99 protein-coding genes and 1 pseudogene (1 of these 100 cut by a window edge) are annotated in these 114,415 nt (G+C 72.1%); 53 read left to right on the top strand and 47 right to left on the bottom strand.

All coding sequences use genetic code 11. The features are described from left to right. The 5 genes from AB0D53_RS18555 to AB0D53_RS18535 form a co-directional block, all read left to right on the top strand. Positions 1-495, top strand: the 3' end of a protein-coding gene (locus tag AB0D53_RS18555) for a substrate-binding domain-containing protein (RefSeq protein WP_329819575.1). 603 nt of this gene lie to the left of the window's left edge; the window shows 495 of its 1,098 coding nt (coding positions 604-1,098); its start codon lies off the left edge, out of view; the stop codon is at positions 493-495. A 266-nt stretch (positions 496-761) separates the two neighbouring features. Beyond that, a complete protein-coding gene (locus tag AB0D53_RS18550; RefSeq protein ID WP_329819577.1) occupies positions 762-1,556 on the top strand; it encodes an ATP-binding cassette domain-containing protein in 795 nt (264 codons plus the stop codon). Next, a complete protein-coding gene (locus tag AB0D53_RS18545; protein WP_362447373.1) occupies positions 1,553-2,896 on the top strand; it encodes a sugar ABC transporter permease in 1,344 nt (447 codons plus the stop codon). Before AB0D53_RS18550 ends, AB0D53_RS18545 begins: the two co-directional genes overlap by 4 nt. 156 nt (positions 2,897-3,052) lie before the next feature. Further along, complete coding sequence (dxs, locus tag AB0D53_RS18540) at positions 3,053-4,981, top strand: 1-deoxy-D-xylulose-5-phosphate synthase (RefSeq protein WP_362447370.1); 1,929 nt, start codon at positions 3,053-3,055, stop codon at positions 4,979-4,981. Positions 4,982-5,150: 169 nt separating this feature from the next. Continuing rightward, entirely contained in the window at positions 5,151-6,662 is a 1,512-nt protein-coding gene (locus AB0D53_RS18535; RefSeq protein WP_362447367.1) for an amino acid permease, read from the top strand. A 71-nt stretch (positions 6,663-6,733) separates the two neighbouring features. Here AB0D53_RS18535 and AB0D53_RS18530 read toward each other — a convergent pair whose 3' ends face one another. Further along, entirely contained in the window at positions 6,734-7,837 is a 1,104-nt protein-coding gene (locus AB0D53_RS18530; RefSeq protein WP_362447364.1) for an LCP family protein, read from the bottom strand. A 181-nt stretch (positions 7,838-8,018) separates the two neighbouring features. On the opposite strand from AB0D53_RS18530, the gene galE reads away from it, so the two are divergent. The 8 genes from galE to AB0D53_RS18490 all read left to right on the top strand — a co-directional run bounded on the left by galE (position 8,019) and on the right by AB0D53_RS18490 (position 20,553). Beyond that, complete coding sequence (gene galE, locus AB0D53_RS18525) at positions 8,019-9,029, top strand: UDP-glucose 4-epimerase GalE (RefSeq protein ID WP_362447361.1); 1,011 nt, start codon at positions 8,019-8,021, stop codon at positions 9,027-9,029. A gap of 84 nt (positions 9,030-9,113) precedes the next feature. Then, a complete protein-coding gene (locus tag AB0D53_RS18520) occupies positions 9,114-10,220 on the top strand; it encodes a hypothetical protein (protein ID WP_362447358.1) in 1,107 nt (368 codons plus the stop codon). Continuing rightward, positions 10,217-11,743, top strand: coding sequence for a hypothetical protein (locus tag AB0D53_RS18515; RefSeq protein WP_362447355.1), 1,527 nt, complete (start codon positions 10,217-10,219; stop codon positions 11,741-11,743). Before AB0D53_RS18520 ends, AB0D53_RS18515 begins: the two co-directional genes overlap by 4 nt. Before the next feature lie 182 nt (positions 11,744-11,925). Next, on the top strand, positions 11,926-13,167 hold the full coding sequence (locus tag AB0D53_RS18510; protein ID WP_362447352.1) for a CDP-alcohol phosphatidyltransferase family protein: 1,242 nt from the start codon (positions 11,926-11,928) through the stop codon (positions 13,165-13,167). Continuing rightward, on the top strand, positions 13,164-17,708 hold the full coding sequence (locus AB0D53_RS18505) for a glycosyltransferase (RefSeq protein ID WP_362447349.1): 4,545 nt from the start codon (positions 13,164-13,166) through the stop codon (positions 17,706-17,708). The genes AB0D53_RS18510 and AB0D53_RS18505 overlap by 4 nt, the downstream gene beginning before the upstream one ends. Beyond that, positions 17,698-18,501, top strand: a complete 804-nt coding sequence (locus AB0D53_RS18500) for a rhamnogalacturonan acetylesterase (RefSeq protein WP_362447346.1) — start codon at positions 17,698-17,700, stop codon at positions 18,499-18,501. The genes AB0D53_RS18505 and AB0D53_RS18500 overlap by 11 nt, the downstream gene beginning before the upstream one ends. A 13-nt stretch (positions 18,502-18,514) precedes the next feature. Next, complete coding sequence (locus tag AB0D53_RS18495; protein WP_362447343.1) at positions 18,515-19,258, top strand: Ig-like domain-containing protein; 744 nt, start codon at positions 18,515-18,517, stop codon at positions 19,256-19,258. Positions 19,259-19,278: 20 nt separating this feature from the next. Continuing rightward, positions 19,279-20,553, top strand: coding sequence for a phosphodiester glycosidase family protein (locus AB0D53_RS18490; protein ID WP_362447340.1), 1,275 nt, complete (start codon positions 19,279-19,281; stop codon positions 20,551-20,553). An 88-nt stretch (positions 20,554-20,641) separates the two neighbouring features. Here AB0D53_RS18490 and AB0D53_RS18485 read toward each other — a convergent pair whose 3' ends face one another. From AB0D53_RS18485 to AB0D53_RS18465, 5 genes are all read right to left on the bottom strand, one after another. Next, the gene (locus tag AB0D53_RS18485) at positions 20,642-22,771 is read right to left on the bottom strand and encodes a 3-hydroxyacyl-CoA dehydrogenase NAD-binding domain-containing protein (RefSeq protein WP_362447337.1); all 2,130 of its coding nucleotides are present in this window, start codon (positions 22,769-22,771) and stop codon (positions 20,642-20,644) included. Beyond that, positions 22,768-23,988 (bottom strand): acetyl-CoA C-acyltransferase, encoded by a 1,221-nt coding sequence (locus AB0D53_RS18480; RefSeq protein ID WP_362447334.1) that lies wholly within the window; start codon positions 23,986-23,988, stop codon positions 22,768-22,770. The genes AB0D53_RS18485 and AB0D53_RS18480 overlap by 4 nt, the downstream gene beginning before the upstream one ends. Before the next feature lie 303 nt (positions 23,989-24,291). Then, complete coding sequence (locus tag AB0D53_RS18475) at positions 24,292-25,566, bottom strand: ribonuclease D (protein ID WP_362447331.1); 1,275 nt, start codon at positions 25,564-25,566, stop codon at positions 24,292-24,294. A 115-nt stretch (positions 25,567-25,681) separates the two neighbouring features. After that, on the bottom strand, positions 25,682-26,344 hold the full coding sequence (locus tag AB0D53_RS18470; RefSeq protein ID WP_024488613.1) for a response regulator transcription factor: 663 nt from the start codon (positions 26,342-26,344) through the stop codon (positions 25,682-25,684). Positions 26,345-26,649: 305 nt separating this feature from the next. Beyond that, positions 26,650-27,309 (bottom strand): DUF3000 domain-containing protein, encoded by a 660-nt coding sequence (locus AB0D53_RS18465; RefSeq protein WP_362447328.1) that lies wholly within the window; start codon positions 27,307-27,309, stop codon positions 26,650-26,652. A gap of 112 nt (positions 27,310-27,421) precedes the next feature. Between AB0D53_RS18465 and hemE the strand changes: the two genes are divergently transcribed. Beyond that, complete coding sequence (gene hemE, locus AB0D53_RS18460) at positions 27,422-28,474, top strand: uroporphyrinogen decarboxylase (RefSeq protein WP_362447325.1); 1,053 nt, start codon at positions 27,422-27,424, stop codon at positions 28,472-28,474. 25 nt (positions 28,475-28,499) lie between these two features. Here the strand turns inward: hemE and AB0D53_RS18455 are convergent, their stop codons facing one another. Together AB0D53_RS18455 and AB0D53_RS18450 are read right to left on the bottom strand one after the other, a co-directional pair. Further along, a complete protein-coding gene (locus tag AB0D53_RS18455) occupies positions 28,500-29,885 on the bottom strand; it encodes an FAD-dependent oxidoreductase (protein ID WP_362447322.1) in 1,386 nt (461 codons plus the stop codon). A 37-nt stretch (positions 29,886-29,922) separates the two neighbouring features. Further along, on the bottom strand, positions 29,923-30,846 hold the full coding sequence (locus AB0D53_RS18450; RefSeq protein WP_362447318.1) for a DUF4349 domain-containing protein: 924 nt from the start codon (positions 30,844-30,846) through the stop codon (positions 29,923-29,925). Positions 30,847-31,019: 173 nt separating this feature from the next. Here AB0D53_RS18450 and hemG point away from each other — a divergent pair, with 173 nt between their 5' ends. Both hemG and hemQ read left to right on the top strand, forming a co-directional pair. Beyond that, entirely contained in the window at positions 31,020-32,507 is a 1,488-nt protein-coding gene (gene hemG, locus AB0D53_RS18445) for a protoporphyrinogen oxidase (RefSeq protein ID WP_362447315.1), read from the top strand. 4 nt (positions 32,508-32,511) lie between these two features. Next, positions 32,512-33,240, top strand: coding sequence for a hydrogen peroxide-dependent heme synthase (hemQ, locus tag AB0D53_RS18440; protein ID WP_362447313.1), 729 nt, complete (start codon positions 32,512-32,514; stop codon positions 33,238-33,240). Positions 33,241-33,401: 161 nt separating this feature from the next. Here hemQ and AB0D53_RS18435 read toward each other — a convergent pair whose 3' ends face one another. From AB0D53_RS18435 to AB0D53_RS18420, 4 genes are all read right to left on the bottom strand, one after another. Then, complete coding sequence (locus AB0D53_RS18435) at positions 33,402-34,202, bottom strand: TIGR04222 domain-containing membrane protein (RefSeq protein ID WP_362447310.1); 801 nt, start codon at positions 34,200-34,202, stop codon at positions 33,402-33,404. Between the two features lie 79 nt (positions 34,203-34,281). Further along, entirely contained in the window at positions 34,282-35,328 is a 1,047-nt protein-coding gene (locus AB0D53_RS18430; RefSeq protein WP_362447307.1) for a TIGR04222 domain-containing membrane protein, read from the bottom strand. Positions 35,329-35,333: 5 nt separating this feature from the next. Further along, positions 35,334-36,632, bottom strand: a complete 1,299-nt coding sequence (locus tag AB0D53_RS18425; protein WP_362447304.1) for a DUF692 domain-containing protein — start codon at positions 36,630-36,632, stop codon at positions 35,334-35,336. A gap of 176 nt (positions 36,633-36,808) precedes the next feature. Next, positions 36,809-37,561 (bottom strand): peptidyl-tRNA hydrolase, encoded by a 753-nt coding sequence (locus AB0D53_RS18420; protein ID WP_362447690.1) that lies wholly within the window; start codon positions 37,559-37,561, stop codon positions 36,809-36,811. A gap of 116 nt (positions 37,562-37,677) precedes the next feature. On the opposite strand from AB0D53_RS18420, the gene AB0D53_RS18415 reads away from it, so the two are divergent. From AB0D53_RS18415 to AB0D53_RS18405, 3 genes are read left to right on the top strand one after another with little or no spacing between them, the layout of a single operon-like run. Beyond that, on the top strand, positions 37,678-38,355 hold the full coding sequence (locus AB0D53_RS18415; protein WP_329819618.1) for an AIM24 family protein: 678 nt from the start codon (positions 37,678-37,680) through the stop codon (positions 38,353-38,355). Between the two features lie 44 nt (positions 38,356-38,399). Next, the gene (locus AB0D53_RS18410) at positions 38,400-39,248 is read left to right on the top strand and encodes an ATP-binding cassette domain-containing protein (protein WP_362447687.1); all 849 of its coding nucleotides are present in this window, start codon (positions 38,400-38,402) and stop codon (positions 39,246-39,248) included. Beyond that, on the top strand, positions 39,245-39,913 hold the full coding sequence (locus AB0D53_RS18405) for an ABC transporter (RefSeq protein ID WP_362447300.1): 669 nt from the start codon (positions 39,245-39,247) through the stop codon (positions 39,911-39,913). The genes AB0D53_RS18410 and AB0D53_RS18405 overlap by 4 nt, the downstream gene beginning before the upstream one ends. Before the next feature lies 1 nt (position 39,914). Here the strand turns inward: AB0D53_RS18405 and AB0D53_RS18400 are convergent, their stop codons facing one another. The 4 genes from AB0D53_RS18400 to zapE form a co-directional block, all read right to left on the bottom strand. After that, positions 39,915-40,790, bottom strand: coding sequence for a polysaccharide deacetylase family protein (locus tag AB0D53_RS18400; protein ID WP_362447297.1), 876 nt, complete (start codon positions 40,788-40,790; stop codon positions 39,915-39,917). A gap of 264 nt (positions 40,791-41,054) precedes the next feature. Continuing rightward, positions 41,055-42,455, bottom strand: coding sequence for an alkaline phosphatase PhoX (locus AB0D53_RS18395; RefSeq protein WP_362447294.1), 1,401 nt, complete (start codon positions 42,453-42,455; stop codon positions 41,055-41,057). Between the two features lie 125 nt (positions 42,456-42,580). Continuing rightward, entirely contained in the window at positions 42,581-43,006 is a 426-nt protein-coding gene (locus AB0D53_RS18390; RefSeq protein WP_362447291.1) for an OsmC family protein, read from the bottom strand. An 80-nt stretch (positions 43,007-43,086) separates the two neighbouring features. Continuing rightward, complete coding sequence (gene zapE / locus AB0D53_RS18385; RefSeq protein WP_329819624.1) at positions 43,087-44,178, bottom strand: cell division protein ZapE; 1,092 nt, start codon at positions 44,176-44,178, stop codon at positions 43,087-43,089. Between the two features lie 37 nt (positions 44,179-44,215). On the opposite strand from zapE, the gene AB0D53_RS18380 reads away from it, so the two are divergent. From AB0D53_RS18380 to msrB, 4 genes are all read left to right on the top strand, one after another. After that, positions 44,216-44,980: a pyrimidine reductase family protein gene (locus tag AB0D53_RS18380; RefSeq protein WP_362447286.1), complete on the top strand. Its 765-nt coding sequence runs from the start codon at positions 44,216-44,218 to the stop codon at positions 44,978-44,980. A gap of 149 nt (positions 44,981-45,129) precedes the next feature. After that, positions 45,130-45,582, top strand: coding sequence for an indole-3-glycerol phosphate synthase (locus tag AB0D53_RS18375; protein ID WP_362447684.1), 453 nt, complete (start codon positions 45,130-45,132; stop codon positions 45,580-45,582). A gap of 59 nt (positions 45,583-45,641) precedes the next feature. Beyond that, a complete protein-coding gene (gene murC, locus AB0D53_RS18370) occupies positions 45,642-47,036 on the top strand; it encodes a UDP-N-acetylmuramate--L-alanine ligase (protein WP_362447283.1) in 1,395 nt (464 codons plus the stop codon). A gap of 9 nt (positions 47,037-47,045) precedes the next feature. Beyond that, positions 47,046-47,453, top strand: a complete 408-nt coding sequence (gene msrB, locus AB0D53_RS18365; protein ID WP_362447279.1) for a peptide-methionine (R)-S-oxide reductase MsrB — start codon at positions 47,046-47,048, stop codon at positions 47,451-47,453. A gap of 57 nt (positions 47,454-47,510) precedes the next feature. Here the strand turns inward: msrB and AB0D53_RS18360 are convergent, their stop codons facing one another. Genes AB0D53_RS18360 through AB0D53_RS18350 form a run of 3 tightly spaced genes read right to left on the bottom strand, consistent with a single transcriptional unit; the run spans position 47,511 to position 49,650 of the window. Next, positions 47,511-48,308, bottom strand: coding sequence for an ABC transporter permease (locus tag AB0D53_RS18360; protein ID WP_362447276.1), 798 nt, complete (start codon positions 48,306-48,308; stop codon positions 47,511-47,513). Then, positions 48,308-49,282 (bottom strand): ATP-binding cassette domain-containing protein, encoded by a 975-nt coding sequence (locus AB0D53_RS18355; RefSeq protein ID WP_362447273.1) that lies wholly within the window; start codon positions 49,280-49,282, stop codon positions 48,308-48,310. The genes AB0D53_RS18360 and AB0D53_RS18355 overlap by 1 nt, the downstream gene beginning before the upstream one ends. Then, positions 49,279-49,650, bottom strand: coding sequence for a hypothetical protein (locus AB0D53_RS18350; protein WP_362447270.1), 372 nt, complete (start codon positions 49,648-49,650; stop codon positions 49,279-49,281). Before AB0D53_RS18350 ends, AB0D53_RS18355 begins: the two co-directional genes overlap by 4 nt. A gap of 67 nt (positions 49,651-49,717) precedes the next feature. On the opposite strand from AB0D53_RS18350, the gene AB0D53_RS18345 reads away from it, so the two are divergent. Together AB0D53_RS18345 and AB0D53_RS18340 are read left to right on the top strand one after the other, a co-directional pair. After that, positions 49,718-50,119 carry a GntR family transcriptional regulator gene (locus AB0D53_RS18345; RefSeq protein ID WP_329819635.1) on the top strand — a complete coding sequence of 134 codons (402 nt, stop codon included), beginning with the start codon at positions 49,718-49,720 and terminating at the stop codon, positions 50,117-50,119. Between the two features lie 157 nt (positions 50,120-50,276). After that, complete coding sequence (locus tag AB0D53_RS18340; RefSeq protein WP_362447265.1) at positions 50,277-51,389, top strand: DUF5808 domain-containing protein; 1,113 nt, start codon at positions 50,277-50,279, stop codon at positions 51,387-51,389. A gap of 99 nt (positions 51,390-51,488) precedes the next feature. Here the strand turns inward: AB0D53_RS18340 and AB0D53_RS18335 are convergent, their stop codons facing one another. Beyond that, positions 51,489-51,959 carry a hypothetical protein gene (locus tag AB0D53_RS18335; protein WP_362447262.1) on the bottom strand — a complete coding sequence of 157 codons (471 nt, stop codon included), beginning with the start codon at positions 51,957-51,959 and terminating at the stop codon, positions 51,489-51,491. A gap of 335 nt (positions 51,960-52,294) precedes the next feature. Next, positions 52,295-54,793, bottom strand: coding sequence for a GTPase-associated protein 1-related protein (locus AB0D53_RS18330; protein WP_362447259.1), 2,499 nt, complete (start codon positions 54,791-54,793; stop codon positions 52,295-52,297). Positions 54,794-55,212: 419 nt separating this feature from the next. Between AB0D53_RS18330 and AB0D53_RS18325 the strand changes: the two genes are divergently transcribed. The 6 genes from AB0D53_RS18325 (at position 55,213) to AB0D53_RS18300 (ending at position 61,444) form a co-directional block, all read left to right on the top strand. Next, a complete protein-coding gene (locus AB0D53_RS18325; RefSeq protein ID WP_362447256.1) occupies positions 55,213-55,872 on the top strand; it encodes a zinc ribbon domain-containing protein in 660 nt (219 codons plus the stop codon). Positions 55,873-56,064: 192 nt separating this feature from the next. After that, a complete protein-coding gene (locus AB0D53_RS18320) occupies positions 56,065-56,949 on the top strand; it encodes a peptidase S1 (RefSeq protein WP_362447253.1) in 885 nt (294 codons plus the stop codon). Between the two features lie 148 nt (positions 56,950-57,097). After that, positions 57,098-57,706 (top strand): GNAT family protein, encoded by a 609-nt coding sequence (locus tag AB0D53_RS18315; RefSeq protein ID WP_362447250.1) that lies wholly within the window; start codon positions 57,098-57,100, stop codon positions 57,704-57,706. Positions 57,707-58,166: 460 nt separating this feature from the next. Continuing rightward, positions 58,167-59,195 (top strand): L-threonine 3-dehydrogenase, encoded by a 1,029-nt coding sequence (gene tdh / locus AB0D53_RS18310; RefSeq protein WP_362447247.1) that lies wholly within the window; start codon positions 58,167-58,169, stop codon positions 59,193-59,195. 51 nt (positions 59,196-59,246) lie between these two features. Further along, positions 59,247-60,440 carry a glycine C-acetyltransferase gene (locus AB0D53_RS18305; RefSeq protein ID WP_362447244.1) on the top strand — a complete coding sequence of 398 codons (1,194 nt, stop codon included), beginning with the start codon at positions 59,247-59,249 and terminating at the stop codon, positions 60,438-60,440. A 71-nt stretch (positions 60,441-60,511) separates the two neighbouring features. Continuing rightward, entirely contained in the window at positions 60,512-61,444 is a 933-nt protein-coding gene (locus tag AB0D53_RS18300) for a LysR family transcriptional regulator (protein ID WP_362447241.1), read from the top strand. Between the two features lie 19 nt (positions 61,445-61,463). Here the strand turns inward: AB0D53_RS18300 and AB0D53_RS18295 are convergent, their stop codons facing one another. After that, the gene (locus tag AB0D53_RS18295) at positions 61,464-64,094 is read right to left on the bottom strand and encodes an ABC transporter permease (RefSeq protein ID WP_362447238.1); all 2,631 of its coding nucleotides are present in this window, start codon (positions 64,092-64,094) and stop codon (positions 61,464-61,466) included. Next, positions 64,091-64,807, bottom strand: a complete 717-nt coding sequence (locus AB0D53_RS18290; RefSeq protein WP_362447235.1) for an ABC transporter ATP-binding protein — start codon at positions 64,805-64,807, stop codon at positions 64,091-64,093. The genes AB0D53_RS18295 and AB0D53_RS18290 overlap by 4 nt, the downstream gene beginning before the upstream one ends. 164 nt (positions 64,808-64,971) lie before the next feature. Between AB0D53_RS18290 and AB0D53_RS18285 the strand changes: the two genes are divergently transcribed. From AB0D53_RS18285 to AB0D53_RS18270, 4 genes are all read left to right on the top strand, one after another. Next, positions 64,972-66,279 carry a sensor domain-containing protein gene (locus AB0D53_RS18285; RefSeq protein WP_362447232.1) on the top strand — a complete coding sequence of 436 codons (1,308 nt, stop codon included), beginning with the start codon at positions 64,972-64,974 and terminating at the stop codon, positions 66,277-66,279. Next, a complete protein-coding gene (locus AB0D53_RS18280; RefSeq protein ID WP_362447229.1) occupies positions 66,267-66,926 on the top strand; it encodes a response regulator transcription factor in 660 nt (219 codons plus the stop codon). The genes AB0D53_RS18285 and AB0D53_RS18280 overlap by 13 nt, the downstream gene beginning before the upstream one ends. Positions 66,927-66,958: 32 nt before the next feature. Further along, the gene (locus AB0D53_RS18275) at positions 66,959-67,618 is read left to right on the top strand and encodes a nucleoside/nucleotide kinase family protein (RefSeq protein WP_362447226.1); all 660 of its coding nucleotides are present in this window, start codon (positions 66,959-66,961) and stop codon (positions 67,616-67,618) included. Positions 67,619-67,689: 71 nt separating this feature from the next. Then, a complete protein-coding gene (locus AB0D53_RS18270) occupies positions 67,690-68,817 on the top strand; it encodes an aminopeptidase P family protein (RefSeq protein WP_362447223.1) in 1,128 nt (375 codons plus the stop codon). A 46-nt stretch (positions 68,818-68,863) separates the two neighbouring features. On the opposite strand, the gene treZ is transcribed toward AB0D53_RS18270, so the two are convergent. Then, positions 68,864-70,654 (bottom strand): malto-oligosyltrehalose trehalohydrolase, encoded by a 1,791-nt coding sequence (treZ, locus tag AB0D53_RS18265; RefSeq protein WP_362447220.1) that lies wholly within the window; start codon positions 70,652-70,654, stop codon positions 68,864-68,866. A 169-nt stretch (positions 70,655-70,823) separates the two neighbouring features. Here treZ and AB0D53_RS18260 point away from each other — a divergent pair, with 169 nt between their 5' ends. Together AB0D53_RS18260 and AB0D53_RS18255 are read left to right on the top strand one after the other, a co-directional pair. Continuing rightward, positions 70,824-72,191, top strand: coding sequence for a GH1 family beta-glucosidase (locus AB0D53_RS18260; RefSeq protein WP_362447217.1), 1,368 nt, complete (start codon positions 70,824-70,826; stop codon positions 72,189-72,191). A 34-nt stretch (positions 72,192-72,225) separates the two neighbouring features. After that, positions 72,226-73,356: an alpha-L-fucosidase gene (locus AB0D53_RS18255; protein WP_362447214.1), complete on the top strand. Its 1,131-nt coding sequence runs from the start codon at positions 72,226-72,228 to the stop codon at positions 73,354-73,356. On the opposite strand, the gene AB0D53_RS18250 is transcribed toward AB0D53_RS18255, so the two are convergent. Together AB0D53_RS18250 and AB0D53_RS18245 are read right to left on the bottom strand one after the other, a co-directional pair. Continuing rightward, positions 73,328-74,239 carry a GNAT family N-acetyltransferase gene (locus tag AB0D53_RS18250; protein ID WP_362447211.1) on the bottom strand — a complete coding sequence of 304 codons (912 nt, stop codon included), beginning with the start codon at positions 74,237-74,239 and terminating at the stop codon, positions 73,328-73,330. The two genes, AB0D53_RS18255 and AB0D53_RS18250, sit on opposite strands and share 29 nt — an antisense overlap. 180 nt (positions 74,240-74,419) lie before the next feature. Next, entirely contained in the window at positions 74,420-75,373 is a 954-nt protein-coding gene (locus AB0D53_RS18245; RefSeq protein WP_362447208.1) for a GNAT family N-acetyltransferase, read from the bottom strand. Positions 75,374-75,556: 183 nt separating this feature from the next. Here AB0D53_RS18245 and AB0D53_RS18240 point away from each other — a divergent pair, with 183 nt between their 5' ends. After that, positions 75,557-76,123: a DUF1707 and FHA domain-containing protein gene (locus AB0D53_RS18240; RefSeq protein ID WP_362447205.1), complete on the top strand. Its 567-nt coding sequence runs from the start codon at positions 75,557-75,559 to the stop codon at positions 76,121-76,123. A 25-nt stretch (positions 76,124-76,148) separates the two neighbouring features. On the opposite strand, the gene lpdA is transcribed toward AB0D53_RS18240, so the two are convergent. Then, positions 76,149-77,594 (bottom strand): dihydrolipoyl dehydrogenase, encoded by a 1,446-nt coding sequence (lpdA, locus tag AB0D53_RS18235; RefSeq protein ID WP_362447202.1) that lies wholly within the window; start codon positions 77,592-77,594, stop codon positions 76,149-76,151. A gap of 99 nt (positions 77,595-77,693) precedes the next feature. Here lpdA and AB0D53_RS18230 point away from each other — a divergent pair, with 99 nt between their 5' ends. Then, positions 77,694-78,596 (top strand): LysR family transcriptional regulator, encoded by a 903-nt coding sequence (locus AB0D53_RS18230; RefSeq protein ID WP_362447198.1) that lies wholly within the window; start codon positions 77,694-77,696, stop codon positions 78,594-78,596. Between the two features lie 126 nt (positions 78,597-78,722). Beyond that, complete coding sequence (locus AB0D53_RS18225) at positions 78,723-79,733, top strand: cytochrome P450 (protein WP_362447195.1); 1,011 nt, start codon at positions 78,723-78,725, stop codon at positions 79,731-79,733. Here the strand turns inward: AB0D53_RS18225 and treY are convergent. Together treY and glgX are read right to left on the bottom strand one after the other, a co-directional pair. Next, entirely contained in the window at positions 79,693-82,089 is a 2,397-nt protein-coding gene (gene treY / locus AB0D53_RS18220; protein WP_362447192.1) for a malto-oligosyltrehalose synthase, read from the bottom strand. The two genes, AB0D53_RS18225 and treY, sit on opposite strands and share 41 nt — an antisense overlap. Before the next feature lie 89 nt (positions 82,090-82,178). Beyond that, positions 82,179-84,344, bottom strand: coding sequence for a glycogen debranching protein GlgX (gene glgX, locus AB0D53_RS18215; RefSeq protein ID WP_362447189.1), 2,166 nt, complete (start codon positions 84,342-84,344; stop codon positions 82,179-82,181). A gap of 566 nt (positions 84,345-84,910) precedes the next feature. On the opposite strand from glgX, the gene AB0D53_RS18210 reads away from it, so the two are divergent. Then, positions 84,911-86,143, top strand: coding sequence for an SAV2148 family HEPN domain-containing protein (locus AB0D53_RS18210; RefSeq protein ID WP_362447186.1), 1,233 nt, complete (start codon positions 84,911-84,913; stop codon positions 86,141-86,143). A 78-nt stretch (positions 86,144-86,221) separates the two neighbouring features. Continuing rightward, positions 86,222-86,953: a 3'-5' exonuclease gene (locus AB0D53_RS18205; protein WP_362447183.1), complete on the top strand. Its 732-nt coding sequence runs from the start codon at positions 86,222-86,224 to the stop codon at positions 86,951-86,953. A gap of 37 nt (positions 86,954-86,990) precedes the next feature. On the opposite strand, the gene AB0D53_RS18200 is transcribed toward AB0D53_RS18205, so the two are convergent. Then, positions 86,991-87,857, bottom strand: coding sequence for an aminoglycoside phosphotransferase family protein (locus AB0D53_RS18200; protein ID WP_362447181.1), 867 nt, complete (start codon positions 87,855-87,857; stop codon positions 86,991-86,993). Between the two features lie 125 nt (positions 87,858-87,982). Between AB0D53_RS18200 and AB0D53_RS18195 the strand changes: the two genes are divergently transcribed. From AB0D53_RS18195 to AB0D53_RS18170, 6 genes and pseudogenes are all read left to right on the top strand, one after another. After that, positions 87,983-88,933, top strand: a complete 951-nt coding sequence (locus AB0D53_RS18195) for a sugar ABC transporter permease (protein ID WP_362447178.1) — start codon at positions 87,983-87,985, stop codon at positions 88,931-88,933. After that, positions 88,930-89,769 (top strand): carbohydrate ABC transporter permease, encoded by an 840-nt coding sequence (locus tag AB0D53_RS18190; protein WP_362447175.1) that lies wholly within the window; start codon positions 88,930-88,932, stop codon positions 89,767-89,769. Before AB0D53_RS18195 ends, AB0D53_RS18190 begins: the two co-directional genes overlap by 4 nt. Then, positions 89,769-91,067, top strand: coding sequence for an extracellular solute-binding protein (locus tag AB0D53_RS18185; RefSeq protein ID WP_362447172.1), 1,299 nt, complete (start codon positions 89,769-89,771; stop codon positions 91,065-91,067). Before AB0D53_RS18190 ends, AB0D53_RS18185 begins: the two co-directional genes overlap by 1 nt. A gap of 407 nt (positions 91,068-91,474) precedes the next feature. Continuing rightward, entirely contained in the window at positions 91,475-92,677 is a 1,203-nt protein-coding gene (locus AB0D53_RS18180; protein ID WP_362447169.1) for a S8 family serine peptidase, read from the top strand. An 88-nt stretch (positions 92,678-92,765) separates the two neighbouring features. After that, a pseudogene (locus AB0D53_RS18175) lies at positions 92,766-93,302 on the top strand (DUF1697 domain-containing protein); the annotation flags it as partial. Positions 93,303-93,409: 107 nt separating this feature from the next. Next, positions 93,410-93,793: a nuclear transport factor 2 family protein gene (locus AB0D53_RS18170; protein ID WP_362447166.1), complete on the top strand. Its 384-nt coding sequence runs from the start codon at positions 93,410-93,412 to the stop codon at positions 93,791-93,793. Between the two features lie 7 nt (positions 93,794-93,800). Here AB0D53_RS18170 and AB0D53_RS18165 read toward each other — a convergent pair whose 3' ends face one another. Together AB0D53_RS18165 and AB0D53_RS18160 are read right to left on the bottom strand one after the other, a co-directional pair. Further along, positions 93,801-94,658 (bottom strand): ATP-binding cassette domain-containing protein, encoded by an 858-nt coding sequence (locus AB0D53_RS18165; protein ID WP_362447163.1) that lies wholly within the window; start codon positions 94,656-94,658, stop codon positions 93,801-93,803. 14 nt (positions 94,659-94,672) lie between these two features. Continuing rightward, a complete protein-coding gene (locus AB0D53_RS18160; protein ID WP_362447160.1) occupies positions 94,673-95,542 on the bottom strand; it encodes an aldo/keto reductase in 870 nt (289 codons plus the stop codon). 112 nt (positions 95,543-95,654) lie between these two features. Here AB0D53_RS18160 and AB0D53_RS18155 point away from each other — a divergent pair, with 112 nt between their 5' ends. The 3 genes from AB0D53_RS18155 (at position 95,655) to AB0D53_RS18145 (ending at position 98,327) form a co-directional block, all read left to right on the top strand. Then, the gene (locus tag AB0D53_RS18155) at positions 95,655-96,659 is read left to right on the top strand and encodes a 2-dehydropantoate 2-reductase N-terminal domain-containing protein (RefSeq protein ID WP_362447157.1); all 1,005 of its coding nucleotides are present in this window, start codon (positions 95,655-95,657) and stop codon (positions 96,657-96,659) included. Positions 96,660-96,740: 81 nt separating this feature from the next. Next, entirely contained in the window at positions 96,741-97,325 is a 585-nt protein-coding gene (locus AB0D53_RS18150; protein ID WP_362447150.1) for a TIGR03086 family metal-binding protein, read from the top strand. A 369-nt stretch (positions 97,326-97,694) separates the two neighbouring features. After that, positions 97,695-98,327, top strand: a complete 633-nt coding sequence (locus AB0D53_RS18145; protein WP_362447147.1) for a DsbA family protein — start codon at positions 97,695-97,697, stop codon at positions 98,325-98,327. Positions 98,328-98,339: 12 nt separating this feature from the next. On the opposite strand, the gene AB0D53_RS18140 is transcribed toward AB0D53_RS18145, so the two are convergent. The 14 genes from AB0D53_RS18140 to AB0D53_RS18075 all read right to left on the bottom strand — a co-directional run bounded on the left by AB0D53_RS18140 (position 98,340) and on the right by AB0D53_RS18075 (position 111,888). Further along, complete coding sequence (locus tag AB0D53_RS18140; protein WP_362447145.1) at positions 98,340-99,104, bottom strand: sirohydrochlorin chelatase; 765 nt, start codon at positions 99,102-99,104, stop codon at positions 98,340-98,342. A gap of 8 nt (positions 99,105-99,112) precedes the next feature. Beyond that, complete coding sequence (locus tag AB0D53_RS18135; RefSeq protein ID WP_362447142.1) at positions 99,113-100,003, bottom strand: ABC transporter permease; 891 nt, start codon at positions 100,001-100,003, stop codon at positions 99,113-99,115. After that, complete coding sequence (locus AB0D53_RS18130) at positions 99,990-100,781, bottom strand: ABC transporter ATP-binding protein (RefSeq protein WP_362447138.1); 792 nt, start codon at positions 100,779-100,781, stop codon at positions 99,990-99,992. The genes AB0D53_RS18135 and AB0D53_RS18130 overlap by 14 nt, the downstream gene beginning before the upstream one ends. A 36-nt stretch (positions 100,782-100,817) precedes the next feature. Continuing rightward, entirely contained in the window at positions 100,818-101,933 is a 1,116-nt protein-coding gene (locus tag AB0D53_RS18125) for an aliphatic sulfonate ABC transporter substrate-binding protein (RefSeq protein WP_362447135.1), read from the bottom strand. A 234-nt stretch (positions 101,934-102,167) separates the two neighbouring features. Then, positions 102,168-103,499: a GTP-binding protein gene (locus AB0D53_RS18120; protein WP_362447132.1), complete on the bottom strand. Its 1,332-nt coding sequence runs from the start codon at positions 103,497-103,499 to the stop codon at positions 102,168-102,170. Continuing rightward, a complete protein-coding gene (gene cysD / locus AB0D53_RS18115) occupies positions 103,500-104,435 on the bottom strand; it encodes a sulfate adenylyltransferase subunit CysD (protein WP_072486023.1) in 936 nt (311 codons plus the stop codon). Next, entirely contained in the window at positions 104,432-105,001 is a 570-nt protein-coding gene (gene cysC / locus AB0D53_RS18110) for an adenylyl-sulfate kinase (protein WP_329819688.1), read from the bottom strand. The genes cysD and cysC overlap by 4 nt, the downstream gene beginning before the upstream one ends. Next, a complete protein-coding gene (locus AB0D53_RS18105) occupies positions 105,001-105,702 on the bottom strand; it encodes a phosphoadenylyl-sulfate reductase (RefSeq protein WP_362447127.1) in 702 nt (233 codons plus the stop codon). Before AB0D53_RS18105 ends, cysC begins: the two co-directional genes overlap by 1 nt. After that, complete coding sequence (locus tag AB0D53_RS18100) at positions 105,699-105,878, bottom strand: hypothetical protein (RefSeq protein ID WP_362447124.1); 180 nt, start codon at positions 105,876-105,878, stop codon at positions 105,699-105,701. The genes AB0D53_RS18105 and AB0D53_RS18100 overlap by 4 nt, the downstream gene beginning before the upstream one ends. Next, positions 105,875-107,572, bottom strand: coding sequence for a nitrite/sulfite reductase (locus AB0D53_RS18095; protein WP_362447121.1), 1,698 nt, complete (start codon positions 107,570-107,572; stop codon positions 105,875-105,877). The genes AB0D53_RS18100 and AB0D53_RS18095 overlap by 4 nt, the downstream gene beginning before the upstream one ends. Positions 107,573-107,687: 115 nt before the next feature. Beyond that, a complete protein-coding gene (locus AB0D53_RS18090) occupies positions 107,688-107,771 on the bottom strand; it encodes a putative leader peptide (protein WP_317864749.1) in 84 nt (27 codons plus the stop codon). Between the two features lie 190 nt (positions 107,772-107,961). Continuing rightward, positions 107,962-108,558 (bottom strand): GNAT family N-acetyltransferase, encoded by a 597-nt coding sequence (locus AB0D53_RS18085; protein ID WP_362447118.1) that lies wholly within the window; start codon positions 108,556-108,558, stop codon positions 107,962-107,964. A gap of 141 nt (positions 108,559-108,699) precedes the next feature. Continuing rightward, positions 108,700-109,971: a GAF domain-containing protein gene (locus tag AB0D53_RS18080; protein WP_362447115.1), complete on the bottom strand. Its 1,272-nt coding sequence runs from the start codon at positions 109,969-109,971 to the stop codon at positions 108,700-108,702. Between the two features lie 279 nt (positions 109,972-110,250). Continuing rightward, complete coding sequence (locus tag AB0D53_RS18075) at positions 110,251-111,888, bottom strand: acyl-CoA dehydrogenase family protein (RefSeq protein WP_362447112.1); 1,638 nt, start codon at positions 111,886-111,888, stop codon at positions 110,251-110,253. A 101-nt stretch (positions 111,889-111,989) separates the two neighbouring features. Here AB0D53_RS18075 and AB0D53_RS18070 point away from each other — a divergent pair, with 101 nt between their 5' ends. Then, positions 111,990-113,111 (top strand): YihY/virulence factor BrkB family protein, encoded by a 1,122-nt coding sequence (locus AB0D53_RS18070; protein WP_362447109.1) that lies wholly within the window; start codon positions 111,990-111,992, stop codon positions 113,109-113,111. Between the two features lie 22 nt (positions 113,112-113,133). Here AB0D53_RS18070 and AB0D53_RS18065 read toward each other — a convergent pair whose 3' ends face one another. Next, the gene (locus AB0D53_RS18065) at positions 113,134-113,544 is read right to left on the bottom strand and encodes a CU044_2847 family protein (RefSeq protein WP_362447106.1); all 411 of its coding nucleotides are present in this window, start codon (positions 113,542-113,544) and stop codon (positions 113,134-113,136) included. A gap of 52 nt (positions 113,545-113,596) precedes the next feature. Here AB0D53_RS18065 and AB0D53_RS18060 point away from each other — a divergent pair, with 52 nt between their 5' ends. After that, entirely contained in the window at positions 113,597-114,292 is a 696-nt protein-coding gene (locus AB0D53_RS18060) for an AraC family transcriptional regulator (protein ID WP_362447103.1), read from the top strand. The last annotated feature ends 123 nt before the right edge of the window (positions 114,293-114,415 follow it).

The raw sequence follows: 114,415 nt of genomic DNA, 5'->3' as shown, positions 1-114,415 counted from the left end.
GAGCAGGACATCCCGGACTGGTCGGCGGACGAGGCCAACAAGAAGATGGGTGCGGCCATCGACTCCCTGGGCAAGGACGGCTTCCAGGGCGTCTACTCCGCCAACGACGGCATGGCCGGCGGCATCATCACGGCCCTGAAGAAGCAGGGTGTGAAGGTCCCGGTCGGCGGTCAGGACTCCGAGCTCGCCGGTCTGCAGCGCATCCTCGCGGGCGAGCAGGCCTTCTCGATCTACAAGCAGATCAAGCCGGAGGCCGAGACCACCGCCGAGATCGCAGTCCGGCTGCTCAAGGGCGAGAAGTTCGACGACCTGGCCCCGGTCAAGGTCGACAGCCTCTCGGGCGAGTTCAAGGGCACCCCGTCCAAGCTGTACGACGCCTCGGTCGTGACCAAGGAGAACATCGCCTCCACGATCGTCGCCGACAAGGTCTACAAGGTCGAGGAGATCTGCACCGCCCAGTACAAGGCGGCCTGCGACGCCGCCGGCGTCAAGTAGTCACCCGCCGGCAGACGTCACCCCGGTCCGGTCCGGCGCCCGCCCCGTCACATGCCCCGCAGCAGGGGCGGGCGCCGGACTTCTCACCGGTTCCGGACTTCTCGCGGACCCCGGACCCCCACGGCTCCGGTCTTCGGCGCGTCCTCGCCCCCGGCGACGGCCCGTCGAGGGCATTCCCGGAGCCCCCGGTCACTCCGGTGGCCCGGCGGCCGGCTCCGCCCCCTGTGCTCAGCAGCACCATCCCCGCCGGTCAGGCGGCGAAGGAGATGATTCACGTGTCCGCTACGCCCGTGCTGGCGTTGCGCGGAATCTCCAAGCGGTTCGGCGCCGTCCAGGCGCTCACCGATGTGGACCTGGAGATTCGCTCCGGCGAAGTGGTCGCCCTGGTCGGCGACAACGGCGCCGGCAAGTCGACCCTCGTCAAGACCATTTCGGGTGTCCACCCGATCGACGAAGGCGCCATCGAGTGGGAGGGCGAACCGGTCCGCATCAACCGGCCGAACGACGCCCAGGAACTCGGAGTCGCCACCGTCTACCAGGACTTGGCGCTCTGCGACAACCTCGATGTGGTCGCCAACCTCTTCCTCGGCAGCGAACTGCGCAAGGCCTCCGTGCTCGACGAGATCGGGATGGAGAAGCGCGCCAAGGAACTGCTCGACACCCTGTCCATCCGGATACCCAGCGTCCGTATCCCGGTCGCCTCGCTCTCCGGCGGTCAGCGCCAGGTCGTGGCCATCGCCCGCGCCCTGATCGGTGACCCCAAGGTCGTCATCCTCGACGAGCCGACCGCCGCCCTCGGCGTCGAGCAGACCGCCCAGGTCCTCGACCTCGTCGAGCGGCTGCGCGAGCGCGGCCACGGCGTCATCCTCATCAGCCACAACATGGCCGACGTGCGCGCCGTCGCCGACAAGGTGGCGGTGCTGCGGCTGGGCCGCAACAACGGAGTCTTCGACATGGCGACCACGTCCCACGAGGAGATCATCTCCGCGATCACCGGTGCCACGGACAACGCCGTCACGCGCCGTCAGGCCCGCACAGCCACGAAGGAGGACGCGAAGTGAGCGACCTCGCCAAGACCCCCGAGACCGGCACCCCCGAAGCCGGCACCTCCGAAACCGCCGTCGACAAGCCCGACGCGGCGACGCCCGCCGCCGAGCCGTCCGCGGCCCCCGCCCCCGCGGTGGACCCGCGCCTGCTCGTCCGCGAGGAGGGCTTCAAGGGCTACTGGTCCGAGTTCACCCGCAAGGTGCGCGGCGGCGAGCTCGGCTCTCTGCCGGTCCTGGTCGGCCTGATCGTCATCGCGATCGTCTTCCAGTTCCAGAACAGCAACTTCCTCTCCGCCAGCTCCATCGCCAACGTCGCCGTCTACAGCTCCGGCCTCGGCATCATGGCGGTCGGCATCGTCTTCGTGCTGCTGCTCGGCGAGATCGACCTGTCCGTCGGCTCGGTCGCCGGTGTCGGCGCGGCCGTCTGGGCCGTGCTCAACGTCAACCACGGCTGGAACGACTGGTCGGCGGTGCTCGTCGCGGTGCTCTCCGGCATGGTGCTCGGCGCGCTGCACGGCTTCTTCTTCGCCAAGATCGGGGTGCCGGCCTTCGTCGTCACCCTGGCCGGTTTCCTCGGCTGGAGCGGTCTGCAGGAGTGGATGATGGGCGGTGAGGGCTCGATCAACACGCCGTCCGGCAGCATCGTCGAGAACCTCACCAACTACTTCTTCGAGGACAAGGCCGTCGCCTACGGTGTCGCGCTGGTCGCCGTCCTCGCCTACGCCGCCTCGCTCCTGATGGACAGCCGGCGCCGCGGGGCCGCGGGCCTGCCCGCCCGTCCCACCACCGAGGTGCTGCTCCGCACGGGCATCGTCGCGATCCTCTGCTTCGCCGTCGCGTACGTCCTCAACGAGCCCTCCGGCGCCCGCGGTCTGCCGCTGGCCCTGGTGCTCTTCCTCGCCGTGCTGGTCGTCGCGGACTTCGTGGCCCGCCGGACCACCTTCGGCCGCCAGGTCTTCGCGGTCGGCGGCAACCCGGAGGCCGCGCGCCGCGCCGGTATCAACGTCGACCGGATCCGGATCACCGTCTTCGCGCTCTCCGGAATGCTGGGCGCCTTCGGCGGACTCTTCATCGCGAGCCTCTCCGGCGGTGCCACCAAGAGCGTCGGCGGCGGAAACACGCTGATGCTGGTCATCGCGGCCGCCGTCATCGGCGGCACCAGCCTCTTCGGCGGCCGGGGCAAGGTCTGGTCCGCGCTGCTCGGCATGATCGTGATCCAGTCGATCCAGCAGGGACTGAACATGATCGGCATGGCCAACGCCATCCAGTACATGATCACCGGCGCGGTGCTGCTGGCCGCCGTGGTCATCGACTCGGTCTCCCGCCGCACCCAGAAGACGGCGGGCCGCGCGTAACCACCACGCCGCACGGTGAAGTGCCCGGCGCCCCGAACCGGGTGCCGGGCACGGGGTGGGACAGCACATTCCATGCCCGATGCCCGGGAGGACGAGCGGAACATTAGACTCATCGGATCGGCATGCTCGACCAGCTCAAGACGCAAGGAGGCACGGGTGGCTCTGCTGACCCGCATCGGTGGACCGCGTGACCTGGACCGGCTCACTCCCGAGCAGCTGGACCAGCTCGCCGAAGAGATCCGGACCTTCCTCGTCGACGCCGTATCGAAGACCGGCGGCCACCTCGGCCCCAACCTGGGTGTGGTCGAACTCACCATCGCCCTGCACCGGGTCTTCGACTCGCCGAAGGACAAGGTGCTGTTCGACACCGGTCACCAGAGCTATGTGCACAAGCTCCTCACCGGCCGGCAGGACTTCTCGAAGCTGAAGAGCAAGGGCGGTCTCTCCGGATACCCCTCCCGTGCCGAGTCCGAGCACGACATCATCGAGAACTCGCACGCCTCCACGGTGCTCGGCTGGGCCGACGGCCTCGCCAAGGCCAACGAGGTGCTGGGCAAGGACGACCACGTCGTCGCGGTCATCGGTGACGGCGCGCTCACCGGCGGCATGGCCTGGGAGGCGCTGAACAACATCGCGGCCGCCAAGGACCGCCCGCTCGTCATCGTCGTCAACGACAACGAGCGCTCGTACGCGCCGACCATCGGCGGCCTCGCCAACCACCTCGCGACGCTGCGCACCACCGACGGCTACGAGCGTTTCCTGGCCCGCGGCAAGGACCTCCTGGAGCGCACCCCCGTCGTCGGGAAGCCGCTGTACGAGACGCTGCACGGGGCCAAGAAGGGGCTGAAGGACTTCATCGCCCCGCAGGGCATGTTCGAGGACCTCGGCCTGAAGTACGTCGGCCCGATCGACGGTCACGACATCGAGGCCCTGGAGTCCGCGCTGCAGCGCGCCAAGCGCTTCGGCGGCCCCGTCATCGTGCACTGCCTCACCGAGAAGGGCCGCGGCTACACCCCCGCCCTGCTCGACGAGGCCGACCGCTTCCACGCCGTCGGCAAGATCCACCCCGACACCGGCCTCCCGGTCGCCACCTCGGGCCTCGACTGGACGTCCGTCTTCGGCGAGGAGATGGTCAAGCTCGGCAAGGAGCGCGAGGACATCGTCGCGATCACCGCGGCCATGCTCCAGCCGGTCGGCCTGACCAAGTTCGAGAAGGCGTTCCCGGACCGGATCTACGACGTCGGCATCGCCGAGCAGCACGGCGCGGTCTCCGCGGCCGGCCTCGCCACCGGCGGACTGCATCCCGTCTTCGCGGTGTACGCCACCTTCCTCAACCGCGCCTTCGACCAGGTGCTGATGGACGTCGCGCTGCACAAGTGCGGTGTGACGTTCGTCCTGGACCGGGCCGGGGTCACCGGCACCGACGGCGCCTCGCACAACGGCATGTGGGACATGTCGATCCTCCAGTGCGTGCCCACGCTCCGGATCGCCGCCCCGCGCGACGCCGACCAGGTCCGCGCCCAGCTCCGCGAGGCCGTCGAGGTCGACGACGCACCGACCGTGGTCCGCTTCTCCAAGGGCGCGGTCGGCCCGGCGGTCAAGGCCGTCGGCCGGGTCGGCGGCATGGACGTGCTGCGCGAGCCCGGCACCACCCGGCCGGACGTCCTCCTGGTCTCCGTCGGCGCGCTCGCCCCGATGTGTCTGGAGATCGCCGAGCTGCTGGAGGCCCAGGGCATCTCGACGACCGTCGTCGACCCGCGCTGGGTCAAGCCGGTCGACGAGGCCATGGCCCCGCTCGCCGAGCAGCACCGGGTCGTCGTCACCGTCGAGGACAACAGCCGGGCCGGCGGTGTCGGCTCCGCCGTCTCCCAGGCCCTGCGCGACGCGGGGGTCGACGTACCCCTGCGCGACTTCGGCATCCCGCCGCGCTTCCTCGACCACGCCTCCCGCAAGGAGGTCATGGCCGAGATCGGGCTGACGGCGCCGGACATCGCCCGCCAGGTCACCGGCCTCGTGGCCAAGCTGGACGGCCGCTTCGGGAACGGCGCCGACACCCGCTCGGTGATCGAGCCCGCCCGCGACTGACACGCCCGCCGCGCGAGAGCGCGCACCGATACGGCCGATGGGCCGGTCGAGTCACCCTGTACGGGTGGTCCGACCGGCCCATTCGCGTGAGATCGTCCGCTGCGGAGCCCTGCGTCGCCGATGCGGTCCCAAATCATGGCGTACACGACGAGTGCGTGGAGGTACGCCGGTGACTGCCCAGCAGGACACACCACCCAGCAGCGACGGACTGTTCCGGACCAAGACGGTCGAGCAGTCCATCCGCGACACCGAGGAGCCGGAGCACGCGCTCAAGAAGTCCCTCTCCGCCCTGGACCTCACGGTCTTCGGAGTGGGCGTCATCATCGGCACCGGCATCTTCGTCCTCACCGGCAAGGTGGCCAAGGAGACGGCGGGCCCCGCCACCGCCCTCGCCTTCGTGGTCGCCGGCGTCGTCTGCGCGCTGGCGGCGCTCTGCTACGCCGAGTTCGCCTCCACCGTCCCGGTCGCCGGCTCCGCCTACACGTTCGCGTACGCCTCGCTCGGCGAACTGGTCGCCTGGATCATCGGCTGGGACCTGGTACTGGAATTCGCACTGGGCACGGCGGTGGTGGCGGTCGGCTGGTCCGGTTACGTCCGCTCCCTGCTGGACAACTTCGGCTGGCACATGCCCGACGCACTCTCCGGAACGGATGCGGCGAAAGGTTTCGGCTTCGACATCCTGGCCTTCGCCCTGGTGCTCGTCCTGACCGTGGTGCTGGTGCTCGGCATGAAGCTGTCCGCCCGGGTCACGACCGTCGTGGTCGCCATCAAGGTCGCGGTGGTGCTGATCGTGATCATCGCGGGGCTGTTCTTCGTGAAGGCCGCCAACTACTCGCCGTTCATCCCCGAGGCGCAGCCGCAGCCCGCGGGCTCCGGGCTGACGGCGCCGCTGGTCCAGCTGATGTTCGGTTACGCGCCCACCAACTTCGGCGTCATGGGCATCTTCACCGCCGCCTCCGTCGTCTTCTTCGCCTTCATCGGCTTCGACGTGGTGGCCACCGCGGCCGAGGAGACGAAGCTTCCGCAACGTGACATGCCACGTGGCATCCTCGCCTCGCTCTTCATCTGCACCGTGCTCTATGTCGCCGTATCGCTGGTGGTCACCGGCATGCAGCACTACACGGGGCTGTCGGTGGAGGCCCCGCTGGCCGACGCCTTCAAGGCCGTCGGCCATCCCGTCTACGCCGGGCTCATCAGCTTCGGAGCCGCTATCGGCCTCACCACCGTCTGTCTGATCTTGCTGCTGGGGCAGACCCGGGTCTTCTTCGCGATGAGCCGGGACGGACTGCTGCCGCGGTTCTTCTCCAAGACGCACCCGAAGTTCGGCACCCCGTACCGCCCGACCGTCCTGCTCGGCGTGATCATCGCGATCGTCGCCGGTTTCACCAGCATCAACGAGCTGGCGACGCTGGTGAACATCGGCACACTCTTCGCGTTCGTCGTGGTCGCCCTGGGTGTGCTGGTGCTGCGCCGTACCCGCCCCGAACTCCACCGCGCCTTCCGCACCCCTTGGGTACCGGTGATCCCGGTCCTCTCGGTGGCCGCGTCGGTGTGGCTGATGCTCAACCTTCCCGCGGAGACCTGGCTGCGTTTCGGCATCTGGATGGCCATCGGCGTGGTCGTCTACTTCGCCTACGGGCGCGGACACAGCCGGATCAACGAGCCCGTCGGCCGCCCGTAGTTCCGTCCGTACGCCGAGTCTCCGTCGAGGACCGACGGAGACTCGGCGTACCGGCCGTTCCTTCTGCCCCGTCAGCCGCCGGTGGCGGGGGACTTCTTCGCGGACTCCGGGATCGTGCCGTCCTTGCGGATGGCCTTCCAGAGGTCGTCGGCCTGCGGCTGGGCCGCCACCACGCGGTTGGGGTCCTGCTTGTCGTACGCCACCGGCAGCATGATCGTTTCCATGGTGCCCGGGTCCACGCCGTTCATCGACCGGGCGAACTCCGCGAGCGAGGTGAGCGAGGCGAGTCCCGCGTCGGTGGTCAGCGACTTGGTGGCCGAGTTGGCGATCTTGTAGGACTTGGTCGGACTGCCCAGCAGGTCCTGCGACTTGACCTCGCTCAGCAGGGCGAGGAGGAACTGCTGCTGAAGCCCGATCCGGCCGAGGTCGCTGCCGTCCCCGATGCCGTGACGGGTGCGGACGTACGCGAGCGACTCGGTGCCGTCGAGCTTGTGCGGGCCCTTGGTGAGGTCGAGGCCGGACGACTTGTCGTGGATGTCCTGCGGAACATCGACCGTGACGCCCCCGATGGCGTCCACCAGATCCTTGAACCCGGCGAAGTTGATCTCCAGGTAGTGGTCGATCCGGACCTTGGACATCTTCTCGACGGTCTTGACCACACAGGCCGGACCGACCTGCGAGTAGACGGAGTTGAACATCACACGGTTCGCCGACGGCACCGTGGAGCCGTCGGCCTTGGCGCACTCGGGCCGGGTCACCAGGGTGTCACGGGGTATGGACACGGCGACCGCCCTGGACCGGCCCTCGGGAATGTGCACCACCATCGCGGTGTCGGACCGGGCGCCGCTGACGTCACCGCCGCCGCCCAGCTCCTTGTTCTCGGCACCGGCCCGCGAGTCGGATCCGAGCACCAGCAGGTTCTGACCGCTGGTCGGCAGCTTCTCGGGGCGGTCCTCGCCGAGCGCCTTGTCGATGTCCACGCCCGTGATGTTCCCGTCGAGGCGGCTGTAGAGCCAGTAGACGGTGCCGCCGGCGGCGAGCAGCAGGACGAGCAGGACGCTCAGGGTGATCTTGAGGCCGCGGCGGCGCTTGCGAGGGGCTCCCCGCCCCTTCCGTCCGCCGCCGGAGGCCGGACGACCGTCGTGCGTGCCCTGCGTCATGGCGTCGTGGGTCATCCTGGTCGAGTCCTCAAATCTCGTGGCCCGAGGTGGGCTGTGGAGTGCGTGGGACTCGGGTGGGGGGTGTGGCCGGTCCGTGCGTGCATGACTGAGCGTGCACTATAGAACAGAGGATCGTGCGAATGGGTGTTTTGGTCCCCGGAATCATGATCTGCGCCGCTCGAACTACTATTCGTTCATGACTTGGTTGATCACGGGTGGGGCGGGCTTCATCGGGGCGCACGTCGTCCGCGCTATGCGCGAGGCCGGTGAGCCGGTCGTCGTGTACGACGATCTCTCGACGGGCGACCGCTCGCGGGTGCCCGCGGATGTCCCGTTCATCCAGGGATCGACGCTCGACGCGGCCCTGCTGCGCAGCACCCTGGCGGAGCTGCCGGTGCGGGGTGTGGTCCATCTCGCCGCGAAGAAGCAGGTCGCGGAGTCCGTCGAGCGCCCGCTGTTCTACTACCGGGAGAACGTGCAGGGACTGCAGACCCTGCTGGAGGCCGTGGCCGGCAGCGAGGTGCGGGCGTTTCTCTTCTCCTCGTCGGCGGCGGTCTATGGAATGCCCGACGTACGGGTGGTGACGGAGACGACTCCGTGCGCCCCGATCAACCCCTACGGCGAGACCAAGCTGGCGGGCGAGTGGATGGTGCGCGCCGCGGGGAAGGCGCACGGCATCGCCACCGCCTCGATGCGGTACTTCAACGTCGCCGGCGCGGCCGCACCGGCCCTCGCCGACACGGGCGTCTCCAACCTGGTGCCCATGGTCTTCGAGAAGCTGACCCGGGGAGCGGCCCCGGTGGTCTTCGGTGACGACTACGACACCGCGGACGGCACCTGCGTACGCGACTTCATCCATGTCGACGACATCGCCTCGGCACACCTCGCCGCGGCGCGGGCGCTCCTCGGCCGGGAGCCGGGCACCGACCTGACCGTCAACATCGGCCGGGGCGAGGGCGTCTCGGTGCGCGAGATGATCGAACTGATCGGTGAGGTGACGGGGTACGGGGCCGATTCGGCTCCGGTGTCGGCGCCGCGCAGGGCCGGCGACCCGGCGAGGGTCGTCGCCTCGGCCGACCGGATCCGTACCGAGCTGGGCTGGTCCGCGCGGCACGACGCGCGCGAGATGGTCGCCTCGGCGTGGGAGGGCTGGTGCCTCAGGCACCCCGCGGCGCGTCGTCCCGCAGCCGCTACCGCCTCGACCTGAGCCTGCCATGGCTTGTTTATGATGTCTCGATCCAGCGCCCGTGACCTGCACGGGCCTGCTCACCGGGGAGGGTGACGAACGGCGATGAGCAGCGCCTCCCTACGTGAAGCGAAGCAGCGGAGCGAGCCCGCGGCGGAGGAGTCCGGGCGGCTCTCCCATGTCCTGGGCGGTCCCTGGCTGCTGACCGGACATGACGGCAGGCTGACCGCGTACGTCCACATCGACGGTGCCGTGCTGCGATGGACCGAGTCGGCCCCCGGGGGCCGGCAGTGGACGGGGCCGGAGGTCCTGCCCGCGAAGGGCATCGACCGGCTCACCGTGGTGCAAGGGCAGAATCGTTACGCCCATCTGCTGGGGCGCCGCGTCCGGGCGCGGGCCGACGGCTGGACGAACGTGGACATCATGTACGCCACCCAGTACCAGACGGGCCGCCCGATGACGCAGTGGCGCTCGCTGGGCAATCCGTTCAAGGAGATCGACAGGGCGGTCGAGATCGGTGCCCCGGCAGCCGCCGTCGCGAGCGACGGCGCGCTGTACGTCTGTGTCCCGACCGGACCGGGCGGAGTGGCCCTGCGCCGCGAGGACAAGCGGGGCCGGTGGGAGGCGTGGGCGCAGCTCCAGGTCTCCGGCACCACCGACGGGCCGGCGCCCGCGGCGACCTCGTCCGGCCGGGTGGAGGTCCTGGTCCCCACCCGTACCGCCGCGCTCCAGCTCCGGCAGGAGGAGCCGGGCGGCGCCCTGGTGCGCGGATACGACGCGGCCGTGGCTCCCCTGCCCGGATCGGTGACCGCGCTGGAGACCGCCCCGGGACGGCTGACCTACTACCTGACCGACGCAGGGGGCTCCGGTGCCGTCGCGGTCCGGGAGGGCAGCTGGCCGCTGCCGCTGGGGGGCAACCCCGGGGACGGCCGCATCGCCGCGGTCCGGACGACGGTGGACGGCTTCGACTGCACGGTGCTCGCGGTCCGCGGGGCCGACGGGACGGTCAACCTCGGTGTCTGCGCGACCGGGAGCGAGCAGGCCGGATTCTGGTGGACCGGTACCGGGATGAGCTGCGCCGGAGATCCGGCGCTGGCTGCCGACGGCCACGGAAGAGCGGTCGTCGCGGTCGTCGGCGCCGATGGCGGGCTGGCCGTCGTGCGCCAGGAGGAAGGCCAGGGGCTCACCCTCGGCGACTGGAGCCGGGTATGAGCGCCACGAGTCCGACGCAGCGCGTGACGATCGTCGCCGCACGCCACCGCGAGGCGGTGGCGCTCGTCGCGGCGGAGGGCGCCGGTGCCGAGCTCACCGTCCTGTGCGTCGAGGAGGACGGCAAGGACGGACGGGCGGCACTGGACCGCGCCCTCGCCGACGCCGGACGGCGCGGCTGCGAGGTCGCGGGCTCCCCGCGCACCATCGGTACGCAGGACGGCGGCGACGCACTGCTCCGGGAGCTGCGCGCACTGCGCCCGCAGCGGGTGCGCCTGGCGGACCCCGATCCGGCGCATGTCTCGTACGACGACGAACACGACGTTCCCGTGCACGACGAGCCGGCCGAGCACGCCGCCGCCGCGCTCGCCGCGCTGACCGCGGCCCGCGAACTGCAGCTGGAGTCGGGGACCCCGGTCTTCGTCGACTGCCACCGAGCCGGTGCGGACGGACGGACCGGCACCGCCCCGCAACCGCGCTACCCGTACCCGGCGCACTGGCTGGCCGAGGGATTCGACGGCAGGCTCACCGCCTTCCTGCCCTCCGCGGCGGGCGTCGTGCGATGGACGCAGCGCGAACCGGGGGGTACCGCCTGGCAGGGGCCGGAACTCCTGCCAGGTCCGCGGCTGATGCCCGGCCTCCGGGTGGTCCGGGACGCGCACGGCTTCCCGCATCTCTTCGCGTTGCGCCGGACCCCGCTCAAGGACGGCGGCGACGACATCGCGGTGGTGCGGGCCACCCAGTACCGCACCGGCCACCCGCTCACCCCGTGGCACTCGCTGGGCAGCCCGAACCCCGGAAACCGGTACCGCAGCCGGGAGGTCGGCTTCCCGGCTGCCGCGTTCGACGGCGAGGGCGGCCTCTTCGTCTTCGTACGCAACTTCGGCCACAGCGTGAGCTACCGGCACCAGGGGGCCGACGGCGTCTGGACTCCGTGGCAGCACCTGCGGGGCGTCCGCGTCGCCGACGAACTCGTCGCCGTGACCACGGCCGGCGGTCAGGTCGAGCTCTTCGCCCGGGCCCGGGACTCCGCCGCGGTGCTGCGCTGGCACCGCTCGGGGCCCGACGGCGCGTGGACCGAGGACCGGTCGGTGCCCCTCGCGCCCTGCCCGGGATCGATGGCGGCCGGGCCGGAGCCCGGAACGGTTCTCGTCCGTGACCTGAGGACCGGCGAGCCCTGCGTCTGGTGGCCGGGAGCCACGGGCCCGGTGCCGCTCGGCGGCGCGGAGGGAGCGGGCCCCGTCACCGGCGTCCGGGGTGTCGAGGTGGACGGCTGGGCGTACTCCCTGCTGCTCCGGTCCGGCCCCGGGGGAGCCTGCGCGGTGGGGATGCATGCCGAGGGCCGGGCGGACGCGGGCGTGTGGTGGAACGAGGTCCCCGCGGATTCGATGGTGATGCCCGCAGTTGTCCGGGATCGTATGGGGACCGTTACTTTGGCGGCGCTCACAGCCGGATCACAGCTGGCACTCTCTCACCGAGAGTCACCTTCCGGCGGGTTCGAGTTCGCTCACTGGTACACAGTGTGACCACCTGTCGCCCTTGATGATCTTTTTGGCCACGAGGTTGGCCAAAACCTGTTTAGGTTTTGATAAAGTCTGTGAATCTTCAATGTGAAGGGTTCGGGGGAGTCTCGTGAACATTCGGATATCCCTCGACCGTGTATGGATGGACGGGGGCCTGCCGCTGTCGTTCTCGTGACTGAGGGGTTATGGCCAAGCTGTCCTTGCGTGCCGTCCAGAAGCTCACCTGCAAGAAGCGTGATGCGTGGTGGACGGTGATCCTGGTCGACCCCGTGGCCACGCGGATGCTCATCGTGATGGCGCGGTTCAACTTCATCACGCCCAACCGTGTGACGTGGGCGGCGCTGTTCGTCGGGCTCGGTTCCGCCGGGTTCTTCCTCAAGGGCGACATGCAGTCCCTGATCATCGGGGCGGCGCTCTACCACCTGAGCTTCATCCTCGACTGCATCGACGGAAAGCTCGCGAGGCTCAAGGGCAACGGCACCGTCTTCGGTGGCTGGCTCGACTACGTCTTCGACCGCATCAGGGTGCTCTTCTGTGCCCTCGCCCTGATGGGCGGGCAGTACCTGCGCAACGGTGACGAAAGGTTTCTGCTCGCCGCTCTGATGGTCGTCTTCCTCGACATGCTCCGGTACGTCGACGCCCTTCAGATCTACAAGATGCGCATGTCGATGCGGACGAAGATCGAGAAGGTCACCCAGGAGCGCCGTGAGGCGGAACGCCTGGCCGCCGACGAGAACCAGGCGGAGCCCGAGGCACAGCAGATCCGGTTCATGGAGGACCTGCTGCGGGAGAACCCCGAGGCCGAGGCGGAGCTGCTCAAGGAACAGGCGGGCACCGGCCAGGTGGTCGACCTGCACGCCCAGTTCCGCCACCGGTTCCCCTGGTACCTCCGGGTGCGCCAGGCGCTGCTGCGCAGCCGTATCAGGCCGCACCTCATCAGCGGCATCGAGTTCCAGATGTTCGTCTTCATCGTGGGACCGCTGATCGGCCGGATCCTCCTGACCACGGTGGTCTCCGCGGTCCTGCTGGGGATCTTCGAGCTGATCATCATGTACAAGTTCTGGCTCTCCACCCGCGACTTCACCCAGGTGATGGCCGAGCTGTCGCAGACCCCGTCCGGCGCGGGCTCCATCGCCCCCCACCTCCACCGGGGCAGGCACCGCCGCGGTGTGCAGGGCGACCCGCTCGCCGACCCGGCGTTCCAGGCACCGCCGCCCTACGAGGACCCCGGATTCCAGCCCTACCCCGAGCCCTACCCCGCGTACGGGGCGCAGGTTCCGCCGGCCCCGGAGCAGCCGACGCAGATGTACCGGCCGCCGGGGCCCCAGGGGCACGACCACCCGGCACCGGACCGGCCGCAGGTGTACACCCCCTATGGCGTGCCGCCCACCCACGGATACCCGGGAGACCGAGAGGGCGTCGGATGAACCACGAGCAGGACACACCCGACGTCTGGGTCACGGTGGTCATCCCCGCGTACAACGCGGCCACGACGATCGGCAAGGCACTCCAGTCCGCCGTCAACCAGACGTACGAGCTGGTCGAGGTCGTCGTCGTCGACGACGCCTCCACGGACAACACCCTCGACGTCGTGAAGAACTTCGCCGGGAACAACCACCGTGTCCGCGTGCTCCGCCGGCCCACCAACAGCGGCGGCGTCGGTGCGCCCCGGAACCTGGGCATCGCGCAGGCCGCCGGCCGGTACGTGATGTTCCTCGACGCCGACGACGAGCTTCCGCCCCGCGCCTGCGAGCTGCTGCTGGCCGGGGCGCTGGAGAGCGGCAGCGACATCACCGCGGGCAAGGCCGTCCGGGTCAACCGGGCCACCGGCGAGAGCGAGGGCTGGGCCCCCGAGGTGTACGCGCTGGCGCGCACCGTGCCCGGTCTGGCGGAGTTCCCGCTGATGCTCGCCGACCCGATCGCGGCGGCCAAGCTGTACCGGGTGGACTTCCTCCGGGCGGGCGGGGTCTGGTTCCCCGAGGGGGTCTTCTACGAGGACACCTACTTCTCCACGGTGGCGGGCTGCCTCGCCGACGGGATCACCGTCATCACCGACCCCGTCTACCGCTGGATGTGGGAGCCCGAGGGCGGATCGATCACCGGCCGGACGGGCGAGCTGCGCTCCATCAACGACCGGGTCGCGGTGCACCGGGCCACGGACGCCTTCCTGCTCGACCGAGGCCTGTGGCAGCTCAAGGTCCGCAAGGACTCGAAGTTCCTCGCACACGACCTGCGCCTGTACATGCGGGCGCTCGCGGAGGGCGACCCGGAGTTCCAGCAGGGATTCGCCGAGATCGCGAGCAACTACCTCTTCTCCCTCAGCGACGAGGCCTTCGAGCTGTGCGACCCGGTCGACCGGGTCAGGGCCTACCTCGTCATGTACCAGGAGATCGAGGCGGCGCTCACCACGCTCGACTACGTGCAGCGCAAGAGCGTGCTGTCCTCCTTCCTCGTGGAGGAGGACGGGCGGGTCTACTGGTCGGGCGACCATCTTCACCTGCCGGACGCCCGGCGCATGCTCGATGTGACGGAACTCGGCCTCTCGGCGGCCAAGCTCGCCCAGGAGCCGCTCTTCGCCCAGCTCGACGAGTGGTCCGTGGCCGACGGGAAGCTCCGCTTCGAGGGCAGGCTGGTCAACCGCTTCGGGCGGATCGAACCCGGGCACGATCTCAAGTTGACCCTGGCCGTACGCAACCGTCACACGAAGAAGGACGTCACGGCCCCGATCGACGGCGTCGAGGTCGGCGAACGGTTCGTCGGCTTCGGGGGAACCGTCGACCTGCCCTCCGTCCTCGGCGAAGAATTCTCCGACAGCACGGTCTGGAACGTATCGGTCGTCGTCGAGTGGAACCGGGCCAGGTCCCGTTCCCCGCTCAATGTGCGGGACGTGGAACTCTCCGGGCTGCACTTCTTCACGAACGGGGAGGAGCTGGAGGGCTACCGCACGATCAGCGGCAACCTCGCCCTGAGGGCGGCGACGGCGGGCCGCAGGACCTTCGAGTCCGCGCAGAACGACCCCGACGCGCCGTGGATGTGGTGGCGCAACCTGCTCCACCCGCCGATATCCCGCCTCGACCACCCCTTCGAGATGGCCGTCGTCGTGCCCTGCTACAACGTGGCCAAGTATCTGGACGACTGCCTCGGCTCGATCGCGGCCCAGGAGGGCTTCGCCGCCACCCAGGTCATCCTGGTGGACGACGGCGCCACCGACGAGACACCCCGGATCCTCGACGACTTCGCGCAGTACTACGCCAACGTCACGGTCGTCCACCAGACCAACGGCGGACTCGGGAACGCCCGGAACAACGGCCTGGACCGGGTCACCGCACCGTATGTGACCTTCCTCGACTCCGACGACATCCTCGGCGAACGGGCCCTGTCGCACATGCTCCAGTCGGCCTGGCGGGACGGTTCCGAGCTGGTCGTGGGCGACCTGGTGAACTTCCCCGACCGGCCCTACGGCCCCTGGAAGCAGTACTTCGGCCAGGGCGACCGCCTCATCGACGACTTCGCCTCCGTACCCGATCTGATCTTCAGCGGATCCGCGTGCAACAAGCTGTTCAGCACGCAACTGCTGCGCAGGCTCGGGGTCCGCTTCGGCGAGGGAGTCCACTTCGAGGACTCCTGGGTCACGCTGCCGAGCATGCTGCGGGCCAACGCCATCAGCCTGGTCGACCGCCCGGTGTACTACTACCGCGGGCGCCCCGACGGGTCCTCCATCATGGACTCGCTGTGGAGCAAGCCGGCGAACTACCGGGACCACCTGCGGCTCAACCACTTCCTGCTGGACCACACCGCCACCGAGCGGGCCGAGGTCCGGCACATGTTCCAGCGCTATGTGACCCGTACCTACAAGGGCTTCCTGTGCAACGCCCGCAACGTCATGGGCCGGACACAGCTGGAGGAGATGTTCCCGGACATCTGCCGCCACTACGCGCAGATACCCGACGAGGTCATCCTCGAATACGCCACCAACCCCGCCCAGCAGCTCGACCACTACGCGGCGAAGAGCGGGAACTTCGAGCTCTTCTGCAACCCGGAACCGGCGCTGGAGAACGCCCCGCTGGCACTGGAGATCGACGACGACGGCTTCCACCGGACCTTCCCGGGAGGCACCCGGAACACCCGCACCGCCCGCGTCAACGACCCCAACGTCGTCGTCGAATCGGTCCGTACCCGGGGCGATGTGCTGGTCGTCGAGGGCTGCCTGGCCTTCCCCGGCATGAACATCAGCGGCCCCATGGAGAACCCGCTGGAGTTCGTCTACCAGACCGCCCACGCCAAGATCGTCGTGCCGCTGCGCCAGGTCGCCCGCCGCGACCTGTGGAACACCCGCAACGGCCGCGACCTCTACGCCGGCTGGTACGCGGAGATCCCGGTCGCGGACCTGGCACGCAGCGGATTCGGGGTCGGCGACTTCCGGCTCCGGGTGCACCGCGAGGACGGTTCGCGGCAGCGCAACATCGTCATGAAGGCCCGCCTCCCGCTGCACCGGCTGAAGGGCCCCGGCCGGATCGCCGGTTACCGCTACATGCTGACCATCGGGGGCCAGGACGCGCTGCACCTGCGCCTCGTCGACCGGAAGGCCGGCGCGCGGGCGAAGCACCTCCTGTGGCGGATGTCCCGCGAGATCCGCATTCTCAAGACCCGCAACCCGGGCTGGCGGATGCGCCTCGCCTACTGGCTCGTCCATCCGTTCCTCGACCGCCGTGAGATCTGGCTCATCGGCGAGCGGTCGGACACGGCCCAGGACAACTCGTACCACTTCTTCAAGTGGATGCGGACACACCGCAAGCGGCGCAAGGCGTACTACGTCATCGACGGGAACTCGCCCGACTACAAGAAGGTCGCCCCCTACGGCAGGGTGATCAAGCTCGGTTCCTTCAAGCACCGGATGTATCTGCTGCATGCGACCAAGCTGATCGGCTCGTACGACTCCGAGTCGTACCTGCTGCCCGAGGGCTACCGGAAGGTGCTCTTCCTGCACCGGTTCGGTGAGCTGCTGAAGTACCAGCGGGTCTTCCTGCAGCACGGAATCATCTACAACGACGTGACCTCGGGCGTGGACCAGCGGATCACCAGTTACGACATGATCGTGACCACGGGCCGTCAGGAACGCGCCTACCTGGCGCGTGAGGCCGGCTTCGGCGACCGCGCGGTGCTGGCGGGCCTGCCCAGGTTCGACGCGCTGCGGCGCGAGCCGGGGAAGCGTCCGCGGATCCTGCTCATGCCGACCTGGCGGCAGTGGATCGTCACGGCCTCCTACAAGAAGTCCGCGGGCCCGGCCAAGACGGCCTTCACCCAGTCCGAGTACTTCCGATTCTACCGGTCGCTGCTCTCCGACCGCAGGCTCGTGGCGGCCCTGGAACACCACGGCGTCGACCTGGAGTTCTTCCCGCACTACGAGATCCGGCCCTACCTGCACAACTTCCGGATCGACTCCCCGGCGATCGAGGTCGCCGACCCCGCGACGCGCAATGTCCAGGAAGCCATGAAGGAGTGCTCCCTCATGGTCACGGACTACTCGTCCGTCTTCTTCGACGTGGCCTACATGGGGATCCCGCTCGTCCATGTGCCCTTCGACGAGGAGGACTTCTACGGACGCCACTACAAGCGGGGCTACTTCGATCTGACGGAGCACGGCTTCGGCCCGGTCTGCCGCACGGTGGACCAGGCCGTCGACGAGATCATCGCCTCGATGGCCGGGAACTTCACCGTCGAGAGCCCCTACCGCGAGCGCGCGGAACAGTTCTTCGCGCACCGCGGCGGGGGCAACTGCGAGCGGGTCTACGAGGCGATCGACGCCCTGGGCACGGCGAGCGCCGCCGATCTCGGCCCCTCGGGGCCCGTCGCCGCACTGCCCGCCGTCCGCATGTACCCGGACGACGGGACGCGGGACGCCGGCCGGACGGCCGTGCCCGCGGCGGACCGGGGGACGTACGAGGACGGGTGGGACCGTGCTGTCTGACCGGAATCCCGGACAGGGCGGGCCCCGCCGGATCTTCCTCGCGGGTGACTCCGCCGCGGTGACGCGGGAAGCGGGCAAGGCGCCCATGACGGGCTGGGGCCAGGTGCTCCACTTCTTCCTCGACCCGCGGGAGGTGGAGATCGTCAACTGCGCACGGGCCGGGGCGAGCGCCCGCACCTTCAGCGAGCGGGGCAGGCTCGACTGGATCCTCCGGCACATCCGCCCCGGGGACCATCTGCTCACGTCCTTCGGCATCAACGACGCCAAGCCGGAGGAGTGGCTGCGCACGGAGGCGTACGGCGACTTCCCCCGCCACCTGCGGAAGTTCATCGACGGCGCGCGCGAGCGCCAGGCCCATCCGGTGCTGATCAGCCCGCCCGAACGGGACACCCACGATGTGCACGGCAACATGCCGAGGAGCATCACGGAGTACCCGATGGCGATGCGCGACCTCGCGGCCGAGTGCAGCGTCCCGTACATCGACCTCTACGAACGGAGCCACAGCTGGTGGGAGGGGCTGGGTCCGGAGGGCGTACGTCCCTTCTTCATCCACCTCGAACCGCAGGAGCACCCGAACTACCCGGAGGGTTTCCACGACCCCGGTCACATGACGCCGGAGGGGGCCATCGCGTGCGCGCGCTATGTCGCCCACGCGCTGGCGGAACAGCGGATCGTGCCACCGCACTGGGCCGTCGACCTCCACCGGGCGGACTTTCCCCCGGAGTGGGTGACCTGGCTCGACGAGGAGACACACGCCGAGCTGACCAGGTCACGCACACTGGGTTCGAACTGAGAGCCGGACGATCATGAGTACTTTCACCCTCACCGGGATGCGCAGCGTCCAGCAGGACAATCCCTCGATCGTGGCGCACATGGAGCTCCGGTCCACCGCGGACCCCCGGCTGCCCGTCGAGCCCGGCCGCCGGATCGACTTCGAGTGGATCCTCACCCCGCAGGGCGAGGGCACCCGCTACTACGGCTACCTCATGGCCGACTCGTTCGACTCGGTCGCCACCATCGAGAACATGGCCGGAATGAGCCTGCTGCCGTCCGGCGACCGGTACGCGACATCGACCGGCCCCGGAGTCGAGCGCGTCGCCAGGTTCTCGCTCCGGGTGAACCGGCACGTCGCCCCCGACGCCTTCCTCGTCCCCGTCCTGCGCGCGGGCATCATCGCCGACGGCGGAAAGAGTCTGACCTCCACCACGTTCTCCCTGAAGAACCATGGATTCCGCATCGCCCCGCTGCCTCCGCAGGGCCGGAGCATGACGGTGGTGCCCGGGTACCGCGGTGTGCTGACCGGTCTCACCGCCGGGATGGGCGAGGACGTCCGGCTGGTCGGTGTCGGACCCGCCCGGCACGGGGTGACGAGTGTCGGGGCGGACGGCGCGGTGACGTACCAGCCGTTCTCCGGCCATCTGGGCTACGACTGGTTCGACTACGTGCTCGACGCCGGCGCCGGCCACCTGGTCCCCGGCCGGGTGACGGTCCACGTCGGAGACCTCGGCGAGACACCCGGAGTGCTCGGAGGCCGGGCACCGGGAACATGAGGCCGTACCGGGGACACCTCGTGCGGTGGTGCGCGGTCCTGCTGGCCATCGCGGCCACGGCCACCGGCTGCACCGGACACGCTCCCGCCGGGCGCGACGACCTGCCGCGCCCGGCCCGGCCGGCCGGGGAGTGCGGGCAGGGACTGCCGTGCGGGGTGGCGGAGGAGTGGATCACCCGCCGGCTGGCGGACGGAGCGCGGGTCTCCATCGGCGTGGTGAGCGTCCGCCCGTCCGCCCGTGTCACGGTGAAGCCGGTCGTCGGCGACCATCTCGCGACCACCGAGACCGTCCGCCGGACGGCGCGGCGCGAACGGGCCGTGGCCGCGGTGAACGGCTCCTTCTTCGACATCGCCGGCTCCCCGGTCTTCAGCGGCTATCCAGGAGACCCGCTGGGCATCCTGGTGGTCGAGGGCCGGCTGCTCAGCGAGGCGGCGAACGGCCGGACCGCGCTGATCCTGCCCGGCGCCGGAGGCCGGCCCCGCATCGGCGAAGTGCGTTCCGGGATACGGCTGACCGCGCCGGACGGGGCCGTGCGTGAGCTGGACGGGGTCGACCGGGTGCCGGGCAGAATCGTCGGCTGCGGGGGCACCGGCGGGGACCGGCTGGCCGGTACGGGGCTGCCGGAGCAGCGGCCCCGGCACAATCAACTCTGCCTGGACGACAGCGAGATCGTCGCCTTCACGCCCGACTGGGGCGCACATTCACCCCCCGGCGCACCCGGCAGCGTGGAGGCCGTGCTCGACCACGACGGGCGGGTGACAGGCCTCCGCAGCCCCGCCGGCGGCGGGATCCCGCGAAGCGGCTCCACCCTCACCGGGATCGGGGAGGGCGCCGACTGGCTGCGGGAACACGCCCGTCAGGGGCCGCCGTTCGTCCGGCGGACGCGTGTGACGGACGGGAGCGGGCGGAGCATCCTGGCACCGGGAGTCTCGGTGCTGGGCGCGGGCCCCGCGCTGCTGCGCGGCGGGGAGACATGGATCAACGCCGCGGCCAACGGCTTCACCGGCGACACGTCGACCGAGCGCCGGCCCCGCACGGTCGCCGCCGTCAAGGCGGACGGCACGCTCCTCCTCGCGGTCTTCGACGGCCGCGGCCCCGACAGCGCGGGCGTCACCCTGCGGGAAGCGGCGGAGATCCTGCGCTCCCTGGGTGCACGGGAGGCTCTCAACCTCGACGGCGGAGGCTCCACCACGATGGTGGTGAACGGACGGCTCCGCAACCGGCCCAGGAGCGCGGAGGGAGCCCCGGTACGGGAACGCGCGGTGGCCGACGCACTGGTCGTCGTGGCGCGCTGACGGCCGGACAGGCGCGGGTGGGGCGGCACACCGAACGGGCCGTACGGGAAGCTCCCCGTACGGCCCGCTCGGCGATACCGGCCTGGCGTTACGCCGGAACGCTCGCCACGCCCTGCGCGAGGAACTTCTTGCCGTTCACCCGCTCCGAGACGCCCTCACGGTCCAGGTACGGCGTGATGCCGCCCAGGTGGAAGGGCCAGCCCGCGCCGGTGATCAGGCACAGGTCGATGTCCTGGGCCTCGGCGACGACGCCCTCGTCCAGCATCAGACCGATCTCCTGCGCGACCGCGTCCAGGACCCGGTCACGGACCTGCTCCTCGGACAGGACGACATCGCCCTGCTTGAGAAGAGCGGCGACCTCCGGGTCCAGCTCCGGCTTGCCGGAGTCGTAGACGTAGAAGCCGCGCTTGCCGGCCTTGACGACCGCCGCGAGGTTCTCCGAGACGGTGAACCGGTCCGGGAAGGCGCGGTTCAGGGTCTCGGAGACATGCAGGCCGATGGCCGGGCCGACCAGCTCCAGCAGCACCAGCGGGGACATCGGCAGGCCGAGCGGCTCGATGGCCTTCTCGGCGACCTCGACCGGGGTGCCCTCGTCGATGACGTTCTGGATCTCGCCCATGAAGCGGGTGAGGATGCGGTTGACGACGAACGCCGGGGCGTCCTTCACCAGCACCGCGGTCTTCTTCAGCTTCCGCGCCACACCGAACGCGGTGGCCAGCGAGGCGTCGTCGGTCCGCTCGCCGCGGACGATCTCCAGCAGCGGCAGGATCGCGACCGGGTTGAAGAAGTGGAAGCCGACGACCCGCTCGGGGTGGGTCAGCTTCGACGCCATCTCGGTGACCGAGAGGGACGAGGTGTTGGTGGCGAGGATCGTGTGCGCCGGGGCGACCGCCTCGACCTCCGCGAACACCTGCTGCTTGACGCCGATCTCCTCGAAGACGGCCTCGATGATGAAGTCGGCGTCGGAAAAGCCCTCCGCCTTGTCCAGCACACCGGAGACCAGGGCCTTGAGGCGGTTGGCCTTGTCCTGGTTGATGCGGCCCTTGCCGAGCAGCTTCTCGATCTCGGCGTGGACGTAGCCCACACCCTTGTCGACGCGCTCCTGGTCGATGTCGGTCAGCACGACCGGCACCTCCAGGCGGCGCAGGAACAGCAGGGCCAGCTGGGAGGCCATCAGACCGGCACCGACGACGCCGACCTTGGTGACCGGGCGGGCCAGGTTCTTGTCCGGGGCACCGGCCGGGCGCTTGGCGCGCTTCTGGACCAGGTTGAAGGAGTAGATCCCCGAGCGCAGCTCGCCGCCCATGATCAGGTCCGCGAGGGCCTGGTCCTCGGCGTCGAAGCCGGCGCCCAGGTCGCCGTTCTTCGCCGCGGCGATGATCTCCAGCGCGCGGTAGGCGGCCGGGGCGGCACCGTGCACCTTGGAGTCGGCGATGGCCTTGCCCCGCGCGACGGCCTGGTCCCAGGCGTCACCGCGGTCGACCTCGGGACGCTCGACCACGACCGTGCCGTTCAGCACGTTCGCGGTCCAGATCAGCGACTGCTCCAGGAAGTCCGCGCCCTCGAAGAGCGCGTCCGCGATCCCGAGCTCGAAGACCTGCTTGCCCTTGAGCTGACGGTTCTGGTTCAGCGAGTTCTCGATGATGACCGAGACCGCGCGGTCGGCACCGATCAGGTTGGGAAGCAGCGCGCAGCCGCCCCAGCCCGGGACCAGACCGAGGAAGACCTCGGGCAGCGAGAAGGCGGGCAGCGCCTTGGAGACGGTGCGGTACGAGCAGTGCAGACCGACCTCGACACCGCCGCCCATCGCCGCGCCGTTGTAGTACGCGAACGTCGGGACCGCGAGGCCGGACAGGCGGCGGAAGACGTCGTGGCCGCCCTTGCCGATGGCCAGCGCGTCGTCGTGGTTCTTCAGCAGCTCGACGCCCTTGAGGTCGGCGCCGACCGCGAAGATGAACGGCTTGCCGGTGATGCCGATACCGGTGATCGCACCCTCGGCGGCCTCCTTCTCGACCTGGTCGACGGCGGCGTTCAGGTTCGCCAGCGACTGCGGTCCGAAGGTGGTCGGCTTGGTGTGGTCCAGGCCGTTGTCCAGCGTGATGAGGGCGAAGCGGCCCGCACCGGCCGGAAGGTCCAGGTGGCGTACGTGCGCCTGGGTGACGACCTCGCCGGGGAACAGCTCGGCCGCACCCTTCAGAAGCTCAGTGGTGGAGCTCACTTGCTGCCTCCGTTGAAGTTCGGGTTCTCCCAGATGACCGAGGCGCCCATGCCGAAGCCGACGCACATCGTCGTCAGGCCGTAGCGGACCTCCGGCTGCTCCTCGAACTGGCGGGCCAGCTGCGTCATCAGACGTACACCGGAGGAGGCGAGCGGGTGGCCGTAGGCGATGGCGCCGCCGTACTGGTTGACGCGCGTGTCGTCGTCGGCGATGCCGTAGTGCTCCAGGAAGGCGAGCACCTGGACGGCGAACGCCTCGTTGATCTCGAACAGACCGATGTCGTCGATGGTCAGACCGGCCTTGGCCAGGGCCTTCTCGGTCGACGGGATCGGACCGTAGCCCATGACCTCCGGCTCGACGCCCGCGAAGGCGTACGAGACCAGGCGCATCTTGACCGGGAGGCCCAGCTCCCGGGCGACGTCCTCGGCGGCGAGCAGGGAGGCGGTGGCGCCGTCGTTGAGACCGGCCGCGTTGCCGGCGGTGACCCGGCCGTGGGCACGGAACGGGGTCTTCAGACCCGCGAGCGACTCCATGGTCGTACCCGGGCGCATCGGCTCGTCGGCGGTGACCAGGCCCCAGCCGGTCTCGCCGGCTTCGGCGTTGGTGCGGCGCACCGAGATCGGCACCAGGTCCTGCTGGATCTTGCCGTTGGCGTACGCCTTGGCGGCCTTCTCCTGCGAGCGGACCGCGTACGCGTCGGCACGGTCCTTGGTGATCTGCGGGTACCGGTCGTGCAGGTTCTCCGCGGTCATGCCCATGAACAGGGCGGACTCGTCGACCAGCTTCTCCGAGACGAAGCGCGGGTTCGGATCGACGCCCTCGCCCATGGGGTGGCGGCCCATGTGCTCGACACCACCGGCGACGACGACGTCGTACGCGCCGAAGGCGATGGAGCCGGCCGTCGAGGTGACGGCGGTCAGGGCGCCCGCGCACATGCGGTCGATGGAGTAGCCGGGGACGGACTGGGGCAGCCCGGCCAGGATTCCGGCGGTACGGCCCAGCGTCAGGCCCTGGTCGCCGATCTGCGTGGTCGCGGCGATGGCGACCTCGTCGATCCGCGCGGGGTCCAGGTCCGGGTTGCGGCGCAGCAGCTCCCGGATGGCCTTCACGACGAGATCGTCGGCGCGGGTCTCGTGGTAGATGCCCTTCGGGCCCGCTTTGCCGAACGGGGTGCGGACGCCGTCGACGAAGACGACGTCCCGGATGGTACGAGGCACGGTGGCTCTCCTCCAGGGTGCGGGATGGCACTGCTGCGCGGCACGCCCGGAAGCGCGCCGCCACCATCATGCTACTTGCGGGTAACCAGACTGCCCACCCCCCGCGGCGGGAGCGGCGAAGGTCACATGCGGACGGGCCCGGTGCGCGGGCCCGTCCGCCCCGGACCGCGGCGTCGGCGCGCGGCGGCCCGGCCCCGGGAACGCCGATCGCCGGACAGGCTGGAATCAGCCCGTCCGGCGATCGGGAACACCGCACGGCCACCGGCCGCACAACCTGGCGCGATTGCGCCCCCGTCGAAGCCCTCAGGCCGCCGGCGTCAGCGCGCGGAGCAGCAGCGGCCCCACCTGCTCGATCTGCCAGCGCCGCGCCCCGTACCCGGCGAGCGCGGTCTCCACCGCGTCCGGGGTCGGGTTCTTCGGCGGCTCCCAGCAGACCCGGCGCACCGTGTCCGGGGTGATCAGGTTCTCCTGGGGCATGTGCAGCCGCTCGGCGAGCTCCGACACCGCGGTGCGGGCGGCCGAGAGCCGGGCCGCCGCGGCGGGGTCCTTGTCCGCCCAGGCGCGGGGCGGCGGCGGACCGGCCAGGGTCTGGCCGGGCTGGGGCAGCTCGGCGTCCGGCAGCGCCTTGGCCCGGTCGACGGCCGCCTGCCACTGCTCCAGCTGGCGCCGCCCCATCCGGTGGCCGAAGCCGGGCAGCGCGGTCAGCGCCTGGACGTTCGGCGGGAGCGCGAGTGCCGCCTCGACGATCGCGGCGTCGCCCAGCACCTTGCCCGGCGAGATGTCGCGGCGCTGCGCGACCTGGTCACGCGCCGTCCACAGCTCCCGTACCACCGCCATCTGGCGACGACGGCGGACCTTGTGCATGCCGGACGTGCGGCGCCAGGGGTCCTTGCGCGGGGGAGTGGGCGGCGCCGAGGCGATCGCGTCGAACTCCTCGCGGGCCCACTCCAGCTTGCCCTGCCGGTCGAGCTCGTCCTCCAGGGCGTTGCGCAGGTCGATCAGCAGCTCGACGTCGAGCGCCGCGTAGCGCAGCCAGGGGTCGGGCAGCGGGCGGGTGGACCAGTCGACGGCGGAGTGGCCCTTCTCCAGCGAGTAGCCGAGCACGTTCTCGACCATGGCGCCGAGGCCGACGCGCGGGAAGCCGGCCAGCCGCCCGGCCAGCTCCGTGTCGAAGAGCCCGGTGGGAGCCATCCCTATTTCGCGCAGACAGGGCAGGTCCTGGGTGGCGGCGTGCAGGATCCACTCGCTGCCGGTCAGCACTTCGCCGAGGCCCGAGAGGTCGGGGCAGCCGACGGGGTCGATCAGCGCGCTGCCCGCGCCGTCACGGCGCAGCTGCACGAGATAGGCGCGCTGGCCGTAGCGGTAGCCGGAGGCCCGCTCGGCGTCGACGGCCACCGGACCGGAGCCGGCCGCGAAGGCCGCGATCACCCGGGCGAGGGCGTCGTCGGACGCCACCACCGGGGGAATGCCCTCGCGAGGTTCGAGCAAGGGGATCGGCGCCGGGGCGACGTCGTCCGGGGGGGCGCCCCCGGTGGTTCGCAGTGATGTGTCTGCTGCGGTCTCTTGGGCGTCGGTCACGTGTCAAGGGTATCTGTGTATGTACGGCGCCCGTCGACGGAACGTTCCGTCGACGGGCGCCGATGAATGCAAACCAGCCGGTCCGTGCCTGTGCGGACCGGCCGGAGCGCTGGCGTCAGTGGATGATTCCCGTCCGCAGGGCGACGGCGACCATTCCTGCGCGGTCTCCGGTGCCGAGCTTGCGGGCGATTCGGGCGAGGTGGCTCTTGACGGTCAGGGCGGACAGGCCCATGGAGACACCGATGGCCTTGTTGGACTGGCCCTCGGCGACCAGCCGGAGGACCTCGACCTCTCGGCCGGACAGTTCGCGGTAGCCGCCCGGGTGGCTCGGGGTGCCGGGGGGCCGGCGGTGCATACGGGCGGCGTTGGCGCCGATGGGGGCGACGCCGGGACGGGTGGGGTGGCCGATATTGGTACGTGTGCCGGTGACGACGTAACCCTTCACGCCGCCCGCGAGGGCGTTGCGTACGGCGCCGATGTCATCGGCGGCGGAAAGGGCGAGGCCGTTCGGCCAGCCGGCTGCTCGGGTCTCGGACAACAGGGTCAGCCCGGAACCGTCGGGCAGGTGGACGTCGGCTACGCAGATGTCGCGCGGGTTGCCGACGCGGGGACGAGCCTCCGCGATGGACGACGCCTCGATGACGTCACGTACTCCGAGGGCCCACAGATGGCGGGTGACGGTGGAACGGACGCGCGGGTCGGCCACGACGACCATGGCCGTCGGCTTGTTCGGGCGGTAGGCGACCAGGCTTGCGGGCTGCTCTAGGAGAACGGACACCAGGCCTCCTGGGGAGTGGCGGGACGGGCCGGCTCGGGGATGAAGCCGGGGCGAACCGTGCTTGAAGGGTCATTGACCTCTTCGGCAGCAGACCCGTGCTCCTTTAGGGGAAGATCACGATTTCGTGAGTAACAATTCGGGCAAATCGGACATGCGATCGATTGTACGAAAAGAATGCCGGTAACTGGGCGACGAATGTGACGCACAGTTACCGGCAGGGGGTGATTTCGGCCAGAGATAGAAGTCAGGCGAAGAAGCCGGAGAGAGGAAGGAAGAAGCCGCAGGGAAGAAGTCCGGCAGAAAGGTCAGGGAACCTGCGGGCCGCGACGCTGGGGGAGGGTCACCACCGCCGCGTCGACGGGGCCCGACGGCGGCAGGCCGGCGATCTGACACAGCAGATCGCCCCACGCCATGAGATGCGCCGCCGCGTCCGGCACCCCGCCGCGGCCCTCGCGCGGCGTCCACGACGCCCGGATCTCGATCTGGGTCGCCGGGCGCCGGGTGCCCAGCGCGCCGAAGTAGTGCGAGCCCGCCCGGGTCACCGTGCCGCCCGCCTCCCCGTACGACAGACCGCGCGCCTCCAGCGCACCGGTCAGCCACGACCAGCACACCTCCGGCAGCAGCGGATCGGCGGCCATCTCCGGCTCCAGCTCGGCCCGTACCAGTGTCACCAGGCGGAAGGTGCCCTGCCAGGCGTCGTGCCCGGCCGGGTCGTGGAGCAGCACGAGGCGGCCGTCGGCGAGATCGTCCTCGCCGTCGACGACCGCGGCCTCCAGGGCGTACGCGTACGGAGCCAGCCGCTTGGGCGGCCTCGTCGGCTCCACCTCCAGCTCGGGGCGGAGCCGCGCCGAATGCAGCGCGTCCACCGCCGACCGGAACGCGGGCGGGACGGAATCACCCTCCTCGCTGTCCTTGCTGTCAGCGCCATCGGTTTGATCGGAGAACTGTCCCTGAGCCGGAGCCATGCGGGGAAGAGTAGGCGGAACCGGCGCTTCGCGCAGGGAGGGACACCCGGGCGGGCCCGGCTGCATACCGCTTCGTGCGAAGATTCCTGGTGTGAGTGCCAACGATCGCCCCATGGGCCAGCAGACGAAGACCTCCGCCACCCATGAGTCGGCGTTCCTGAAGGCGTGCCGCCGCGAACCCGTGCCGCACACGCCGGTCTGGTTCATGCGCCAGGCCGGGCGCTCGCTGCCCGAGTACCTGAAGGTCCGCGAAGGCATCCCGATGCTCGACTCCTGCATGATGCCGGAGCTGGTCGCGGAGATCACGATGCAGCCGGTCCGCCGGCACAAGGTCGACGCCGCGATCTACTTCAGCGACATCGTCGTACCGCTCAAGGCCATCGGGATCGACCTCGACATCAAGCCCGGTGTCGGTCCGGTCATCGCCGACCCGATCCGCACCCGCGCCGATCTGGCCCGGCTGCGCGACCTCACGCCCGAGGACGTCGGCTACGTCACCGAGGCCATCGGCCTGCTCACCGCCGAGCTCGGCGCCACCCCCCTGATCGGTTTCGCCGGGGCGCCCTTCACCCTCGCCAGCTACCTCGTGGAGGGCGGCCCGTCCCGCAACCACGAGCACACCAAGGCCCTGATGTACGGCGACCCGCAGCTCTGGGCGGATCTGCTCGACCGGCTCGCCGAGATCACCGGCGCCTTCCTCAAGGTGCAGATCGAGGCGGGCGCCTCGGCCGTCCAGCTCTTCGACTCCTGGGTGGGCGCGCTGGCCCCCGCCGACTACCGGCGCTCGGTGCTGCCCGCCTCGGCGAAGGTCTTCGAGGCCGTCGCCCCGTACGGCGTCCCGCGCATCCACTTCGGCGTCGGCACCGGTGAGCTCCTCGGCCCGATGGGCGAGGCGGGCGCGGATGTCGTCGGCGTCGACTGGCGCGTCCCGCTGGACGAGGCCGCGCGCCGGGTCGGGCCCGGCAAGGCGCTCCAGGGCAACCTCGACCCCGCGGTGCTGTTCGCGCCGACGGCGACGGTGGAGGAGAAGGCCCAGGAGGTGCTGGACGCCGCCGCCGGCCTCGAAGGCCATGTCTTCAACCTGGGCCACGGCGTGATGCCGACGATGGACCCGGACGCGCTGACCCGGCTCGTCGAGTACGTGCACACCAGCACCGAGCGCTGAGCCGCTGGGGCCGGGCACCGCGTACTCAGCCGGTGCCCGCCCGGCGCACCGCGGTCACCGCCTTGCGGGCCGCCACCAGGACGGGGTCCCAGACGGGGGAGAACGGCGGGGCGTAGCCCAGGTCGAGGGCGGTCATCCGCTCCACCGTCATCCCGGCCGTGAGCGCCACGGCCGCGATGTCCACGCGCTTGGCCGCCCCGTCCCGGCCCACGATCTGCACCCCGAGCAGCCGGCCCGTGCGGTACTCCGCGAGCATCTTCACCGTCATGGGCCGCGCCCCCGGGTAGTAGCCCGCCCGGCCCGTCGACTCGATCGTCGCCGTGACGAACCGCAGGCCCACCGCGCGGGCGTCCTTCTCGCGCAGCCCGGTGCGCGCGATCTCCAGATCGCACACCTTGCTGACCGCCGTGCCGACCACCCCCGGGAACGTCCCGTAGCCGCCCGCCACGTTGGACCCGATGATCTGGCCGTGCTTGTTGGCGTGGGTGCCCAGCGCGATGTGACGGGTGCGGCCCGCCACCAGGTCCAGGACCTCCACGCAGTCGCCGCCCGCCCAGATGTTGTCGTGGCCGACGACCCGCATCGACAGATCGGTCAGCAGTCCGCCGTGCGGGCCCAGCGGGAGGCCGACGGCGCGCGCCAGCGTCGTCTCCGGCTCCACCCCGATGCCGAGCACCACCACGTCCGCCGGGTAGGAGGCGTCGCCCGTGGCGACCGCGCGGACCCGGCCGTCCGAACCGGTGCGGATCGCGGTGACCTCGGCCCGGTTGACCGTGGTGATGCCGAGCCCGTCCATCGCGTCGTGCACCAGCCGCCCCATGTCGGGGTCGAGTGTCGCCATCGGCTGCTCGCCGCGGTTGAGCACGGTCACGTCGAAGCCGTGCTTCAGCATCGCCTCCGCCATCTCCACGCCGATGTAGCCCGCCCCGACGACCACCGCCCGCCTGCTGCCCGGCGCCCGGTCCAGCGACTCCAGCAGCGCCTGGCCGTCGTCCAGCGTCTGCACCCCGTGCACCCCGGGCGCGTCCATGCCGGGCAGCGCCGGGCGCACGGGGCGGGCGCCCGTGGCGATCACCAGCTTGTCGAAGCCCGTCCAGTACGTCTCGCCGGTGCCCAGGTCCACGGCCCGCACCCGCTGCCCGGCGACATCGATCTCCGTGACCTCGGTGCGCGTCCTGAGGTCGATCTCGCGGGCCCGGTGCTCCTGAGGCGTACGGGCGATGAGCGCGTCCCGGTCCGTGACGTCGCCGCCGACCCAGTACGGGATGCCGCAGGCGGAGTACGAGGTGAAGTGGGACCGCTCGAAGGCGACGATCTCCAGCTCGCCGGGGCCCTTGAGCCTGCGGGCCTGTGACGCGGCGGACATGCCCGCCGCGTCACCGCCGATGATCACCAGTCGCTCCGTCGCCATGCCTGGTCCCTTCGACACCGAGTCCGAAGGGACCACGCTACGACGCCGGGGGAGCGGGCGAGGTGCCGGCGGCCCCGGGCGTGCGCGGCTTGCGGCGTCCGGGCAGCCGGTGGCGCAGCAGCCGCCACAGCAGCAGGAGCACCGCGAGCGCGGCCAGGAACGGGGCCGCGGCGCCCACCGCCATCGCGAGCCACAGCAGCACCGTCACGAAGGCGTGCCAGCCTCCGGAGAGCGCGTCCAGGAAGCCGGGGCCGTCGTCGCCTCCCTTCGCCGCCGTCTCCGGCTCCGAGAGGTCGAGGGTGACCGTGGCGAGCGAGGTGCGGTCCGCCAGTGACGCCTGCCGGGCGAGCAGCGACTCCAAGGACGCCTGGCGGCTGCTCAGTTCGCCCTCCAGCGTGACCACGTCGCTGAGCTTCCCGGCCTGTTCCATCAGCTTCCGCACGCGCGCCACACTCGCCCGCTGGGTGGCGATCCGGCTCTCCACGTCGACCACCTGGTCGGTGACATCCTTCGCCGACGAGGTGCGCGACAGCAGCTTCCCGGTACCCGCGAGTTCCTTCAGCACCGCGTCGTACTCGCCCTGCGGAACGCGCAGCACGAGGTGGGTCATCTCATGGGTGTCGTCGACCCGCTCGGTCTCCTCGTCGGCCACCAGACCGCCCGAACCCTCCGCGACCGAACGGGCGACCGCGGCCGCCTTCGGTACGTTCCTCACCTCCACCGAGAGCGTGGCGGTACGGATGACATGGGTGCCTGCGGGCAGGGCATCGGACTTCTTCCGCTGCGAGGCCGCACCGCCCGCCCCCTGCTCCGCCTTCCCGGACGCGGCGTCGGCGGCGCCCCGCTCGGCCGCGCCGAGCGCTCTCTTGCTGTCCCCGGAACCGGCGTCGCTGGCGCTGTCCGACGCACCGCAGCCGCTCAGCGCGAGGAGGCCGGCGACCAGGCCGGCCGCCAGAAGCATGCGCGGACGACGGACGGTTGAACGGCCGGGATGCCGGTAGGTCTGCATGACTGCCCCCCAAGGCGGGTCGTTGACGATGCCGGTTCGACGTACGGCCTCCGCAGCGGGTTGCCGCAGGACGGTTTCGAAGCAGTCACGTTCAGGACTCGGAAGAGGTTTGAGAGAGTGGGGGCATGCAGCGTTCACACAACCGCGCGGTCCAGGGCACCGGACATGTCGTCGTCATCGGCGGAGGCATCGCCGGTCTCGCGGCCGCCCACCGGCTTCTGGGGGCCGGACTGCGCGTCACCCTGCTCGAAGCCACCGAGCGGCTCGGCGGCAAACTCATGACCGGTGAGATCGCCGGGACCCGGGTCGATCTGGGCGCCGAGTCGATGCTCGCCCGGCGCCCGGAGGCGGTCGGCCTGGCACGCGACGTCGGGCTCGGCGACCGATTGCAGCCACCCGCCACGGCCACCGCCTCGGTCTGGACACGCGACGCCCTGCGGCCCATGCCCAAGGGCCATGTGATGGGCGTGCCCGGAGATCCGGCGGCGCTCGGCGAACTGCTCTCCCCCGAGGGCCTCGCCCGCATCGCGCAGGAGCGGGATCTCACCCCGACCCCCGTCGGCGACGATGTCGCCGTCGGCGCGTACGTCGCCGACCGCCTGGGCCGCGAGGTCGTCGACCGGCTCGTGGAGCCGCTGCTCGGCGGTGTGTACGCGGGCGACGCCTACCGGATCTCGATGCGCGCCGCCGTACCGCAGCTCTTCGAGGCGGCCCGGGAGGGCGGCTCGCTGCTCGACGGCGTCCGGCGCATCCAGGAGCGGGCCGCGGCCCGGCAGCAGACCGGACCGGTCTTCCAGGGCATCGACGGCGGCATCGGCACCCTGCCCGGCGCGGTCGCCGACGCCGTACGCGCGGCGGGCGGGGAGATCCTGACCGCCACCCCCGTCCTCGGCCTGAGCCGTACCGCCGAGGGCTGGGACATCCGCACGGACAGCCGGGTGATCACCGCCGACGGCGTCGTGCTCGCCGCCCCGGCCTGGTCCGCCTCCACGCTGCTCGCCGCCGAGTCCCCCGCGGCCTCCGCCGAGCTCGCCGCCGTCGAGTACGCGTCGATGGCGCTCGTCACCATGGCCTTCCGCCGCTCCGACGTCGCCGCCACGACCGCACTCCAGGGCCGCTCCGGCTTCCTCGTCCCCCCGGTCGACGGCCGCACCATCAAGGCGTCCACCTTCTCCTCCCACAAGTGGAACTGGGTCGCCGAATCGGCCCCGGACCTCTTTGTGCTGCGTACCTCCGTCGGCCGCTACGGCGAGGAGGACCACATCCACCGCGAGGACCACGAGCTCGTCGACGTGTCGCTGCGCGACCTCGCCGAGGCGACCGGACTGGCCGCGAAGCCGGTGGACACCGAAGTCACCCGGTGGACGGGCGGACTGCCCCAGTACCCCGTGGGCCACCTCTCCCGGGTCGCCAGGATCCGTGACGAGGTCGCCAAGCTGCCCGGCCTGCGGGTCTGCGGAGCGGTCTACGACGGCGTCGGCATCCCGGCGTGCATCGCGAGCGCCCACCGCGCCGCGGACGAAATCGCGGCCGGGCCGGGCAGCGGTTCCGGCGAAGAGATCATCGCCACGTCGACCCTGGTTACGGGCACACGGAGCGAGGCGGGACAATAGCCGTATGAGTGCGCCTGAGACTGTGAAATCAAGCAAGGGCCCCAACGCGGGTAAGAAGGCCAAGGACCTCAACGAGGTCATCCGCTACACGCTGTGGTCCGTCTTCAAGCTGCGCGACGTCCTGCCCGCTGACCGGGCCGGTTACGCCGACGAGGTCCAGGAGCTGTTCGACCAGCTCGCGGCCAAGGACATCACCGTCCGCGGGACCTACGACGTCTCCGGCCTGCGCGCCGAGGCCGACGTCATGATCTGGTGGCACGCCGAGACGGCGGACGAGCTGCAGGAGGCGTACAACCTCTTCCGGCGCACCCGGCTCGGCCTGGCACTGGAGCCGGTCTGGTCGAACATGGCGCTGCACCGCCCCGCCGAGTTCAACAAGTCGCACATCCCGGCGTTCCTGGCCGACGAGACGCCGCGCAACTACATCAGCGTGTACCCCTTCGTGCGCTCCTACGACTGGTACCTGCTGCCCGACGAGGACCGTCGCCGCATGCTCGCGGACCACGGCAAGATGGCCCGCGGCTACCCCGACGTCCGGGCCAACACCGTCGCCTCCTTCTCGCTCGGCGACTACGAGTGGATCCTCGCCTTCGAGGCCGACGAGCTCTACCGCATCGTCGACCTGATGCGCCACCTGCGGGCCTCCGAGGCGCGGATGCACGTCCGTGAAGAGGTCCCGTTCTACACGGGGCGCAGGAAGTCGGTTGCAGACCTGGTGGCCGGGCTCGCGTAGCGAGCGGGCTCCGACCACCCCAACCCGGAAGATCAGACGGCGGGCACCGGCGCATTCGCGCTGCCCGTCGTTCCAGCGACACCGGGTTCGGCTCCGGGTGCGGCGCGCCGTCGGCGCGCCGCACCGGCGTCATCCGCACCACCCGTGACGGACCGGCGGCACTACCGCAGCGGTCCGCCCGCGCCGCCGCCGAGCGCGGCCCGAAGCGCCGGATCGGCCACGGCGCGCACACCCCCCACGGCGAGCGCCGCCAGGACGTCGCGGTCCGCCCCCGCGGCCGGGACCTCGTTCGCGGCCAGCAGCCGCTGACCGGCCGGTGAGGCCCACGAGTCGTACGGATGGATCTCCATCCGGGCAATGGCCAGACAACCGACGGTCAGCGCGAACGGCAGCCCGAACCAGACGAGCAGCGACATCACCGGCCCGCCGGGCCCGTGTTCCTGACCGGGCATCAGCAGCACGGCACCGCCCGTCGCGACCACCAGCAGAGCCGCGCCCCGCACCGCGCGCACCGCGCCGACGAGCTCCGTCCCGGCGCCGCCGGGCAACGCCAGGCCCGCGGCGACGAGCCGGTCGGCCAGGGCACGCACGGCGTCGGCGGTGGCCACGGCCGCCCGCACCGGCGCTGTCCGCGACTGGCCCTGCGGACCTATCGCCCGTATCACCGTGCGCTCCATCTCGTCGCGGCCCGCCGGGTCGACGATCGTCGCCCAGCCGGTGTGGGCGAGCAGCAGCCGTCGGCGCAGATGCATGGTGGCCAGCGCCAGATCGACCACCCGGTGGGGGCCACCGGACAGGAACGCGGTCTCGTACAGCGTCAGTTCATGACCGGTGCCGATGCCCGGCCCGGCCTGCCCGGACGCGTCGGACAGCAGCCCCGTGCGCGCCGATACGAGGCAGAGCCGTGCGCACGAGATGGCTGCCGCACCCCATGCGACCAGCAGGAACAGAACCCAGAGCATGGCGGATTTCTATGCGAGGCGGGCCGGGAAAGCCATGGCCTGTTCATCATGCGGACGATTCGGCGGCGCCGAGAACGCCCTAACCGCCACAACTGGAGCCGCCACCGCAGCTGCTGCCGGAGGAGCAGCTCGAACCGCTGCTGCCACCGCAGCCGGAGCCGCTCGACCCGCCGCAGCCCGAGCCGGACCCCGATCCACAGCCCGACCCGGAGCTGCATCCGCCCCCGCCCCCGCCGCCGCCCGCGTCGCCGGAGCTTCCGCAACTGCCCTGGCCGGGGCTCGTACCGGCGCACCACACCACCGGTGCGAGGAGCAGCGCGGAGGCGCCCGCAGTCGCCGTCGCCGCAGTGTGCGCGCGCCGGCCCGCCCCCCGTCCGCCCGGCTGCATCCGGGCCGCCGCGATCAGCTGTGCCTGGAGCAGGGGATCGGGGAGGGCCCGCAGCCCTTGCGTGGCGACCAGATGGGCCGGCTGCGGGTTGCCCGCCCGGGCGGAGCGGTACGCCTCGGCGGCCCGCCGCCCCGGCCCGGTGACGCGTCCCCGGGCGCTGCCGGCGCAGATGAAGCCGATGACGAAGCCGGGGATCAGGGCCGGGAGCACCTTGAAGACGAACGGCACGGGGGAGTCCGGGGACAATTCGTCGGACAGCGACTGTGTGACGGTCACCACGACGGTGAGCGGCACGGCCAGCAGGCAGATCAGTCCCTGGGCGATGCCCCAGCGGCGCCGGATCCGGCCCGTGGCGGGTGCGGCCAGCAGGCCGCGGGCCGCGAGCCCGTCGCCGATCTCCTGCACCGCGGGGTGCCGCATCACCGCCTCGCGCAGGGTGTGCAGCGCGCCGCTGGGGGCCATGGCGTGTTCCTGGAGCACCGCCCGCTCCACCGGGTCCCGGGCGTCGGCCCGCTGGACGGCGACGATTCCGGGACCGCCGACGGCGATCCGCCCGTCCGTCTGCAGCGCGGTGAGCGCGGTGTCCACGACCCTGCCCGGACCGCCGTTGAGGAAGGCGGCCTCGTAGAGGTCGTGGACGGATCCGCCGGCGCCGCCACGGGCCCGCGCCACCCCCACGATCAGGAGGACGGAGGAGATCACGACGCCGAGATCCACCAGCAGTGCCAGGGTGTTCATGCCGGTCACCTTCCGGTCAGGGCCGCGCGGGCCGCTCGTACGAGCCGGGTGGTGCGGCGCGGCGGGCGTGCGCCGGCCCGGTCCTGCCACCAGTGGGTCAGCCGGCGCCGCGCGGCGTCGTCGGCGGGCCCGCCCGCGATCAGCAGGTCCTCGGCGAAGTCCAGTGCGTCGCGCCGGTATCCGGCGGACATGGGACGGGCCGCGGCGTACGCGAGGAAGGCGTCCCGGTATCCGGCGCCCAGGATCTCCGGCAGCTCGGGTGCCACCTTGGCGACGACGCCGGCCCGCTTGGCGGCCAGCGCGCGGCTCTGGATCCCGAGGCGGCGCCGGTCGAAGCCCTGCGGTGCGGGGCCACCGGCGACCAGGGCGGAGAGCAGCGCGCTCTGGGAGGCCGCGAGCCGGTCGCGGGCGGCGTCCGGGGGAGCGGGCGCTCCGGTCCGCGCGGCCGTACGGACACCCGGTGCGGGCCGCGTCGTGCTCGCCGCCGCCCGGTCCAGGGTGGCGCGGATCGTGTCCAGTTCGCCCGCCAGCTCTCCGGCGGGCGGGAAGTCGTCGTCGCGTTCCAGGAGGACGCCGGGCGGGTCGACCCGGGCGCGGAGTTCGGCGAGGACGTCGAGTACGGGTTCGGTGACCGGGTGGGCGTGGGTGTCGTGCCAGACGCCGTCCTTCTCGACACCGCCCGCCACATGTACGTACGCGATGGCCTCCACCGGCAGCTCGCCGAGCGCGGTGGTTGGGTCCTCGCCCCGGTTGACGTGGTTGGTGTGCAGATTGGCGACATCGATCAGCAGCCGGACCCCGGTGCGCTCGACCAGCTCGGCGAGGAACTGTCCCTCGGTCAGTTCCTCGCCGGGCCACGAGATCAGCGCCGCGATGTTCTCCAGGGCCAGCGGAACCGGCAGCGCGTCCTGCGCGATGCGCACGTTCTCGCAGAGCACGTCCAGCGCGTCCCGGGTCCGCGGTACGGGCAGCAGATGGCCCGCCTCCAGCCCCGGCGAAGAGGTGCGCGGCCCCCCGGCCCGTACGAACGCGATGTGCTCGGTCACCAGCGGCGCGGAGAGCAGCTCGGCGCGGGCGGCGAGATCCGCGAGCCGTCCCGCGTCGGGGCGTTCGGCCCCGCCGAGGCCCAGCGAGACGCCGTGCGGCACGACCGTGACCCCCCGCTCCCTGAGCCGGGCCAGCGAATCGGGCAGATGGCCGGTGCAGATGTTCTCCGCCACCGCCTCCACCCAGTCGATCCCCGGCAGTGCCTCGACGGCCTCCGCGATCTCCGGCCGCCAGCCGATACCGATCCCCAGCCTCATACCGTCCCCCTCCTCCACTCCGTGCAGGGCTCATGGCCCTTCAGGGCGGTGGTGAATCCGAACAGGAGGACGTTCAGAGCTTGATTTGAGGTTCCCGGTCCGCGGCGGTCCGGGCGGGGACGGCCCTCGGGGCCGGGCACCGGGACCGGGCTGGGACGGAGCCGCCCCGCCGGTGGTCAGCCGCGTCGCAGCGCCGGGTGGTCGGCGACCACCGTGCACGAGCCGGGGGCGATCTCGGTGAAACCGGCGTCACGCACCACCGGAAGCCCGCTCTCCGTGAGTTCCCGCCAGCGGTCCGCCTCCGCGGTGGCCACCGAGAGCGGAAAGCCCGCCTCGCGCCACGCCTTGCGCTCCGTCTCCGACAGCTCCCACCAGGCGAGCTGCGCGCCGTGCCCGGCCTGTGCCATGGCCTTGCCCGCCGACATGTCCAGCTCCGGGTTGAGCCACAGCACCGGCCCCGAGGGACCGGGTGCGGCCGGCGGCTCGGGGTCGTCCAGATCCGTACCCGACACCTGAAGCTTCGCCAGCTCCTTCGGCCAGCCGTCCAGCGGCACCGGAGGGAAGACCCGCACCTCGGCGCTCTCGCCCGTGACCGTGATGCCCGGCAGCGCGGACGCCTTGCGCCACTCCGCGCCGCGCGCCCGTCGCACCACCTTGCGGATCCGGGCGTCCTGCCAGTCGCGCATCGCCCGTGCCCACTCGCCCTCGCCGTCCGAGCGCTCGTCGGAGAGCATCACGAGCACCGCGCGGGCGGCGGTCCGCAACGCGTCGGTACGGGCCGGGGGAGCCGTCTTCTCGATGTGCACGACCAGCGGCAGTACGTACTGCGGTGCTTCGTCGCGGTCCGTCGGCTCCGGCCGGAACGGACTGTCCGCCGCGGGCGAGTAGGGTGTGCCCGGGGATCCGGACGGGGTCGCGGGCGGGGTCACGGACAGGGTTACGGACAGGGTTACGGGGGTGTCGTCGCTGCTCACCCGTCCAGTCTGCCAGCCGCCCGGAAGCCGGCTCTTGGCGGAATGAATCGCTCCGGGTGAGGATGCACCGCATGAAGAGCGATCTCTTTTCCAGCGAGAACATGGCACAGCAGGCAACCGCCCCCGGAATGACCCTGCAGAACGCCAAATCCATCAAGTACGCGGTCAACGGCGAGATGCACGCCCGTCAGGGTTCGATGATCGCCTTCCGCGGCGATCTGCAGTTCGAGCGCAAGGGGCAGGGCATAGGCGGCATGCTCAAGCGCGCCGTCACCGGCGAGGGGCTGCCGCTGATGGCGGTCCGCGGCCAGGGCGAGGCATGGTTCGCGCACGAGGCCGCCAACTGCTTCATCGTGGACATGGAGCACGGCGACGTCCTCACGATCAACGGCCGCAACGTGCTCTGTTTCGACGCCACCCTCTCGTACGAGATCAAGACCGTGAAGGGCGCCGGGATGACCGGTGGCGGGCTCTTCAACAGCGTCTTCACCGGGTACGGCAAGCTCGGCCTGATGTGCGAGGGCCACCCCATCGTGATCCCCGTCACGCCGCAGCAGCCGGTCTGTGTCGACACGGACGCGGTGGTCGGCTGGAGCGCCAACCTGACCACCTCGCTGCACCGCTCGCAGAGCTTCGGCTCCATGATCCGCGGCGGGTCCGGGGAGGCCGTCCAACTGCGGCTGGACGGCGAGGGCTTCGTGATCGTACGACCCAGCGAGGCCAAGCCCGAGAAGGCGACGGCCAACTGAAGCTGACAGGCGTGGGGCGGCGGTACGGCCTCGGTGGACCCTGGGTGCTGCGCGGGATCGGCCTCGACCTGCCCGCGCACACCCTGATCCGGATCGAGGGCGCCAACGGCACGGGGAAGTCGACCCTGTTGAGGCTGCTCGCCGGGATCGACTCCCCGACGGAGGGCCGGATCACCGGCCGCCGGCCGCGTACGGCGTACGTCCCCGAGAGGTTCTCCGCCGCGCTGCCGTTCACCGCGGCCGGCTATCTCGTCCACCTCGGCCGCATCCACGGCCTGCGCACCCCCGAGGCGGCGGACCGGGCGCGGGCGTGGCTCGACCGCTTCGGGGCCGCCGGCCACGCCCGAACACCGCTTCCCGAACTCTCCAAGGGCACCAGCCAGAAGGTCGCGGTCGCCCAGGCGCTCCTCGCCGAGCCGGAGCTGCTGATCCTGGACGAGGCGTGGACCGGGCTCGACACGGAGGCCCGCGACGAACTGGACCTGGCCGTGGCCGAACGGGTCGCGGCCGGTGCCACCGTCGTCTTCGTCGACCACGACCCGCGCCGGCTCGCCGGGTCGGCCGACGCCGTGTTCCGGATCGAGGGCAGCGGCCTGCGCGCCGCGTCCGGCGCACCGGCCGCGCGGCGGGGCCCGCGGGTACGGATCGAGGCGGCGGGCCCGCCCGGCGCCTCGCTCTCCGCCGGACTGCCGGGGGATCCGGAGCACACACCCGCGGCCGACGGGGGCGTGCGGTTCACCGTCGCGGCCACGCACTCCGACGCACTGCTGCGCGCCCTGCTCACCGCGCGGCCGCCCTGGCACATCCGGCAACTGGCCGCCGCCCCCGGCACCGGGCAGGACCCGGTGACCGACGGCCCCGCGCACCGCACCCCGACCCCCGAGGCACCATGACCGCGCTCCTGCGCTACCAGACCGCCCTGCTGGTGCGCTCCCAGCGCTGGCTCGCCCCGGTCCTGCTGTACGCGGCCTTCGTCGGCATCGGGGTGCAGTGGGGGCAGCCCGTCCTCGACTCGCTCGGCTACGCCGCCGCCGGGCTCCTGCCCGTCACCGCCTGGCTCGTGCAGCTCTGTGCTGGCCAGGAGCCGCCGGCGGCCCGGACCGTCACCGCCGCGGTGGCCGGATCACCGAAGGCGCATCTGGCCGCGCTGCTCGCCGGGACCGGCTGCGCCGGGCTGCTGGGCGCGGCCGCCACCCTGGTCGTGCTGCTGATCAGCAAGCCGGCCAGTACCGACAACACCGTCCGGGTGGCGCTGCTGCCCGCCGGGATCGCGGGGCTGCTCGCCGCCGTCTGCTGTGTGCTGCTGGGGGCGGCGATCGGCGCGCTCTGCACCCGTCCGCTGCTGCACCGGCGGGGCTGGTCCGTCGCCGTCACCGTACTCGCCTCGCTGCTGGCCCTGGTGACCGCCGGTTCGCCCGCGAACACCGCGGTGACGGGCCTGGTCACCGGAGCGCGGACGGGTACGGTCCACCTGCCCGTCCTGCCGTTCCTCGTCGCCGCCGCCCTCACCGCCGCGGCGTACGCGCTCGCCTGCAGACTGGCCGCCCTGCGCGGCTGACCTACGAGCCGCCCGCCGCGCGGATCAGGTCGGAGACCTTCACGAGGCGGTACCCCTGCCTGCGCAGTTCGGGGACCACCTGGCGTACCGCCTCGTCCGTGACCGGTGCCGCGCTGCGGGTGCAGTGCATGACGACCAGCGAGCCCGGTCGCACCCCGTCCAGCACCTGCCGGGCCACCGCGTCCGCGTCCGTCGCGAAGGCGTCCCCGCTGACGACGTCCCACTGCACCGCCGTCACCTTCTCGGGCGCGAGCGCGCGCAGCGACGCGTCGTCGTAGCAGCCGCCGGGGAAGCGGAAGTAGGGCACCGTGTTGCGCACCCCGGCCTTCCGGAACGAGGCGAAGGCCCGTGCCGCATCGGCGCGCATGTCGTCCTTCGCCACGGCCGGCAGCCCGTAGCAGGGGGATCTGAAGGCGTAGTGGCTGTACGAGTGGTTGGCGACCTCGAAGAGGGGGTCGGCGCCGATGGACCTGGCCTGCGCCGGGTACTCATCGGCCCACCGCCCCGTCATGAAAACCGTCGCGGGGACCTTCAGCTCCCGCAGCAGACCGATCAGTTCCGGGTTGTCGAAGTGCTCGCCCGCCGCCGCGCGCGGTCCCTCGGCGGCCGTCATGTCGGCGTCGAAGGTCAGCGCCACCACCTTCTCGCCGGTCCGCGGACCGTGCATGAAGACCGGAGTCCGCCCGTCGGGGCCGGGAGCCAGGGTGGGCGGCGGTGCCGGGGCCGCGGGCGACCGTGCATGGGCCACGGCAGGTGTGCGCCCTGCGGCCGGGGGGCCGTCGGTGGACGTGACGCCGTGGCCCCCGCAGCCGGCGAGGCTGCCGAGCACCACACCAAGAACAGTCAGATGGGTCGCTTTCCGTACGAAATGGGTCACCAATGGAAAGTATCGACTTGTCCGACTGATGAGTGGACGTAGTGCTTCTCCTTCACGGAGTCGTGCAGGGATTCACCCGGGCGATGCGCCTCTACGCGTACGCGCGAACCGCCACGACGTGTGCCGAAGGGGCCCCGTCGGTCGCCTCGACGACGATCCTCGGCGCCGTCGACGTGACCGGCTCGTCCAGCGTGTGCACCTGGCGGCGTCGGGGCAGTGGGAGGGGCGGACAATGTCTGTCCGCCCCCCCTGCACCTCAGCGCGTCAGCGCCACGGCCCCGTCACCGCGAACGTGGTCCCCGGTGTGTAGCAGTTCACGTACATCGTCCCGCCGTCCGGAGCGAACGTGACCCCGGCGAACTCCCCCCACTCGGGCTCCTGCGGTGTCCCGATGTTCTGCCGGCCCCGCGCCATCGCGTACACCTCGCCGCGCCGCGTCAGGCCGAACACATGCTGCGCGCCGCCGCCGTCCTCGCACACCATCAGCCCGCCGTCGGCGGCGAGGCAGATGTTGTCCGGGGACTCGCCCGGCAGCTGCACGTCGGTGCCGGGACCGAAGACGATCACGAGCGTGAGGCGGCGCCGCTTCGGCTCGTACCGCCACACCTGGCCGTAGTGGTCGGCGGCGGACCCCTCCGCGCTGTGCGCGAAGCTGGAGACGAAGTAGACCGAGGAGCCGCCCCAGTAGCAGCCCTCCAGCTTCTGCGCGTGCGTGATGCCCTTCCGGCCGAAGTCCTGGAACCGGATCGGTGTCTCTGTGGCCAGCGGATCGGGTACGGGGACCCACTCGATGCCCTCGAAGCTCGTGCCGGTCTCCTGGACCGCGGAGAGGTCGGGGACGCCCGGCACCCGCATGGCCTCCAGATGGCCGCCGGCCCGCAGCGAGCCGGTGCCGCCGAGCGGTTTCTCCGGCAGGAAGCGGTAGAAGAGCCCGAACGGCTTCTCGAACGCGTCCTCCGTCTCGTAGACGATCCCGCTCCTCGGGTCGATCGCGATGGCCTCGTGCTGGAAGCGGCCCATCGCGGTGAGCGGCACGGCCCCGGTGCGGTGCGGATCGGCGCCGTCCACCTCGAAGATGAAGCCGTGGTCCTTGGTGTAGCCGTTGGTGCCGGCTCTGTCCTCGGTCTCCTCGCAGGTCAGCCAGGTGTTCCAAGGGGTTCGCCCGCCCGCGCAGTTCACCGCCGTACCGGCGATGGCGACGCGTTCGCCCAGGACGTTGTTGCGGCCGTCGAGTTCCAGGGCCGTACAGCCGCCCTTGCCCATCGGGTCGTAGGTGAGGCCCTCGACGACCGGGACCGGGCGCTTCGCGGTGACCCGGTTCTCGTGGTTGCGGACCAGGCGGACATGGCCGTGGCGGCCCGCGAAGGCGGCCATTCCGTCGTGGTTGCCGGGGACCTGGCCCTCGCCGGAGCGGAGCGGGTCGCCCTCCCGGGACAGGACCCGGTAGCGGAAGCCCTTCGGGAGGTCGAGCAGACCGTCGGGGTCGGGCACCAGCGGGCCGTACCCGCTGTGTCCCCGGGCTTGTGCGGTCCCCGCGAAGAGTTCGGAGAAGGCCCCGGTGAAGGCGATGGAGGCGACGGCCGCGCCGCTGCCGGCCAGGACCTGGCGACGGGTGGCGGCCGGCCGTGACGTTTCTTCGGTCAGGCCTGACGTTTCTGATGACATGAGGCAACTCCCTGCTGGCGGACAGGAGAAGTGACCCGCATGTGTGTACCACGCGTATCGCCGCGCGGGAACCATGCGGGTCACCGGGCCACACGTGTGTCCCGGGCCGGGAGTGGCCCCTGTGGTCAGACCAGCGAGGCGGTGAGGGTGATCGTCGTGCCGGTCAGTGCCTGGCTGACCGGGCAGTTCGCCTTGGCCTCCTCGGCGGCCCTGACGAAGTCCGCCTCGTCGATCCCGGGCACCTGGCCCTGGACCGTGAGGTGGATGCCGGTGATGCCGGTACCGGGCTGGAGGGTGACGTCGGCCGTGGTGGTCAGCTGGGTCGACGGGGTGCCGGCCCCGGCCAGACCGTGGGCCAGCGCCATCGAGAAGCAGCTGGAGTGCGCCGCCGCGATGAGCTCCTCGGGAGAGGTCTTGCCGTTCGCCTTCTCCGCGCGGGACGGCCAGGAGACGTCGAATTCGCCGACGCCGGAGGAGTCGAGGGTGACGACCCCCTTGCCTTCGAGCAGGTTGCCGTCCCAGACCGTGTGAGCCTGACGCGTGGTTGCCATGCCGATTCCCTTCAAGCGGTGTGCGCGGTCGATACGGGGCCCGGGGTGCTCAAAGGCGCCCCGGGCGGTACGCCCCGAACCTACTGCGCCACCAGCCCCTTCGCGTCGCGCGCCAGCGCCGTCAGCCGGGAGATCGCCCGGAAGTACTTCTTCCGGTATCCGCCGTTCAGCATCTCTTCACTGAACAGCCGGTCGAACGGCATCCCGGAGGCGAGCACCGGGACCTCCCGGTCGTACAGCCGGTCCGCGAGGACGACGAGCCGCAGCGCGGTCGACTGGTCGGGCACCGGCTGGACCTCGGTGAGGCAGACCGCCCGCAGGCCGTCCGTCAGCGCGCCGTAGCGGCTCGGATGGACCCGGGCGAGATGGTCGAGCAGCGAGGGGAAGTCGTCCAGGCTGGCGCCCTCGGTGGCGTACGCGGCCCGGGTGACCTGCTCGTCGGAGTACGGCGGCGGGGCCTCGGGCAGCCCGCGGTGGCGGTAGTCCTCGCCGTCGATCCGCAGCGGACGGAAGTGCGCGGACAGCCCCTGGATCTCCCGCAGGAAGTCGGCCGCGGCGAACCGGCCCTCACCGAGCTTGCCGGGCAGTGTGTTGGAGGTGGCGGCGAGCGCGACCCCGGCTTCGACCAGCCTGCTCAGCAGCGACGACACCAGCACGGTGTCGCCCGGGTCGTCCAGCTCGAATTCGTCGATGCACAGCAGCCGGTGCCCGCTCAGCGTCTGCACGGTCTGCTGGAAGCCCAGCGCGCCGACCAGGTTGGTCAGCTCGACGAAGGTGCCGAACGCCTTCAGCGAGGGGGCGGCGGGGGTGGCATGCCACAGGGAGGCCAGCAGATGGGTCTTGCCGACGCCGTAGCCGCCGTCGAGGTAGACCCCGAGCGGTGCCGAGGGAGCGGCGGGCTTCCTGCTGAACCACTTGCGCTTGCCCGAGCCGCTGGCATGCGCCCCGCCGAGCCCGGCCGCGAAGTCGCCCAGGACCTTGACCGCCTCGGTCTGGCTCGGCTGGTTCGGGTCCGGGACGTACGTATCGAAGCGCACGGAGTCGAAGCGCGGCGGCGGCACCATCTCGGCGACCAGCCGGTCGGCGGGAACGCGGGGTTCACGTGCGCAGAGGGACAGGGGGGCCGTTTCGGCTATGGGGCTCTGCCCCGGCAGGGCTGTGGAGGACGACACAACTCTCCACCTTAAGCGCCGTGCCAGACTGCAGGACATGCGACGCCTCTTCCCTGTGACCGACCCGACACCGGCTGACCACGAGGGGGAGTGGAATCTGGACGCCCTGGCCGACGCCTACGCCTACCCCGAACAGGACGGCCCCTGGCTGCGCGCCAACATGGTTTCGACGCTCGACGGGGCCGCCCAGCACGACGGCCGCTCGCAGCCGATCTCCTGCGAGAGCGACATGCGGATCTTCGGCACCCTGCGCGGTCTGGCCGATGTGGTGCTGGCCGGCGCGGAGACGGTACGTCTGGAGGGCTACCGGCCCGCCAGGGCCCGGGAGGCATTCGCCGCCCGCCGGGCCGCGGCCGGGCAGGGGCCCGCACCCGCGATCGCCGTGGTGAGCGGCAGCCTGGACCTCGACTTCTCGTTGCCGCTCTTCACCGAGCCGCTGGTGCCGACCCTGGTACTGACCGGCGCCGGGGCCCCGCCGGGCCGGATCGGGGAGGCGCGCCGGGCGGGCGCCGAGGTGGTGATCGCGGGGGACGGCTCCCGGGTGGACCCCGCCAGGGCCGTAAAGGAGCTGGCTGACCGCGGGCTCAAGCGGCTGCTGACCGAGGGCGGCCCGAGGATGCTGGGGCAGTTCGTGGCCGCCGGGGTGCTGGACGAGCTCTGTCTGACCCTCTCGCCGATGCTGACCGCCGGGGACGCGCAGCGGATCGCGGGCGGCCCCTCGGTGGCCGTGCCGGAACGATTCGCCCTGGCATCGGTGCTGGAGGAGGCCGGGTTCCTCTTCACTCGGTACCGTCGGAGCTGACAATCAGCGGAATTTGTCGTTCCGGTTAGCTTCCGGTGGGCACAATTACTCTCGCAGACCCCGTGCGAGCACGGGGAAGGATGGTTTCAGCAGTGACCGGCGACGGCCACTGAAGCAGAAGGGCGCCCGTGGTGTTCACCAGCGTTTTGATGATCGAGAAGGCCCTCACCTCCGAGGACGTCGAGTTCGTCACCACCCTGCACGGGGAGGAGCAGACCTCCTTCGTCGTGCTCATGCAGCCGCGCGGTGACCAGGCCGATGTGCTGCTGCGAGCCATCGACGACCTCGCGATGGGCGAACTGAAGGAGGCCGCCCGGGAGGGTGAGGAGCCGGAGGGCAAGAACGCCAGACAGTCGGCCGAACTCGCGCTCGAAGTGTCACTGGAGGCACTGCGCCAGGCGGGCTCCGAAGCGGTCGGACAGGTGGTCGAGGACCACCCCCTGGACAAGCTGAAATCCGTGGTCGACGACGCGGAGGCGGACGAGGTCATCGTGCTGACCGCACCGCACTACGTCGAGGAGTTCTTCCACCGGGACTGGGCGTCCCGGGCCCGTCACAAGGTCGGCGTACCGGTGCTCAAGCTCTTCGCGCACAGCGAATAGGCTGGGCGGGCACTCCGTACCGACTCGGGTACTCGTATCGACTTCTGGGAGACACACGCATGGCACCCGGTATTCCTGCCGCCATGGAACGGCCGCACTTCATCGGCATCGGCGGCGCCGGAATGTCGGGCATCGCGAAGATCCTCGCCCAGCGCGGCGCCGAGGTCGCGGGCAGCGACGCCAAGGAGTCGGGTACCGCCGAGGCACTGCGGGCGCTGGGGGCGACCGTCCACATCGGGCACGCCGCCGGACATCTGGCGGACGACGCCTCGTGCGTGGTCGTCTCCAGCGCCATCCGCGCCGACAATCCGGAGCTGCTGCGCGCCGCCGAGCTGTCGGTCCCCGTCGTGCACCGCTCCGACGCGCTCGCCTCGCTCATGGGCGGGCTGCGCGCCATCGCGGTGGCCGGTACGCACGGCAAGACGACCACCACGTCGATGCTGGCCGTCGCCCTGACCGAGCTGAACCTCGACCCCTCGTACGCCATCGGCGGCGACCTGGCCGGCCCCGGCACCAACGCGGCGCACGGCGAGGGCGCGATCTTCGTCGCCGAGGCGGACGAGAGCGACCGCAGCTTCCAGAAGTACGACCCCGAGGTCGCGATCGTCCTCAACGTCGAGCTGGACCACCACGCGAACTACGCCTCGATGGACGAGATCTACGAGTCGTTCGAGGCGTTCACCGGCAAGATCGTCCCGGGCGGCACCCTGGTGATCGCCGCCGACCAGGAAGGCGCCGTCGAGCTGACGGAGCGGGTCCGTGCCCGCTCCTCGCTGAACGTCGTCACCTACGGCGAGTCCGAGACCGCCGACGTACGCGTCCACAAGGTCACCCCGCGCGGCCTGACCAGTGAGGTCACGGTCGTCCTGAACGGGAAGTACCTCACGTTCACGGTCTCCGTGCCCGGCCGCCACTACGCCCTCAACGCCGTCGCGGCCCTGGCCGCCGGTGTCGCCCTCGGCATCCCGGCCCACAACCTGGCCTCGGCCCTCGGCAAGTACACCGGGGTCAAGCGCCGCCTCCAGCTCAAGGGCGAGGCGGCGGGCGTGCAGGTCATCGACTCGTACGCGCACCACCCCACCGAGATGACCGCCGACCTCGAAGCGATGCGCGGCGCCGCCTCCGAGGCCCGTCTCCTGGTCGTCTTCCAGCCCCACCTCTTCTCCCGCACCCAGGAGCTCGGCACCGAGATGGGCCAGGCCCTCGCGCTGGCCGACGCCTCCGTGGTGCTGGACATCTATCCGGCCCGCGAGGACCCGATCCCCGGCATCACCAGCGAGCTGATCATCGACGCCGCGCGGGCCGCGGGCGCCGATGTCACCGCCGTCCACGACAAGGCCGAGGTCGCCGGGACCATCGCGGGAATGGCGAAGCCCGGCGACCTCGTTCTCACCATGGGAGCGGGCGACGTCACGGAGCTCGGCCCGCAGATCCTGGACCACCTGTCGAGCTGAGGGAGCGACGTGTCGTACGACATCGAGAAGCCGGACGAGCAGTGGCGGGCGGAGCTGACGCCGGCCGAGTACGCGGTTCTGCGCCAGGCCGGCACCGAACCCGCCTTCGTCGGTGAGTACACCGACACCAAGTCCACGGGCGTCTACTCCTGTCGCGCCTGCGGCGCCGACCTGTTCCGCTCGGACACCAAATTCGAGTCGCACTGCGGCTGGCCGTCCTTCTACGACCCGAAGGACACCGACGCGGTCGAGCTGGTCCAGGACCGCAGCCACGGCATGGTCCGCACCGAGGTCCGCTGCGCGCGCTGCGGATCGCACCTCGGCCATGTCTTCGAGGGCGAGGGCTATCCCACTCCGACGGACCAGCGGTACTGCATCAACTCGATCTCGCTGCGCCTGGTCCCGGACGAGGACTGAGCGGACGGGACGTGTGCCCCGGAACATGTTCCGGGGCACACGTCGCGCCGCGCGCGCTCAGTACACGTCCCTGCGCATCGGCACCAGCACCGCGACGAACGCGGCGGCCAGGGCGTAGCCGGTGAGCAGCAGTCCGCCGCCGACGGGGGAGAGCAGCTGCACCGGGCCGGTCGCCAGCTCCGCGGCCATCGTGTCCGCGGCGTAGTCGAAGCCGGTCAGGGCCGCCGTGGCGCCACCGGGCAGCAGCGGGTAGAGGAGCTTCACCCCCGGGATCATCATCAGCAGGAACTCGCCCGCGTACAGATAGCCGACGACGACGGCCAGCGCCGCGACCTGATGGCGGATCAGCGCCCCGGCGGCCACGCCCAGCAGGGTGTACACCGCCATCGCCACCGCCGGCCGGACGAGCAGCCCCAGCACCTCGCCGGTGGCCATGCCCGGGGTCACCCCGCGCGCCGCCGTACCCCCGAAGAAGGCGGCCGCCGCCGTGCCGGTGAGAACCAGCCCGTACAGCAGCCCGGCGACGCCGCACGCGACGAGCTTGGCGGTGAGCACCTGCCGGCGCCGCGGGGCGTGGAGGAAGGTGTACGTGACGGTGCGGTGCCGGTACTCCGACGTCATCGCCAGGGTCCCGAGCGCGGCCGGCAGGAACACCGTGAAGCTCAGCATTCCGAGGACGGAGCGGACGCCGCCCTCGGTGTCCAGGCCGGGCGCCGGCGGATCGAAGTTCTCCGGGCCGACCAGCGTCATCGCCGCCACCATGCCGCCGCCCAGGACGACGGCCGCGAGGAGTGCCCACAGCCACAGGCGGGTGGCGGCCAGCCGCCGGAACTCCGCCTCGACCAGTGCGTTCATCACCGGTTCCGCCCTTCGTCGGTCAGTACCGCCGGCCGGCCGGGGCCCGCCGGTTCGCCGTCCCCCGCCAGCCGGAGGAAGAGCTGCTCCAGGCTCGTCCCGGCGGACAGCCCGTACACGCGCAGCCGCTCGGCGGCGGCCAGATCGGCGACGGCCGAGTCCGCCATCCCGTACACGCACAGCGTTCCGTCCGGCATGAGGTCCACCCGGTCGGCCGCCCCGCCCCGTGCGGTACCGCGCAGCAGCGCGGCGCGCAGGGCCGCCGCGTCCGGCGAGCGGACCAGCACCGTGCCGGGCGAGAGCCGCTCGACCTCCGCCAGCGGTCCCGCCGCCACCAGCCGGCCCTCGCGGATCACCACCACGTCGTCGACGATCTGCTGCACCTCGCTCAGTACATGGCTGGAAACCAGCACCGTGCGTCCCTCGGCCGCCAGCCCGCGCAGCAGGCCGCGCAGCCAGGCGATGCCCTCCGGGTCGAGCCCGTTGCCCGGCTCGTCCAGCAGCAGCACCCGTGGGTCGCCCAGCAGGGCGGTGGCGAGACCGAGCCGCTGCCGCATGCCCGTGGAGAAGGTGCGGGTGCGGCGGTCGGCCGCCTGCGTGAGCCCCAGCCGGTCCAGCAGTCGAGCGACCCGCTCGGGCGGGTGGCCGCCCATGGTGCGGTAGATGTGCAGATGGTCGCGGGCCGAGTGGCCGGGGTGGACCGCGGAGGCGTCGAGGACGGCGCCCACGGTGGCGGAGGGCCTGGGCAGGTCCGCGTACCGCATTCCGCCGATGGTGGCGGTGCCCGCGGTGGGAGCCACCAGGCCCAGGATCATCCGCATGGTCGTGGTCTTGCCCGCGCCGTTGGGGCCGAGGAAGCCCGTGACGACGCCCGGCCGCACGGTGAAGCTCAGGTCCTCGACGGCGCTGACGCGGCCGAATCGCTTGGTCAGCCCGCCGACCTCCACGGGCAGGCCCTGCGGACGTCCGCTCATCGGTGGCTCCCCACCCGCTGCTCGATGAGCTGTGCCGAGCGCCGGGCGTCGTCGAGCGAGAGGACCAGCTCGTCGAAGTCACCTCCGGCGGCGGCGCGGTCCAGCTCCACGCGCAGTCCCGGCCGGCCCCGGTAGGCGGCCACGAGCTGACGGGGGCCGGTGATCAGCCCCCAGGTGCCGATCTTGGCGACTCCGCCGGCGTGCAGGCCCCTGCGGACGCCGTGGGCCGCGCGCAGCGGGTTGTCGACGACGGTCACCCGGCGGACCGCGGTGAGCGGGACGGTCAGGGAGCCGCGCAGGGTCCATATGCGCTCACGGCCGCTGAACTCGATGGTGAGGCCGGTGTCGGTGATGTTCATCAGTGCCATGGGGATTCACCCTCCAACGGAGCCTGAGCGTCTGTTCTATTAGATGTATAGCAGATAGAGTTGGGGCGTGTATCTAGTTCTCGACCTCGACAGCGAGGTGCCGATCTATCAGCAGATCCGGGACCGGGTGGTGGAGGCCATCGCGGAAGGGGCGTTGGCGCCCGGTGCCGGACTCCCTTCCACCAGGCAGCTGGCCGTCGACCTGGCGATCAACTTCCACACCGTCAACAAGGCCTATGACCTGCTACGACGCGAAGGGTTCATCCGCATCAACCGCAAGAGCGGTGCCGCGGTCCGGCCGGACGTCAAGCAGCCCTCGGACGAACTGCGGGCCGGCGCCGACTGGGAGGCGCGGATGCGCACCCTCCTCGCCGAGCTGGATGTGCGAGGGATCGCGAAGGCGGAGGTGATGAGTCATGTCGCGGCGGTTCTGGACCGCTTCCCCGCGAGGGAGGACGAACAGCCCTGACCCTCGGGACCGGGCGGGGGACCGCGGCGGCCCCTGCCGCTGTACGACGTCCCTCGGCCAACGGCTCCCGGAACGAGACCCCGGAACGTCGTGCCGTGCGCCGGCTCGGCGCCCCGCCCGGCCGGTGCCGGCGACAAGAACGGACAGGTGAACACCCTTGCTGGTCGACGCAGCTCTCAACTTCGGCATACTCGCGGCGCTCGGCGCCGTGCTGTACGCCGCTCCCAGCCCGCTCCTCAACCCCTCCGCCGTGCCCTTCGGCGTCCGCGTACCGCCGGACAAGGCGGGCTCCGCCGCCGTGGAGGAACAGCGCAGCCGCTACCGCGGCGCGATGCTGGTCGCCGCGGCCGTCGTCACCGTGCCCGCCTCGGCGCTCGGCGCCGTGCTCGGCACCCCGGCCGCCGGAGTCGCCGGCTCGCTGCTGCTCTGCGCCCTCGCCGCCGTTCTGTGGGTACGCGCCCACCGGGCCATCGCCCGCGCGAAGGCGGAGGGCGGGTGGTACGAACAGACCCGGCAGGGCGCCGTCGTGGACACGTCCCTGCGCACCGACCCGGTCCGCTTCCCCTGGGGCTGGACGGTGCCCGCGCTGGCCGTCATCGCCGTCAGCGTCGTCGCGGGCATCGTCGTCTACCCCGGCCTGCCCGACCACCTCGCGCTGCCCGAACGCTCGCCCGGCGGCACCGTCTACCGTACGTACCCGACCAGTGTGTGGACCGCCTTCGGGTTCGTCCTCGGCCAGGTCCTGCTCACCCTGACCATGGCCGCCACGGTCGCCGGGCTGCTCCGTGCCCGCGCCGACCTCGATGTGGCGCGCCCCGTGGCCGGCGCCGCACGGTACCGCCGCTATCTCACGGTCACGGCCCGCTCCATGATGGGCATCGCCGCCCTGGTGGACCTGATGCTGCTCGGGCTGTCCGCGCTGATCTGGAGCGACACCCGCTCCACGGCCATGACCCTGGCCGTCACCGGGGTGCCGCTCGTCGGGGTCCTCGCCGTGACCGCCTGGCTCGTCCTGCGCGTCGGGCCCTTCGGGAGCAGGCTGCCGCAGGACACGGGCGAGCAGAGCACCGGACTGGTCCCGCGCGACGACGACCGCTTCTGGCGCGGCGCCGGCACGGTCTACGTCAATGCCGACGACCCGGCGATCCTGGTGCCCAAACGGGTCGGCATCGGCTGGACGGTCAACCTCGGCAACCCGCGGTCCCTCGTCGTCGTCGCACTGGTCCTCGCCGTCGCGGTGGGAGCGACCGTCGTCCAGGCCGTCCGGTGACCCGGGGGCCTTCGTCCGGACCAGGCCGGACCCCGCGAGCCCGGCATGACCCGAACGAGAGGCCCCAGGGGCGGCCGGGGGCGGAGCCGGGCCCGGAGGTCAGTCCTCGGACCCGTCCTCGGCGCTCTCCGGCCGCAGCAGCGGATGGGCGACACCCGGGAACACCCGGGCCTGCACGACCGGCTCGGCGGAGCCGCCCCGGACCACGGTCCCGGCGACACCCCACGGCCGCCCGGGCAGCACCACGGTCAGGTTGTACGAGGACGCGCAGCCCATGCAGTCGTAACGGTCGGCCCAGGTCTCCACGTCCGTGACACTGCCGGGGTAGCGCGCCACGTGGCGGTGGAGCGCGTGGCAGCGCTCGCACCGCTCGCCGGGCTCGCACGTACCGCCGCAGGGGCACGGGACGTCGAGCGTGTCGGCGGGCCGCCAGCGCTGGGTGAGGACGGCCTCACGCGTGGCGCCCATGTCCTTCATGGCCTTCAGATTGCGGGCGGCGACGTTGTACGACTCGCCGGTCGCGGCCATCCGGTCCCGGATGACGTCCTTGCGTCCGCGGTTCGTCGTCATCTGTTCCTCCTGGGGGTGTCACGCAGCCCGCCGGGAGCACACGAGATCGATAGGTCACACGGTACCGGTCACCCACGACGGGCCACGACCTCCGTGGTCCGCCCGCGATCTGCGGGGTGCGTTGCCCGCGACCTCCGGGGGCTGCTCGCCACCGCCGGGGCTGCCTACCGTGCTGGTGCGTCGCCCGCGACCTCCGGGGTGCGCTGCCCGCCACCGCCGGGGCCGCTCACCGCGCTGGTGCGTTGCTCAGGACCGCCGGGGGTGCACTGCTCACGGCCGCCGGGGGTGCCGCCCGCGACCTCCGTGGCCCGCCCGCGGCCGCCGGGGTGCGCCGCTCACGTCCGCCGTACCCGGGCCGCCAGTCTGTCGCCGAGCCGCTTGCGGAGGCCGGCCGGCCGGTTCCACGTCCGGAACGCCTCCGCCGTGCGACTGCTGCCCGCCCGTTCGGCGGCTTCCTCCACCGCCGCCACCTCGGCGGCGGACAGGCCGCGCACGACCGGGCGCAGCACCTCCTCCAGCAGCGCCGCCCGGGTCTCGCTCCAGGTGCGGCCCGCGTGCGGGTGGGAGCTCCAGACGGTGAAGCAGTCGGCGACATAGGCCGGGTCGGAGCGCAGCCGGGTGAGCACCGCGTCCTGCCGGGCGGCGCCGCCGTAGGCCGCGATGAGGCCGGGGTCGTCGCTGTGGACGAACGCGTACAGCTCCGCCTCCGGCCGGTCCGGGTCGAGCAGCCGCCCGGCCAGGGCGCCGAACGCCTGCTCGCGCACGCCCGGCTCCACCGGCTCTGCCCCGGCACACAGCTCCCGGGCCCGTTCCGCCCAGCCGGGCTCCGCCGCCCCCGAGCGGACGTCCCGGGCGAACTCCAGGAGGAGCAGCGCGCCGCGTGCCCGCGCGTCGATCTCCTGGGGGAAGCCGCGCAACAGGTCATGGGCGAGCTCGGGGGCCTCCGCGTCGTCGGCCGGGGCACCGAGCGCCGCCGCCACGAGAACGGCCCACGTTCCGGCCGTACGGTGCGCGTCCGACGTGCTCCCGGCCAGCAGCAGCCGTGCCTCGCCCGCCGTGGGGGTGGTGTCGCCCCAGACGAGACCCACCGCGGTACGCAGCACCAACGGCTCGGTGAAAGGTGACATCCCGCCGGCGCGCAGCACGGCGTTCAGCACCTTCACCCGGTCCTCGCCGCCGCCCGCCCCGGCCTCCGGCGCCGCCGCACACATCCGCAGATGCGGCAGCGCCTGGGCCCCGGTGAAGGGCAGGGCGACATCGGCCAGCAGCCGTCGGGCCGCCAGGGGGTGGTGCGGGGTGATCCGGTCCAGCTCGCCCAGCAGCGCGGTGCGGACGTCGAACTGCTCGTCCAGGAGGTCGAGCAGCACCCGGGCGCAGTCGCCCGCGCCCTCGTCCAGCAGCACCCGTGCCATTCGGCGTACGACCTCGGGGAGCAGGTCCGCACAGTCCACGTCCAGCAGCCGCGCGATCCGCAGCAACTGGACCGTGCGCCCCACACTCCGCCCGGGTGCGGCGTCCGGGGCCACGGGGGCACCGGTCGCCAGTTCGGCCCGCAGATCCTCGCCCAGGGTGTCGACGAGCGCCGCGGCGACGCGTTCCCCGTCCGGCCCGGCGAAGACCGAGCGCCCCGGGGGTGTCACGGAGACATCGCCCCCATGGACCGCCTCCGTCACCAGCAGTGCGCCGAGGGAGGCCGTCACGGCTGCCGGGGCCCTTCCGTCGAGCGCGGTCAACAGCCGTGCCACGGCGGCGAGTTCGCGAGAGGTTCGGTCGATGCTGGGGTCGGTCAGCGCATCGGTGAGCCGGTGCGTCTGCTCCTCGTCCAGCGCGTACGGCCGCTCGGCGGCCCACTCGGCCGCCGCGGCCCGCTCGCCGGGGCCGAGCGGAACACCCGCGCACAGCGCGGTGACGGCGAGCGGACCGGCGGCGAAGGGCCCGCCGGGCAGTTCGGCCGCCGCCCGGAACAGCTTCGGGGACCGGTTCCGCCAGATCCGGGCGCAGGTCTCGGCCCAGGCGTCGTCCACCGGATCCCCGGGCCGCGCGCCCGTGCAGTCGTGGACCCGCAGCTCCTGCGCCTCGGATCCGCCCGCGCGCGGTGCGTCCTGCGGGAGTACACCGACGATCCGGTGCGGGGAGTGCGCCGGACGGCGGGTGTACGTCGTGAACGTCAGCCGGTGCGCGTGGTCCGGCGGGAGCACGGCCGAGGCGAGGGCGATCCACCGGGCCACATCGGCACTGTGCCGCTCCACCAGGACCAGACGCCCCGCCGGGGGGCCCTCGCACACCCGGCGCAGGTCGGCGAAGACCGCCGCCAGCCAGGGGCTCCGGGAGACCGCGAAGTCGTTCAGCGCCTCCGGCCCGAAGGCGGCGGAGGCCGGCAGGGCGGATATCCGCCCGGGCGCGCCTCCGGCCGGCGGGGCGGACGCCCAGCCCGGCGAGCGCCAGGCGGTGATCGGCAGTGCGTCGTCCGGCAGGCGCGTACCGGCCGGGAGGTGCACCGCGTGCGCGTGGAACCCGAGGGTGCCGGGACCGGAGGAGGGGCCGGTGGACGCCCCGGAGCCGTGACCGGTGAATGCCACCGTGCGGGCCAGCAGATGACCGCCGTCCGGCAGCGCGCTGAAGCTGAACGCCTCCGGAAGGGAGCGGAGTTGCTCGGGGGTCGGCCGGTGCGGGGCGTCGGCGGGCGGTTCGAGGCCGAGGAGCTGTTCGGCCTCGGCCAGCACCTGCGTGGGCAGTCCGGCGCTCACCGCCGTGAAGCGCGCGCCGTTCCCGCCCCCGTCGTCGTCCGCAGCGGCAGCCGAGGCAGAGGTGTAGTGCAACTGCGCGAGACTCATGCGTCGGGCCCTCTTCGTCCTTGCCGCAGACCTTCCCGTGGCGTCGGCACACCCTCCGTCAACGGCCCTCGGGGCGGACCGTACGAGGCACGGCGACGACCCCGGCGGGAAGTGGGAACCGCGATCGCGGGAGCGACGCTATCAAGGCGTGCGCCTCCCTCGCGCGCCCCGCCGAACACCCGTGCCGCGCACCGGAGTCGGCCCGGGACGCGGCACGGTGCGCCAGATGCGCGCCATGCCCGCCGCGTACGTCACGAAGTCTGTCGGGGCGGCTGCGGGGGTGCTCCGGCCGCCCCGCCCGCCGGAGGGGAACGGCGGTATTGCCGAACCATGACCTTCCGGCCGCACCACGGCCGTCGATGATTGCCATCATGACCTCTGACGACGACCCGACGACGCGAGGGCACAGAGGTTCAGACGTGGCCGACGAAATCTACTTCAGCAACAACTACAGCGACCTGTCGCGGCAGCACGGCACCGGTGCGGGCTTCCAGTTCGAGTTCCGGTGCCAGCGCTGTTCGGACACCTGGCGCTCACCGTTCGAACCCTTCAGATCGGGCCAGGCGGCAGGCTGGATAGGCAAGGGCGTCAGCGCCGCCTTCGGCCTGCTGGGCGGCAGTGCCAACACGATCAACAACGCTGCCGACGGGCTGGCCGGTGCGACCTGGGGCGGGGCGCGGGACACCGCGTTCCGGCGGGCGATCGACGACGCGCGCGGGCACTTCAACCGCTGCCCCCGCTGCACCTCGTACGACTGCGGGCGGTGCTGGAACCCCGAGCAGGGCCTCTGCCTCCAGTGCGCCCCCGACACCGCCGCCGAGGCGGAAGCGGCCCGCCGGCGCGGGCTCAACGACTCGGTCTCCGACCGCGCCTACGCAGCCGGGCAGAACGCCGGGCAGGGCTACGACGCCGACAGCGCCCGGCAGTTGGTGTGCCCGCAGTGCCGTACGGAGACCCACGGCGGCGCCTTCTGCCCCGGGTGCGGCCACCGGCTCGCCCAGAGCCCGCAGTGCGCCTCGTGCCACGCGGCCGTGCCCCAGGGTTCCGCGTTCTGCCCGGGTTGCGGCTCACGGCAGTAGCGGTGACGGGCGGCGCGCGGGGTGGTCGCGGAGACCGGCGCGCGGCGGATCGGACCCAATGCGCCGCCCTCACCTCAATGGCCGACGCACCGTCCGCCCGGCCGGTCGTTGAGCGTCATCGGATTGGTCAAATCCCCCGAGGGCGCCATTCGTTCCGGCCCAAGGGTCCATTTGCGCAGAGGAGTTACTCCGTTGAAGCTCAAGACTCTCTCCGCGGCGGCGGCCGTCCTGGCGCTGGCCGGTCTCACCGGGACGTCCCCGGCCGGTGCGGTGCCCGGCACGGTCTCCGGTGACGGCGGCAACCGCATCGGCACCCTGCGGGTCAATGGCGACGCCTATGTGAAGGAGGGCGGCCTCAGTGCGACCTGGGTCAAGGAGTCCGACAAGGTCAAGCAGATCACCCTCTCCGGCAACCGCATCGGCGTCCTCACCGGCGACGGCGTCGCGTGGGTGAAGGAGGGCGGGCTCAGCGCCACCTGGGTGAAGGAAGCCACCGACGTCAAGCAGATCGCCCTGTCCGGCAACCGCATCGGTGTCCTCAAGGACAACGGTGAGGCGTATGTGAAGGAGGGCGGCCTCAGCGCGACCTGGGTCAAGGAGTCCGACAAGGTCAAGGAGCTGGAGCTCTCAGGCAACCGCATCGGTGTGGTCACCGGCGACGGTGTCGCGTGGGTGAAGGAGGGCGGCCTCAGCGCCTCCTGGGTACGGGAGTCGGACAACGTCATCGGCATCGACCTGGCCGGCGACCGCATCGGTGTCCTGGTCGGCAACGGCGTCGCGTGGGTGAAGGAGGGCGGCCTCAGCGCCTCCTGGGTGCGCGAGGCCGACGACGTCGTCCAGCTCGAACTGTCCGGCAACCGCATCGGCGTCCTCAAGGACGACGGCAAGGCGTACGTGAAGGAGGGCGGGCTCAGCGCCACCTGGGTCCACGAGTACGACCAGGCCATCCAGATCGCCCTGTCCGGCAACCGCATCGGGGTGCTCAAGGGCGACGGCGACGCGCGGGTGAAGGAGGGCGGCCTCAGCGCCACCTGGGTCCTGGAGGCGGGCGACGTCACGGAGTTGGCGCTCTCCTGACCCGCCGTCCCCGCACGTGACCCGTGCGATCGGCCGCGTCGCACACCGGTGCCGATTCAGGTGTGCGGCGCGGTGCCGCCCGGGAAGGTCACCCCGGTCCGGGAAAATCGCTGGTCGGGAGGTGTGATCCTTCCGTAGAAAGGGGTGCATGAGCACTTCTTCCTCCGCACCGGCCGACCACAGGACCTTCGTCCGTACCGCACTCGATCTGAAGGACGCGGTACTGCGCCCCTGGAGCCGGGCGGACGCCGGCTCGGAAGCCCTGCTGGACGCGCTGGTGACCGCCGCCGCCGATCCGGCGATCGCCCTCTGGAACCCCATGGCGGCTGCCGACCGGGACGCGGCCGGTGCCTGGGTGGAGGCGCGTGACGGCGGCTGGGAGCGCGGCACGGCCGCCCCCTTCGCGATAGTGGACGCCATCGACGGCACCCTGCTGGGCTGTGTCAATCTGCGCTGGGTCGACCGCGCGGACGGGCTGGCGATGATCGGCTACTGGCTGTTGCCCACCGCCCGTGGACGGGGCCTCGCGACACGGGCGGTCGCGGCGGTGACGGGCTGGGGCTTCGCGACGGCCGGCGCCCGCCGCATCGAGATCGCCCACGCCGTCGGCAACGAGGCGTCCTGCCGGGTGGCGGACCGCTGCGGCTATCTCCCCGAGGGCGTCCTGCGCGAGTCCTTCCGCTTCGGCGACGGCGAGTACCACGACGAGCACCTGCACGCCCGACTGGCCGGCGACCCGGAACCCGGAAGACCCTGACGGAGCGGCGGATCTCCCGGGAACCGGCCGCCCCTCTTCCGCACTCATGGGGTCGGCACTCATGGGATCGGTACTCATGGGATCGACGCGACGCCGGGGCGACGGGGGTGGTCGATCGCGGTACGGGAGAGGGGCTTGCGCCACCGGGCCGCGCACGGACGGGCCCGTCTCCCGCGGCCCCGCACCGAGGTCCGAGCCGGTCCCTCCGTGCGCCGGACGGGGGAACCGTGCCGAAGGGCATGAAGCGGATCTTCGGGCGCGCTTAAGAAAACCTCGATGGACCTGTGGCGCGGGGTGCGGCAGATTTCTCCGTGACGGCCGAGGATGGTGCGCGGCAGCCGATCGACGCGCGCTGCCGATGTGTCCCGTCCCTCTCGATCCTCCCCGGGCCGCAGGCTTCCCCTTGGCATGCCCCCGGCCCGGGGTACTCAACGCCGCACCAGCGCAGGGAGCCACAGCCGTGAAGGCACTCGTGAAGCAGAAGGCCGAGCCCGGACTCTGGCTGATGGACGTGCCGGAGCCGGAGATCGGCCCCACGGACGTACTGATCAAGGTCCTCCGTACCGGCATCTGCGGCACCGATCTGCACATCCGCAACTACGACGGCTGGGCGCAGCAGGCCGTACGCACCCCCCTCGTTCTCGGGCACGAGTTCGTGGGCGAGGTCGCGGAGACCGGCGCCGACGTCGTCGACATCAACGTCGGCGACCTGGTCAGCGGCGAGGGCCACCTGGTCTGCGGCAAGTGCCGCAACTGCCTGGCCGGCCGCCGCCACCTGTGCCGCTCCACGGTCGGCCTCGGCGTCGGCCGGGACGGGGCCTTCGCCGAGTACGTCGCCCTGCCCGCGTCCAACGTCTGGGTGCACCGGGTCCCCGTCGACCTCGACGTCGCCGCGATCTTCGACCCGTTCGGCAACGCCGTGCACACCGCGCTGTCGTTCCCGCTGGTCGGTGAGGACGTACTGATCACCGGTGCCGGGCCGATCGGCATCATGGCCGCGGCCGTGGCCAGGCACGCGGGTGCCCGCAACGTGGTCATCACCGACGTCAGCGAGGCCCGCCTCGAACTGGCCCGGAAGGTCGGCGTCAGCCTCGCCCTGAACGTCGGCGAGGAGACCATCACCGAGGGCCAGAAGCGCCTCGGGCTGCGCGAGGGCTTCGACGTCGGCCTGGAGATGTCCGGCCGGCCCGAGGCGATGCGCGACATGATCGCGAACATGACGCACGGCGGCCGGATCGCCATGCTCGGACTGCCGTCCGAGGAGTTCGCCGTCGACTGGGCCCGCATCGTCACCTCGATGATCACCGTCAAGGGCATCTACGGCCGTGAGATGTACGAGACCTGGTACGCCATGTCCGTACTGCTGGAGGGCGGCCTCGACCTCGCCCCCGTGATCACCGGCCGGTACGGCTACCGCGACTTCGAGGCGGCCTTCGACGACGCGGCGAGCGGCCGCGGCGGCAAGGTCATCCTCGACTGGACCTCCTGACCCGACGCCTCCGAAGACGACGCCACCGTAGACAGCTGGGAGACACCCCTCATGTTCGACTCCGTACGCGACGACATGCGCACCACCCTCGAAGAGATCGAGGCCGCCGGACTGCACAAGCCCGAGCGCGTGATCGGCACCCCGCAGTCCGCGTCGGTCGCCGTCACCGCGGGCGGCCGCCCCGGTGAGGTGCTCAACTTCTGCGCCAACAACTACCTGGGCCTCGCCGACCACCCCGAGGTGATCGCCGCCGCCCACGAGGCGCTGGACCGCTGGGGCTACGGCATGGCCTCGGTCCGCTTCATCTGCGGCACCCAGGAGGTCCACAAGGAGCTGGAGCAGCGGCTCTCCACGTTCCTCGGCCAGGAGGACACGATCCTCTACTCCTCCTGCTTCGACGCCAACGGCGGTGTCTTCGAGACCGTCCTCGGCCCGGAGGACGCGGTGATCTCCGACGCCCTCAACCACGCCTCCATCATCGACGGCATCCGCCTCTCCAAGGCCAAGCGGTTCCGCTACGCCAACCGCGACATGGACGACCTGGAGAAGCAGCTCAAGGAGGCCTCCGGCGCCCGGCGCAGGCTCGTCGTCACCGACGGCGTCTTCTCCATGGACGGGTACGTCGCCCCGCTGCGCGAGATCTGCGACCTGGCCGAGCGCTACGACGCCATGGTCATGGTCGACGACTCGCACGCCGTCGGCTTCGTCGGCCCCGGCGGCCGCGGCACGCCGGAGCTGCACGACGTGATGGACCGGGTCGACATCATCACCGGCACCCTCGGCAAGGCGCTCGGCGGCGCGTCCGGCGGCTATGTCGCGGCCCGCGCCGAGATCGTCGCGCTGCTGCGCCAGCGCTCCCGCCCGTACCTCTTCTCCAACTCCCTCGCCCCGGTCATCGCGGCCGCCTCGCTCAAGGTCCTCGACCTGCTGGAGGCCGCCGGCGACCTGCGCGAGCAGCTCAATGCCAACACCGCGCTCTTCCGTACCCGGATGACCGAGGAGGGCTTCGACATCCTGCCCGGCGACCACGCCATCGCCCCCGTCATGATCGGGGACGCGGCGAAGGCAGGCCGGATGGCGGAGCTCCTCCTGGAGCGCGGTGTGTACGTGATCGGGTTCTCCTACCCGGTGGTCCCGCAGGGCGCGGCCCGCATCCGCGTCCAGCTCTCCGCCGCGCACTCCACGGCGGACGTGAACCGCGCCGTGGACGCGTTCGTCGACGCGCGGGCCGCGCTGGGGGAGTAGTCCCCGCCTCCCGCACGGGGAGCCCCGCCCGGGAGGCGGGGTTCCCTCCGTGACCTGGGACAATGGGGCACATGATCGATTCACGGCGGCTGCGCATCCTCCGTGCGGTGGCCGACCACCGCACGGTGACCGCCGCGGCCGCCGCGCTGTATCTCACCCCGTCCGCGGTCTCCCAGCAGCTCGCCGCGCTGGAGCAGGAGACCGGGCACCGGCTCGTGGAACGGGGCGCGCGCGGCGCCCGGCTCACCCCCGCCGGGGAGATCCTGCTGACCCACACCAACGCGGTGCTGGCCCAGCTGGAACGGGCCGAGGCGGAGCTCGCCGCCTACGACGCGGGGGACGCGGGCACGGTCACCGTCGCCGCGTTCGCCACCGGCATCGGCCTGGTCCTCGCCCCCGCGATCGCCGAACTGACGCACTCCGCGCCAGGCATCCGGGTCCGGGTCCAGGACGCCGAGGGTGACGCGAGCGTGCCGATGGTGCTCGACCGGCAGGTCGATGTGGCGGTCGCCGTCGAGTACCGGGGAGCCCCGGGCGAGGACGACCTGAGGCTGACCCGGGTGCCGCTGTACTCCGAGCCGTTCGACGCGGTGCTGCCGGTCGGGCACCGGCTGGCCGACCGGGCACAGGTGGCCATCGCCGACCTGGAGAAGGACGCGTGGATCGGCCCGTACCCCGGCAATCCCTGCCACGACGTGGTGGTCCTGTCCTGCGAGTTCGCCGGCTTCCAGCCGAGGCTGGCGCACTCCTCGGACGACTTCCGCGCGGTGGTCGCGCTGGCCGGGGCGGGCGCCGGGGTGGCGCTGGTGCCCCGGTCGGCGCTGCGGGGGATGGAGCTGGCGGGGGTGGTGGTACGGCCGGTGGCGGGCAGTGCGCCGACCCGCCGGGTCTTCGCCGCGGTACGGCAGGGGGCGGAGGGGCATCCGCTGATCGCCCCGGTGCTGGACGCGCTGGCCGCCGCGGCGGCACGGGAGGGGGCGCTGCCCCTGCCCGCGTCACCGTGACACCCCGGGGCAACCGCCCTCACGCCCGTGGCCCGGGGCCGGACCGGCCGCCGGACGACCCGGGCCACAGCACCCCCGCACCCGCCGCGACCGTCACGGCCAGGGCGAGCACCCCGTACCGCTCCGGTGGCAGATACGGCACCGAACCGGTCGCCGACACCGCGAACGCCACCAGCGGGACCGCCGCGACCAGCGTGCCGATCGCCAGCCCGGCCACCGCCACCAGCCCCGTCTCCAGCACCAGCATCCGCCGCACCTGACGGCGGCCCGCACCGACCGTCCGCAGCAGCCGGAACTCGGCGCGGCGGCCCACCGTGATCAGGGACAGCGTGCTGACCACCGCGAGCAGCGCGAAGCCGCCGATCACCCCCACACCGATGATGCCCATCGCGTCGTCCTGGTCCGAGGACGTGGGTGCGATCCGTACGTCGTCGGCCGTCGCGGACCGGACCCGCACCCCCTCGTACCGGGCGAGCGCACGCCGTACCGAAGCGGCGGTGGCGGTGGCCGTGCCGTCCGTCGAGCGGATCAGGATCCGCTGGTCGCGAAGGGCCGGGACATGCCCAGCCAGCGCCTCGTGGGGCAGCATGAACTCGCCGAGCCCGAGCGCCCGTTCGTAGAGCGCCACCACACGGAGTCGTACCTCGGTGCCGTCGCCGAGACGGAGCTCGACCGAGTCGCCGGGGCCGACACCGAGATCGTCGGCCCGGTCCTTGCCGACCGCCACCGTGTCCCTGCCGGTGAGGCCGGCCAGATCGCCCGCGGTGACCCGCGGATCGAGCGTGCCGGCCAGCTGGTCCGCCGTCACACCCAGGACCGGGAACCGGTCGAGCTTCGGATCGCCCATCTCCCGGTGGGCGAGGACGACACCGGAGCGCAGCACTCCGGTCGCCGCCGCCACCCCCGGCGTCTCGCGCACGGCCCGGGCCGCGCCGGCGGGCAGCCCCGCCGCCGGGCCCGTCACCACCAGATCGGCCCGGAGCGCGGCGGCGGCCTGCCGGTCGGCGGCCCGCTCCAGGGTCGAGGCCGCCGCCAGCTGTACGCAGACGAAGGTGACCACCAGCACGATCGGAGTGATCGCCGCGCCGAGGCGCCGGTTGTGCGCGGCGGCGCCCCTGGCGGCGAGGAAGCCCGAGACCCCGCCGGCACGCCGCACCGGAGTGCCGAGGACCCGCATTGTCACCCGGGCGATCCACGGGCCGAGCAGCGCCACGGAGATGATCAGCGAGGTCGCCGCACCCGACGCGGCCACCGCGGCGGCCTGCCCGCCCTGAGCCGTCGCCGCACCGGCCGCACTCACGCCCGCCAGGGCCAGCACCGCCCCGCAGACCGTACGCACCCGCCCCGGCTCGCCCGGCTCCGGCGCCCCGGCCGCATCCAGTGCGGCGGCGGGCCGCAGCTCGGTGATGGACCTGGCCGCGATGGCCGACACCGGGCGGGCGGCGAGCGCGACGAGCGCGGCACCCGCGGCCGACGCGGCGAACGGCAGCCACACCGGTACCGGCAGCGGCAGCGGGTCCGTCGTCAGGAGCGACCGCATCAGCAGCCCCAGCGGTACGGCACCGACCCCGCCCAGCAACGCCGCGGCACCGGCCACCCGGCTCACCTCACGGCCGACGGCCGACCTGAGCTGCCGGGGCGTCGCCCCCACGGCCCGCAGCAGCGCCAGTTCACCGGAGCGCTGGTGGACCGCCTGGGAGAGCGTGGTGGCGATCACCAGGAGTGCCACCATGAAGACCGTTCCCGTGATGGAGGCGAGCAGCGGCAGCAGCTCGCCGCGGGCGCCGAGCGCGTCCGGGTGCTCGGCCCGCCCGCGCTCCGGGCCGGTGAGCACCAGGACGTCACGGTCACCACGGGCCCGGTCGGGCAGCGCCTTCTCCAGCGATGCCCGCAGCTCGTCCGTGGAGACGCCCTTCTCGGCGAGGACGCCGATCGCGTCGACCGTGCCGGGGTGCCCGGCCAGGGCGGTGAGGCGCTCCTCGGTGAGGAAGACGGCGGGGGGACCGCCCGGGTGCCCGGTGCCGGCGACACCGCTGACGGTGTACGGCCGGGGAGCCCCGTCGGCCTGCAGGGTCACCCGGTCACCGGTCCTGCTCCCGGTGGCCGCCGCCAGCGCGCCGTCGACGACCACCTCGGTAGCGGTCCTGGGCGCGTGGCCCTCCGTCAGCCGGTACGGGGTGAGCACTCCGGCAGCCCAGGAACGGCCGGAGCCCGAGGCCGTGCCGCCCTCGCCGCCCACGGTCACCGGTACCGAATCGTCCGCGACGGCCTTCGCGACGCCGTGCGCGGCTGCCGCCCTCGCCACCACGGAGCGGTCGAGCCGCACCCGTTCCGGCAGATACGCCGTCGCGGTCTGCGGCTCGCTGCCCCACGGCTTCGCCGTGTACGTCACCCGCTGGTCTGCCGCCACCACCGCGTCGGCCCCCGCGTAGCGCTCCACCGGCGGCTTCGCCAGCAGCAGCGAACCCACGACGAGAGCGAAGGCGCCGATCAGCGCGGCCGCCGCCGTCGTCGCCACGAACACCGTGCCCCAGGCCCGGCGATGGGCCTTCAGCGACCGCCGGGCGAGGAACGCCGACGCCCGGCGGACACCGCGGCGCACATCCGGCCCGGGCCGTTCCGTGTCCTGGCTCCTGTTCTTCCCGCTCATCGCAGCCGGCCGCCGTCCATCGTCAGCACGGTGTCCGCCCAGCTCGCCGCCACCGGGTCATGGGTGACCATGACGACCGTACGGCCGTCGATCCGCACCGCGTCCCGCAGCAGGCCGAGGACCAGCGTCGCCGACTCCGGGTCCAGGGAGGCGGTCGGCTCGTCCGCGAAGATCAGCTCGGGTCCGGTCACCAGCGCCCGCGCCACCGCGACCCGTTGCTGCTCGCCGCCGGAGAGCGTCGCCGGGCTCTGCGCGCCGCGGCCGGCCAGCCCGACCCGGTCCAGCAGGTCCCGCCCCCGGTCCAGCACCCGCTCGTCCGCCGGGTCGGCGCCCGCCAGCACCAGCGGCAGCACCACGTTCTCCTCGATGCTCAGCGAAGGGACCAGGTTGAGGGCGTGCGACTGGAAGACGAAGCCGATCCGGTCCCGCCGCAACCGGGTCAGCGCGGCCTCCGAAAGCGCACCGAGATCGGTGTCCCCGATCCGTACCGTGCCCGAGGACGGACGGTCCAGACCCGCCGCACACTGGAGGAACGTGCTCTTCCCCGACCCCGAAGGACCCACCACCGCGGTGAAGCTCCCGGCCGGAACCACGCAACTGACCGCATCGAGCGCGGTCGCCTCCCGGCCGCGCCGGCCGTGGCGCCGGCTCACCGACTCCAGCCTCAGCGCGGGCGACCGCACCGCTGTGATCGTGTCCACCGTTGCCTCCACCTTCCCCTGCCCTGCTTGGCCTTTCCGACCTGGGTAAACGCTATGAATCCCGGGCCGTCGGCACGAGGGCGCGCGGTCCCGGAACGGGGGTGCAGCCAGCTCCACCCCGCCCCGGGAGAGGGCCCTACTCCGGCGGTGGGCGGACCCCCGTAACGTGATGCGTCATGAGCACCACTCCCGCCCCGCTGACGGCCGCCATCCGGCGTTCGTGGGATGCCTCGCGCTATCTGGCCATCGGCGTCGCGGTCGCGCTGCTCGCCTATGTGAGCGCGTTCCTCGTGGTGGCGGTGCTGCTGTTCGCCGCCGTGATCATCGGGCTGCCCGCGCTGCCGGAGGCCGCCAAGGTGCTGCGCCGGTTCGCGGAGCTCGAGCGGCGCAGGGCCGCGACGCGGCTGGGCGTACCGTTCACCCCGACGCGGTATCCGCCGCTGGACGACGGCGAACTGTCCGAGCGGGTACGGCGGGTGCTCGCCGATCCGACGGTCTGGCGCGACGCGCTCTGGCTGCCCCTCCAGGCGCTCATGGGCAATGCCATCGGCTACCTCGCGATGGTGCTGTGGCCGGTCGGGCTCCTGGTGGACGGGGTCGCACTGCCGGTCGTGCACCTGCTGGACCGGCGCGCGGCCGACGAGTACGGGACCCCGTTGCCCGAGCGGCGGGGGTGGGTGCTGCGCTGGCACGGCGTACTCGCGGATCTGTCGGCCGGCTGGACACGGTCGCTGCTCACCTCGTCGCCGTCGGCCGCGCTCGCCGAACGGATCGCGCAGCTGACCGAGAGCCGGGCCGGTGCGGTCGAGGCGCACGGCGCCGAACTGCGACGCATCGAACGCGATCTGCACGACGGCGCCCAGGCCAGGATCGTCGCGCTGTCGCTGCGCATCGGCCTCGCCAGGCAGCTCCTGGACAGCGACCCGGCCGCCGCGCGCATGCGCCTGGACGAGGCGCAGGACGGCGCGGAGGCGGCCCTCGCGGAACTGCGGCACGTGGTGCGCGGTATCCATCCGCCGGTGCTGACGGACCGTGGACTGGCTGGCGCGGTAAGGGCGTTGGCCGCCGACGCGGGTGTGCCCGTCACCGCGGAGCTGGCGGGCGTGGACGACGGCCGGCGGCTTCCGGCCGCGATCGAGGCCGCTGCCTACTACGTCATCGCCGAGGCGCTCACCAACATCAGCAAACACAGCGGTGCGACAGCCGCGACCGTGCGCGTCGAACGTCCCCCCGGCACCCTGCGGGTGACCATCAGCGACAATGGGCACGGCGGCGCGGGCGAACGGCACGGCACCTCGGAGAAGCCCTCCACCGGCGACGATCGCCCGAGCCCCCGGCCCGCACGTGTGGCGGACCGGGGTGGGTCCGGCAGCGGGCTGGTCGGCATCGGACGGCGGATCGCCGCCCTGGACGGCACCACCCGCATCAGCAGCCCCATCGGGGGGCCGACGGACATCGAAGTGGAGCTGCCGTGCGGATCGTGATCGCCGAGGACAACGCGCTGTTGCGGGAGGGCCTGATCCTCCTGCTCAGCAGCTCGGGCCACGAGGTGGTGGCCGACGCGGCGACCGGCCCCGAGGTGCTGCCCGCCCTGCTGGAACACCGTCCGGACGCCGCCGTGCTCGATGTGCGGCTCCCGCCCAGCTTCCGTGACGAGGGGCTGCGCGCCGCGCTCGCCGCCCGTGCGGAACTGCCCGAGCTGCCGATCCTGGTGCTCTCGCAGTACGTGGAGGAGACGTACGCCGCCGAGCTGCTCGCCCAGGGCGCGCAGGGCATCGGCTATCTCCTGAAGGACCGGATCGGCCGGGTCGACCAGTTCCTCCAGGCGCTGGACCGGGTGGCGGCCGGCGGCACGGCGCTCGACCCCGAGGTCGTGACCCAGCTGCTGACCCGCAAGTCGTCGGCCGAGCCGCTGCGGAGCCTCACTCCGCGCGAGCGAGAAGTGCTGGAACTGATGGCCCAGGGCAAGGCGAACGGCACCATCGCCGCCGAACTCGTCGTGACGGAGCGGGCGGTGAGCAAACACATCGGCTCGATCTTCGCCAAGCTCGGCCTGGAACCCGACGACGGCACGGTGCACCGACGGGTGCTGGCGGTGCTGGCGTACCTGGAGGGCAGGGCGACGCGCTGACCCGGAGCCGTACCCGTACCCCGTGCGGGACAATGCCCCGCATGGACACCAGCGATCCGGCCACCAGCGATCCCACCGGGGCGGCGGCCCGGGCCCGCCGCCTCGCGGTCCCCGGCCACCGCCGCATTCTCGGCATCGCGGGGCCGCCCGGGGCCGGAAAGTCCACCCTGGCGGCGCGGCTCGTCGACGCGCTCGACGGCCTCGCCGTCCTCGTCCCCATGGACGGCTTCCACCTGGCCCGGGCCGAACTGGAACGGCTCGGCCGAGCCGCGCGCAAGGGCGCCCCCGACACCTTCGACGCCGCCGGGTACGCGGCCCTGCTCCGGCGCCTGCGCACACCGGAGGCGGGAACCACCGTCTACGCCCCCGCGTTCGACCGCGCCCTGGAGGAACCGGTCGCCGGGTCCGTCGCCGTGCCCCCGGACATCCCCCTCGTGGTCACCGAGGGCAATTACCTGCTGCACGACGAGGGCCCCTGGGCGGCCGTGCGCGGACTGCTCGACGAGGTGTGGTTCCTGGAGACAGACCCGGCCTTGCGGGTACGGCGGCTCGTCGAGCGCCATGTGCGGTTCGGGAAGCCGCGACCGTACGCCGAGCGGTGGGTGGCGGAGTCCGACGAGGCCAACGCGCGCCTGGTCGAGCGCGGCCGGACCCGTGCCGACCTCGTCGTGCGGCAGGGTCCGCGGGCCTGAGTCCCGCTCGCGTCGAACGGCCCGGACGGGCAGGATGCTGTGTGCCGTGTCGCGCCGCCAGGAGGTCCCGCATGTCCAGCCAGAGCCAGCCCGTACCGTTCACCGCCGACGACTACCGGGCCCGTATGACGCGTGCCGCCGAGACCGCCGCCGAGGCCGGGCTCGCGGGCGTCCTGGTCGCGCCCGGACCCGATCTCGTGTATCTCACCGGCTACCAGCCCGTGAACACCGAACGCCTCACCGTCCTCGTCCTCACGGCCGGTCAGGACCCGGTCCTCGTCGTCCCGACGCTGGAGGCCCCGGACGCCGAGAAGGCCGTCGGCGCCCCGGCCCTCACCCTGCGGGACTGGACCGACGGCAAGGACCCCTACGCCGTCACCGCACCGCTGCTCGACGACGCGGGCCGCTTCGGGATCAGCGACAACGCCTGGGCGATGCATCTGCTCGGGCTGCAGCGCACTCTGCCGGGCACCTCGTACGTCTCGCTCACCGAGGCACTGCCGATGCTGCGCGCGGTGAAGGACGCCCATGAGCTGGAGCGGCTCGCGGCCGCCGGAGCCGCCGCCGACGCCACGTACGAGGAGATCCTCAAGGTGCGCTTCTCCGGCCGCAAGGAGACCGACATCGCCGCCGAACTGGCCGCGCTCCTCAAGAAGTACGGGCACTCCCAGGTCGACTTCACGGTCGTCGGTTCCGGCCCCAACGGCGCCAATCCGCACCACGAGGCGGGTGACCGCACCATCGAGCGGGGCGACATGGTCGTACTCGACTTCGGCGGTCTCAAGCACGGCTACGGCTCGGACACCTCCCGTACGGTCCACGTCGGCGAACCCACCGCCGAGGAGCAGCGGGTCCACGACATCGTGCGGGAGGCGCAGGAGGCGGGCTGCGCAGCGGTCCGGCCGGGTGTCGCCTGCCAGGAGATCGACCGCGCGGCCCGCGCGGTCATCACCGAGTTCGGCTACGGCGAACGCTTCATCCACCGCACCGGCCACGGCATCGGTGTCACCACCCACGAACCGCCCTACATGATCGAGGGCGAGGAGCAGCCGCTGGTGCCCGGGATGTGCTTCTCCGTGGAGCCGGGCATCTATCTGCCGGGCCGGTTCGGCGTGCGGATCGAGGACATCGTGACCGTGACCGGGGACGGCGGCCGACGCCTCAACAGCACCGCGCGCGAGCTGGCGATCGTCGAGTAGCCGGACGCGGGACGGGCACCGGGTGCGTCCCGCCCCGCCCGGCCCCTCAGCCGTCGGCCAGCACCACGCACGACTCCGGCGGCAGGTGCAGCAGCCCGTCGGCGCCCGGGGCCCGCACCGGCTCCCACGCCGCCACCACCCGGTCCCCGCCGCCCCGTCGCCGGCCGCCGCCCAGCGGGATCGTGGCCGGCTTCTCGCCGAGGTTGACCGCGATCCGCAGATCGCCCCTGCGGTACGCCAGCCAGCGCGCCTGCTCGTCGTGGGCGGTGCGCACCGATGCCAGGTCCGGGTCGTGGAGGTCGGGCAGGGCGCGGCGCAGCGCGATCAGCTCGCGGTACCAGGCGAGCAGGCGGGCGTGCGGCTCCTGGGACGGTTCGTCCCAGTCCAGACAGGAACGGTTCCGGGTGGCCGGGTCCTGCGGGTCGGGAACGTCGCCCGCCGCCCAGCCGTGTGCCGCGAACTCCCGCCGCCGGCCATTGCGTACCGCCTCGGCGACCTCCGGATCGGTGTGGTCGGTGAAGAACTGCCACGGGGTGCGCGCGCCCCATTCCTCGCCCATGAACAGCATCGGCGTGAAGGGCCCGGTCAGGACGAGGGCCGCGGCGCAGGCCAGCAGGCCGGGGGAGAGGGCGGCGGAGAGCCGGTCGCCCAGGGCCCGGTTGCCGATCTGGTCGTGGGTCTGCGCGTAGCCGACGAAGCGGTGGGCGGGCGTGTGGACGATGTCGACGGGGCGGCCGTGGGTGCGGCCCCGGAAGCGGGAGTACGTGCCGTTGTGGAAGAACGCGCTCGTCACGGTCTTGGCGAGGGCGGCCAGCGGAGCCTCGGCGAAGTCCGCGTAGTAGCCCTGGGACTCCCCGGTGAGCGCGGTGTGCACGGCGTGGTGGAAGTCGTCGTTCCACTGGGCGTGCAGGCCGATGCCGCCCGATTCGCGGGGGGTCGTGGTCCGCGGGTCGCAGAGGTCGGACTCGGCGATCAGCGGGAGCGGACGGCCCAGCTCGGCCGCGAGCGCGTCGGCCGCCGTGGACAGCTCCTCCAGGAAGGTCAGCGCCCGCCCGTCGGCCAGGGCGTGGACCGCGTCGAGCCGCAGCCCGTCGAGCCGGTAGTCCCGCAGCCAGGCGAGCGCGCTGCCCAGCAGGAACGCCCGCACCTCGTCCGAACCGGGGGCGTCGAGGTTGACCGCCGCGCCCCACGGCGTGTGGTGGGTATCGGTGAAGTACGGGCCGAAGGCCGGGAGGTGATTGCCGGACGGGCCGAGGTGGTTGTGGACCACGTCCAGGAGGACCGCGAGCCCGAGACCGTGCGCCGTGTCGACGAAGCGCTTGAGCCCCTCCGGTCCGCCGTACGGCTCGTGCACGGCCCAGAGCGACACCCCTTCGTACCCCCATCCGTGGGTGCCGGGGAACGGGCAGACCGGCATCAGCGACACATGGGTGACGCCGAGCCCGGCGAGATGGCCCAGCCGGGCGGCCGCGGCGTCGAAGGTGCCCTCGTCGGTGAACGTACCGATGTGCAGCTCGTACAGGACGGCGCCCGGAAGCCCCCGGCCGGCCCAGCCGCCGCGCCATTCGAACAGCGAGTGGTCGACGACGGCGCTCTCGCCGTCCGGCCCGTCCGGCTGGCGGCGCGAACGCGGATCGGGAAGCACCCGCGGGGCCGCGCCGCTGCCTCCCTCTTCGCCGCCCCCTTCCAGGACGAAGCCGTAGCGGTCCCCGTCCGACGCCTCCGCCTCGGCCGTCCACCAGCCGTCCCGTCCGGGATCACGCCCCATCGCCCGCAGCTCGCCCGACAGCCGCAGCCCGACCGAGTCCGCATCCGGTGCCCATACCTCGAACAGCATTGCAACGCTCCTCGTCTCCTCGCCCCGCGCCCCATCGTCGGCAGCAGCCGCGATCACCGGCCCACGACACTGGATCGAGCCCGTTACTGGCGATTAAGGTCTGGCTCTGATCATTGCCCCGCGAGGTTCCGCTCAATACGCACTCCCTCTTACGGCTGTGGAGGCCGAGATGACCGTGCCGTCGTTCCCGCCCGGCTTCCTCTGGGGAGCCTCCGCGTCCGCGTTCCAGACCGAGGGGGCGGCAGACACCGACGGCAAGGGCCCCTCCGGCTGGGACGCCTTCGCCGCACAGCCCGGACGGGTCAAGGACGGCACCGACACCACCCGCGGCACCGGCTTCCACCAGCACTACCGCGAGGACGTCGCCCTGCTGGCCGGCCTCGGCGCCGACGCCTTCCGGTTCTCCGTCAGCTGGCCGCGCGTGGTGCCCGGCGGCAGCGGACCGCTCAACCCGCAGGGGCTCGACTTCTACGACCGTCTCGTCGACGAACTGTGCGCCCACGGCATCACCCCGGCCCCCACCCTCTACCACTGGGACACCCCGCTCCCGCTGGACGAGGAGGGCGGCTGGCTCAACCGGGACACCGCCTACCGTTTCGCCGAGTACGCGGGCATCGTCGCCGAGCGCCTCGCCGACCGCGTACCGATGTGGATCACCATCAACGAACCGGCCGAGGTGACGATGCTCGGCTACGCCCTCGGCGAGCACGCACCCGGCCGCGCCCTCCTCTTCGACGCCCTGCCCGCCGCCCACCACCAGCTCCTCGCGCACGGCCTGGCCGTGCGGGCCCTGCGCGGCGCGGGCGCGGACAACATCGGCATCGCCGTCTCGCACACCCCCGTCTGGACCGCCGGGGACCGCGACGAGGACCGCCTGGGTGCCCGGCTCTACGACACGATCACCAACTGGCTGTTCGCCGACCCGCTCCTCACCGGCCGCTACCCCGACGAGAACCTCGCCGCGCTGATGCCGGGACCGGTCGAGGACGACCTGACGACCATCTCCACCCCGCTCGACTGGTACGGGGTCAACTACTACAACCCCACCCTCGTCGGCGCGCCCGACGCCGACGCCCAGGAGACCTTCTCCGGCTTCCGGATGCCCGCCGAACTCCCCTTCGGCATCCGCGAGATAGAGGGCTACGAGAAGACCGACTTCGGCTGGCCCGTCGTCCCCGACGGCCTGCGCGAGACCCTCGTCCAGCTCCACGACCGCTTCGGCGACCGGCTCCCGCCGCTCTACATCACCGAGAACGGCTGCGCCGTCGACGAGCCCGCCGAGGACACCCGCCGCATCACCTACCTGGAAGGGCACCTGCGGGCCCTGCGTGCGGCCATCGACGCGGGTGTCGACGTGCGCGGCTACTTCACCTGGTCGCTCACCGACAACGTCGAGTGGACCGAGGGCGCCAGCAAGCGCTTCGGCCTGGTCCACATCGACTACGAGACACTGCGCCGGACCCCCAAGGACTCGTACGCCTGGTACCGCGAGCTGATCCGTGCGCAGAAGGCGGGGCGGTCCGGCACACCGGCCTGACGGACCGTCCACGGTGTGATCCATACTTCGCGGCATGGTTGCTTCATGGTGGACCCGGGCCGGACTGGGGATCTTCGTGCACTGGACGCCGGCCTCGGTGCCGGGCTGGGCCCCGCCCTACGTCCCCGCGGACGAACTCCCCCTGGCCGGCCGCCGCGCGCCGCTCGGCTGGACGTCGTACGCCGAGTGGTACGAGAACGCGCTCCGGTTCCCCGGCAGCCCCGTCTCCGCCCACCACCGTGCGACCTACGGAGCCCGCCCGTACACCGCCTTCGGGGACGACTTCAACGACGCCCTGGCGAGCTGGGATCCCACCGAGTGGGCCCGCGGCTTCCGCGCCGCGGGCGCCCGCTACGCCGTCCTCGTCACCAAGCACCACGACGGCTTCTGCCTCTGGCCCTCCGAGGCAGCCAACCCGCACCGCGCCCGCTGGCACACCACACGGGACGTCGTCGGTGAGTTCGCCGAGGCGGTGCGGGCCGAGGGGCTGCGTTTCGGCGTCTACTACTCCGGGGGACTCGACTGGACCTTCGACGACCGCCCGATAGGAACCGGCGCGGACACCGTCTCGGCCGTACCGCGCGGCGGCTACACCGCCTACGCCGGCGCCCAGATGCGTGAACTGATCCGTCGCCACCGCCCCGACATCCTCTGGAACGACATCGCCTGGCCCGGCTCCCGCACCGATGTCCAGCGGCTCGTCGAGTACTACCGCTTCGCCGTCCCGCACGGCGTCGTCAACGACCGGCTGTTCCCGTACGCACCGATGTGGCGCGCACTGCGGCTGCCCGGTGCCAAGGCCCTGTACGACAGCTGGGAACGCCGCACCGTCGCCCAGGGCGAGGGCTTCGTCCCGCGCCGGCCCCCGTACTACGACTTCCGCACCCCGGAATTCGCCCGCTACAGCGGCCCCGACCCGTACGAGATCACGCGCGGCATCGACCACAGCTTCGGCTACAACCGCAACTCCCCGCCCGAGGCGTACCTCGGCCGCGAGGCACTGGAGTCGCTGGTACGGGAGACGGCGGCCGACGGCGGCAACCTGCTGCTCAACGTGGGGCCGCGCGGCGAGGACGCGAAGATCCCCGCCGCGCAGCAGCTCCGCCTGGAATGGCTGGCGGAACTCACCCGTGGACTCACACCAGATGGATGCGTTCCTGGTTGATGCGATGACCGGCCCGCGCGAACGCCGCCGCCATCGGCACATTGCCCCGGTCGGTGGCGCCCGCGATGAACTCGGCGCCCTCGGCCGCGAGGAAGTGCGTGCACTCCACGAGCAGGTCGTACCCGTAGCCGTGACCCCGCTGCTCGGGCACGACGCCGATGAAGCCGATGCACGGCCCGGACGGGTTGTGGGCGGGCACCTGGATGCCCACCGGCTCACCGTCGTGGGTGTACGCCAGCTGCCACCAGGAGCGCGGCGAGGGGCACCAGTGGAAGAAGTCGAGCTCCTCCCGCGCCGCCTGCTCCAGACCGCCGGGGCCCTCGATGGCCCGGCGGGCGTGGGCGTCCAGCGTGACGGAGTGGACCCGGCGCAGCACATCGAGGATCACCTCGTCGTCCGGCTCCGGCCGGAACTCCAGCCGCCCCGGCCGCTCGGGCAGGCCGAACTCCGGTGTCCACTCGTAGCGGTACCGCTCGACCAGCGGCTTCATCCCGGCCGCGCGGGCGGCGGAGATCCGGCCCTCCGCGGCGGCCCGGACATCGGGCCGCTCCCGCCAGTCGGCGGGCAGGATCAGTTCGTACTCGGCGTGCAGCGGGGCGCGGCGCAGCAGTTCGGCGCCCGCCGCCTCCTCGCCCTCGGCGAAGTCGAACCAGTTGAGCAGTACCGGCTCGGTGTCGTGGGGCCCGGCCCACCAGGCGGCACGGGCCACCACGACACCGTCGCGCAGGGCGACCCAGGTCCACTCGGGGCGGTAGTCGCCGCCGTTGTCCGTGGTGGCGTAGTGGTGCCCGAACGCGGCGCGGCCGACGAGGTCACGTCCCCGCAGGGTGTGGAAAAGATGTGCGTCGCTCTCGGTGAGCGCGCGGATGACCAGATCGGTCATGGAACAGTCCTCCGGAAGAAGCGGTGCGCTCCCGGTCAGACCGAAACCGAAACCGCCCGGCGAACGGGACGGGAGCGCGGGAACACAGCAGTGGGTGTACGCACGGTTCTCGCCTCCTTCCTCGGTTCTCGGGCGGGTGCGGTCACCGTAACCGGTGACCCGGCGGGCCGTCCACCGGATTCAGTCCCACACCATGTCGAAGGACCGCTCGAAGTTCACGAACCCGAGGCGCGCGAAGGACTTGGCCATCGGCACGTTGCCGAGGTCGGTGGAGGCCCGGATGCGCTCCACGCCCTCCTGCGCGGCCAGCACCCTGGTGCCCTCGGCGAGGATGTCGTCGATGTAGCCGTGGCCGCGGCGGCTGGGCAGCACACCGATGTACGCGATGATCGGGTTGTAGTCGTTGCGCGCCGGGATCACGAACCCGACCGGTTCACCGTCCGGGAGCTCGGCGATCCGCCACCACTCGCGCGGAGTCCGGTACTTCGCCAGCTCCTCGTCGTAGTGCTTCTCGGCGGCCTCGCGGGCACCGAGCCCGGAGGCCAGGTCGGCCTGCCCGTGTGCGTCGAGGGTGCCCTCCATCACCGGTGTCATCAGCGCGAGCAGGTCCTCGCGGCCGTCGACCGGGCGGAACCGGAGCCGGCCGCTGTCGGCGGGGACCGGCGTGCCGGCGCGCCACTCCAGACGGAGCCGCTCGACCAGCATCCGTGCACCGGAACGCTCCATGACCCGGATCCGGGCCCCGACGGCGTCGCGGACGGCCGGGTCCTCGCGCCAGTCGACCGGTACGAAGCGCCCGTACTCGGGCCTCGGGGCGCCGGCCGGGACGACCGCGGCCGTCGCCGTCTCCAGCAGCTTCAGGCCGATCCCGCCGCGTTCGGGCTCGGGCAGGGTGTCGTCCAGGTCGAAGAAGTCGAGGAGCAGGGGCGCTTCCCCGTTCGGGCTCCACCATGCGATCCGTGCCACCAGGCGTTCGCCGCGCATCGCCACCCACATCCACTCGGGACGGCGACGCCCGCTCTCCAGGTCGTCGGCGAGCTCGTGATCGAGGGTGTACGACAGCCGGCGGAAGAGCCCGAGCTCCTCGGGCCCGGTGAGCGGACGGATGGTCAGTTCCTGTGGTGCAGAGGTCACACAAGCTCCTCGGTGTGCGCAGGTGTGTCCTCCGGCGGATGCCCGGCGGCCTGCGGCGGGAGACAGTAGCAACGGATCCCGCGGCCGCGCCCGGGATATTCGCGCCGGGCGTCCCGGGTGGCCCGGGACGGGAAACGGGCCCGTTCTGGACACCCCGGGTCGGTCGGACCGACAATTGGCCGTGTGACGTCCTCCTTCGAGTCCCACACGTATTCCGTGCGGCTGTCCGACGCCCAGCGCGACCGTGTGCTCGGCGTACTCAGAGACGGCGCGGCACAGGGAAAGCTGTCCCACGACACCTTCATGCGGCGCATGGAGCTGGCCCTCACCGCCCGGCGCTCCGAGGAACTGGACGCACTCACCGTCGACCTGGAGGGCGAGGGCCGCTGGTCACGGCGGATACTCCGGGTCGTGGGCGGGGTGTCCGGATTCCCCGGCCGGGTACGCCGGGTCTGGCAGACCGAGCGGCTCCCGAAGCTCCTCCTCCCCACCCCCGGCCCGCACCCCCTGCTGATCGGCCGTGACCCCGGCAACGGCCTGCGGCTCAACCACGAGACCGTCTCCCGGATGCACGCCGAGCTCACCGTGCGGGGCGGCTGCTGGCTGCTGCGCGACCTCGGCTCGACCAACGGCACCTGCGTCAACGGCCAGCGGGTCACCGGCACGGTCCCGGTCCGCGACGGCGACCAGGTGAGCTTCGGACGGATGAGCTTCCGGCTCTCCGCGCCCGTCCTCGGGCCCCCGGACTGAGGGTCCCCCGCCGGGGCCGACCGGTTCAGGACCGCTGGTGCAGCCCGCGTCCGCCGAGGGTGAGAAAGACCTCGCCGACCGCCTCGGAGAGCGTCGGATGGGCGTGGATGTGACGGGCCGCGTCGGCCGGTTCGGCGTCCCAGCCGACGACGAGCTGACTCTCGGCGATCATCTCGGAGACATGCGGTCCGACGAGATGCACCCCGAGCACCCGGCCGCCGCGCTCGGCGACCACCTTCACCATGCCGCCCCGCCCGTGCACCATCCCCTTGGCCACCGCGGTCAGCGGCATGCCGCCCACCGTGACGTCGTGCCCGGCGTTACGCGCCTCCGCCTCGGTCAGGCCCACCGCGGCGGTCTGCGGGGACGAGTACGTGACCCGGGGGACGGCGGCGTAGTCCACCGCCGGTGAGGGCAGACCGGCCAGCGTCTCGGCGACCAGCAGCCCCTCCGCGAACGACGCGTGGGCCAGCCCGGGGGACGGCGGCGGCAGCAGATCGCCCACCACATGGATGCCCGGCACCGGCGTTTCGAGACGTGACCAGTCGGCGGGCGCGACATGGCCCCGCTCATCGGCGGCCAGCCCCGCCGCCGCGAGCCCCAGCCCTTCGGTCACCGGAGCCCGCCCCACCGCGACGAGCAGCCGCTCCACCCGCACCGTGCGGGTCTCGCCGCGCGAGGTGCGCAGGGCCGCGAGCACCCCGTCGTCCCGCACGCTCGCGTCCGTCAGCCGCGTCCCGGTGAGCACATCGATCCCGCGCTTCTTCAGACCGCGGGCCAGATGGCGCGACACATCGGCGTCCTCCAGCGGCACGAGCCGGTCCGCGGCCTCCACCAGGGTCACATCGGCGCCCATCGACCGGTGGAACGAGGCGTACTCGACGCCGATCGCCCCGCCGCCCAGCACCAGGACGGTCCGCGGCAGCCCCGGCGCGAACAGCGCGTCGTCGCTGGTGACCACCCGGTGCCCGTCCGCCTTCAGCCCCGGCAGCACGCGCGGTCGCGAACCGGTCGCCAGGACGATGCCGCGGCGCGCCACGACCGTCCCGTGACCGGTGACATGAGCGCTGCGCGTACCGGTCAACCCGGCGCTCCCGCGCACCACTCGGACCGCCGCGTGCGCGAGGTGGTCCTCCACGCCGCGGTGGTTGCGCGCCACGATGTCGTCCCGGGTGGCGACCAGGGCCGGCCAGTCCACCGCGTCCAGGGTCGCCTTCACCCCCCACCGTTCCCGGGCCTCCGCGATGCCGTCCACGAGTTCGGCGGCGTGCAGCATCGCCTTGCTGGGAATGCAGCCGCGGTGCAGACAGGTGCCGCCCACCTTGTCGCGCTCCACGAGGACCACGTCCAGACCGAGGGAAGCGGCCCGCAGGGCGGTGGAGTACCCGCCGGTGCCACCGCCGATCACCAGGACATCGGTCTCCGTACCGTTCTCACCCGTTGCCGTTGCTGTTGCCGCTGTCCGTGTCATGGCCTCAGCCTCCGCCCGGTGCTTGCCATGAGTCCAAGGCAATGTTTCTGTGGCACCGATGCACAGTCTTCATGGGTACGGACCACGGGGGAGAGCGCGATGAGCCTGCGGCAGATGGAGTACTTCCTCACGGTCGTCGAGGAGTCGTCGTTCACCCGGGCCGCCGAGCTCCTCCATGTCACCCAGCCCGCGCTCTCCCACCAGATCAAGGCCCTGGAGCGGGCCGTCGGCGGGGCCCTGCTCGAACGGCTGCCGCGCGGGGTGCGCCTGACCCCGATGGGGCGTGCCTTCCTGCCGCACGCCGAGCGTTCCGTGCGCAGCGCCGACCGGGCCACGCGGGCGGCACGGGCCGCGGCGGGTGCGGAGGGCGGCGAACTGCACATCGCGACGGTGCACGCGGTGGCCGTCGGCATCCTCCCCGACGTCTTCGCGCGCTGGCGCCGGGCGCATCCCGGGGTGGGCCTGGTCCTCCACGAGTACGCCACCCCGGAAGCCCTGGAGGAACAGCTCGAACGCGGCACCGCCGACCTCGCCGTCGGCCCGCCGCCCGCGCACTGGCCGGGGCCGGTCGTCCCGGTCGGCGAGGAGGACATCGTCCTGGTGGTCCCCTTCGACGACCCGCTCGCCGGACGCACCTCGGTGCGCCTGCGGGAGCTGGCCGACCGCCCATGGGTGCGCTGCGCGATGGAACCCGTGGTCCACGGCCGGCCGTTCCTCGACCTGGCCTGCGGAGAGGCCGGTTTCACACCCCGCACGGCGGTGCGTACCGAACACACGTCGACGGCGGTGCGGATGGCCGCGGCCGGGGTCGGGGTTGCCACGGCACCGGCGCACGTGGTCCGGGGCGCGGTCGGTGAGGACTGCGCGGTCCTGGCCGTGGAGCCTCCGTGGCGGCGCCGGCTGGCGGTCTTCTCCCGGGTCGAACTCACCGGAGCCGCCGCCGCGTTCACCGGCCTGCTGGGGATCTCCTGGCCGCTCCGCCCCCGGACGCCGGGCGACTGAGCCCCTCCGACCGGGTGCACCGCCCTCACCCGGACGGCCGTACGCCGGCTGCGTGGCGCCGTCGCGGGTGGTCCGCTGGAGGGAAACCGCGCCGCAGACCGGCGCCCTGACGCCCCGGGGGTACCGATGCAGGCCGACGCGCCGGAAGGCATACCCGCGGCGGAGCGCGGTCACCGCCCGGGCACCGGACCCAGCCTGCTCTCACCCGGCGCGGCGCACGACCCGTACCGGCTCTACCGCGTGCTCCGCGAGGAGTACCCACTCAGCTACGACGCGCCCCTGGGCGCCTGGCTGGTCAGCCGGTACGCGGACGTGGCCACGGCCCTCACCGACCCCCGTTTCGCCGGCCTCCCGCACGACACCGCATCCCGTGGCGGCCCCGCCCCGCTCGGCCTCTGCCACGGCAGCCCGCTCTGCGCACCCCGCAAGCACCGCACGGCCGCGCCCGGCCCGGTACCACGTCACACGGCAGCGCGGATCGAGCGGACCGCATACGTCCTGGCGCGCCGGATCGCAGGCCGCCGGCAGGCCGACCTCGTCGAGGAGTTCTGCCGCTGGCTGCCCGTCGGCGCCCTCCCCGGCGCGAGCGCCCGGCCGCACCGCCCGGCCGGTACCGGGACAGGCATCGTGACCGGCACCACCGCCGCACCCTGCACCCGGGACACCGGCCTCCGCCAGCGGGCCCTCGCCTCCTTCCTCGCCAATGTGCTGGACGCCCCCGACCTCCTCGCCGCCCTGCGCATCGAACCCGCCCTGGCCGACCGGGCCTGGACCGAGTCGCTGCGCCGCGACCCGCCGGTCCAGGTGGTGCTGCGCCGCACCGTCACCGAGGTCGCCCTCAGCGGCGGCACCCTGCCCGCCGGGGCGGTCGTCGCCTGCCTGACCGGCGCGGCCGGCCGCGATCCGGAACGGTTCGCCGCCCCCGACCTCTTCGACCCCTTCCGCCGCGACCAGGGCCGGTCCCTCACCGGCCCCGCGTCCTGCCCGGCCGTCCTGCTCGGCCGGCTGGAGGCCCGGCAGGGCCTGGGCGCGCTGCTCGACGCGATGCCCCGGCTCCGCTGGGCCGACGGGTTCCGCCCGGCCGGCGCCGGGCTGCTCACCCGTGGTCCGCGGGCCCTCCTCGTCCGGCCCGGCTGAGCAGTGCCACCGGCCGCACGGCGAAGAGCTCGGCGAGCGCGACCGATCCCCCGGCGAACTCCCGGCCGGACGTCAGCAGATCGCTCCACGGCCCGTCGTCCGGCAGCGCCAGCTCCGTGTCGTGCCAGCCACCCGACTCGGCCAGCCGCAGCGACAGCCTGGTCACGGCGGTGACCACCTCGCCCGAGCGGCAGAACGCCAGACAGTGCGCGGCCGCCGGGCCACGGGCGCTCAGCGCGGCGTACGTACCGGACTCGCCGAACACCTCCGGGCGCTCGCGCCGCAGCCGCAGGGCGGCCGCCGTCAGCTCGCCCTTCTCGCCGAGGGCCCCGTCCAGCGACGGCTCGCGAAACGGCCGCCGGTTGTCCGGATCGACCAGCGCCAGGTACTCCCGCTCCGTGCCCTGGTACAGATCCGGCACACCCGGCATCGTCAGATGCACCAGCGCCGCCCCCAGCACATTGGCCCGCACATACGGGTCGAGCCTGCTCGCGAACCGCTCCAGAATCTCGCGCACCGGACCGGAGCCGGCGGCCGGTCCGGCCGCGACGAAGTCCGTCACCGCCCGCTCGTAGCCCGGGTCGGACTCGGTCCAGCTGGTGAAGAGCCCCGCCTCGCGGACCGCCTTCAGCAGCGCGGGCTCCAGCCGGCCCGCCATCTCGCGGCCGGGCAGCTTCGCGCAGCCCACGGCCGTCTGCCAGGCCTGCCAGGCGAGCTGGGCGTCGGGCGCGGTGGCCGGGGTGGCCCGCTCCAGCTCCGTCAGCAGCCCGGACCACGACTCCGGGCACTGGGTCAGCACCGCGATCCGGGCCCGCACATCGGCGCTCCGCTTGGTGTCATGGGTGGTCAGCGCCGTGCCGGTGGCCGGCCAGTCGCGGGCCAGCCGGGCACAGAACGTGTGGAACTCCTCCGGTGTCACCGCGGGCTGCCCCGGTTCGCCGCCCACCTCGTTGGCCGAGATCAACGGCACGTACCGGTAGAACGCCGTGTCCTCGACCGACTTGGCGCGCAACGCGGAAGCGGTCTGGGCGAACCGGGCACAGAACGCGGCCCGTTCGGGCCCCTCTCCCAGCCGCCCCAGCGCCAGATCCCGGACCACGTCGACGGCCGAGGCCTCCTCCGCGACGGCGAACACCGCCTTCGCGTCCCGCACGACCGAGTCCGGCAGCGCCTGTCCGGCCGCCGCCGTGCAGGGCCCGCCGGCCGTCGCGTACGGGCGGTAGACCGGTACCCGCACCAGCAGTTCGCGCACCGCGGCGTGCAGTGTCCAGGGGGCGTGATCGCGCAGCGCGGGATCGTCCGCGCAGATCCGTACCGCGAGCCGGGTCAGCAGCTCCGTCTCGGCTGCCAGTTCGTGCGTCACCACCCGGTACGCCGCGCGGCGCACGGTCGCCGTCCAGTGACCGCCGCGATCGCCGGCGGGGCCCGCGTACTCCCGGTAGCGGCCGACCAGCTCCGCCGCGCCCATCGGGTCGACGAACAGGCCGTCGACACGGTGCAGCACGTCGTACCCGGTCGTCCCCGCGACGGCCCAGTCCGCAGGCAGCGGCTCCCCGCCGGTGAGGATCTTCTCCACCACGGTCCACCGCCCGCCGGTCGCCGCCGAGAGCCGCTCCAGGTAGGCCGCGGGGTCGGCCAGCCCGTCGGGGTGGTCGATGCGCAGCCCGTCGACGACGCCGTCCCGGACCAGTTCGAGGATCTTGCCATGGGTGGCGGCGAAGACCTCGGGGTCCTCCACCCGCACCCCGATGAGCTCCGAGATGGTGAAGAAGCGCCGGTAGTTCAGTTCGGTGCGGGCCAGCCGCCACCAGCCGAGCCGGTAGTGCTGGGCGTCCAGCAGCTCGGCCAGCGGCAGACCGGCCGTGCCGGTCCGCAGCGGGAACTCCTGTTCGCCGTAGCGCAGCACGTCCCCGTCGGCCCGGAGCCTGCCGAACTCCTCGCCGATCCGCCCGCCGAGCACCGGCAGCAGCACCTTGCCGCCGCCCGCCGCCCAGTCGATGTCGAACCAGCGGGCGTACGGGGACCCGGGACCCTCGCGCAGCACCTCCCACAGCGCGTGGTTGTGGCGGGGGACGGCGGCCATGTGGTTCGGCACGATGTCCACGACCAGTCCGAGACCGTGCCCGCGCGCCGTGCGGGCCAGCGCCCGCAGCCCCTCCTCACCGCCGAGCTCGGCGCGGACCCGGCCGTGGTCGACGACGTCGTAGCCGTGCCGGGAGCCGGGCACGGCCTCCAGGACCGGGGACAGATGCAGATGGGAGACGCCGAGCGAGGCGAGATACGGCACGGCCTCCCCGGCGGCCGAGAACGGGAAGTCGGGCTGGAGCTGGAGCCGGTAGGTGGCGGTGGGCGTCATGCGGACGTTCGTACCCAGCCTGGCGGCTTCTGTGTCACGGAACGCCGCAAAGGGCTCGACCGGCGGTGTGCCCCGGCCACCGGACACGCCTACGCGGGCCGCTGCAGCACGGCCATGCTGCGTCCGACCAGCGTCACCCGATCGCCCGCCGCCACCTTCGGCCCCGAGCCGGGCATGACTCCGACCGGGCGGGCCGTTTCGACCACCACCAGCCACTGCCGGCCGAGGTTCACCGGAACGGAGAACTCCAGCGTCTCGGCGCTCGCGTTGAACATCAGCAGGAACGAGTCGTCGGAGATCCGCTCGCCGCGCGGCCCGGGCTCCGAGATCGCGTGCCCGTTGAGGAAGACCGTCAGCGCCTTGGCATGTGCGGCCTGCCAGTCCCGCTGCGTCATCTCGCGGCCCTCCGGCGTGAACCACGCGATGTCCGAGAGGTCGTCGTGGGTGCCCTCGACCGGACGGCCGTGGAAGAACCGGCGGCGGCGGAAGACCGGATGGTCGCGGCGGAGCCAGACCATCGCCCGGGTGAACTCCAGCAGACTGCTGCCGAGGCCGCTCTCCCCGTCCCGGCCGGCCTCCTCCGCGTCGTCCGCCGCGGCTTCTTCCGGGTCCGGCCAGTGCACCCACGACAACTCGCTGTCCTGGCAGTACGCGTTGTTGTTGCCCCGCTGCGTACGCGCGAACTCGTCGCCGTGGCTCAGCATCGGCACGCCCTGGGACAGCATCAGCGTGGCGATGAAGTTCCGCATCTGCCGCATCCGCAGATCCAGGACCTCCGGCTGGTCGGTGTCGCCCTCCGCGCCGCAGTTCCACGACCGGTTGTGGCTCTCGCCGTCCCGGTTGCCCTCGCCGTTCGCCTCGTTGTGCTTGTCGTTGTACGAGACCAGGTCGTGCAGCGTGAATCCGTCGTGGCAGGTGGTGAAGTTGATCGAGGCGAGCGGCCGCCTGCCGTCGTCCTGGTACAGGTCCGACGAGCCGGTCAGCCGTCCCGCGAACTCGGCGAGGGTCCGGGGCTCGCCCCGCCACAGGTCCCGCACGGTGTCCCGGTACTTGCCGTTCCACTCGGTCCACAGCGGCGGGAAGTTCCCCACCTGATAGCCGCCCTCGCCCACGTCCCACGGCTCGGCGATCAGCTTCACCTGGCTGACCACCGGGTCCTGCTGCACCAGGTCGAAGAAGGACGACAGCCGGTCCACCTCGTGGAACTGCCGGGCCAGGGTGGCCGCCAGATCGAAGCGGAAGCCGTCCACATGCATCTCCGTGACCCAGTACCGCAGCGAGTCCATGATCAGCTGGAGCACGTGCGGCGACCGCATCAGCAGGGAGTTCCCGGTCCCCGTGGTGTCCATGTAGTACCGCTGGTCGTCCGCCAGCCGGTAGTACGAGGCGTTGTCCAGGCCCCGGAAGGAGAGCGTGGGACCCAGGTGGTTGCCCTCCGCGGTGTGGTTGTAGACCACGTCGAGGATCACCTCGATACCGGCCTGGTGCAGTGCCCGCACGGCCTGCTTGAACTCCAGCACCTGCTCGCCGCGGTCGCCCCAGGAGGCGTAGGCGTTGTGCGGGGCGAAGAAGCCGATGGTGTTGTAGCCCCAGTAATTGGCCAGCCCCGCGTCGGCCAGCCGGTGGTCCTGGACGAACTGGTGAACCGGCATCAGCTCGATCGCCGTGACGCCCAGTTCGGTCAGATGGGCGATCACCTCCGGATGGGCCAGCCCCGCGTAGGTGCCGCGCAGCTCCTTCGGCAGCCCCGGGTGGAGCATCGTCAGGCCCTTCACATGGGCCTCGTAGATCACCGTGCGGTGATAGTCCGTACGGGGCCGCCGGTCGTCGCCCCAGTCGAAGTACGGGTTGACCACGACCGAGGTCATGGTGTGCGGCGCCGAGTCGAGATCGTTGCGCGCGTCGGGCCGGCCGAACGGATAGCCGTACACCGCCTCGCCCCACCGGATCTGCCCGGCGACGGCACGGGCGTACGGGTCGAGCAGCAGTTTGGCCGAATTGCAGCGGGCGCCGCGCTCCGGCTCGTACGGCCCGTGGACCCTGAACCCGTACCGCTGACCGGGCATCACACCGGGCAGATAGGCATGGCGGACGAAGGCGTCGGTCTCCCTGAGCTCCACCGCCGTCTCGGAACCGTCGTCGTGCAGCAGGCACAACTCGATGCGTCTGGCGGCCTCCGAGAAGACCGCGAAGTTGGTCCCGGCGCCGTCGTACGTGGCACCGAGGGGATACGCCTGTCCCGGCCAGACCTGCATAGGTTCGACTCTTCCACTTCTGATCCGGGTGCCTGGGGCTTGCGGGCTGCCAGAACCCGTCCGACCCCTGATCCGCCGGACAGGCCCCGGAGCCTGTCGGGTGGCCTCCGACCGGGCGGTCACGCCCTGGCACGCACGCTTCCCGCGTTGTCGTCGGTCGCCGACGCTCCGCGCCGACTCCTTCCTCCGCCTCGGAATCGCACGCACCAGACCGCGTCCGCTGTCCGGCCGGAGGCCACCCGACAGGCTCTGAGCCAGATCTTCCCCGAAACAGGTGCGGCTACCTAGGACCGACCGGCACGTCACGCGGTCCGGTCAACATCGGGCCTCTCCGTGTCGCCCGGAACCGCGATCCGGGGCCCCGGCCCCGGTGCTCGCCCGGTACCAGGCGCCGGACGGGGTGCTCAATCACTATGAATCCCCTCACTACGGCAGATCTTGCCGCTGGGAACATCCCTGCGTCATAAAGGAGTTGACGAAGCAGCATGCGCATCGGGCTGCACCGGCTCCCGCTCCCGGAGTACCCTTCCTTGATCGTTGGTGGGGGAGTGGAAGGCGGTGCGCGGGTGAGCTCGGGAGGCTTCGAGCTGCCCCCAGGTGACCCAGGTCACGAGGGGGAATCCACCGATGCCCCACCAGGGGCGGTTTCACTTGCGCAGCCCATGGAGATCGGCGCGGAACTGGACTGGGGGGCGGACGCCTGGAGCGAGGTGCGTACGCGCGCCCAGCGGGCCGGGCGGGCCTACATCTGGCTGAATCTCGTGGAGCAGCGGCTGCGCGCCGTGGTCGCCGCGGTGCTCCGGCCCATCTACGAGCCGGTGCACGGCGAGGACTGGGTGGTGGCCGCCGCCGGGCCCGCCGGGCAGGAGTGGGTGCAGCGCGCCGTCGCCGTGCGCGAGGTCTCGCGCCGCAAGGGCTATCTGCTGGACCCCGCCGACGACAACGTCCTCAGCTTCCTCACGCTGCCGCAGCTGCGTGAGCTGATGGTCCAGCACTGGCCGTGCTTCGAGGCGTACTTCGACGACCGCCGCGAGGTGGAGCTGGCGCTCGACGAGCTGGAGGTCGCCCGCAACGTGGTCTCCCGCAACCGCGCCCTGAACGAGGCGGTCCTCGCCCAGGCCGAGCGCGCCTCCGCCCGGCTCCTGGAGATCCTGGGCAGTGGCGCCGCGGTCCCCTCGGCCGACCGGCTCCCGGTCGACGCCGTCGAGGAACTGGTCGGCGACCGCTACGCGGACGTGGTCTCCGTCCACTCCGACCGGGTGCGGCTCCAGCGCCAGCTGCCGGCCGAGGACCTCTTCGGCGGTTCGCGCCGGCTCGACGCGATCGGCATAGGGCTCAACCTGCTGGTGCAGAACTTCTCCGGGCGCAGGCTCATCCGGCTCGCCGAGTCGGGCTGCCGGGTGCGGCTGCTCTTCATCAACCCGGCGAGCAGCGCGGTCAAGCGCCGGGAGCGGGAGCTGGGCCTGAAGAAGGGCGAGCTGAGCCGGTCGGTGGAGATGAACATCCTCCATATGCGCCGGGTCCGTTCCAAGCTCCGCGATCCGGGAGCCTTCGAGATCCATGTGTTCGACGAGACCCCGCGCTTCACGGCCTATCTGGTGGACGGCGACGGGACGGACGCGGTCGGGGTCGTGCAGACCTATCTGCGGCGCGCACGCGGCATGGAGGCACCCGTGCTGGTGCTGCGCGGCGGCGGGCGTGCCGTGGTCCGGGCGGGGCAGGACAACGAGCACGGGCTGTTCGAGACGTACCGCGAGGAGTTCGAGTCCGTGTGGACGGACTCCCGGCCCGTCTCCTGAGGGGCTGCGACCGCGTTGTCAGTGGCGCGTGCGAGGGTGGTCATCACCTGGGGGAGAGCACCACGAAGGAGGTACGGGATGAGCTGGCACCGGGAGGCGCTGGTCGGCTTCGACCTGGAGACGACGGGCACCGATCCGCTGGAGGCCCGGATCGTGACGGCCGCGGTCGTCGGCGTCGGCGGCAGGGACGGGGAGCCGGTGCGCCAGCGCACCTGGCTGGCGGATCCGGGCATCCGGATTCCCGAGCAGGCCTCGGCGATCCACGGCATCAGCAGCGAGCGGGCGGCGGCGGAGGGCCGGCCGGTGCGCGAGGTGGCCGACGAGATCGCCGGGACACTCACGGAGTACTGGCGCCGGGGCGTGCCGGTCGTCGCGTACAACGCCGCCTTCGATCTGACATTGCTCACGGCGGAGTTGCAGCGGCACGGACTGCCGTCGCTGAGCGACCGGCTCGAAGGGGCGGGGATCGGGCCGGTGATCGATCCGTACACCATCGACCGGGCCGTCGACCGCTACCGCAAGGGCAAGCGCAACCTGGAGGCGGTCTGCGTCGAGTACGGCGTGGTGCACGGCGGAGCCCATGACGCGGGGGCGGACGCGCTGGCCGCGGTCCGGGTGGCGTACGCCATAGCCGAGCGGCACGGCGTGGTCGCCGGGCTGAGCGCCGCCGAACTGCACGAGCGCCAGGTGGAGTGGTACGCGCAATGGGCTGCGGACTTCCAGCAGTTCCTGCGCCGCAAGGGCACCGCCGACGCGGTGGTCGACGGCCACTGGCCGCTGCGGGAGCCGGCCGGGGTCGCCGCCGGCTGACGGCCCGGCCCCGCAGCCGGGGTTCAGGGGGCGGTGCTCAGAACGGATACCACCGCACCGCCGTGTCACCGTCACGCAGCGAGGCCACCCGGCGGCGGAATTCCGCGAGGGCCTTCGAGTTGCCCGGCGCGTGCTGGGACACCCAGGCGCAGCTGGCCGTCTCCCGGGCCCCGCGAAGCACCGCGCAGCCCTCCCACTCACGGACGTCCCAGCCGTACACGGCGGTGAACGCGTCGTACGCCTCGGGCGCCAGGCCGTACCTGTCCCGGGACAGGGCGAGCACCACCAGGTCGTGCTCGCGCAGATCCGCGGAGAAGGTCTCCAGGTCGACCAGCACCGGCCCGTCCGGACCGATATGGACGTTGCGGGGCAGCGCGTCGCCGTGGATCGGCCCCGGCGGCAGGTGCGGGACCAGTGCGGCGGCTGCCGCCGCGAAGCCGTCGCGGCGCTCGCGCAGATAATCGGCGTCGGCCGGGTCGATCGCGTCGCCCGCGAGCCGCAGCCAGCGTTCGACGCCGCCCAGCAGTTCGCGGCGGGGCAGACCGAGGCCGTCCGGGGCGGGCAGCGCGTGCACCAGGGTGAGCAGCTGTGCCAGGTCCCGCGGCTCGGCGGGGCGCACGGCGTCGGGCAGCCGGTGCCAGAGGGTCACGGGGTGGCCCTCGACCAGGCGCGCCGTGGCCTCGGCCGCCCGTACGGCGGGTACGCCCGAGTCCGCCAGCCACCGGGCGACGGCCACCTCGCGTTCGGCCCGGCCTTGTAGTTCAGGGTGCCGCACGGCGTCCCGGCCGACCTTGACCACCAGGTCGCCGACGGCGAACACCGCGTTTTCACCCAGCGCGAGCAGCTCCGCACCGCCGGACAGTCCGGCAGCGGTCAGCACCTCACGCGCACGCATCTCGTTCATGGCTCCGATTTTCGCATCAGTGCAGGTTGGCTTGACGAACCGACGGCCCGTCAGCACGATGACGGAGGCCACCTGAGCGGCCAGAACGGTATGAAACCGATCGAATGACGCAAGGGGGCGAATTCATGACATTAACTAGTGTAACCGTACGTTCGGAGCATCACGGCCCGCCCGGCGGCTTGCGGGACAAGCGGCCCCGGCCGCCCGGCCGGAGCGCCGGCACCTGGTTCCTGGTGCTGCCCGCGCTGATCCCGATCCTGGTCCTGAGCGTCGGCCCCCTGCTCTACGGCATCGCGCTGGCCTTCACCGACGCCCAGTCCGGCCGCACCCGCTCCACCCAGTGGGTGGGCGGGCTGAATTTCCAGGACCTGCTCCACGACACCCTCTTCTGGGACTCGTTCCGGATCGGCCTGGTGTGGGCGTTCGGCGTCACCGTTCCGCAGTTCGTACTGGCCCTCGGCCTCGCCCTGCTGCTCAACCAGAATCTGCGGATGCGCTGGCTGGCGCGGGCGCTGGCGATCATTCCGTGGGCGATGCCCGAGGTGGTCGTGGGTCTCATGTGGCGGCTCGTCTACAACCCGGACGCGGGCATCCTCAACGAGACCATCCGCGATCTCGGCCTCGGCGACGGCCGGGACTGGCTCACCGGTCTCGCCACCGCGCTGCCCGCCGTGATCGTCGTGGGTGTCTGGGCGGGCATGCCCCAGACCACCGTCGCCCTGCTCGCCGGGCTCCAGAACACCCCGCAGGAGCTCCACGAGGCGGCCGCGCTGGACGGGGCCGGTGCCTGGCGCCGCTTCCGCACCGTCACCTGGCCCGTCCTCAGGCCGGTCGCGCTCGCCATCACCGCGCTCAACTTCATCTGGAACTTCAACTCCTTCGCGCTGGTCTACGTACTGACCAACGGCGGGCCCGGCGGGCGCACCCGGCTGCCGATGCTCTTCGCGTACGAAGAGGCCTTCCACTACGGGCAGTTCGGATACGCCGCGGCGATGGGCTGTGTGATGGTCGCGGTGATCTCCGTGATCCTCGCCGTCCATCTCGCCGGCCGGCTCAGGGGAGGCGAGGACCGATGAGCATGCGTACCGGCAGAACCGCACGCGCCGGACAGTACGCCGCGCTGCTCGGCTATCTCGTCTTCCTGGCGTTCCCGTTCCTCTGGCTGGTCTCCACCGCCTTCAAACCGGCGCGAGAACTCGGTTCCCTGCACCCCACCTGGATCCCCGACCATCCGACGCTCGACAACTTCCGCAAGGCCTTCGACGAACAGCCGCTGCTCCAGGCCGCCGCCAATTCGCTGATCGCCGCGGTCTGCGCCGCCCTCGTCGCGGTCGTCGTCGCCACCCCCATGGCATATGTGATGGCCCGCCGCCGGTCGAGGCTCTCGGCGGCGGCCGGCGGATGGGTCGTGATCAGCCAGGCGTTCCCGCTCGTCCTGCTGGTCATCCCGCTCTTCCTGATCCTGAAGAACCTCCATCTGATCAACACCCTGTGGGGGCTGATCATGGTGTACGTCGTCTGGGCCCTGCCCTTCGCGCTCTGGATGCTGATCGGCTACGTACGGGCCGTGCCCGCCGAGCTGGAGGAGGCCGCCTCGGTCGACGGCGCGGGCCGGCTGCGGACCCTCGTCTCGGTCACGGCACCGCTGCTGGCCCCCGGCATCGTCGCCACCGCGCTCTTCGCCTTCATCACCGCGTGGAACGAGCTCTTCTTCGCGCTCGTCCTGCTCAAGACCCCGGAGAAGCAGACCTTGCCGGTCGTACTGACCCACTTCATCGGTGCGGAGGGCGCGGCCGACCTCGGGCCGCTCGCCGCCGCCGCGTTCCTCGCCACCCTGCCCTCGCTGGTGATCTTCGCGATCATCCAGCGGCGGATCACGGGCGGCATGCTGGCCGGGGCGGTGAAGAGCTGATGCGGGCATCCCTGCGCACGACGGCCGTCGCAGCGGCCACCGCGCTGGCCCTGCTGCTCACCGGCTGCGCCGGGACGGACGGCGGCCGGGGCGCCGACGGGCGGATCGAGCTCAGCTTCCAGTCGCTGGCCTGGCAGAAGGAGTCCGTCGACGCCAACAAACAGCTGGTGAGGGAGTGGAACGAGGCCCATCCGGACATCCATGTCAGCTACCTCCAGGGCAGCTGGGACACCGTCCACGACCAGCTGCTCACCTCCTTCGAGGGCGACGAGGCGCCAGACATCATCCACGACGCCTCCGACGACCTGGCCGACTTCGCCTACAGCGGCTACCTCGCGGACCTGCGCGGACTGCTCCCCGGCCGGCTGACCGACGACATCCCGCGGCAGAGCTGGTCCACCACCACCTTCGGCGACGGCGTCTACGGTGTGCCGTTCCTCCAGGAGCCCCGTGTCCTGATCGCCAACACCAGGATCCTCACCGGGTCCGGGGTCCGCGTCCCGACCCCCGACGAGCCGTGGAGCTGGGACGAGTTCCGGCGGGTCACCAGGGAACTGACGGGCAAGGGCCGGTACGGCGTCGCCTGGCCCCTCAAGGAACCGGTCTCCGTCACCCTCAACCTCGGACTCTCCGGCGGCGGGCAGCTCTTCCACCGCGGCGCCGACGGCAAGGTGACCATCCGCGCGGACGAGGGCGACCAGGTCGTCCCCGGCACCATCCACGCCCAGGTCGAAACCGACCGCAGCGCCTCGCGCACCGCACTCGGCATGGGCGGCTCCGACACCCTGCCCGGATTCTTCGGCGGCAAGTACGCGATGGTGCCGCTGGGCTTCTCGTACCGCCAGCAGGTCGTCGAGCAGGCGCCCGAGGGCTTCGAGTGGACGGTCCTGCCGGCCCCCGCGGGCCGTGCGGGTCTCGCCCAGGGCGTGAGCCCGCAGACCCTGTCCGTCTCGGAGGCCAGCCCGCACAAGAAGGAGGCCGCGCAGTTCATCGACTTCATGCTCCGGCCGCCGAACATGGTGCGCCTGGCCAAGGGCGACTGGATGCTCCCGACCGGCACCGAGGCCCTCGCCGACCCGTCCCTGCACACCGCCGAGAACGGCTGGGCGACCGGTGTCGCCGTCGCGAAGGCGCTCCGGCCGGCGCCCGCCCAGTCGGTGCGCGGCTACCCGGAGTGGAAGGACAAGGTCGCCACGCCCGCCCTCCAGGAGTACTACAGCGGGGCCATCGGGGCGCAGGAGCTGAGGAAGCGTCTGGTCGACGACGGGAACCGGGTCCTGGCCCGCTACCAGCGTTGAGACACCGAGGCTCCGAGGTGCCGCTCGCCGGGCCGGTGGGGCCTTCGGTGTCCGCGTCGCACGGAGCCGACCTCAACGTGGTCACCTCGTGAGAGCTCTGTGAACACGGGGGTGGAATCAAGCCGCCGCCCCGCCCGTCCGTACGGTCGGGCGGGGTTCGTCTTCCCATGTGCGAAGTGCGCCGGTCGTGCCCCAAGCCCGGTGTGCGCGGCGGATGTTGCGGCGGCCGCGCCCGACTTGGGCGCGGCTGGCCGGTTTCTTATTACGAAACTTTGTTGAGTAAGTCACAGCCGCATGAAGGTCTTGATCTGGGCGCGTCAATCGGCGAGGGTTTCGAGCCAGCCCCCCGGAGATCTTCCGGCCGGGGGTCGATCCCCCCACAAAGAATGACGAGGAGACCCCTCTTCATGGCAATTCACAAGCGCGCACGCCGGATCAAGCTGACCGCGGCGATAACCGCCGTGGCCGCGGCCGCCGGAGTCACCCTGCTCAACACCTCCCTCGCCGGGGCGGCCCCCGCCCCCGCGATGGGTGTCGTCTACGGCGCGGACGCGGCGGACACCGTCTCCGGCAGCTACATCGTGATGCTGGACCAGAAGGCCGACAAGGCGAAGCTCGCCAAGGAGTACGGCGGCAAGCTGCAGCGGAACTACAGCTCCGCCATCAACGGCTTCTCCGCCAGCGGCCTTTCGCTCACCGAGGCCAAGCGCCTGGCGGCCGACCCGGCCGTCTCCAAGGTCGTCCAGAACAAGAAGTTCCACATCGACGAGACCCAGGAGAACCCGCCGTCCTGGGGCCTGGACCGGATCGACCAGACCGAGACGGCCGGCGACAACGCGTACACCTACCCGGACAGCGCGGGCGAGGGTGTCACCGCGTACGTCATCGACACCGGTGTCCGTACCACGCACAACGAGTTCGAGGGCCGGGCCAGCTCGGGCTACGACGCCGTCGACAACGACGACAGTGCCGACGACGGCAACGGCCACGGCACCCACGTGGCGGGGACCATCGCCGGTGCGACCTACGGGGTCGCCAAGAAGGCCAAGATCGTCGCCGTCCGGGTGCTCGACGATTCCGGCTCGGGCACCACCGAGCAGGTCGTCGCCGGCATCGACTGGGTCACCGAGAACCACGAGGGCCCCTCCGTCGCCAACATGAGCCTCGGCGGCGGCGCGGACGAGGCGCTCGACGCCGCGGTCCAGAAGGCCATCGCCTCCGGAGTCACCTTCGCGGTGGCCGCAGGCAACGACTCCTCCGACGCGAGCGAGAGCTCCCCGGCCCGCGTCCCCGAGGCCATCACGGTCGCCTCGTCCACGGTGGACGACGAGCAGTCGTACTTCTCCAACTACGGCTCGATCGTGGACATCTACGCCCCGGGCTCGGACATCACCTCGTCCTGGAACGACAGCGACGACGGCTCCAACACCATCTCCGGCACCTCCATGGCGACCCCCCACGTCGTCGGTGCCGCCGCCGTCTACCTCGCCGGTCACCCGGACGCCACCCCCGAGGAGGTCGCCACGGCGCTGACCGACGGGGCCACCCCCGACGCGATCTCCAACGCGACCGAGGGCACGCCGAACAAGCTGCTGAAGGTCGTCGAGTAACCGGCCCGCAGCCATGACAGGCCGCCGCGCCCTCCCCCACGGGGCGCGGCGGCCGCATCGTGCGAAGAGATCGTCCTATGGTGTGGCCATGACGATGTACGCGGCGCTGTTGCGCGGGATCAATGTGAGCGGCCACAAGAAAATCCCGATGGCCGAACTCCGTACACTGCTCACCGAACTGGGCCACGGAGACGTACGGACCCACCTGCAGAGCGGCAATGCCGTCTTCAGCAGTCCGTCGGACGACGAGAACGCACTCGCCGCCGAACTGGAGCAGGCCATCGAGAAGCGCTTCGGCTTCTTTGTACCCTGCCTGGTCCGGGACGGTGCCTACCTGGCGGCAGTTGCGGCGGCCTGCCCGTTCCCGGCCGCCGAACTCGAAGGAAAACAGCTCCACATCACCTACTACGACCAGCCGGTCGACGCCGGCCGCTTCGCCCGCATCGACCAGGCGGCCTTCCTTCCCGAGGCATTCGGACTGGGCGACCGCGCGCTCTACCTCTACGCCCCCGACGGACTGGGCCGCTCGAAGCTCGCCGAGGCGCTGTCGCGCTCCTCCGTCACCAAAACCCTCGTCGCCACCTCGCGCAACTGGAACACCGTGGTCAAGCTGGTGGAGATGACGGCACCCACGGGGACCGCAGCACCCACGGGGACCGCAGCACCCACAGGCACCACGGCACCCGCAGGCACCACCGCACCCACGGCACCCGCGCACGACGGAGGCCGCACATGACCGAACCGTCCCCCGGCGTGGCCGCCGCGGTCGAGGGCGAGCTGCGCCTTCTGGACCCGGCCGTGCGCGCCTCCGCCGAACTCCTCGCACGGCTGCTGCACCCCGACTACCGCGAGATCGACTACACCGGCCGGGTCTGGGACCGCGACACCATGATCGCCTCGCTGACAGCGGTGGACGCCCCGCGCCCCGGCCCGCTCACCGCGTCCCGGATGAGCGGGGTCCAGCTCGCCGACGACCTCGTCCACCTGACCTACGACACCGAGACGAAGGGACGCCTCGCCCACCGCAGTTCCGTGTGGCGGATGACCGACGAGGGCTGGGTGCTCTACTTCAACCAGGCCACACCGTTCGACGGCGCCGCCGGAACCGACGGCTGAGCACCGGTCAGCGACGGGCCACGCGCTGCGCCCGGGCCGCCCACCGGCCGTCCGTACGGGAGATCCGTACCGGATGCCCGAAGCAGTCGCTGACCCGGTCGGTGGTCAGTACCTCGTCCGCCGGACCCGAGGCCACGCACCGGCCGCCCCGCAGCAGCAGCGCGTGCGTGGTGGAGGCGGGCAGCTCCTCCAGGTGATGGGTGACCAGGACCGTGGCCAGCCCCGGATGTTCCTCCCGCAGCACATCCAGGCTGTCGAGCAGCTGCTCACGCGCGGCGAGGTCGAGGCCGGTGGCCGGCTCGTCGAGCAGCAGCAAGCGCGGCTGCGGCATCAGGGCGCGGGCGATGAGCGTACGGCCCCGCTCGCCCTGCGACAGCGCCGGCCAGCGCGAGCCCGACTTGCCGCCCATGCCGAGCATCTTCAGCAGCCGCTCCGCCCGGTCCCGCTGCTCCTCGCTCACCGACCGGCGGGGCACCGGCTCGACCGAGTTGGTCAGACCGGTCAGTACCACCTCGTGCACCGACAGCGGGGAGCGCAGCGGATGACGCGGATTGACATGCCCGAGCAGCGACCGCAGCTCCCGCAGATCGACCCGGCCGAGGGTGCGTCCCAGCACCTCCACCGAGCCCCGGGTGGGGTGGGTGACCGCGCCGAGCAGCCCCAGCAGCGTGCTCTTCCCGGCACCGTTGGCACCGAGCAGCGCCCAGTGCTCGCCGCTCCGGACGGTCAGCGAGACCGAGTCGAGCAGCACCTTGCCGTCCCGTACGAGCGAGACGGTATCGGCCCGGATCACCGGGGCGGCGCCACCTGGTTCGGGAGCGGCGGCCGGGGCAGGGACGGCGGAGGTGGTACGGGGGGTGGTCATGGGCGAATGCTCCTTCACGCGGGTGCGAGCGCCTCCAGGCGGCTCAGGTCCTCGGCGGACAGCCGGATCTCCCGGGCCCCCAGGTTCTCCGCCAGGTGGGCGGGCGAACCGGTGCCCGGGGTCGGGCACAGCACGGGGGACCGGTGCAGCAGCCAGGCGAGGGCGATCTGCCCGCGGGTGGCACCGTGCCGGTCGGCGATGCCGGTGAGCGCCGCGGCGGCGTCGCCGGTCAGAGCGCCGTTGGCCAGCGGGAACCAGGGCAGAAAGGCCAGGCCGTGGGCCTCGCACACCTTCAGCACCGCGTCCGACGAACGGTCGAGGAGATTGAAGCGGTTCTGCACCGAGGCGATCCCGGTCAGGGAGAGCGCCTGCTCCAGCTGGTCGGCGGTGAGGGTGTCCAGACCGATGTACCGGATCTTACCCTCCTGCCTCAGCACATCCAGGGCGCCCAGCTGGTCGGCCATCGGCACCTGAGGGTCCAGCCGGTGCAGCTGGTAGAGGTCGATCCGGTCGGTCCGCAGCCGCCGCAGACTGGCCTCGCACATCGTCCGCAGCTGCTCCGGCCGGCCCGCGATGTGCCAGGCGCTGTCACTGGTGCGCACCACACCGCCCTTGGTCGCGATGACCAGATCCTCGCGGTACGGGCGCAGCGCCTCGGCGACCAGCTCCTCGGCCAGCCCCGGACCGTAGTTGTCGGCGGTGTCCACGAGTGTGACGCCCTGCTCGACGGCGGCCCGCAGCACCGCCACGGCGTCCTGCCGCTCACCGCGCGGGCCCCAGTAGCCGGAGCCGGTCAGCTGGGCGGTGCCGTAGCCGAGCCGGCGTACGGGCAGTTCGCCGCCGAGCAGGAACACATCGTCGGGAAGGGGCGCGAGAGAAGACATGACAGGAACACTAGTCGTCATCGGTGCTGTGGCCACCGACCATATGCTGAGGTGCCGACGCCCCTTCGAGGGGCAGGATCTCTGACCGGTGGGCCGTGGAACGGGAGTCGGGATGCGTTACGTCGTCATCGGGGCGGGTGCCGTCGGCGGTGCCATCGGGGGACGTCTGGCCGAGGCCGGCCACGAGGTCGTGCTCGTGGCGCGCGGTGCGCAGTACGAGGCGCTGCGGACCGGCGGGCTGCGGCTCGTCACCCCCGAGGGCGCCCACACCCACCGGCTCCCCGTCGTGGACCGGCCCGAGGCGCTCGGTCTGACCGCCAAGGACGTACTCGTCCTCGCCGTCAAGACGCAGGACAGCGCGGCCGCCCTCGACACGTGGAGCGTCCGGCCGGTCGCCGGCGGCGGCACGGCGGGGGAGCGGCTGCCGCTGATCTGCGCGCAGAACGGGGTGGAGAGCGAACGGCTCGCCCTGCGCCGCTTCCACCGGGTGTACGGCATGTGCGTCTGGCTGCCCGCCACCTTCGTCCGGCCCGGCGAGGTCCTTGCCGCCGGTACCCCGCTGACCGGCATCCTGCACCTGGGCCGCTACCCCACCGGGACGGACGGGACGGCCCGGCTGATCGCCGCCGGCCTTGAGGAGTCGAAGCTGCTCGCCCCCGTCGTGCCGGACGTGATGCGCTGGAAGTACGGCAAGCTGCTCTCCAACCTCGCCAACGCGATCGAGGCCGTCACCGGCCCGCTCGGCGGACAGGACGCCCTCGATCTGTTCGAGCGCGCTCACACCGAGGGGACGGCCGTGCTCACCGCCGCCGGAATCGACCCGGTCGGCCGGGAGGAACAGGCGGCGGTACGCGCCGGAAGGATCCGCTTCGAACCGTTCGACGGCTCCCCGCGCGGTGGCGGTTCGTCCTGGCAGAGCCTCAGCCGGGGCACCGGCACGATCGAGGCCGACTTCCTCAACGGCGAGATCGTGCTGCTCGGCCGCCTCCACGGGGTTCCCACCCCGGTCAACGAGGTGCTCCGCCGTACCGCGAACGCCTTCGCGCGCGAGCGCCGGGAGGCCGGCTCGATGCCCGTGGCCGAGCTCGTCGCACTCGTCGACGCCGAGCGTCCCTGAACGGGCCGCACCGGACGGGCCCCTGCTCGGGCGTCGCATTTCTTCAATACCGGCCGGCGGGAAGGCCTCAGACTGGAACGCATGAAGAACGAGCACACGTACCTGACCGAAGTCGCCGCCGAGGCGGCCCGTATCGCCCGCTCCATCCGCGCCGAGCAGCTCGGCGCACCGAACTCGCCCTGCGGCGACTGGGATCTGCGCGGGCTCGTCAACCACTGGGTGCTGTACACCTCCCACGGCCTGGAGCACCGCGCCCTGCGCAAGGACCTCCCGGAGGAGCTCACCGCCCGCGACTTCACCGCCGACGCCGACTGGGCGCAGCGGTACGCCGAGCAGCTGGACCGCGCGGTCGCCGCCTGGTCGGACCCGGCGGTCTGGGAGGGCGAGGTCGACCTCGGGGGTTCGGCCACCCCGGCCGCCGACATCGCCGCGATGCTCATCGCGGAGACGGCCCTGCACGGCTGGGACGTGGCCCGTTCCGTCGGTGAGGAGTACCGGCTCTCCGACGGTGCGGCCGCCTATGTCCTGGGCGTCGTCGACTCCATGGCCGCGCTCTACCGGCAGTACGACGGCTTCGCCGACGAGGTGGCGGTGCCCGCGTCGGCGTCGGTCTTCGAGCGGGCACTGGCCCACAGCGGACGCGACCCGCAGTGGACCGGGGCCTGATCCGGACGAAAGACCCTGGTCCTGCCGGTGGAGGAGCAGGGTGGCGGCGTCCAGGGGCTCGCGGCTGCCGAAACGGCCCGGCGCAGCTGTTCGTCCTCGTCCGGCTGCACGGGCGGCCCGGCGGCCGGCGCGACCGCACGGGCCCGGCGGCGCCACCACGGATGTGCCGGATCGGCCACGTACCCGCGAGCGGGCCCGCGTCGCACGCGCGCAGGCCCGCGGTGCCGATCTGCCCGGCCTGCGGGACCAGTGCCCGGACGGTTCGCGTCCGGGGATTGCTCCGACCGCCCGTCCCGGTCCGAAGTGGCCCGGTCGAATCGTCGGTCAATGGCCCGGGACCACGTGCCAATCCCTGTCTAGGCTCGACCCATGACCACATCGCACACACCGGAACAGAGCCGCACCGCCGTCGACTTCTACTTCGACCCGGCATGCCCCTTCGCCTGGATCACCTCCCGCTGGATGCTGGAGGTGGAGCAGCGGCGCGACATCGATCTCCGCTTCCGCGTCATGAGCCTCCATCTGCACAACACCGGCAATGAACTCCCCGACTGGTACCGGGAGCTGGTCGACAAGTCGATCGGCCCGGTACGGGTCGCGGTCGCGGCGGCCGAGGCCCACGGCGACGGGGTGCTCCGCGATCTCTACACCGCGATGGGCGTCCGTATCCACCAGCAGAAGAACGAGGACTTCGACGAGGTGATCGCCGAGTCCCTCGCGGAGCTCGGCCTGCCCGCCGGGCTCGCCGCCGCCGCGCACTCGGAGGACTACGACGAGGCGCTGCGGCGCAGCCACGACGCCGGAAAGGACCCGGAGGCGGACGGTTACGTCGGTACGCCCACGATCCATGTCGACGGTGCCGTGTGGTTCGGGCCCGTGCTGCGGGCGGCACCGCGTGGCGAGGAGGCCGGACGTGTCTTCGACAGCTTCCGGGTGCTCGCCGGGAATCCCGACCTCTTCGAACTCAAGCGCACCCGCACGGGCAGCCTGGACGTGGGATGACCGGGCGCCGCGTCACGCGGTGAGCGCCGCGGTCCGGGCCGCCGGCACCCGGGCCCCGTCGTACCGGGTCAGCAGCAGCCGCGCCAACTCCGGTGCGGCGCCGAGCACATCGGCCAGCACGTCCGCGCCGGCCGCCCCTTCGGCGATCCGGTCCGGGAGCCGGCCGGGAGCGATGACGTACGGCGCCACCGCGACCCGGCGCACCCCCTCGTCCCGCAGGGCCCGTACCGCGTCCTCGGTGCGCGGGAACCCCGTGGGAGATGTGGCGGAGGCGAACGCAGGCCGCACGGAACACCAACCGGTGTGCCGCAGCTCCCGCGCGATTTCAGCGATCACTGCGATCGCCTCCGGGTCTGTGGAGCCCGCCGAGGCCAGGACGAGCCCGGTCGAACTCCGGTCGCCGGGACGGATCCCGGCTTCGTGCAGCCGCCGTTCCAGCGCCGAGTTCAGCAGCGGGGACGGGCCGAGCACCTCGGCCTGCCGGACCCGCAGCCGGGGCAGTCTGCTCCGGGCCTCGCGCAGCACCGTGGGGATGTCGGACTTGGCGTGGAAGGCCCGGGTGAGGAGCAGGGGGAGCGCGACGACGTCCTGCGCCCCCTGCGCGGCCAGCCGCTCCAGGACCTGCGGTACCGACGGCGCGTTGAAGTCCAGGAAACCCGTCGCCACGCGCAGCCCCGGCCGCAGCGACCGCACCCGCGCGGTGAGCGCGTGCACGGTCGCCGCGTGCCGCGGGTCGCGGCTGCCGTGGGCGATGACGAGAAGTACCGGAGCGGTCATGGTCGTACTCAGCTCTTGACGAGGAGGCCGCGGCCGCGCAGCACCCACCGCTCCAGCGGACTGAAGATCAGCAGGTCGATCGCGATGCCGACGGTGAGGATCAGGATGATGGCGAGGAACACCATCGACATGCTGCTGGTTTCCCGGCCCTGTTCCAGCAACTGCCCCAGGCCCACCCCCAGATCGGGTGAGGAGGCGATGATCTCGGCGGCCATCAGCGAACGCCAGGAGAACGCCCAGCCCTGCTTCAGCCCTGCCAGATAGCCGGGCAGCGCGGCCGGCAGCACGATGTGCCAGGTGCCGCGGAGCCCGGTGGCGCCCAGCGTCTTCCCGGCCCGCAGATGCAGCGGCGGGATCTGGTCGACGCCCGCGACCAGGCCGTTGGCGATCGAGGGGACCGCGCCCAGCAGGATCACCGCGTACATCATCCTGTCGTCGAGCCCCAGCCAGATCACCGCGGGGGGCACCCAGGCGACCGACGGCAGCGACTGGAGCCCGGAGAGCACCGGCCCGATCGCCGCGCGGACCAGCCTGACGCGCGACACCAGCAGCCCGAGCGGGGTACCGATGGCCAGCGCCAGCAGGAAGCCGAGCAGACCGCGCGAGACGCTGGTCCAGATGTAGCCGAGCAGGGTGCCCTGCGCCCAGGCGTTGGTCACCTCGTCCCACACCTGGGACGGCGACGGCAGCTTGTAGTCGTCGGTGACCTGCGCCCAGATCAGGATCTGCCAGACGGCGAGCACCAGGACCACCGCCACGACCGGCGGCAGCACCTTGCGCACCAGCACCTCGCGGACCGGGGTGCGGCTCACCCGTACGGCGTCGAGGGCGTCCAGCCCCGCCTCCAGGCCCGCCAGGTCCTGGGCGGTGTCCTCGGCGGCGGTCTCAGTGCTGGCCATGTCGGCGGATCTCCCCACGCAGTTGTTCGGTGATCTCCACGGACAGCTCGGCCACCGCGGTGTCCTCGATGCGGCGCGGCTGGTCGATGTCGACCGTCCACTCCCGGGCGATCCGGCCCGGACGCGAGGACAGCAGGACGACCCGCTCGGCGAGCCGGACCGCCTCGCGCACGTTGTGCGTGACGAAGAGGACCGAGACGTTCGTCTCGTGCCAGATCCGGGTCAGCTCGTCGTGCAGCACATCCCGGGTGATGGCGTCGAGCGCGGCGAACGGCTCGTCCATCAGCAGCAGTCGACTGTCCTGGGCGAGCGCGCGGGCCATCGCCACCCGCTGCCGCATGCCGCCGGAAAGCTCGTGCACCCGCTTCCCGTACGCCCCGCCGAGCCGTACGAGTTCGAGCAGCCGCTCCGCCTCGGCGCGGCGGTCGGCCCTGGGCACGCCGCGCAGCCGCAGCGCGAGTTCGATGTTCTTGCCCGCGGTCAGCCACGGGAAGAGGGCGTGCTCCTGGAACATCAGGGCCGGCCGCCCGCCGGGGGTCTCGATGGACCCCGCGGTCGGGCGGTCGAGTCCGGCCACCAGGTTGAGCAGGGTCGACTTGCCGCACCCGGAGGCGCCCAGGAGGGTGACGAACTCGCCGGGAGCGACATCGAGTGTGATGTCGTCCAGGACGAGCTGCGGCCCCTCCGGTCCGCCGAAGGACTTCGAGACGTGGTCGATGCGGGCGGCGTACCCGACCGCCGTGCGGTCCTCGGCCTCGGTGAGCGTGGTGGTCGCCATGGTCGTCACCTCCTGGGATCCTTTCCGGGTGCCGGATTACTTGACGCCGAGACCGGCGTCGGCGACCTCGGGCTCGCCCGCGGCCTTGAGGATCTTGTTCAGCGGCTTCAGGTCGTAGATGCCGGTCAGTTCCGTCTGCTCCAGGAGGCCCGCCTTCACCGCGTGCTCGGCCTCGGTGTCGAGCGTGGCGGCCAGCGGGTCGTCGATGAACTGGATCGACTTCCACGCCGGGTCGAGGACCTCGGGCGGCAGCTCCTTGCCGGACAGCGTCTTGAGCGCGGCGTTGGCGGAGGCCTTCGCCTTGTCCGGGTTGGCGTTGATCCACGCGTTGGTGTCGACGGTGCCGCGCAGCACCGCCTCGACGACGTCCGGGTGCTCGGTCAGGAACTTCTGCGACACGATGATGTTCGTGATCACGAACTTGTTGTCCGGCCACAGCGTCGACTCGTCGAGGAGCACTTTGGCGCCCTGTGCGACCAGCTTGGAAGCGGTCGGCTCGGGGGCCCAGGCGCCGTCGATGGAGCCGGACCTGTAGGCGTCCGGCGTCACCTTGTTGTCCGTACGGACCACGGAGACGTCGCCCTTGCCGCTGTTGGCGTCGACCTTCCAGCCCTTCTCGGATATCCAGTTGAGGAAGGCCACGTCCTGGGTGTTGCCGAGCTGCGGGGTGGCGATCTTCTTGCCCTTGAGGTCGTCCAGGGTCTTGATCTTCTTCGGGTCGACGACCAGCTTCACACCGCCGGACGCCGAACCGCCGATGATCCTCAGGCTCTTGCCCTTGGACTTGGTGTAGCCGTTGATGGCGGGCGAGGGGCCGATGAAGCCGATGTCGATCGAGCCCGCGTTGAGTGCCTCGATCTCGGACGGACCGGCGTTGAACGTCGACGGCTTGACCGTCGTGGAGCCGAGCTCCTTGGCGATGATGCCTTCCTGGATGCCGACCAGGGCGGTCGCGTGGGTGAGGTTCGGGAAGTAGCCGATCTTCACGGTGTCCGCGGAGAGCTTCTTGCCGCCGGCGGCGACGTCCGCCTTCTTGGCGTCGTCCTGCTTCGCCTCGGAGCCGTAGCCGCAGGCGGTGAGCGCGAGGGCGAGCAGCGGCAGGGCGGCGACGGCGGTCAGGGCACGGCGCGGCGTGGTACGGGGGGCAGACACGGGAGGCTTTCCTCTCGTCGGCCCGGTCCTCGCGTCCCGGTCGATCACGGGGACGCGGCCGGGAGGTCGGCAGGTCTTCGTCTGAACTGGCGTTGCGGGCGGAGCGAGTGGGCGCGCAGGCAGTGCGCGTACGTCATCGCGCACATCGCGCGACCCCGCCCTGGCCGCTGCCGAGGGCGCCGCTGCCGATGCGGCCGCCCTCCTTCGCGAACGTGGAGTAGATGTCGACGGTCATCAGAAGTCCCATCCGGTGTCGTCCGCGGCGGCCTCGGGCCCGTCCGCGGCGGCGAACGAGGCGCCCGCCATCCCGGCCGTCAGCGTGGTGCCGTCCGCGGGGTCGATCAGCAGGAACGATCCGGTGCGCCGGGAGTCCGCGTACGCGTCGAGCGCGAGCGGCTCCGCGGTCCGGACGACGACCCGGCCGATGTCGTTGGCGACGAGCCGGCCGGGCGCCGGGTGCTGGGAGAGGTCGTCCAGCGTGAGGCGCGAGGGGATGTCCTTGACGATCGCCTTGACCGTGCGGGTGGTGTGCTTGAGCAGCACCCGCTGGCCGACGGCGAGCGGCTGGTCGGCGACGTGGCAGACGGTCGCCTCGACGTCCTGGGTGACGGCCGGCGCGTCGTCGGCCGGTGCGATCAGGTCGCCGCGCGAGATGTCGATGTCGTCGGCCAGCCGGAGGGTCACCGACTGGGGCGCCCAGGCGATGTCGACGCTCTCGCCGAGCGCGTCGATCCCGGCGATCGTCGACGTACGGCCGGAGGGGAGGACGGTGACGGCCTCGCCCACCCGGAACGCGCCGGCGGCGATCTGACCGGCGTAGCCCCGGTAGTCGGGGTGCTCGGCGGTCTGCGGCCGGATGACGTACTGGACCGGGAAGCGGGCGTGGCAGGCGGTGAGGTCATGGCTGACCGGCACCGTCTCCAGGTGCTCCAGGACCGTCGGACCGCCGTACCAGTCCATGTGCGCGGACGGCTCCACGACGTTGTCACCGGCCAGTGCGGAGATCGGGATCGCGGTGATCTCCGGGACGCCGAGCGAGGCGGCGTACGCGGTGAACTCCTCGGCGATGGCGGCGAACACCGGCTCCGCGTAGTCGACCAGGTCCATCTTGTTGACGGCCAGTACCACGTGCGGCACCCGCAGCAGCGCGGCGACCGCGGCGTGGCGGCGGGTCTGCTCGACGACGCCGTTGCGGGCGTCGACCAGGACGACGGCCAGCTCGGCCGTCGAGGCGCCGGTCACCATGTTCCGGGTGTACTGCACGTGCCCCGGGGTGTCGGCCAGGATGAACCGGCGGCGCGGTGTCGCGAAGTAGCGGTAGGCGACATCGATGGTGATGCCCTGCTCGCGCTCTGCCCGCAGGCCGTCGGTCAGCAGCGCCAGGTCGGGCGCCTCCTGGCCCCGGCTGCGCGAGGCGTGCTCGACGGCCTCCAGCTGGTCGGCCAGGACCGACTTGGAGTCGTGCAGCAGACGTCCCACGAGGGTGGACTTGCCGTCGTCGACGGACCCCGCGGTGGCGAACCGCAGCAGAGTGGTGGCTGACAACTGCTCGGCTGTGGTGGTCATTTAGAAGTACCCCTCGCGCTTGCGGTCTTCCATCGCGGCCTCGGACATCTTGTCGTCGGCACGCGTCGCGCCCCGCTCGGTGAGCCGGGAGGCGGCGATCTCGGTGATCACGTCGTCCAGCGTCGTGGCGTCCGAGTCGACGGCGCCGGTGCACGACATGTCGCCGACGGTGCGGTAGCGCACCTGCCGGGTCTCGACCCGCTCGCCCTCCTTGGGGCCGCCCCAGTCGCCCGCGGTCAGCCACATTCCGGAGCGGCTGAAGACCTCGCGCTCATGGGCGAAGTAGATCTCCGGGAGCTCGATGCCCTCGCGGGCGATGTACTGCCAGACGTCCAGCTCGGTCCAATTGGAGATCGGGAAGACCCGGACGTGCTCGCCGGGGGCGTGCCGGCCGTTGTAGAGCTGCCACAGCTCGGGGCGCTGGCGGCGCGGGTCCCACTGGGAGAACTCGTCGCGCAGCGAGAAGACCCGCTCCTTGGCGCGGGCCTTCTCCTCGTCCCGGCGCCCGCCGCCGAACACGGCGTCGAAGCGGTGCTGCTGGATCGCCTCGGTCAGCGGCACGGTCTGCAGCGGATTGCGGGTGCCGTCCGGGCGCTCGCGGAGCTTTCCGGCGTCGATGTACTCCTGCACGGAGGCGACATGGAGCCGCAGCCCGTGCCGGGCCACCGTGCGGTCGCGGTACTCCAGCACCTCGGGGAAGTTGTGCCCGGTGTCCACGTGCAGCAGCGTGAACGGCACCGGTGCGGGCGCGAACGCCTTGAGCGCCAGGTGCAGCATCACGATGGAGTCCTTGCCGCCGGAGAAAAGGATCACCGGCCGCTCGAACTCGCCCGCCACCTCGCGGAAGATGTGCACGGCCTCGGACTCCAGGGAGTCCAGGTGGCTGAGTGCGTACGGATTGCCGGTGCCTTCCTGCACGGTCGCGACGGTCGTCATGCCGCACCCCTCTCGCTCAGCAGCGCGTGGAGCTCCGCCGCGGACTCCTGCACGGTCTGCCGGTGCGACTCGATCCGCAGGTCCGGCGACTCGGGCGCCTCGTACGGGTCGTCGACCCCGGTGAGCCCGCTGATCTCGCCCGCCGCCTGCTTGGCGTAGAGCCCCTTCACATCGCGTTCGGAGCACACCTCGACCGGCGTCGCGACATGCACCTCCAGGTACGCGGTGCCCTCCGTCTGGTGCCGCTTGCGTACCGCGTCCCGGCTGTCCGCGTACGGGGCGATGACCGGGACCAGCACCTTCACGCCGTTGGCCGCCAGCAGCTCGGCGACGAAGCCGATCCGCTGGACGTTGGTGTGGCGGTCCTCGCGGGAGAAGCCGAGACCCGCGGAGAGGAACTCCCGGATCTCGTCCCCGTCGAGCACCTCCACGCGGTGGCCCTCGCCGCGCAGCCGCCCGGCGAGTTCGTACGCGATGGTGGTCTTGCCCGCGCTCGGCAGACCGGTCAGCCAGATGGTGGCTCCCGTCTCCGTCACGCTCATCGAAGTCTCCTGATCAGTCGTCATCAGTCGTGCAGCCCGCACTCGGTCTTGCCCCGGCCGGCCCAGCGTCCGGCGCGGGCGTTCTCGCCCTCCAGCACCCGGCGGGTGCAGGGCGCGCAGCCCACGGAGGCGTAGCCGTCCATCAGCAGCGGGTTGGTGAGTACGCCGTGCTCCGCGACGTACGCGTCGACGTCGTCCTGCGTCCAGCGGGCGATCGGCGAGATCTTCACCTTCTGCCGCTTCGCGTCCCAGCCGACGACCGGGGTGTTCGCCCGGGTGGCGGACTCGTCGCGGCGCAGTCCGGTCGCCCAGGCCGTGTACCCCGTCAGACCGTCCTGGAGGGGCTTGACCTTGCGCAGCGCGCAGCACAGGTCGGGGTCGCGGTCGTGCAGCCTCGGCCCGTACTCGGCGTCCTGCTCGGCCACCGTCTGCCGGGGGGTCAGCGTGATGACGTTGACGTCCATCACGGCCTCGACCGCGTCACGCGTGCCGATCGTCTCCGGGAAGTGGTAGCCGGTGTCGAGGAAGACCACGTCGACGCCGGGCAGGACGCGCGAGGCGAGGTGCGCGACGACCGCGTCCTCCATGGAGGACGTGACGCAGAACTTCCCGCCGAAGGTGTCCGCGGCCCACTTCAGGATCTCCGGCGCCGAGGCGTCCTCCAGTTCACGGCCGGCCCGTGCGGCCAGGGTCTCAAGGTCCTCGGTCCGCAGAGTCTGAGTCATATCCCGTCCCCTTCGCCATCGTTGCGCCGCAGTCCCCGGGCCAGCAGGCCCAGGAACTTGAGCTGGAACGCGCGGTTGCAGGAGCCGCACTCCCAGGCGCCGTGGCCGCTCTCGTGCGGGCGCAGGTCCTCGTCCCCGCAGTACGGGCAGTGGAACGGTGCGGCGCGCTCGCTCATGACAGCGACTCCGCACTCGCCCGCGCCGCCCAGGCCGCGAACCGCTCGCCGTCCTCGCGCTCCTCCTGGAAACGGCCCAGGACCCGCTCGACGTAGTCGGGCAGCTCGGCCGAAGTGACCTTCAGGCCCCGGACCTTGCGGCCGAACCCGGCCTCCAGGCCCAGGGCGCCGCCCAGGTGCACCTGATAGCCCTCGACCTGGTTGCCGTCCTCGTCCAGCACGAGCTGGCCCTTGAGACCGATGTCGGCGGTCTGGATGCGGGCGCACGCGTTGGGGCAGCCGTTGAGGTTGATGGTGAGCGGCTCGTCGAAGTCCGGCAGGCGGCGCTCCAGTTCGTCGATGAGCGCCGCGCCGCGCGCCTTCGTCTCGACGATCGCCAGCTTGCAGAACTCGATGCCGGTGCAGGCCATCGTGCCGCGCCGGAACGGCGAGGGCCGTACCTGGAAGTCGAGCGCCTCCAGCCCGGCGACCAGGGAGTCCACCTGGTCCTGTGCCACATCGAGGATGATCATCTTCTGCTCGACGGTGGTGCGCAGCCGGTCCGAGCCGTGTGCGGCGGCCAGGTCGGCGATCTTGGCGAGTGTGGAGCCGTCCACCCGGCCGACCCGGGGGGCGAAACCGACGTAGAAGCGGCCGTCCTGCTGCTGGTGCACACCCACGTGGTCGCGCCAGCGGCTGCTGGGCTGCTCGGGTGCGGGGCCGTCGGTCAGCGGACGCCTCAGGTACTCGTCCTCCAGCACCTGGCGGAACTTCGCCGGGCCCCAGTCGGCCATCAGGAACTTCAGCCGGGCGCGGTTGCGCAGCCGCCGGTATCCGTAGTCGCGGAAGATGCCGACGACTCCGGCCCAGACGTCGGGAACCTCGTCGAGCGGTACCCACGCCCCCAGCCGTTCGGCGAGCCGCGGGTTGGTGGAGAGCCCGCCACCGACCCAGACGTCGAAGCCCGGACCGTGCTCGGGGTGGACCACGCCGACGAACGCGATGTCGTTGATCTCGTGGACCACGTCCTGCACAGGCGAACCGGAGATCGCGGTCTTGAACTTGCGCGGCAGGTTGGAGAATTCCTTGTTGCCGATGTACCGGTCGTGGATCTCGTCGACGGCGGGCGTTCCGTCGATGATCTCGTCGGCGGCGATGCCGGCCACGGGGGAGCCGATGATCACGCGGGGGCAGTCGCCGCACGCCTCGGTGGTGGAGAGCCCGACGGCCTCCAGCTTCTCCCAGATCGCCGGGACGTCCTCGATGCGGATCCAGTGCAGCTGGATGTTCTGCCGGTCGGTGATGTCGGCGGTGCCGCGCGCGTACTCCTGCGAGATCTCGCCGATCACCCGCAGCTGCGCGGTGGTCAGCCGGCCGCCGTCGATGCGGACCCGCAGCATGAAGTACCTGTCGTCCAGCTCCTCCGGCTCCAGGATCGCGGTCTTGCCGCCGTCGATCCCGGGCTTGCGCTGGGTGTAGAGACCCCACCAGCGCATCCGGCCGCGGAGATCGTTGGGGTCGATCGAGTCGAAGCCGCGCTTGGAGTAGATCGTCTCAATGCGTGTCCGCACATTGAGACCGTCGTCGTCCTTCTTGAACTGCTCATTGCCGTTGAGCGGAGTGTGGTGCCCCACGGCCCACTGGCCTTCGCCACGGTGGCGTCCGGCCTTGCGGCGGGGCGTGACGGGCGCAGGCTGTTCCGGGGTAGCGGCCATGACAGTACGTCCTTCGGGACTGCAGGAGGGCGGCTCTGAACTGCACACTCGCGTCAAGGCGCGGCGGTGCGCAGGGATTGCAGAGAAAAAGGGGAGCGCGGCGGTGCTGGGACTCTCAGCTCGCCGGACAGATGGCGCTGGACACGCGGCCGAGGTCGACGTGGCGTCGACTCACCAAGGCAATTCCAGTTCCAGGCATGACGGAAGCGTGGCACGCGTATCTCGGGCCAGTCCACCACTATCCAAGATGTGGACGAGAGTGTCCCGCATCGCGAGATGGTGTGGTGCTCGTCACTCGGAACACCCGGGCCGTCCCCTCCGCAATCGCCGCAATCCCCCCACGCGCCGACGGCGGCCTCACCGCAGGCGGAGGGCTGCCGCCCGTCCCGTCACCGCCCGGCCCCCGGCCACGGCCCCGGGCTCGCCAGCTCCGGCTCCAGCTCCACCTTCGTGTCGAAGAGCCGGAAGCCGCGCCGCAGATAGTTGTCCATGGCGTGCGGGCCGTCCTTGGAGCAGGTGTGCAGCCACACCCGCTTCGTCGGCGTCCGCTCCGGCCAGCGCTCCGCCAGGTCCCAGGCGCGGGCGACCCCGAACGAGAGCAGATGGCCGCCTATCCGCCGCCCCCGGAAGGCCGGAATCAGCCCGAAGTACATGATCTCGACCGCGCCCTCGTCCTGCGGGTCCAGCTCGATGTAGCCCGCCGGGGTGCCGTTCTCGTACGCCACCCAGGTCTCGGCCCCCGGCCGGTCCAGGGCTTCCTGCCACTGCGCGTACGTCATGCCGAGCCGGTCCGTCCACCGGATGTCGCCGCCGACCGCCGTGTAGAGGAACCGGCTGAACTCGGGAAGCGGAATCTGTGACCGCACGATCCGCACATCGCCCTCGGGGACCGCGGCGGGCCGCAGGTCGTCGGGGGAGGTCTGTTCCAGGGACCAGACGGTCACCTCGGTGGTGGCGGGCGCGGCGGCAGGTACGGAGTTGCTCATGACTGCCAGGGAACCACGCCCCGCCGCCCGCGCCAAAGCCGGTCCCGAGGCGCGGACCGCGGACCGGAGCCGGACCAGACCGGACCGGACCGCGGACCGGACCGCGGACCGGAGCCGGACCGGAGCCGGAACCGGAATCGGCTACGGGGCACCCCGGTCGCCCGTCCGCGCCCCGACCACCACCGGAGCCGTCGAGTGCGGCAGCAGATCGGCCGGGTCGTCCGGGTGGATCACCTCCACCTCGATGTCCTCGCCGAAGCGGTACGGGCGGTGCGCGAGCACCTGGGCGAGATGGCGGCGCATCCGGGAGATCTCCGCCCGCACCGTCACCGTCCGGGTCGCGTCGCCGAAGATGTCCTGGGCGAGCTCGGACGCCGTACGCCCCTCGCGGTGCAGTGCCAGGGCGTACAGCAGCTCCGCGTGGCGCGGCGAGAGCCGCTGCGTCCAGGTGCCCACCGCGCCCACCACATTGACCGTGAGACCGCGGGGCCGGCTCAGATCCAGCACCACCCGTTGCGGCGCCCCGTCCGAGGGCCCGTCCGCGACCTGCAGCAGCCAGCCGCCGGGCAGCGGCTCCACCCGGCACATGCCGAGCGAGGGCAGCCACACCCGCCCCGGCCGCAACGACTTGGGCAGCGGCAGCCGGTCGACAGGCGGCATCCCGGTCACCGCGGCCAGCCAGCCGTGGGTGTCCACCGCCAGGGCCCGCCCGCCCAGCCGGCACACCAGCGGTGCAGCCACCGAACGCAGCCGGTCGATCGCCTGCAGATGCCGGTTCCTGATCTCGCTCTCCGCGAGCCTGGCGACCGAACTGACCAGGGCGAGCGTCGTCGGATGGAACGTCGACGCGGGACCGCTCATGTCGACGATCCCCATCACCTTGCCGTCCCGCGGGTCGCGGACCGGGGCCGCCGCACACGTCCAGTTGTGCAGGGTGCGGACGAAGTGCTCCGAGGAGTGGACCTGGACCGGGACACGGGAGACCAGCGCCGTACCGATCGCGTTCGTCCCCGTGCTCTCCTCCGCCCAGGCCGCGCCCTCCGCCAGACAGACCTCGTCCGCCCGGCGCAGCACCGTCGCATTGCCCCGGCGCCACAGCACCCGGCACTCCACATCGGTGACCACCATGATCTGCTGGGCGGCGTCCGCCAGGGCGACCAGACCGTCGTTCAGCAGCGGCATCACCTCGCCCAGTGTCGAGATCCGGCGCCGGTGCTCGATCTCGTCCACGCCCAGCAGTTCGCTCTCGGTGGACTGGTCCGGATCCATGCCGCTGCGCAGCACCCGGTCCCACGAGGCACCGATCTCGGCCCGCGGGGAGACCGGCCGGCGCTCCCCGGCGAGCCTGGCCTCCCTGGCCCGGTGGACCAGGCGGGCGGCCTCGGCGGACTGCCGGGCATCCGTCGGTGTCACCCCGAAGGCACCTGTCTCCACTCCGGTTCCCCCCACATCCCAGGCCGGCTCGACGATCGACGGGCCCCATCCTGCCGCCGCGAGGGGGCGGGCACCGCACACTCCGCACAATGGTTGCAACCCTTTGCAACTCTGGCGAGGGGGTGGAGGTCCGTACGAGAGTGGTGGAACACCGCGCGGCGGAGCCTGCGCTCCACTGTTCGGTGTGCACAGCATGGAGGGTGGTGCCGTGTCGGCGCAGCACCACCCTCCTTTGCCGTGCGCGCGAAACGCGCCCCGCTAATCCGCGACCGGCCGCGCCCGTTCGACGACCGAGGCCAGATCGAGGCTGTGCGGCAGCGTACCGAAGGCCGCGCCCCGGTCCCCGCCCAGCCGTGACGCGCAGAACGCGTCGGCCACCTCCGGCGGTGCCCACCGCACCAGCAGCGACCCCTGGAGCACCAGCGCCATCCGCTCGGCCAGCCGGCGGGCCCGCGCCTCGATCCCGCTCAGATCGGCGAGCTCGGTCAGCATGTCCTTGATCGCCCCGTCCAGCCGGTGATCGGCCCCGCGCGCCCTGCCGACCTCCTGGAGGAACGCGTCCAGGGCCATCGGCTCGCGCTGCAGCGCCCGCAGTACGTCCAGCGCCTGTACATTGCCCGAGCCCTCCCAGATCGAGTTGAGCGGCGCCTCGCGCAGCAGCCGGGGCATCCCGGACTCCTCGACGTAGCCGTTGCCGCCGAGACACTCCAGCGCCTCGGCCACCATCGGCGTGCACTGCTTGGTCACCCAGTACTTCGCCGCGGGCACCGCGATCCGCAGGAAGGCCCGCTCGCTCTCCGAGCCGTCGTCGTACGCCGCCGCCAGCCGCATCGCCAGCACCGTCGCGGCCTCCGACTCCAGTGCCAGATCGGCCAGCACATTGCGCATCAGCGGCTTGTCGACCAGCACCCCGCCGAACACGCTGCGGTACGTGCAGTGGTGGACCGCCTGCGCCACGGCCTGCCGCATCAGCGCCGCCGAACCGATCACGCAGTCCAGCCGGGTCGCCGCCACCATCCCGAAGAGGGTGCGCACCCCGCGCCCCTCCTCACCGACCCGGCGTGCCCACGTACCGTCGAACTCGACCTCGGCCGACGCGTTCGACCGGTTGCCCAGCTTGTCCTTGAGCCGCTGGATCGCGAAGGCGTTGCGGGTGCCGTCGGGCAGCACCCGGGGCAGCAGGAAACAGGTCGGTCCGCCCGGCGCCTGCGCCAGCACCAGGAATCCGTCGGACATCGGCGCCGAGCAGAACCACTTGTGCCCGGTGAGCAGGTACTCGCCCTCCGCGGCCAGCGGCTCGGCGCGGGTCGTGTTCGACCGCAGGTCCGTGCCGCCCTGCTTCTCCGTCAGTCCCATCCCGAGGAGCACCCCGGCCTTGCGCGCGGCGGGCCGCAGCCCCCGCTCGTACACCGTCGAGGTGAGCAGCGGCTCCCACTCGGCGGCCAGCGCCGGATCGGTGCGCAGCGTGGGCACCGCCGCGTGCGTCATCGACAGCGGGCAGCCGTGCCCCGCCTCGGCCTGTGTCCACACGAGGAAGCCGGCCGCCCGCCGCACATGACCGCCGGGCCGGCTCCAGGCGCTGGTCAGGCCCGCGCCGACCGCGTGGCCGAGCAGCCGGTGCCAGGCCGGGTGGAACCCGACCTCGTCGATGCGGTGGCCGTAGCGGTCGTGGGTACGCAGCACCGGCGGATTCGCGTTCGCCTGCGCGCCCCACTCCTGCGCCTGGGCGGAGCCCGCGGACCTGCCCAGCTCGCCGAGCTCGCCCCGGACTTCGGCCAGGAGCCCGGGTGACGTGTGACGTCGCACCGCCTCGCCGAGCGCCCGGTCGGCGGCGAAGACGTCGTAGCCGGTCAGCGGTGGTACCTGGTTGGACACGGTGTGGGTGGTGGCTGCCATGCCGATACGGTAAGGACGTGCAGGCAGCAAATAAAACACCCGAGCGGCCGGGTCGGCTCCACCGAGCCCGAGTTCTCTACCGCAACGTATCCAAGCGGAAGATGGCTTGGCAGTTGCTCAAGGACACGGTCAACTCGTGCATGGAGTACCGCATTCTCGGGCTCGCCGCCGAGGCGGCGTTCTTCACCCTGCTGTCCCTGCCGCCCCTGCTGCTCGGCCTGATCGGGCTGCTCGGCTATGTCGACGAGTGGACCAGCACCACCACGGTCGCCTCCATCGAGCGCAACATCCTCAACGCCGCGCAGACCGTGCTCAGCGAGCGGGGCGTCAACGACTTCGCCAAGCCGCTCCTGGCGGACGTCACCACCGGCGCCCGGCCCGATGTCATCTCGATCGGCTTCGCGATCGCGCTCTGGTCCGGTTCCCGCGCGGTCAACGTCTTCATCGACACGATCACCGTGATGTACGGCCTCGACGGCCAGCGCGGCATCGTCAAGACGCGGCTGCTCTCCTTCCTGCTGTACGTCGTCGCGCTGCTGCTCGGCTCCGTGGTGCTGCCGCTGCTCGTCGTCGGACCGGACAGGGTCGTGGAGTTCGTCCCGTGGGGCACCGAGCTCATAAGCGTCCTGTACTGGCCGCTGGTGATCCTGCTGTCGATCGCGTTCCTGACCACGCTCTACCACGTGTCCGTGCCGGTCCGTTCGCCCTGGATCGAGGACATGCCGGGTGCGCTCGTGGCGCTCGCGATGTGGGTGCTCGGCAGCTTCCTGCTGCGGATCTATCTCACCAGTACGGTCGAGGGGCCCACGATCTACGGCTCGCTGGCGGCCCCGATCGCCGTCCTGCTGTGGATCGGCATCTCCGCGTTCGCGGTACTGGTGGGAGCGGCGGTGAACGCGGCCATCGACCGGGTGTGGCCCTCGCTGGCGACGGCCGCCGCCCGCGCGGCCAACGACCGGGTTCGCGCGGCCCAGGCGGCGGAGTTCGTCGCCCGGTCGCAGGCGGGCAACCAGGACGACGAGGACTGGTACGACGATGACGACGACGAGGGCGACGACGGCGACAGCCCGTACATGCCGTCCGAATTCCCCGAGCGCTGGTCGAAGTTCCTGCCGCCGGACGATGTGAGGTCCAGGCTCCAGCCGGGCCGCGACAAGGAGCCGGACAAATCGAACCAGGACAAGCCGAACGCCGACGAGCGGGATGACGGGTCCGACGGCTGAGCGGCTGTGACCGCCGCGGCCGCTACGGCGCGGGTGCGGGCGCCGGAACGACCGGAGCCGCTGGTTCCGCCGGAGCCGCCGGAGCCGCCGGTTGCGTCGGTTCCGCCGGTGTCGCGCCGGGGGACCAGGACAGCTTCACCACCATGTGGCCCTCGACCGCGCTCTTCGCGATCACGGCCCCGGCCTCCGCCGTGATCTTCACCCCGAACTCGAGCTCCACACCGTCCGGCTTCAGGGCGCCGTCCCGGAACACCGCGAGGGCGGACTCGGCCGCCGAGCGGATTCCCGTGAGGGCGCTGTCGAAGGTGCGCCCGGCCCTGGCCAGGGTGTTGTCGTCGCCCAGCGCGACCAGCTGCGCGCCCTGTGTGTGACGGTCGACCTCGACCGTCACCGTCGCACCGTTGTCGGTGGTGAACTCCATCAGTGCAGTCATGACCGCCCCCGGGAAGCCGATTCCGTTCGCGGACGAGACTAGCGTGTGAGGCATGGGCGACAGGTACGAAGAGCGGACGTCGCGTTTCGACGGTGCGGTCGTGTGGACACTGAACATGCCGGAGGGCGCGGCACACCCGGTGCTGCCCGACGGATGCATGGACCTGCTCTGGATCGGCGGCCGGCTGTTCGTCGCGGGACCCGACACCCGTGCCATGACGCCGTCCGCCCCGCCCGGCGGGCACTGCGCCGGTATCCGCTTCGCACCCGGCACGGCCCCCGCGCTGCTCGGCGTGGCGGCGCACGAGCTGCGCGACCGCCGCGTCGAGCTCGCGGACCTGTGGCCCGGGGGCCGGGTCCGCGTACTCACCGAGCAACTCGCCGAAGCCGCCGACCCGGCCGCCGCGCTGGAGGACGTCGCGCTGCGCCTGGCGGCCGGCACCGCGCCGCCCGACCCGCTGATGCGCTACGTCGCGGACCGGCTCGGCGCCGGGCGGTCCGTCGCGGACACCGCGCACCGGGCCGGTCTCGGCGCCCGCCAGCTGCACCGCCGTTCGCTCGCCGCCTTCGGCTACGGGCCCAAGACCCTCGCCCGGGTCCTGCGGCTGCAGCGCGCGCTCGCCCTCGCCCGGTCCGGGACGCCGTACGCCGAGGCGGCCGTCGAGGCGGGCTGCACCGACCAGGCCCATCTTGCCCGGGAGATGCGCGACCTGGCCGGGACCACCCTGACCGCCTACCTCGCCCGGTAGCCGCGCACACCGGTCCAGGGACGCTGTCGGGCGGCCTCCGGCCGGAGGCCACTAGCATCCCGGAAAGAAAGAGGCCCCTCCCATTTGAGCATCGTAGAGAGGCTTGGGAGGGGGTCGATCGGC

The sequence above is a fragment of the Streptomyces sp. NPDC048295 genome (assembly GCF_040652135.1).
In the GTDB taxonomy this organism is placed as follows: Bacteria; Actinomycetota; Actinomycetes; order Streptomycetales; family Streptomycetaceae; genus Streptomyces.
This window is presented reverse-complemented; position numbering and strand designations above follow the sequence as displayed.

Excerpts from the sequence above, each read along its gene's own strand:
- AB0D53_RS18120 (WP_362447132.1), bottom strand. The coding sequence starts at position 103,499 with ATGACCACCACAGCCGAGCAGTTGTCAGCCACCACTCTGCTGCGGTTC.
- galE (WP_362447361.1), top strand. The coding sequence starts at position 8,019 with ATGACTTGGTTGATCACGGGTGGGGCGGGCTTCATCGGGGCGCACGTC.
- AB0D53_RS18195 (WP_362447178.1), top strand. The coding sequence starts at position 87,983 with ATGACATTAACTAGTGTAACCGTACGTTCGGAGCATCACGGCCCGCCC.
- AB0D53_RS18415 (WP_329819618.1), top strand. The coding sequence starts at position 37,678 with ATGAAGAGCGATCTCTTTTCCAGCGAGAACATGGCACAGCAGGCAACC.
- AB0D53_RS18135 (WP_362447142.1), bottom strand. The coding sequence starts at position 100,003 with ATGGCCAGCACTGAGACCGCCGCCGAGGACACCGCCCAGGACCTGGCG.
- hemQ (WP_362447313.1), top strand. The coding sequence starts at position 32,512 with ATGAGTGCGCCTGAGACTGTGAAATCAAGCAAGGGCCCCAACGCGGGT.
- AB0D53_RS18070 (WP_362447109.1), top strand. The coding sequence starts at position 111,990 with ATGGCTTGGCAGTTGCTCAAGGACACGGTCAACTCGTGCATGGAGTAC.
- AB0D53_RS18375 (WP_362447684.1), top strand. The coding sequence starts at position 45,130 with ATGATCGAGAAGGCCCTCACCTCCGAGGACGTCGAGTTCGTCACCACC.
- AB0D53_RS18190 (WP_362447175.1), top strand. The coding sequence starts at position 88,930 with ATGAGCATGCGTACCGGCAGAACCGCACGCGCCGGACAGTACGCCGCG.
- AB0D53_RS18450 (WP_362447318.1), bottom strand. The coding sequence starts at position 30,846 with ATGCTTCTGGCGGCCGGCCTGGTCGCCGGCCTCCTCGCGCTGAGCGGC.
- AB0D53_RS18425 (WP_362447304.1), bottom strand. The coding sequence starts at position 36,632 with ATGAGGCTGGGGATCGGTATCGGCTGGCGGCCGGAGATCGCGGAGGCC.
- AB0D53_RS18270 (WP_362447223.1), top strand. The coding sequence starts at position 67,690 with ATGTCCAGCCAGAGCCAGCCCGTACCGTTCACCGCCGACGACTACCGG.
- AB0D53_RS18165 (WP_362447163.1), bottom strand. The coding sequence starts at position 94,658 with ATGACCACCCCCCGTACCACCTCCGCCGTCCCTGCCCCGGCCGCCGCT.
- AB0D53_RS18285 (WP_362447232.1), top strand. The coding sequence starts at position 64,972 with ATGAGCACCACTCCCGCCCCGCTGACGGCCGCCATCCGGCGTTCGTGG.
- lpdA (WP_362447202.1), bottom strand. The coding sequence starts at position 77,594 with ATGACACGGACAGCGGCAACAGCAACGGCAACGGGTGAGAACGGTACG.
- cysD (WP_072486023.1), bottom strand. The coding sequence starts at position 104,435 with ATGACGACCGTCGCGACCGTGCAGGAAGGCACCGGCAATCCGTACGCA.
- AB0D53_RS18465 (WP_362447328.1), bottom strand. The coding sequence starts at position 27,309 with ATGGCTCCGGCTCAGGGACAGTTCTCCGATCAAACCGATGGCGCTGAC.
- AB0D53_RS18550 (WP_329819577.1), top strand. The coding sequence starts at position 762 with ATGATTCACGTGTCCGCTACGCCCGTGCTGGCGTTGCGCGGAATCTCC.
- AB0D53_RS18390 (WP_362447291.1), bottom strand. The coding sequence starts at position 43,006 with ATGGCAACCACGCGTCAGGCTCACACGGTCTGGGACGGCAACCTGCTC.
- AB0D53_RS18350 (WP_362447270.1), bottom strand. The coding sequence starts at position 49,650 with ATGGCACTGATGAACATCACCGACACCGGCCTCACCATCGAGTTCAGC.
- AB0D53_RS18380 (WP_362447286.1), top strand. The coding sequence starts at position 44,216 with ATGCGACGCCTCTTCCCTGTGACCGACCCGACACCGGCTGACCACGAG.
- AB0D53_RS18315 (WP_362447250.1), top strand. The coding sequence starts at position 57,098 with ATGAGCACTTCTTCCTCCGCACCGGCCGACCACAGGACCTTCGTCCGT.
- AB0D53_RS18360 (WP_362447276.1), bottom strand. The coding sequence starts at position 48,308 with ATGAACGCACTGGTCGAGGCGGAGTTCCGGCGGCTGGCCGCCACCCGC.
- AB0D53_RS18105 (WP_362447127.1), bottom strand. The coding sequence starts at position 105,702 with ATGACTCAGACTCTGCGGACCGAGGACCTTGAGACCCTGGCCGCACGG.
- AB0D53_RS18530 (WP_362447364.1), bottom strand. The coding sequence starts at position 7,837 with ATGACCCACGACGCCATGACGCAGGGCACGCACGACGGTCGTCCGGCC.
- AB0D53_RS18455 (WP_362447322.1), bottom strand. The coding sequence starts at position 29,885 with ATGGCGACGGAGCGACTGGTGATCATCGGCGGTGACGCGGCGGGCATG.
- hemE (WP_362447325.1), top strand. The coding sequence starts at position 27,422 with ATGGGCCAGCAGACGAAGACCTCCGCCACCCATGAGTCGGCGTTCCTG.
- AB0D53_RS18250 (WP_362447211.1), bottom strand. The coding sequence starts at position 74,239 with ATGACCGATCTGGTCATCCGCGCGCTCACCGAGAGCGACGCACATCTT.
- AB0D53_RS18405 (WP_362447300.1), top strand. The coding sequence starts at position 39,245 with ATGACCGCGCTCCTGCGCTACCAGACCGCCCTGCTGGTGCGCTCCCAG.
- AB0D53_RS18505 (WP_362447349.1), top strand. The coding sequence starts at position 13,164 with ATGAACCACGAGCAGGACACACCCGACGTCTGGGTCACGGTGGTCATC.
- AB0D53_RS18300 (WP_362447241.1), top strand. The coding sequence starts at position 60,512 with ATGATCGATTCACGGCGGCTGCGCATCCTCCGTGCGGTGGCCGACCAC.
- AB0D53_RS18130 (WP_362447138.1), bottom strand. The coding sequence starts at position 100,781 with ATGGCGACCACCACGCTCACCGAGGCCGAGGACCGCACGGCGGTCGGG.
- AB0D53_RS18495 (WP_362447343.1), top strand. The coding sequence starts at position 18,515 with ATGAGTACTTTCACCCTCACCGGGATGCGCAGCGTCCAGCAGGACAAT.
- AB0D53_RS18275 (WP_362447226.1), top strand. The coding sequence starts at position 66,959 with ATGCCCCGCATGGACACCAGCGATCCGGCCACCAGCGATCCCACCGGG.
- AB0D53_RS18435 (WP_362447310.1), bottom strand. The coding sequence starts at position 34,202 with ATGCTCTGGGTTCTGTTCCTGCTGGTCGCATGGGGTGCGGCAGCCATC.
- treZ (WP_362447220.1), bottom strand. The coding sequence starts at position 70,654 with ATGCTGTTCGAGGTATGGGCACCGGATGCGGACTCGGTCGGGCTGCGG.
- AB0D53_RS18225 (WP_362447195.1), top strand. The coding sequence starts at position 78,723 with ATGCAGGCCGACGCGCCGGAAGGCATACCCGCGGCGGAGCGCGGTCAC.
- AB0D53_RS18330 (WP_362447259.1), bottom strand. The coding sequence starts at position 54,793 with ATGAGTCTCGCGCAGTTGCACTACACCTCTGCCTCGGCTGCCGCTGCG.
- AB0D53_RS18155 (WP_362447157.1), top strand. The coding sequence starts at position 95,655 with ATGCGTTACGTCGTCATCGGGGCGGGTGCCGTCGGCGGTGCCATCGGG.
- AB0D53_RS18515 (WP_362447355.1), top strand. The coding sequence starts at position 10,217 with ATGAGCGCCACGAGTCCGACGCAGCGCGTGACGATCGTCGCCGCACGC.
- AB0D53_RS18200 (WP_362447181.1), bottom strand. The coding sequence starts at position 87,857 with ATGAACGAGATGCGTGCGCGTGAGGTGCTGACCGCTGCCGGACTGTCC.
- AB0D53_RS18355 (WP_362447273.1), bottom strand. The coding sequence starts at position 49,282 with ATGAGCGGACGTCCGCAGGGCCTGCCCGTGGAGGTCGGCGGGCTGACC.
- hemG (WP_362447315.1), top strand. The coding sequence starts at position 31,020 with ATGCAGCGTTCACACAACCGCGCGGTCCAGGGCACCGGACATGTCGTC.
- AB0D53_RS18305 (WP_362447244.1), top strand. The coding sequence starts at position 59,247 with ATGTTCGACTCCGTACGCGACGACATGCGCACCACCCTCGAAGAGATC.
- AB0D53_RS18205 (WP_362447183.1), top strand. The coding sequence starts at position 86,222 with ATGAGCTGGCACCGGGAGGCGCTGGTCGGCTTCGACCTGGAGACGACG.
- AB0D53_RS18295 (WP_362447238.1), bottom strand. The coding sequence starts at position 64,094 with ATGAGCGGGAAGAACAGGAGCCAGGACACGGAACGGCCCGGGCCGGAT.
- AB0D53_RS18520 (WP_362447358.1), top strand. The coding sequence starts at position 9,114 with ATGAGCAGCGCCTCCCTACGTGAAGCGAAGCAGCGGAGCGAGCCCGCG.
- AB0D53_RS18060 (WP_362447103.1), top strand. The coding sequence starts at position 113,597 with ATGGGCGACAGGTACGAAGAGCGGACGTCGCGTTTCGACGGTGCGGTC.
- AB0D53_RS18430 (WP_362447307.1), bottom strand. The coding sequence starts at position 35,328 with ATGAACACCCTGGCACTGCTGGTGGATCTCGGCGTCGTGATCTCCTCC.
- treY (WP_362447192.1), bottom strand. The coding sequence starts at position 82,089 with ATGACGCCCACCGCCACCTACCGGCTCCAGCTCCAGCCCGACTTCCCG.
- AB0D53_RS18255 (WP_362447214.1), top strand. The coding sequence starts at position 72,226 with ATGGTTGCTTCATGGTGGACCCGGGCCGGACTGGGGATCTTCGTGCAC.
- AB0D53_RS18260 (WP_362447217.1), top strand. The coding sequence starts at position 70,824 with ATGACCGTGCCGTCGTTCCCGCCCGGCTTCCTCTGGGGAGCCTCCGCG.
- AB0D53_RS18170 (WP_362447166.1), top strand. The coding sequence starts at position 93,410 with ATGACCGAACCGTCCCCCGGCGTGGCCGCCGCGGTCGAGGGCGAGCTG.
- AB0D53_RS18150 (WP_362447150.1), top strand. The coding sequence starts at position 96,741 with ATGAAGAACGAGCACACGTACCTGACCGAAGTCGCCGCCGAGGCGGCC.
- AB0D53_RS18395 (WP_362447294.1), bottom strand. The coding sequence starts at position 42,455 with ATGTCATCAGAAACGTCAGGCCTGACCGAAGAAACGTCACGGCCGGCC.
- murC (WP_362447283.1), top strand. The coding sequence starts at position 45,642 with ATGGCACCCGGTATTCCTGCCGCCATGGAACGGCCGCACTTCATCGGC.
- AB0D53_RS18100 (WP_362447124.1), bottom strand. The coding sequence starts at position 105,878 with ATGAGCGAGCGCGCCGCACCGTTCCACTGCCCGTACTGCGGGGACGAG.
- AB0D53_RS18185 (WP_362447172.1), top strand. The coding sequence starts at position 89,769 with ATGCGGGCATCCCTGCGCACGACGGCCGTCGCAGCGGCCACCGCGCTG.
- AB0D53_RS18085 (WP_362447118.1), bottom strand. The coding sequence starts at position 108,558 with ATGAGCAACTCCGTACCTGCCGCCGCGCCCGCCACCACCGAGGTGACC.
- AB0D53_RS18140 (WP_362447145.1), bottom strand. The coding sequence starts at position 99,104 with ATGACCGCTCCGGTACTTCTCGTCATCGCCCACGGCAGCCGCGACCCG.
- AB0D53_RS18095 (WP_362447121.1), bottom strand. The coding sequence starts at position 107,572 with ATGGCCGCTACCCCGGAACAGCCTGCGCCCGTCACGCCCCGCCGCAAG.
- glgX (WP_362447189.1), bottom strand. The coding sequence starts at position 84,344 with ATGCAGGTCTGGCCGGGACAGGCGTATCCCCTCGGTGCCACGTACGAC.
- AB0D53_RS18335 (WP_362447262.1), bottom strand. The coding sequence starts at position 51,959 with ATGACGACGAACCGCGGACGCAAGGACGTCATCCGGGACCGGATGGCC.
- AB0D53_RS18145 (WP_362447147.1), top strand. The coding sequence starts at position 97,695 with ATGACCACATCGCACACACCGGAACAGAGCCGCACCGCCGTCGACTTC.
- AB0D53_RS18090 (WP_317864749.1), bottom strand. The coding sequence starts at position 107,771 with ATGCCTGGAACTGGAATTGCCTTGGTGAGTCGACGCCACGTCGACCTC.
- cysC (WP_329819688.1), bottom strand. The coding sequence starts at position 105,001 with ATGACGACTGATCAGGAGACTTCGATGAGCGTGACGGAGACGGGAGCC.
- AB0D53_RS18065 (WP_362447106.1), bottom strand. The coding sequence starts at position 113,544 with ATGACTGCACTGATGGAGTTCACCACCGACAACGGTGCGACGGTGACG.
- AB0D53_RS18510 (WP_362447352.1), top strand. The coding sequence starts at position 11,926 with ATGGCCAAGCTGTCCTTGCGTGCCGTCCAGAAGCTCACCTGCAAGAAG.
- AB0D53_RS18230 (WP_362447198.1), top strand. The coding sequence starts at position 77,694 with ATGAGCCTGCGGCAGATGGAGTACTTCCTCACGGTCGTCGAGGAGTCG.
- AB0D53_RS18075 (WP_362447112.1), bottom strand. The coding sequence starts at position 111,888 with ATGGCAGCCACCACCCACACCGTGTCCAACCAGGTACCACCGCTGACC.
- AB0D53_RS18180 (WP_362447169.1), top strand. The coding sequence starts at position 91,475 with ATGGCAATTCACAAGCGCGCACGCCGGATCAAGCTGACCGCGGCGATA.
- AB0D53_RS18160 (WP_362447160.1), bottom strand. The coding sequence starts at position 95,542 with ATGTCTTCTCTCGCGCCCCTTCCCGACGATGTGTTCCTGCTCGGCGGC.